The sequence below is a fragment of the Streptomyces sp. SP18BB07 genome, from assembly GCF_036322545.1.
Classification (GTDB): domain Bacteria; phylum Actinomycetota; class Actinomycetes; order Streptomycetales; family Streptomycetaceae; genus Streptomyces; species Streptomyces deccanensis.
The window spans coordinates 400,938-485,702 of record NZ_JAQYWT010000363.1 but is presented as its reverse complement, the minus strand read 5'-3'; the positions used below and the strand labels follow the sequence as shown (position 1 = coordinate 485,702).

Genomic DNA, 84,765 nt, shown 5'->3' with positions numbered 1-84,765 from the left:
TATCTGGCGTTGATTTTTGGCACGCTGTTGAGTTCTCAAGGAACGGACGCTTCCTTTGTACTCACCCGAGCTACTTCCTCAGGCTTTCCTCCGGGCAGTTTCCCTTCGGTCTTGCTGTCTTGCGTTTCCGACTCTATCAGATCGTTTTCCGATCCGATTCCCTGTCGGGGGGATTTGCCTTTCGGCTGTCTTTTGACCTCGCGGTTTCCCTTGCGGCCTTTCGACATTCACTACGTTAGCCGATTCCCTCGGCAACTCATAATTGAGTGGTGCGGGCTGGAATCAGGGCATGCCTAATTCGCCCCCGCCGAGGGGATGTCGTAGGTAGTGGGTTGGCCGCTCTCGGCTGCTGGCTGATCGCCGTAACCGGTTCAAGCGGCTCGGGCTACGTTACGGATCGCCCAGGGGCGAGTCAAGTTGAGCGCCGACGGGGGACATGGGCTCGATATGGGCTGACCGTCGGGTCGTTGGCGATCCAGAAGCGCCAGGGGTGGACCCCGCCGTCGCCGGAGACCCCGGTGCGGGGACCGTTGAGTACCTGGTCAGGACCGACGGGGGAACCGGTCAGAACGGTCAGGGGCGAGGCCTCGGCGGTGCAGGCGTCCGTGCCGTCCAGGGCTCGGTCGATGTCCAGGGCTGTGGCCAGGCGGGCCGGGCCTTTGGCCAGTTCTTTGTCATTTCGGGCCGAGATTCGACGTTTGCGAGCAAGGTCGGCCCCTTCGGTGATCTCGCCGGCGCGCAGCAGGACCGCGCTCGCCCGGCCCTCCGGACCGCACACGAGGTTCATGCAGTGCCACATGCCGTAGGTGAAGTAGACGTACACGTGTCCGGGCGGACCGAACATCACGCCGTTGCGCGCTGTGCGACCGCGATAGGCGTGGGAGCCCGGGTCGTTCGCGCCGTCATAGGCCTCGACCTCCGTGAGACGGAGCTCGATCGGACCCTCCGGGGTGGTGCGGACGAGGACGCGCCCGAGGAGGTCCGGCGCCACCTCCAGCACGGGGCGGTCGAAGAACTCGCGGGCGAGGGGCGTACGGTCGGGGCTCGCGATCATGGCGTACGAGCGTAGTCCAGACGGGTGCGTGCCGACGGGTGGCGTGGGGGCGTCCTCCTTGGAAGGGTGAGGAAGCGGGAGGACGCGGAACCGGGTGCCGTCGGTTTGCGTTTGTAGGGATCAAGGCTCCGCGCCACGCAGAGCGATCCACACCACAGAGAACACAGAACCACGCAGATACGCAGGCTTTTGCCTGACGGGAGGAACAGACATGGGGTTCAAGCGGCTGCTCGCGAGCCTGGGAGCCGGTGGCGCTTCGGTCGAGACGGTGTTGACCGAGATCAACGTCGTCCCGGGCGGTGTCGTCCAGGGTGAGGTGCGGATCCAGGGCGGCTCCGTGGACCAGCAGATCGAAGCGCTGTCCGTCGGGCTTCAGGCCAAGGTCGAGGTCGAGGGTCAGGACGCGGAGTACAAGCAGGACATCGAGTTCACCAAGCAGCGGCTCGGCGGTGCCTTCGAGCTGAAGGCCCAGGCCGTCCACGTGGTGCCGTTCGGGCTGGAGATCCCGTGGGAGACGCCCGTCACCACCATCCAGGGGCAGACGCTGCCGGGGATGCACATCGGTGTGAGCACCGAGCTGGAGATCGCGCGCGCGGTCGACTCCGGTGACCTGGACCCGATCAACGTGCACCCGCTGCCCGCTCAGCAGGCTCTGCTGGACGCCTTCATCCAGCTGGGCTTCCGCTTCAAGAACGCGGACATGGAGCGCGGTCACATCCGCGGGACCCGGCAGAAGCTGCCGTTCTACCAGGAGATCGAGTTCTACCCGCCGCAGCAGTACCACGGCCTGAACCAGGTCGAGTTGAGCTTCGTCGCCGACGAGCGCGAGATGGACGTCGTGCTGGAGATGGACAAGAAGCCGGGGCTGTTCAGCGAGGGCAGCGACTCGTTCCGTTCCTTCAAGGTGGGTCTGCACGACTACCAGAGCACGGACTGGACGGCGTACCTCAACCAGTGGCTGTCCGAGGTCGGCAGCAAGCGCAGTTGGTTCTAGGCTCGGTACGACTGGAACCACATCTACCCCGGATCCATCAGGAGGTATCGAGGTGACCGAGCCGAAGAGGCCGCCGCTCCCCCACGATTTCCACCCGGTCGTGCCGTCCTTCACGGTCGCGAGCGAGGACGTCGAGGCGGGTTCCACGCTCAAGGACGCCCAGGTCTACGCGGAGGGGAACACCTCGCCGCAGCTGCGCTGGGAGGGTTTCCCGCCGGAGACCAAGAGCTTCGCCGTGACGTGCTACGACCCGGACGCCCCCACGGGGAGCGGGTTCTGGCACTGGGTCGTGTTCGACATCCCGGCGTCGGTGACGGAGTTGCCGACGGGTGCCGGCACGGGGAAGTTCGAGGGACTGCCCGAGGGCGCCGTCCAGGTGCGCAACGACTACGGGACGAAGGACTTCGGCGGGGCCGCCCCGCCGCCCGGCGATCCGGCCCACCGGTATGTGTTCACGGTGTACGCCGTGGACCAGGAGAAGCTCGGCCCGGATGCGGACGCTTCGCCGGCCGTGGTCGGGTTCAACCTGCGGTTCCACACCCTGGCCCGCGCGCAACTCATCGGTGAGTACGCCGCCGTGGCGGAATAGCAACGAAGCTGGACGTTCATTGAACGTTTGCCCGTCCCTGGTCTTGGAAGTGATCAGGGACGGGCATTTTTTATTGCGTTGTCCATCTCGGCGTGCCCGGCCAGAGTTGATCCAAGCCCGCCGGGGGGTGGGCTGGCACAGGAGGTGGGCTGGGATGCGGGACACGCTGGTACTGAACGCGAGCTTCGAGCCGCTGTCGACGGTGACGCTCAACCGAGCCGTCGTGCTGGTGCTGCAGGACAAGGCCGTCGTCGAGCAGACCCACCCCGAGCTGCGCATGCGGGGAACCGCGGTCGACATACCGGCGCCCCGGGTGATCAGGCTCTGCCGCTACGTGCGGGTGCCGTTCCGAAGACAAGCGCCGTGGTCGAGGCGGGGTGTGCTGGTACGGGACAGGCACAGGTGCGCGTACTGCGGTCGTCGGGCGACGACCGTCGACCATGTGGTGCCGCGGTCGCGGGGTGGTGGTGACACCTGGCTGAACACGGTGGCCTCCTGCGCCGAGGACAACCATCGCAAGGCCGACCGGACTCCGGAGCAGGCGGGTATGCCGTTGCTGCGGCAGCCGTTCGAGCCGACGCCGGCCGATGCGATGCTGCTGTCGCTGGGCCACGATGACTTCGATGCGCTGCCGGCCTGGCTCTCGCAAGGCGCCGCGTAGGGCTCCGCCCGGAAACGCCGGCTTCCCAGCGCCGTTCGACTTCTGTTGTCTGCGGGCTGCGGCGGCGTCGTGGCTCGTCGCGCAGTTCCCCGCGCCCCTGAAAACGCCTGGGCCCGCCCTTCTTCGGAAGGCGGGCCCGTCGTCGTGTCTGCGCTCAGTCGATCGCCGGCTTCTCGCGGCGTTCGCCGTTGCCGTCGGCGGGGCGGGGGACGGTGGGGCCGCCGCCCAGGTTGCCGAAGTTGCCCATGGCGCCGGAGAGGCCCTTGAGGGCGTCGCCGATCTCGCTGGGGACGATCCAGAGCTTGTTGGCGTCGCCCTCGGCGATCTTGGGGAGCATCTGGAGGTACTGGTAGGAGAGGAGCTTCTGGTCCGGATCGCCGGCGTGGATGGCTTCGAAGACCGTACGGACCGCCTGGGCTTCGCCCTCCGCGCGCAGGGCGGCTGCCTTGGCCTCACCCTCGGCGCGGAGGATCTGGGACTGCTTCTCGCCCTCGGCGGTGAGGATGGCCGCCTGGCGCGTACCTTCGGCGGTGAGGATCGCGGCGCGCTTGTCACGGTCGGCGCGCATCTGCTTCTCCATCGAGTCCTGGATGGAGGTGGGCGGCTCGATCGCCTTCAGCTCGACGCGGTTGACGCGGATGCCCCACTTGCCGGTCGCCTCGTCGAGGACGCCGCGCAGGGCCGCGTTGATCTCCTCGCGGGAGGTCAGGGTCCGCTCCAGGTCCATGCCACCGATGATGTTGCGCAGCGTGGTGACGGTGAGCTGCTCGATCGCCTGGATGTAGCTGGCGACCTCGTAGGTCGCGGCACGGGCGTCGGTGACCTGGTAGTAGATGACCGTGTCGATGTTCACGACCAGGTTGTCCTGGGTGATCACCGGCTGCGGCGGGAACGGTACGACCTGTTCGCGGAGGTCGATGCGGTTGCGGATGGAGTCGATGAACGGGACCACGATGTTGAGGCCCGCGTTGAGTGTGCGCGTGTAGCGGCCGAACCGCTCGACGATGGCCGCGCTGGCCTGTGGGATCACCTGGATGGTCTTGATCAGGGCGATGAAGACCAACACCACCAGAATGATCAGGACGATGATGATCGGTTCCATCGTTGCTCCCCGTGCCCTTCTCCGCCGTGGCGCTTCCTGAAGATCTTATGCCTGTTCGGACTGTTGAAGATCTTGCTGGTCGAGTCTGGCAGAACACCGCCTGCCGAGTGGGGCGTTCAGGCCACAGCGTCATCGCCTCGTGACCACGTCGTACGAGGTCACATGACGATCGCCGTGGCTCCCTCGATCTCGACCACGTCCACTTCCTGACCCACTTCGAAGGCCTGACCGGTGTCGAGCGCCCGGGCCGACCAGACCTCGCCGCCCAGCTTGATACGGCCGCCCGCGCCGTCGACCCGTTCCAGGACGACGGCGTGTTTGCCCTTCAACGCGTCGATGCCGGTGGCGAGTTGCGGCCGCTGCGATCTGTGCCGGGCCGCGATGGGGCGTACGACGGCGATGAGCGCGACGGAGACGATCGCGAAGACGACGACCTGGAGTACGACACCACCGCCCAGCCCCGCGACCACGGCGCCGGCGACCGCGCCCAGGGCGAGCATTCCCAACTCGGGCATCGCGGTCACGACGAGGGCGATTCCGAGCCCGGCCGCGCCGATCAGCCACCACACCCATGCGTCGATGCTGTCCACAACGGCCATGGTAGAACCGCGATCCGCCCGCCGAACAGAGCACACGGTCAAAGATCGCGTACAGAGGGATCCCAAGTCGGGTGCGCCCGGCCCCTGTTGTGGCGCGGGCGCACCCGACCGGCGGAAGATCGGGAGAAGTTGGAGGTCAGGTGAGCGGCAGACCGTGGGCGGTCCAGCGCTCGCCCAGCTGCTCGACGACGAGCGGGAGGCCGAAGCAGTGGGAGAGGTTGCGGGAGGTGAGCTCCAGCTCCAGCGGGCCCGCCGCCAGGACCTTGCCCTGACGGATCATCAGGACGTGGGTGAAGCCCGGGGGGATCTCCTCGACGTGGTGGGTGACCATGATCATGGAGGGGGCGATCGGGTCGCGGGCGAGGCGGCCGAGGCGGCGTACGAGGTCCTCGCGGCCACCGAGGTCGAGACCGGCGGCGGGCTCGTCGAGGAGCAGCAGCTCGGGGTCGGCCATCAGGGCGCGGGCGATGAGGGTGCGCTTGCGCTCGCCCTCGGAGAGGGTGCCGAACTTGCGGTCGACGTACTCGGTCATGCCGAGGCGGTCGAGGAAGGCGCGGGCGCGCAGTTCGTCGACCTCCTCGTAGTCCTCGTTCCAGGTGGCCGTCATGCCGTACGCGGCGGTCAGCACGGTCTGCAGGACGGTCTGGCGCCGGGGGAGCTTCTCCGCCATGGCGATGCCGGCCATGCCGATGCGGGGGCGCAGTTCGAAGACGTCGACCTTGCCGAGGGTGTCGCCGAGGATCGTGGCGGTGCCCTTGCTGGGGTAGAGGTAACTGGACGCGATGTTCAGGAGGGTGGTCTTGCCGGCGCCGTTCGGGCCGAGGATGGCCCAGCGCTCGCCCTCCTTGACCGACCAGGAGACCTGGTCCACCAGAGCCCGGCCCTCGCGGACCACGGATACGTCCTCCAGCTCCAGAACATCGCTCATGAGCGCGCTGTCTCCCCTTGCAGTGTCGGCCTGACTCGGCTGTCGCGTACGCCTGTGGTTGGAGCCACCGCCGGGTGGGCGCAGCCCATAGGGAAATCTACGCCACCGGTCGGGCCACCCATCGCCTCGGTCGTCCTTAGGGTGGGGGCATGCTCTCCGAACCACGCTCAGGACGCCTCGCCTCATGGGGAAATGCCCTTCTTGCCGGATTTGTCTCGCCGGATGACGCGGTGCTCGCGATCGTCGGGGAGGACGCGGTGCACCGGGTGGAGGGGTTGCCCGGCGAATCGGGGCCCGTGGGGCTGACGCTCGGGCTGGGGCGGTTGCGGGCGCTCGGGGTGACCGGGTTGCGGATCGCGCTGCCGGCGCCGGGGCATCCGCTGGGGCTGAGCGGGCCGCCGGAGTTCAACAAGCGGGCGCTGGAGGCGGAGGAGGCGGTCGTCTGCCACGGGGGTGCGCTGGGGCTGGTGCCGGAGGTGTCCTCGGCCGGGCCGGCGGGCGACGAGCACGTCGAGGTCGTCTGGCACTGCCTGGAGGTGCGGGAGGCGCCGCCGGCCGACGTGCCGTCGCTCGGGGAGGCCGAGCGGGAGCTGGCGGAGGCGCTCCGGGAGGCGACGGAGGTGTTGTCGCGGCTGGACGTGGCGGCGTCCGGGCCGGTGGCGGAGGCGGCGATCGACGCGTACCGGGCTCGGGCCGAGCGGGGGCGGGAGGTGTTGGCGCCCGGGTATCCGCCGCGTGCGGTACGGGTGCTGGAGCTGGCGCAACGGATCGGGCTGCTGATCTCGGTGGCGTTCGAGAACGGGCACGGCGGGGCCGTGAGCGCGTCCGAGATGGCCTCGCGGACGGCCGCGCTGCGGCCGGTGGAGCGGACGGCTCGGCGGGCGCAGGTGGCGGCGTACAACGCGTTCGTGGAGGAGCGGGAGCGGGGACGGTAGGGGGCCGTGGGCGCGCCCGGGCCTGGGTGCGTCGTTGCCCGGCGGCGGTGCCCGGCGTCGGGGGGGTGGGCTGGGCCCCTGGCCGTGTGTTGCCCGGCGGCTGCGGCGGGGCGGGGCGGGGTTTCGCTCACCGGCGCTTGCCGGGTGCCGCTGCGCCCACCCTCCCCCACTCTCGGCTTCGCTCGAGCGGGAGGTGCCCCCATCGCCCCAGCGGCACGACCGCCCGCAGCTGGGACGGCTGGATGGCCGGCGCGGTCGTGTTCAGTGGTTGGCTGTGATGTTGCCGAACGTCGGGTTGAGTGCGGCGATGAGGTTGGCGCTGAGGCCCGTGACCGTGACGGGGACGTCGACGGGGACCTGGACGTCGAGGCCGGAGGCGACGCCCGGGGAGCCCACCGCGGCGCTGTCGGCGACCGAGTCGGCGACGGCGGCACCGGACGATGCGCCCGCGGCGAGACCGGCGGCGGTGACGGTCAGGGCGGCCTTCTTGGCGAAGTGCATGAGCTGTGTTCCTCCTGCGTCGTACGTGTCCGGCCCTGCGGGCCGTGCGCTGATCAACGCCCGGCGGGTCCGCGGTGGCACGCGCGCCCCACGGGAACGGCCCCTTCGGCGCATTGAGGCGATGGAACGACTACAGGACGAAACCTGACCGGCCTCCCAGGGGGTGCCTGGGAGGCCGGTGGTCACTGGTGCTCCGGGGCGGGGAACGTCAGTGGTTGACACCCAGGTTGCCGAAGGCCGGGTTCAGGATGCCGACGACGTTCACGCTGTTGCCGACCGCGTTCACGGGGATGTGGACCGGGGCCTGGATGACGTTGCCCGAGACGACGCCCGGCGAGCCGATGGCCTTGCCGTCGGCGTGCGCCCCGCCGTCGGTGGCGGAGGCCATACCGGCACCGGCGGCGACGAGGCCACCGGCCACCATCGTGACAGCGGCGGCCTTCTTCAGGTTCTTCACTTTGAGCCCTTCCTTGCGATCACTGCGGCGGTCGCACGCAGCACGCACTGAAGAACGGCGGGGGTCCCGGCAGGATGCGCCACCCGGGGGACATACACCCGACAGTATGAATCTCAGCCCGGAGGGGAACCCTCCATGTTGCCGGACAATCCGCACATCATCCGGTCACACCATGGCGTACCGCCCACAGTGCGGCCTGGGTCCGGTCCGCCAGGTCGAGCTTCATCAGGATGTTCGAGACGTGGGTCTTCACCGTCTTCTCGGACAGCACCAGCGCCCGCGCTATCTCACGGTTGGAACGGCCGTCGGCGATCAGGCCGAGCACCTCCCGCTCCCGCTCCGTCAGTGAACCGCCTCTCCCCTGGCCGGAGTTGGCCACCTCCTGGGACAGCAGGGCGTCGGCGACCTCCGGCTGGAGGAGGATGTGCCCGGCGTGCACCGAGCGGATGGCACCGGCCAGGGCGTCGGGGTCCACGTCCTTGTAGACGTATCCGGCGGCCCCGGCGCGCAGGGCCGGGACGACCGTGCGCTGCTCGGTGAAGCTGGTGACGATGAGCACGCGCGCGGGGTTGTCGAGTTCGCGGAGTTTCCGCAGGGCCTCGACGCCGTCCATGCCGGGCATCTTGACATCCATGAGGACGACGTCGGGCCGCAGTTCCTCGGCTCGGGCTACGCCCTCGGCGCCGTCGGCGGCCTCACCCACGACCTCGATGTCGTCCTGCACCTCCAGGAAGGTGCGCAGACCTCGGCGGACCACCTGGTGGTCGTCGACGAGGAGCACCTTGATCGCGTCAGCCACCGGGGACCTCCATCTCGATGGTGGTGCCCTTTCCGGGCGCCGATTCCACGGTCAGCCGGCCGCCGACCCCGCTCGCCCGGTCGCGCATGGAGACCAGGCCGAGGTGGCGTCCCGCGCGGCGTACGGCCTGGGTGTCGAAGCCGGTGCCGTCGTCGGTGACCCGCAGGACGGCTCCGCCGCCGTGCCGGTCCAGTGTGACGTCGACCCGCTCGGCGCCCGAGTGCCGCAGGGCGTTGTGCAGGGCCTCCTGCGCCACGCGCAGCATGGCCTCCTCCTGGGCGGCGGGCAGCGCGCGGGCGCCGCGGCCGGAGAAGGTGACGCGGGCGCTGTGGGCGCGGTCGAGGACGTGGACCTGGGTGCGCAGGGTGGCGACCAGGCCGTCCTCGTCGAGCCCCGCGGGGCGCAGTTCGACCACGGCGGCGCGCAGTTCGTCCGCGGCTTCGGCGGCGAGGGCGGCGACCTGCTGCAGTTCGCCCTTGGCGCGGGAGGGGTCGCGGTCGACGAGGGCGGCGGCGGCCTGGGCGGTCAGGCGCAGGGAGAACAGCTTCTGGCTGACCGCGTCGTGCAGTTCGTGGGCGAGCCGGGAGCGCTCCTCGGCGATGGTCAGCTCGCGGCTGCGCTCGTAGAGGCGGGCGTTGGTGAGGGCGATGGCGGCGTGCTGGGCGAGGATCGACAGCAGGTCCTCGTCCTCCTCGGTGAAGCCGCAGCCCCCGTCGGGCTTGGGGCAGCTCTTGTTGGCGAGGAAGAGGGCGCCGATGACCTCGTCGCCGTCGCGGATGGGCAGGCCGAGGAAGTCGATCAGGTCAGGGTGGGCGCTGGGCCAGCCCTCGAAGCGGGGGTCCTTGCGGACGTCGGCCAGGCGCTCGGGGGTGGCCTGGTGGAGCATCGCGGCGAGGATGCCGTGCTGGCGCGGGAGCGGGCCGATGGCCTTCCACTGGGCGTCGCTGACGCCGTCGACTACGAACTGCGCGAAGCCCCCGTGATCGTCGGGGACGCCGAGCGCGGCGTACTCCGCGTCCAGCAGCTCGCGCGCGGAGGCGACGATCGTCTTGAGGACGTCGCGCACCTCCAGGTGCCTGCTCATGGCCAGCAGGGCGCTGCTCACCGTGGCGAGGCCGGACCGTGGACCTTGACTCATGACCTCACCGTACCGGCGGGGTCCGACACGGCGGATCGGACCGCCGGAGGCCTCACCGGGGCTTTCGGTCGTAGGCCCGGGGCCTACGACCGGTCCTAGGTCCCGGGGGCCGGGTCGGGCGGCCTTGGACGGGGCCTACGTCCGGGGGCCCGGCCCGGTGGCGTAGGGCGAAGGGCCCCGGGGCTCTGCGGCCCGCGTACGAGGCGGTGGGGGCGGTGGGGTTCCTAGGTTGGGATCACCGCCGCCGGGTTCGGGGGCGGTCGAGGACGAGGGGACGGATGTCATGTCGGTGGCGATCATCACGGGGGCGTCGAAGGGGCTGGGCCGGGCGCTCGGCGCGGCGCTGGCGGAGCGTGGATGGGATCTGGTGCTCGACGCCAGGACCGCCGGGGTCCTGAAGGAGGCCGCGGCGGAGCTGTCGGCGTACGGGACGCGGGTGGAGGCGTTGGCGGGGGACGTCACCCACGCCGGGCACCGGGCGGAGCTGGTGGCGGCCGCACGGCGGTTGGGCGGGGTGGACCTGTTGGTGAACAACGCGAGCGCGCTGGGCGCCGAACCGCTCGTACGGCTGGAGGAACTGCCTCTGGAAGGGCTGAGGCGGGCGCTGGAGGTCAATGTGGTCGCGGCGCTGGGGCTGGTCCAGGAGGCGCTGCCGCTGCTGCGGGCCTCGGGCGTGGGCGCGGTGATCGACGTCAGCTCGGACGCGGCGGCCGAGGCGTACGGGACGTGGGGCGGGTACGGGGCCTCGAAGGCGGCGCTGGACCAGCTGTCGGCGGTGCTGGCGGTGGAGGAGCCGGGGCTGCGGGTGTGGGCCGTCGATCCCGGGGACATGGGCACGGACCTGTATGCGGCGGCCGTACCGGACGACGACGATCCGCGGCCGGCCCCGGCCGGTGTGGTGCCCGCCTTCCTGCGGCTGCTCGACGAGCGGCCGGCCAGTGGCCGCTACGCGGCGCCGTCCCTGCTGGAGGGGCGATGACGACGGTGACGGTGCGGGTGCCGGAGGAGCTGCACGCGCGCGTGCCCGCCGAGCAGCGCGGGGCGGGCCTCGACCGGGACGGCGTACGGCTGCTGGTCTCGCGGGGGACGGCGGTGTCGCACCACGCGTTCGCGGCGCTGCCGGGGCTGCTGGCCGCGGGTGATCTGCTGGTGGTCAACACCTCGCCGACGTTGGCGGCGGCGGTGGACGGGAGGATCGGGCACGCGCGCGTGGCGGTGCATTTCTCCACGCGGGGCGACGACGGGCGGTGGGCGGTCGAGCTGCGGGATCCGGACGGGCGGGGCACCACGCGCGCGCGTGCGGGCGGTCCGGCGGGGACGGAGGTGTGGCTGCCCCGTGGCATGCGGCTGGTCCTGGAGGAGCCCCTGAGCGCACGGGGCGACCGGCTGTGGTGGGCCCGTGTGTCCTCGTCGGGCGTGGCCGGACTGCTGCGGGCGCACGGGCGGCCCATCCGTTACTCCTACACCGAGCGGGACCAGCCGCTGTCCGTGTACCAGACGGTGTTCGCGTTGCCGTCGCGGGACGGGGCGGGGAGCGCGGAGATGCCGAGTGCCGGGCGGCCGTTCACGGCTCGGCTGGTGGCGGAGCTGGTGAGCCGGGGGGTGCAGTTCGCGCCGGTCTCGCTGCACACCGGGGTCGCGTCGGCGGAGGCGCACGAGCCGCCGTATCCGGAGCGGTTCGCGGTGCCCGAGGCCTCGGCGCGGCTGGTCAACGCGGCGCGGGCGGGTGGTGGACGGGTCGTCGCGGTGGGGACGACGGCGGTGCGGGCCGTGGAGTCGGCGACCGGCTCCGACGGCGTCGTACGGGCCCGGGAGGGCTGGACGGATCTGGTGGTGACGCCGGAGCGCGGGGTGCGGGTGGTCGACGGGCTGCTGACCGGGCTGCACGAGCCGGAGGCCTCGCATCTGCTGATGCTGGAGGCGGTCGCGGGGCGGGCGGCGATCGAGGGCGCGTACGAGGCCGCGATCGGGGGGCGTTATCTGTGGCACGAGTTCGGGGACGTGCATCTGATCCTGCCGGAGAGGCGCCTCACGCAGAGCATTGCTGGCGCAACTGACAGTGAACAAACCGTCGGGGCGGTGTGAGGCCCCCCATAGGGCGCACATCACGTACGAAGAAACCTAGGAGATGCATACGGGCGGTATGAGCGGGAAGGACGGGGTGGTCTGTCCCGTTTTGCCGCTTCCGGTGCAACTAAGCGGCATCGTACGTCACACCTTTGCCACGCGATTTTGCGGCCGCTAAGAATTGCTGCTGTCGCTCGACGCCGCGGGTCATCCCGCGGCGTTTGTGCTGGAAGAGCTGTGTCCCCCACCTGGCACGCAGAGCGACCTCCGCGCTATTCGAAGAGGTCCATCACTCATGCTCAAGAACGCCAAGATCCCCGGCCACAGTCTCGCGCTGACCAAGACCCACAAGCTCTCGTTCGCCGGCGTGGCCGCCTTCGGTGCCGCCGCCCTCGCGTTCTCGCTGGTGCCGGCCGAGGCTCAGACCGCCACGCAGACGGTGTCCGCGGCTCCGGCGGCGTTCAGCCAGAACCCGGCCCCGGCCGCGAAGGCCAGCGTGACGAACCAGGCCGCCGACGCCGACAAGAAGGCCGCCGCCGCTGCCGCGAAGAAGAAGGCCGAGCAGGAGCGCGCCAAGAAGGAGGCCGCGAGCCGGTCCGCCAAGCGCGCCGCCCAGGTCAAGGCCGCCGCCGCCAAGTCGTACCCGAACAACCTCGACGGCTGGATCCGCGAGGCGCTCGACATCATGAAGAAGCACAAGATCCCGGGCACCTACAACGGCCTGCACAAGAACATCATGCGGGAGTCCTCGGGCAACCCGAACGCGATCAACAACTGGGACATCAACGCCCAGAATGGCGTCCCGTCGATCGGTCTGCTGCAGGTCATCAAGCCGACCTTCGACGCCTACCACGTCCCGGGCACGAAGAAGAGCCAGTACGACCCGGTCGCCAACCTGACGGCCGCCGCGAACTACGCCGCCGACCGCTACGGCTCGATCGACAACGTCAACAGCGCGTACTGAGGCCCGCGCGGGACCTCTGAGAACGCGGAAGGGCGGCACCCGGTGCGGGTGCCGCCCTTCGTACGTCACTGCCCGTGGACTACTTCCGCATGACCTCGGGCTCGTGGCGGCGCAGGAAGCGGGCCACGAGGAAGCCGCAGATCACACCGAGCACGATCAGGGCGATCATGTCGAGGCTGTAGGCGCCGGCCGTGTGGTCCCACAGCGGGTCGGTGTCCCCGGCCTCCTTGGGCGGGCTGATGTTGTTGAAGTCCAGCGTGGCACCGGCGGCGGCGACCGCCCACCGCGACGGCATCAGGTACGAGAACTCGTTGACGCCGGGGCTGCCGTGCAGGGCGAAGAGGCAGCCGGTGAAGACGACCTGGACGATCGCGAACATGACCAGCAGCGGCATCGTCTTCTCGGCGGTCTTCACCAGCGAGGAGATGACCAGGCCGAACATCATGGACGTGAAGCCAAGCCCCATGATCGGGATGGAGAGCTCCAGCATCACGGCGAACTTGCCGTCGCCGAAGATCAGCGCCTCGTCCGGGATCGTCCGGCTGGAGAAGCCGATCGCGCCGACCATGGCGCCCTGGAACACGGTCACCGCGCCGAGCACGATCACCTTGGACATCAGGTACGCCGAGCGCGACAGGCCGGTGGCCCGCTCCCGCTCGTAGATCACCCGTTCCTTGATCAGCTCTCGTACGGAGTTGGCGGCGCCCGCGAAGCACGCGCCCACCGCGAGGATCAGCAGCACCGTGGTGGCGGTGCCGTTCGGGATGGGCAGGTTGGTCGCCGGGTTGATCTTCCTGACCAGCAGGTCCTTGTCCGGGTCGATGAGCAGGCTCACCGCGCCGAGGACGGCCGGCAGGATCACCGTCAGCGCCAGGAAGCCCTTGTCGGACGCGATGACGGAGACATAGCGCCGGACCAGGGTGCCGAGCTGGGAGAACCAGCCCTGTGGCTTCGGCGGACGCATCGACTGCGGCGGCGGCATGTGCACCGACTGCGGGGCGACGGCGTCGATGTCCGCGGCGTACATCTGGTAGTGCTGCGAGCCCTTCCAGCGGCCCGCCCAGTCGTAGTCGCGGTAGTTCTCGAAGGCGGAGAAGACGTCGGCCCAGGTCTCGTAGCCGAAGAAGTTCAGCGCCTCCTCCGGCGGACCGAAGTACGCCACCGCGCCGCCCGGGGCCATCACCAGCAGCTTGTCGCAGATCGCCAGCTCGGCCACCGAGTGGGTGACCACCAGGACCGTACGGCCGTCGTCGGCGAGGCCGCGCAGCAGCTGCATGACGTCGCGGTCCATGCCCGGGTCGAGGCCGGAGGTCGGCTCGTCCAGGAAGATCAGCGACGGCTTGGTCAGCAGCTCCAGGGCGACCGAGACGCGCTTGCGCTGGCCGCCGGAGAGGGAGGTGACCTTCTTGTCCTTGTGGATGTCGAGCTTGAGCTCGCGCAGCACCTCGTCGATCCGGGCGTCGCGCTCCTGCGCCGTGGTGTCGGCGGGGAAGCGCAGCTTGGCCGCGTACTTGAGGGCCTTCTTGACGGTCAGCTCCTTGTGCAGGATGTCGTCCTGCGGGACCAGACCGATGCGCTGACGCAGCTCGGCGAACTGCTTGTACAGGTTCCGGTTGTCGTAGAGGACGTCACCCTGGTTGGCGGGGCGGTAGCCCGTGAGCGCCTTCAGCAGGGTGGACTTGCCGGAGCCCGAGGGGCCGATGACCGCGATCAGCGACTTCTCCGGGACACCGAAGGAGACGTCCTTCAGGATCTGCTTGCCGCCGTCGACGGTGACCGTCAGATGGCGTGCGGAGAAGGAGACGTCACCGGTGTCGACGAACTCTTCCAGGCGGTCGCCGACGATACGGAACGTCGAGTGACCGACGCCGACGATGTCGTTCGGGCCGAGGAGCGCCGAGCCACCCTTGGCGATCGGCATACCGTTGACGAACGTGCCGTTGTGCGAGCCGAGGTCACGGATCTCGAAGCGCCCGTCGGGCGTCGCGTGGAACTCGGCGTGGTTGCGCGAGACCTGGAGGTCGGAGACCACCAGTTCGTTCTCCAGGGCACGACCGATGCGCATGACGCGGCCGAGGGCCAGCTGGTGGAACGTGGTCGGGCTGCGGTCGCCGTAGACCGGCGGCGCCCCCGCGCCACCACCGGGGCCCTGCTGCGGGAAGCCCTGCTGCTGCGGGACCTGTGCCGCCGGCGGCTGCTGCCAGCCCGCCTGCGGTGCCTGCTGCTGCGGGGGCTGTTGGCCGGCGTATCCGGCGCTCGCGCCCTGCGCCGCGTACGGCTGCTGCTGGGGCTGTGCGACGGACGCGGCGGCGCCGGAGAGGCTGAGTCTCGGCCCGTCGGTCGCGTTGCCGAGGTGTACGGCCGAGCCGGGGCCGATCTCCAACTGGTGGATCCGCTGCCCCTGCACGAAGGTGCCGTTGGTGCTGCCGTGGTCCTCGATCACCCAACTACGGCCGCCGAAGCTGATCGTGGCGTGACGCCAGGACACCCTGGCGTCGTCGAACACGATGTCCCCCTGCGGATCACGTCCGAGGGTATATGCCCTGGACGGATCGAGCGTCCAGGTTTGTCCGTTCAATTCCAGTACGAGTTCCGGCACTCCATGCCCCACTGAGTTGTCCCCCGAATTACCCCCAACACAGGGAGTCTAGGGATGTCGAACATCGGGGGGAACTATTTCAGGCTCGACCCCCTGACCGAAAGTCGGGCCTTGTGAAGAGAACGTACGGGGGCATCTCCCCGTCCCGTTGACGGGGTTGAAACCGGGCCGGAGAGTGGTAATCCCCCGCGAGGGGGACATCAGCGGTGCAACGCCGCGATGTGGATCGGGGGGTCCGACCATGAGCGACCGGAATGTTGGCCATGGCAGGCGCGTGCCGTGGGGGGATGTGGTGTTCTCCGCGATCGCCGCCGTGAGCTGGGCTTTGATCGGCATGGCGGGTGCGGCGGCGCTCGGTCTGCATCTGCTGGAGGCCGACGCGGCGGGCGAACTCGGGCCCATGACAGCGGCGGTTGTGGCGCTCGGGGCGGGTGGGTCGGTGACTCCGTCGGGCGATGTGTCCGTGATGGGCCTGGACGGGGCTCAGGCGACCACCGCCATCGAGATCACGCCACTGGGTGTCAGCCTCGTGGGTGCGCTGCTGCTGTCCTGGTTCTTCCTACGTTCCTTGCGGGGCGCGGGAGTTGTCGTCCCGCCCGGGGAACTCCTCGCGCGCGCGGGCACGGTGCTCGCGCTGTTCGCGGCGTTGATGGGCGGGCTGGCCTGGGCCGGGAACGCCGTCATCACCCTCGACGGCAGCCGGCTCGGCATCGACGACCAACTTCCGGGCGGCGGCGACCTGGACAGCGTCGAGATCCCCGGGCTCGGCGAACTCGGTGACCTCGGCGGCGGGCTGCTGCCGGACCGGCTGGGCGACCTGGCCTCCGCCGACGCCCGGGTCGGCTTCACGGTCGACGCCGTGCCGACCGTGCTCGGCGGCCTGACCTGGTGCCTCGGAGTGCTGGTCATCGCGCTGCTGGCCTCGCGCCGCACCCCGCTGCCGCCCGGACTCGACGTGGTGCACCGGACCGTACGGCCGGCCGTGTCCGCCGTGGTCACCGTGCTCCTGGTGGCGGTCCTGGCCGGGCTCGCGGCGGCGGTGTACGCGGCGATCGGCGACCCGAACCCCCGGCGGATCGCGGGCGCGGCCCTCCTCGGCGCGCCGAACGGGGTCTGGCTGGGCGTCCCCCTCGGTCTCCTCGTCCCCTGGGACGGCAGGGCGACCGGGGCGCTGGCCGACCTCCTGCCCGACCCGCTCGACGAGCTCCTGCGCGTCGACGCGGGCGAGCCCGTCACGCTCGGCCGGCTGGCCGAACTCGACAACCGTGTCTGGCTGTTGGGCCTCGCCGCCGCGCTGATGATGTTGTACGCGGGGGTCCTGACCGCCGTGCGTACGCCGTTCGTACGGGGGGCGGCTGCGGACCCTGCCGGGGGTGCGTCCGGTGCGGATGTACGGGGCGGGAGCGTGCTCGGCTTCATGGGGCGCTGCGCGCTTCGGCTCGGGCTCGCGACGGCGATGGCACTGCCACTGCTCGTGTGGGTGACGGAGGTGTCGGTGGACGCGTCGCTGGCCGTGTTCGGCATCGACGCGTTCGACGCGGGAGTGGAGCTGCGGGGGCGGGCGGCGATGGCGTTGGTACTGGGCGCACTGTGGGGCGCGGGAGCGGGGGCCGCCGGGGCACTGCTGGCCTGCGCGACCCGGGCGGCCGGGCTGCGGGCGTCGCCGCTGGCGCGGGGGGTCGGGGGTGAGGGAGGGGGCTGGGCGACGACGACCGCCGAGACCTACGACTCCGGCTCCTCCTCGGGACCGTACACGCCGGGTACGCCGTACCGACCGCCGAACCCGGACACCAATCCGTACCTGCGACTGCCGGATGAGTTGCGGGGGGTGCGGGGGGTGCCCGGAGCGCCGGGGGCTCGGGGCACCCGCGCCCCCGGGGAGGCCGGGGAGGCCGGGGAGGCCGGGGAGGCCGGGCGGGGGCCGACGGGGCGAGGCGGGGACCGGCGGGGTGTGGAAACCCGGGGTGCGGGCGGGCAGGGTACGGGCGGAGCGGGGGGCTCCGGCGGTTCAGGGGGCCCAGGGGCGCAGGGGCCGCCGGATGTGTATGGGGCGCCCACGGTGGCACGGCGCTTCACACCACCGCCTCCCCGGCGACCGGGACAGCGGCCGGGCTCGGGGGCGGGATCTGGGGCGGGGGCAGGATCAGGATCGGGCGCCTGGCCCGCACCGCCGCCGCCACCGGAGGAAAGGCCGCCACCGCCTCCTCCCCCACCGCGTGGACCACGCGGACGGTGAGGGCCCCGAAGGAGGCACGGGACGTGCTCTCCGGGACGGGGTGGGGCCACGCAGGCCCCGCGCCACGAGCAGGACCACGCATGGCAAGCGCTCGGCACACGAGCGGAGCCTCGGAGGGACGGGCCCGACAGGCGTGGGCGGGGAAACACGAGCGCGGGCCTGCGGGTGAAGGGCAGAGCCACACCAGGGCGGCCAGCCTCCAGACCGGGGCGGGGTCACGCTGAGCCCCTCCGAGCCAGGGGCAGGGTCAGGCCAGGCACGGGGCGGCGACCCCCGGAAGCCCCCGAGCCACGAGCAGGACCACGCCCGGCCGGCGTTCCGGCCTGCGGTGAGCTCGCGGTAGTGGTGCCGGCAGGCCGGGGGCAGGGAGCACGCGGGAGGCGGGCCCTCTGAGGTGTCGTGCGGGGTCCCCGTGCGCGTCAGCCGCCGGTAACCCAGTGTTCTCCGTCCGCTGGGCGGACCTCAGGGGCAAAAGGCACGGGGCGCCGGATACGGTTGGCACATCATGAGCGCTTCGCAGACCTCCTCTGACATCCCCACTCTCCTCGTCAAGATCTTCGGCAAGGACCGACCGGGGATCACCGCCGGGCTGTTCGACACCCTCGCCGCGTACTCGGTCGACGTGGTCGACATCGAGCAGGTCGTCACCCGTGGCCGGATCGTGCTGTGCGCGCTCGTGACCGAGCCGCCCGCCGGGCAGGAGGGCGACCTGCGGGCGACCGTGCACAGCTGGGCGGAGTCGATGAAGATGCAGGCGGAGATCATCTCCGGCCTGGGCGACAACCGGCCCCGCGGTCTCGGCCGCTCGCACGTCACCGTGCTGGGCCACCCGCTCACCGCCGAGTCCACCGCTCGCATCGCCGCCCGTATCACCGCCACCGGCGGCAACATCGACCGTATCTTCCGGCTCGCCAAGTACCCGGTGACGGCCGTCGAGTTCGCCGTGTCCGGCACGGAGCCGGAGACACTGCGGACCGCGCTGGTCACCGAGTCGGTCGCCCTCGGCGTGGACGTCGCCGTGGTCGCGGCGGGCCTGCACCGCCGGGCCCAGCGGCTGGTGGTGATGGACGTGGACTCCACGCTCATCCAGGACGAGGTGATCGAGCTCTTCGCCGCGCACGCCGGGTGCGAGAAGGAGGTCGCGGAGGTCACGGAGGCCGCCATGCGCGGGGAGCTGGACTTCGAGCAGTCGCTGCACGCGCGCGTGGCGCTGCTGGAGGGGCTCGACGCCTCGGTGGTGGAGAAGGTCCGCAGCGAGGTCCGGCTCACACCGGGCGCGCGCACGCTGATCCGCACGCTGAAGCGGCTCGGCTTCCAAGTCGGCGTCGTCTCGGGCGGGTTCACCCAGGTCACGGACGACCTGAAGGAACGGCTCGGCCTCGACTTCGCACAGGCCAACACGTTGGAGATCGTCGACGGCAGGCTCACCGGCAAGGTCGTGGGCGAGATCGTGGACCGGGCGGGCAAGGCGCGGCTGCTGCGCCGGTTCGCCGCCGAGGCGGGAGTGCCGCTGGCCCAGACCGTGGCGATCGGCGACGGCGCGAACGATCTCGACATGCTCAACGCGGCCGGTCTGGGCGTCGCCTTCAACGCCAAGCCGGTCGTCCGCAGGGCCGCGCACACCGCGGTGAACTTCCCCTTCCTCGACACCGTGCTGTACCTCCTCGGGGTGACCCGTGAAGAGGTCGAGGCGGCGGACACGCACGACGAGTAACGGGCGAGACACACGACGAGGGCCCGGCACCAGGTGGTGCCGGGCCCTCGTCGTGCCGAGTGGCCGGATGCCGGATGGCTTGTGCCGGGTGGCCGGGTGCCGAGGCCGGGGTGGCCGTTGGATCGGCTACGCGGCGGAGTTACTCGGTCGGCGCCCAGTAGTCGGCCAGGGTGCCCACGCCCGGCTCCAGGCTCTTCCAGGCGCCCTCGAAGGTGAGCACGGCGTAGGCGGCGGCCGGGAAGCCGAGGCGGTTCATGCGCTCGCGGGCGTCGCCCTCGGAAGTGCCGGCGAGGATGTCGGCGAGGCCCTGGATGCCGGGGTTGTGGCCGATCAGCACGACGTTCTGCGCGTCGTCCGGGGTTTCGTTGAGCAGGGCGATCAGCTCGCCGGGCGAGGCCTCGTAGATCCGCTCCTCGTAGACCGTTTTCGGTCGTTCGGGCAGTTCATGAACGGCCAGCTTCCAGGTCTCGCGGGTCCTGACGGCGGTGGAGCAGAGGGCAAGGTCGAAGGGGATTCCGGAGTCGGCCAGCTTGCGCCCGGCGACGGCGGCGTCCATGCGGCCCCGGTCGGCGAGCGGCCGCTCGTGGTCGGAAACCTGGGGCCAGTCGGCCTTCGCATGCCGGAAGAGGACAATCCTGCGGGATTCTGCGACGCTCATGCGTCCCAGCTTCGCACGAAACAGGCCACGGGGCGCAGGGAGTTGAAGTGCGGATACCCGACACCGGTACAGGTGGTTCCGGTGGGCGGGGCGCTCGTCACGGTGTGTGGCTCGACAGGGCGTTCCGTATGCGCTCCACGAGGTCGGCGATCACGGGATCCCCGCTCGCCGCCTGGGCCTGCGCGGGGTCGGAGATCAGCAACAGGAGCGTGATGAAGCCGACGGCGGGCAGGGCGACCGCCCACCAGGGCAGCCGGACGCCGACGCCGCTGGTGGTCGCCGGGTGGGGCCGGGGGTGCGTACGGGCCGACATGCCGCCTCCGTGGTCTGCGAGTCCTCGTGGCCCGGTCCTCCGTGGGCCCTCGCGGGTCCCCTGCGGCCACATCTCGACGTTACGGAACGCGGGCGCTCCGCCCCATCCGGTGATCCACCCACTTCACCCTGAGACCCGCCCCCTAGGGGATGGGGGGTTATCCCCACCCCTGACGATCACGGTGACGACCTCTGGGTGGTCCGGTGATGATCCCCGGGGCGGTCACGGTGACGCGATGGCCGCGATGATCCCGATGACGACGAAGATGGCGAGGAACGAGCCGAAGACCAGGAGCATCTTCTTCTGGCCGTTCTGGGGGTTCGGGTCGAGCACTGGCATGCGCCCAGTGTCGCACCCGCGACCCCGGGTGAGGCCGCCGGGGTATGCCCTCAGCGGGCCGCCTCGTCCTCCACGAGCCGGTCGCGGCCCGCCAGGATGCCCGCGGCGATCTGCGGGAGCATCAGGGCGGCCATGAGGGCCAGAGGCAGGCCCCAGCCGCCGCTGTGCTGGTAGAGGACGCCGACGAGGAGCGGGCCGGGGATCGAGATCAGGTAGCCCGTGCTCTGCGCGAAGGCGGACAGCTGGACCACGCCCGCGCCGGTCCTGGCCCGCATGCCGACCATGGTGAGCGCGAGTGGGAAGGAGCAGTTCGAGATACCGATCAGCAGCGCCCACGCCCAGGCGCCCTCCGCCGGAGCGAGGTGGAGGCCGCCGTACCCGAGGAGCCCGCAGACGCCCAGGACGACCACGATCGGCCCCTGGTGGGGCAGACGGGTGGCGAGCCTGGGGATCACGAAGGCCAGCGGCACGCCCATCACCATGGTGAGGGCCAGCAGCAGCCCCGCCGTGCCGGCGGGGACCCCGGCGTCGCGGAAGATCTGCGCCATCCACCCCATCGTGATGTAGGCGGCGGTCGCCTGGAGGCCGAAGAACACGGCGAGCGCCCAGGCGGTACGGCTCCGGGTGATCCGCAGCACGGGCGCCGCCTCGCGCCCCGATCCCGACGCTCCCCCGGACCCACGCGGGGAACCCGGCGCTCCCCCGGACCCACGCGGGGAACCCGGCGCTCCCCCGGACCCACGCGGGGAACCCGGCGCTCCCCCGGCACCGCGTACCGAGCGCGATCCTCCCCGGGGGTTCTCCGCCGAGCGCGCGTCCCGGTCCCGGAGCAACGGGAGCCACGGCACCACGGCCGCCGCCGCCAACAGCGCCCATACGGTCAGCCCGGTCCGCCAACTCCCGCCCAGCGCCTCGGTCATGGGCACGGTGACGGCCGCTGCGCAGGACGTGCCGAGGGCCAGGGCCATGGAGTAGAGGCCCGTCATGGAGCCGACCCGGTCCGGGAACCAGCGCTTGACGATGACCGGCATCAGGACGTTGCTGACGGCGATGCCCATCAGGGCGAGGGCGCTCGCGGCCACGAATCCGGCCGTGCCGCCGGCGTAGGGCCGTATCAGCAGGCCGCCGGCGATGGCGACCATGCCCGCGCAGACGACGGCGGACGGACCGAACCGGCGGGCGAGCCGGGGCGCCATGACGCCGAAGAGGGCGAAGCAGAGCGGCGGCACGGAGGTGAGGAGCCCGGCGACGCTGCCGCTCATGCCGAGCCCGATGCGCACCTCTTCGAGGAGGGCGCCGAGGCTGGTGATGGCGGGGCGGAGGTTCAGGGCCGTCAGGACGATGCCGACGATCACGAGGCGCGTCGTCCACGCGCGCGCGGACGGCACCGGGGGTTCGGACCCGGCCCGGTCGGGCACCGGCGTTTCGGACGGTGCCCGAAGCGGTGCGGATGTCGTCGTCGCGGTCTCCTCGCTCACCATGACATCCATCATAGAATCATAGGATGATTGGTTGTCCATGGCCCGGCTGCTCCCGGTCGGCCACTTCGTGCGAAGGTGTGCCATGCCGCTGAGCCATCCCCGCCGATCGGCGCTGTCCGAGCAGATCATCGCCGCGCTGCGGAACCAGATCACCTCGGGCGAGTGGCCGGTCGGCTCCCGTATCCCCACCGAGCCCGAGCTCGTGGAGGAGCTGGGGGTCGCCCGGAACACGGTCCGCGAGGCCGTCCGCGCGCTCGCCCACAACGGCCTGTTGGACATCCGCCAGGGCTCCGGCACCTATGTCGTCGCGACCAGCGAGCTCGCGGGCGTGATGCACCGCCGCTTCGCGGACGCCGACCCGCGCCACATCGCCGAGCTGCGCTCCGCCCTGGAGTCGAGCGCCGCGAAGTTGGCGGCCGAGCGGCGCACGGAGCGGGACCTCAAACAGCTGGACGCGCTCCTGGCGCGCCGCGAGGAGGCCTGGGCCTCGGGCGACGCGGAGGCCTTCGTGACCGCCGACGCGACCTTCCACATGGCGGTCGTCGCCGCGTCCCACAACGACGTCGTGACGACGGTCTACGCGGACCTGGGCGAGGTCCTGCGGGACTGGCTGCGCGGCGACGTGGGCGAGGAGCTGACCCCGGAGACGTACATGGACCACGCCGGGCTGGTGGACGCGATCCGCGCGGGCGACGCGGAGACCGCCGCGGCGGAGGCGGCCGGCTATCCGTTCCACTGCCGTCCCGGCCGGGTCAGCCCTCCACCCGCCGGTGGGTGAACCACCCGTCAGCCCTCCCCCCGCTGGTGGCTGAACCACACCGAGCGGACTTCCTTCCAGCAGCGCCCGGTGAGCCGTACCGTCCGCGCGGGCGCCGTCTCGACCGCGGCGCTGTCGCTGTCGAGGTCCCACCACCGGGCGCACTCGATGTGCAGCCGGACGTGGTCGACGGCCGCGTGGGGGTTGAAGCAGTACCCGACCACCTGGGAACCGGTGACGGTGCTGTGGCAGGCCGCCCCGAACGGGGCGGGCTTGTCGTCCACCACTACGCGCGCGTGCCGCTCCCCGGTCGCCACGCGCGCGTGCGGTGCCGACTCGGACGGAAGAGTGAGGACGAGAGCCAGGGCGACGACAGCTGGGGCGATGCTGCGGGAGATGCGCACAAGGGGGACCTCCTCGGCCGAGTGGCTGAGCGGTGTACGTCCAGCGTGCGCGGCACCCGGCCCCGGCGGCCCGCCGGATGAGCCGAACGAGTGATGATCCCGGCGGACAGGAGTACGGCGAGGGCGCGCACCCGAATGGATGCGCGCCCTCGAACCGCGGTGGAGCCTTCAGCGGTGGCGCTCAGGCGCCGATCGCGTGCAGCCCGCCGTCCACGTGGATGATCTCGCCGGTGGTCTTGGGGAACCAGTCACTGAGCAGCGCGACGACACCGCGGCCGGCCGGCTCGGGGTCCTTGAGGTCCCACTCCAGCGGCGAACGGTCGTCCCACACGGCGGCCAGCTCGCCGAAGCCCGGGATGGACTTGGCGGCCATGGAGGCGAGAGGGCCGGCGGAGACGAGGTTGCAGCGGATGTTCTGCTTGCCCAGGTCACGGGCGACGTAACGGCTGGTGGCCTCCAGGGCCGCCTTGGCCGGACCCATCCAGTCGTACTGCGGCCAGGCGAACTTCGCGTCGAACGTCAGGCCGACGACCGAGCCGCCGTTCTGCATCAGCGGCAGGCAGGCCATGGTCAGCGACTTCAGGGAGTACGCCGAGACGTGCATCGCGGTGGCGACGGACTCGAAGGGCGTGTTCAGGAAGTTGCCGCCGAGGGCGTCCTGCGGGGCGAAGCCGATGGAGTGGACGACGCCGTCGAGGCCGCCGAGCTCCTCGCCGACGATGTCGGCCAGGCGGCCCAGGTGCTCGTCGTTGGTGACGTCGAGCTCGATGACCTTGGTGGGCTTGGGGAGCTTCTTGGCGATGCGCTCGGTCAGCGTGGGCCGGGGGAAGGCCGTGAGGATGATCTCGGCGCCCTGCTCCTGGGCCAGCTTGGCGGTGTGGAAGGCGATGGAGGACTCCATCAGCACACCGGTGATCAGGACGCGCTTGCCCTCGAGGATTCCGCTCATGGTGATCAGTGACCCATTCCCAGTCCGCCGTCTACGGGGATGACGGCTCCAGTGATGTACGAGGCGTCGTCCGAGGTGAGGAACCGCACCGTCGCGGCGATCTCCTCGGGCTGCGCGTAACGACCGAGCGGCACCTGCTTCACGATGCCCGCGCGCTGCTCGTCGGTGAGCACCTTGGTCATGTCGGTGTCGACGAAGCCGGGAGCAACGACGTTGAAGGTGATGTTGCGCGAGCCCAGCTCACGGGCGAGGGAGCGCGCGAAGCCGACCAGGGCGGCCTTGGAGGCGGCGTAGTTGGCCTGGCCGGGCGAGCCGTAGAGGCCCACGACCGAGGAAATGAGGACGACGCGGCCCTTCTTGGCGCGCAGCATGCCGCGGTTGGCGCGCTTGACGACGCGGAAGGTGCCGGTGAGGTTGGTGTCGATGACCGAGGTGAAGTCCTCCTCGGACATGCGCATCAGGAGCTGGTCCTTGGTGACGCCGGCGTTGGCGATCAGCACCTCGACCGGGCCGTGCTCGGCCTCGATCTCCTTGTAGGCCTGCTCCACCTGCTCGGGGTCGGTGATGTCGCACTTGACGGCCAGGCAGCCCAATTCTGTTAGGGCGGCCGGCGGCTCCCCCGAGCGGTAGGTGATGGCGACCTTGTCGCCGGCGTCGGCGAACGCGCGGGCGATGGCGAGGCCGATGCCCCGGTTGCCTCCGGTGACGAGAACCGAGCGGCTCAACGGATCACCCTTTCCTTAGCGGTCTGAACGCCTGCCCGCATGCCTGGACGGCAGGCGCCTTCCCTCGAAACCTATCGGTCCATTTCCCCCGGCGGGCATTCGAGCTGTGACAGTGGCGCGGGGGAGTCGCTGTCGGGTCCCTACAGAAAGCCCGCCGACCGCAGCCGGAAAGATGTGGTCCGGCCGCCCGCGGGCGCGACATGATCGGACCCGACAGGCCACGACAACCGTTCGGCAACAGGGAGACCTCGGTGCCTCATTCCATCGACGAAGCCTTCACGGCACTACCGCTGAGGGCGTTGGCCGACGCCGCGCTCGCCCGCGCGCGAGCCCTCGGCGCCGATCACGCCGACTTCCGGTTCGAGCGGGTGCGCAGTGCGTCCTGGCGGCTCAGGGACGCGAAGCCGGCCGGGTCGTCGGACACCACCGACCTCGGGTACGCGGTGCGGGTGGTGCACGGGGGGACCTGGGGGTTCGCGTCCGGGGTGGATCTGACGATGGACGCCGCCGCGAAGGTCGCCTCGCAGGCCGTGGCCATGGCCAAGCTGTCCGCGCAGGTCATCAAGGCCGCCGGGTCGGACGAGCGGGTGGAGCTGGCGGACGAGCCGGTGCACGCGGAGAAGACCTGGGTCTCCTCCTACGAGATCGACCCGTTCACCATCCCCGACGAGGAGAAGACCGCGCTGCTCACGGAGTGGAGCACACGGCTGCTGGCGGCCGACGGGGTCAACCATGTCGACGCCTCGCTGCTCACCGTGCACGAGAACAAGTTCTACGCCGATACCGCCGGGACCGTGACCACCCAGCAGCGGGTACGGCTGCACCCGTCGCTGACCGCCGTGTCCGTCGACGAGTCCAGCGGCGAGTTCGACTCGATGCGGACGCTGGCACCGCCGGTCGGGCGCGGCTGGGAGTACCTGACGGGCACCGGCTGGGACTGGGACGACGAGCTGGCCCGCATCCCCGAGCTGCTCGCGGAGAAGATGCGGGCACCGAGCGTCGAGGCGGGCGTCTACGACCTGGTCGTCGACCCGTCCAACCTGTGGCTGACCATCCACGAGTCCATCGGCCACGCCACCGAACTGGACCGCGCGCTCGGCTACGAGGCCGCGTACGCCGGCACGTCCTTCGCCACCTTCGACAAGCTCAACAAGCTCCGGTACGGCTCCGAGCTGATGAACGTCACCGGTGACCGCACCGCCGAGCACGGTCTGGCGACCATCGGGTACGACGACGAGGGCGTGGCGGGCCAGAGCTGGGACCTCGTCCGGGACGGCACCCTCGTCGGCTACCAACTCGACCGCCGCATCGCGAAGTTGACCCGCCTCGGCCGGTCGAACGGATGCGCCTACGCCGACTCCCCCGGGCATGTGCCGGTGCAGCGCATGGCCAATGTGTCGCTGAAGCCGGATCCGGCGGGGATGTCGACGGAGGATCTGATCGGCGGGGTCGACCGGGGTGTCTACGTCGTCGGGGACCGGTCCTGGTCCATCGACATGCAGCGGTACAACTTCCAGTTCACCGGACAGCGGTTCTTCAAGATCGAGAACGGGCGGATCACCGGGCAGCTGCGGGACGTCGCCTACCAGGCGACCACGACCGACTTCTGGGGGTCCATGGCGGCCGTGGGCGGGCCGCAGACCTATGTCCTGGGCGGGGCGTTCAACTGCGGGAAGGCCCAGCCGGGCCAGGTCGCCGCGGTGTCGCACGGCTGCCCCTCGGCCCTCTTCAAGGGCGTCAACATTCTGAACACCACGCAGGAGGCCGGTCGATGAGCGCGCGGAACACCAAGGCGCACAAGCCGCACGAGATCGTCGAGCGGGCCCTCGAACTCTCCCGGGCCGACGGCTGTGTGGTGATCGCCGACGAGTACTCGACGGCGAACCTGCGCTGGGCGGGCAACGCGCTGACCACGAACGGGGTCACCCGGGGCCGGTCGGTGACCGTCGTAGCCACCGTCGACGGGAAGGAGGGCACCGCCTCCGGGGTCGTCTCACGGGCCGCCGTCACCCCCGAGGAGCTGGAGCCGCTGGTGCGGGCCGCCGAGGCCGCCGCGCGCGGCGCCGGACCGGCCGAGGACGCCCAGCCGCTGGTCACGGGGGTGCGGCACTCCCCCGACTTCACGGACTCGCCCGCCGAGACCTCCTCCGCCGTCTTCTCCGACTTCGCGCCGGCCCTCGGGGAATCCTTCGCACGCGCGCGTGCGGGCGGCCGTGAGCTGTACGGCTTCGCCAACCACGAGATGGTGTCGAGCTATCTCGGTACGTCCACCGGGCTGCGGCTGCGCCACGACCAGCCGAACGGGACGCTGGAGCTGAACGCCAAGTCCCCGGACCGCAAGCGCTCGGCCTGGGCTGGGCACTCCACACGGGACTTCAAGGACGTCGATCCGGCGGCCCTGGACGCGGAGCTGGCCGTACGCCTCGGCTGGGCCGAGCGGCGGGTGCCGCTGCCCGCCGGGCGGTACGAGACGCTGCTGCCGCCGACGGCCGTGGCGGACCTGCTGATCTACCAGATGTGGTCGGCGTCGGCGCGGGACGCCGCCGAGGGCCGGACCGTGTTCAGCAAGCCCGGCGGCGGCACGCGGATCGGCGAGCGGCTGACCGAGCTGCCGCTGACCCTGCGCAGCGACCCGAACGAGCCGGGCCTGGAGTCCGCGCCGTTCGTGCTGGCCCACTCCTCCGGCGGCGACAGCTCGGTGTTCGACAACGGGCTGCCGCTGGCGGCGACCGAGTGGATCAGCGGGGGCGAGATCGCGCACCTGCCGACCACCCGGCACAGCGCGGGCCTGACGGGGCTGCCGGTGGTGCCGACGATCGGCAACCTGATCCTGGACGGCGGCGCGGACCGCTCCCTGGAGGAGATGGTCGCGGACACCGAGCGCGGGCTGCTGCTGACCTGCCTGTGGTACATCCGCGAGGTCGACCCGGCGACGCTGCTGCTGACCGGCCTGACCCGCGACGGCGTCTACCTCGTGGAGAACGGCGAGGTCACGGGCGAGGTCAACAACTTCCGCTTCAACGAGTCGCCGGTGGACCTGCTGGGCCGGGCCACGGAGGCGGGGCGCACGGAGAAGACGCTGCCGCGCGAGTGGAGCGACTACTTCACCAGGGCCGCGATGCCCGCGCTGCGGGTGCCGGATTTCAATATGAGTTCTGTCAGCCAGGGCGTATAACCTCGTACCTGATTACGGCCCAATCAAGGAGACACGAGAACCGTGACGGACATCGTCGACGAGCTGAAGTGGCGAGGGCTGTTCGCCCTGTCCACCGACGAGGACGCTTTGCGCAAGGCGCTCGCGGACGGTCCCGTCACGTTCTATTGCGGTTTCGACCCGACCGCGCCGTCCCTGCACGTCGGACATCTGGTGCAGGTGCTCACCGTGCGCCGGCTCCAGCAGGCCGGTCACCGGCCGCTGGCGCTGGTCGGCGGGGCGACGGGCCTGATCGGCGACCCCCGCCCGACGGCGGAGCGCACGCTGAACGACCCGGAGACCGTCGCCGGCTGGGTCGGCAAGCTGCGCGGTCAGATCGAGCCGTTCCTGTCCTTCGAGGGCGAGAACGCGGCCGTCATGGTCAACAACCTCGACTGGACCGAGGGCCTGTCCGCCATCGAGTTCCTGCGGGACATCGGCAAGCACTTCCGCGTCAACAAGATGCTGACGAAGGACTCCGTCGCCCGCCGGCTGGAGTCCGACCAGGGCATCAGCTACACCGAGTTCAGCTACCAGATCCTCCAGGGCATGGACTTCCTCCAGCTCTACCGGAGGTACGGCTGCACGCTCCAGCAGGGCGGCAGCGACCAGTGGGGCAACCTCACGGCCGGCCTGGACCTGATCCACCGGCTGGAGCCCGGCGTGGAGGCGCACGCGCTGGCCACCCCGCTGATGACCAAGGCGGACGGCACCAAGTTCGGCAAGACCGAGGGCGGCGCCGTCTGGCTCGACCCGGAGATGACCACGCCGTACGCGTTCTACCAGTTCTGGCTGAACGTGGACGACCGGGACATCACCCGCTACATGCGGATCCTGTCCTTCAAGTCCCGTGAGGAGCTTGAGGAGTTGGAGAAGCAGACGGAGGAGCGGCCGCAGGCGCGGGCCGCGCAGCGGGCGCTGGCCGAGGAGCTGACGACGCTGGTGCACGGGGCCGCCCAGACGGCCGCCGTGATCGCCGCGTCCCGTGCGCTGTTCGGACAGGGCGAGCTGGCGGAGCTGGACGAGAAGACGCTTGCCGCGGCGCTCTCCGAGCTGCCGCACGTCAAGGTGGCCGAGCCGGCTCCGGTCGTGGATCTCCTCGCGGAGGTCGGGCTGGTGCCGAGCAAGTCCGCGGGGCGGCGGACCGTGAAGGAGGGCGGGGCCTACGTGAACAACGTGAAGGTCACCGCGGAGGACGCGGTTCCGTCCCGGGAAGAGCTGATCCATGGACGGTGGCTGGTGTTGCGCCGGGGCAAGAAGAACCTGGCCGCGATCGAGGTGACCGGGGCCTAGGCCTAAGCGCCATAGGGGCGTGGGGTCGCTGGCGAGTGCCGCTTCGGTGTGGTTGCTCGCGCAGTTCCCCGCGCCCCTTTCGGGGCTCAGGTCCGGTGTTTTCTCTTGCCCAGGGTTTTCATGTACACCATGTCGCCCAGGGCCACGATGACGATCGCGGCGACCAGCTGGAAGATGTGGCGGCTCCAGTCGATGCCTGAGGTCTCCTCGACCCCGAAGCCTCGTGCGATCGCGTTGCCGACGACGGCGCCCAGCATGCCGAAGATCGTCGTCAGCCAGAGCGGGCTGTGCTGCTTGCCCGGGAGGATCGCCTTGGCCAGCAGGCCCAGTACGAATCCCACGATGATCGCCCACAACCAGCCCATGGCTGCCTCCTCGTACGGCTCGACGTGAGCATTACGCCCAGTGTCGGCCCGCCTGCGGTACGCCGCATGTCGGGCACGGCTGTACGCGCTACGGCGCATTTCGCGCACTCCTGGTGGAAGGTGACCCGGTCTCGTAGGCGGCGCAGACGCGGCGTAACGTGGGGCTTGTCCGGACCGCGTTCCCTGTAGCGGACACGGGCGGGGCACGGGCCGGTGAGCGTCCGATACAGGCGGGTGGTGGAACGCGATGCGGAAGAAGAGCAACGTCGAGGTCTTCCGGATCACAGGTGCCCGGCAGGGCCTCGCCGACGACGTCCGCGGCCGGCAGCGTCGCTACATCATCTCGATGTCGGTCCGCACCCTCGCGGTGATCGCCGCCGCCGTCCTCTGGAACGTCGAACGGCACGTCGCGGTCGTCGCGCTGGTGCTCGGCGCGGTGCTGCCGTACATCGCCGTGGTGATCGCCAACGCGGGCCGGGAGAACGCGCCCTCGCTGCCGTCCACGTTCGTGAGGGCTCCCATGCGGCCGATGATCGCGCCGCCCGCGGAATCCGTCCCGGAGGATTCCGCGGCCGATTCGGCGGGGCCTCGGCGGAGCGAGCCGCGCGAGCGGGCCTGAGCAACCGGCCGTCCGCACGTCCCCGCGAAACGGAATCCGGCCACCCGCCAAGCTCAAGAAAAGCTCAGATCAATCATGTAGTTCCTGTGCCGGGCAGAGGCCTACCCGTGACATACTTCGTACGCGCTCCGCATCCCCCGTCGGAGCGACAGACCGACGCCGGGCAGCTCCCCCCGTGGCTGCTCGGCGTCGCCTTTTCTCCGGCCTGATTCCTGCGACTAGGGTCGACGTGTGAACATCCTCAACGTCCCCGGCTCGGATCCGTCCTCCCCCATCTGTTCGGCCAAGGGCTGCTCGGCCGACGCGGTCTGGGTGCTCGCCTGGAACAACCCGAAGCTGCACACGCCCGAGCGCCGCAAGACCTGGCTCGCCTGCGAGGAGCACCGGGAGCACCTGTCGCAGTTCCTGGGGGTGCGGGGGTTCCTCAAGGACGTGGTGAAGCTGGACGACTGGGAGGAGCCAGCGCCGTAGGGCCGCTCAGCCCCCGATCGCCGACATCGGCCTGTCCGGCTGGACGAACGACGGGTCGTCCAGGCCGGCGCCCGCCTTCTTGCCCCACATCGCCAGCCGCCAGATGCGGGCTATCTCCTCGTCCGGGGCGCCGGAGCGCAGCGCGGCACGCAGATCGGTCTCCTCGCGGGCGAAGAGGCAGGTGCGGACCTGGCCGTCGGCGGTGAGGCGGGTGCGGTCGCAGGCGGAGCAGAAGGGGCGGGTGACGGAGGCGATGACGCCCACGCGGTGGGGGCCGCCGTCGACCAGCCAGCGTTCGGCCGGGGCCGAGCCGCGTTCGTCCTGGCCCTCGGGGGTGAGGTCGAAGCGGGTGCGCAGGGAGGTCAGGATGTCTCCGGCGGTCACCATGCCGTCGCGCTTCCAGCCGTGCTGGGCGTCCAGGGGCATCTGCTCGATGAAGCGCAGCTCGTAGTCGTGCTCGACGGCCCAGGCGAGGAGGTCCGGGGCCTCGTCGTCGTTCAGGCCGGGCATCAGGACCGAGTTGACCTTGACCGGGGTCAGGCCGGCGTCGCGGGCGGCTTCGAGGCCTTCCAGGACGTCCTTGTGGCGGTCCCGGCGGGTGAGAGTCTTGAAGACGTCCGGGCGCAGGGTGTCCAGGGAGACGTTCACCCGGTCCAGGCCGGCCGCCTTCAGGGCCGTCGCCGTGCGCCTGAGGCCGATGCCGTTGGTGGTCAGGGACATCTGAGGGCGGGGGGCGAGGGCCGCCACGCGCTCCACGATGCCGACCAGGCCGGGGCGCAGGAGCGGCTCACCGCCGGTGAAGCGGACCTCCTCGACGCCCAGGATCCGGACGGCTATGTCGATGAGGCGGACGATCTCGTCGTCGCTCAGCAGGTCGGGCTTGGCCAGCCACTGCAGGCCCTCCTCGGGCATGCAGTACGTACAGCGCAGATTGCACCGGTCGGTCAGCGAGACCCTCAGGTCGGTGGCCACTCGGCCGTAGGTGTCGATGAGCACGTGGGCCCCCTCCCTCGCGGCGGATCACAATCGTTCGACATCTGCGAGCCTACGTGACCGCGCTGACAACATCACCGGCCCGATCGCACGAGACGCGGCGAGGGGCCGCCGTAGATCTCTACGACGGCCCCTGCGACGCGGGCGCGGGACGCGCCCTTAGGGGCGCGGGGAACTGCGCGACCAGCCACGACGGCGCCCAGCCTCGTGACGGGGTCTTTCAGCGGAGCTAGTGCGCGCCCGTGCCCGTGAGGGAGCGGACCTCCAGCTCGGCGTACTTCGCGTCGTCGGCCTTCTCCTTGGAGAGGACCGTGCCGAGGAAGCCCATGAGGAAGCCGAACGGGATGGAGATGATGCCCGGGTTCTTCAGCGGGAACCAGGCGAAGTCGGCGTCCGGGAACATCGCCTTCGGGTCGCCGGAGACCACCGGCGAGAACAGCACCAGGCCGACGGCGACGATCAGACCGCCGTAGATCGACCACAGCGCGCCCTGGGTGGTGAACTTCTTCCAGAAGAGGCTGTAGAGGATGGTCGGCAGGTTGGCGGAGGCCGCGACCGCGAAAGCGAGGGCGACCAGGCCGGCCACGTTCAGGTCGCGGGCGAGGGCACCGAGGCCGATGGAGACGATGCCGATGAAGACGGTCGCCCAGCGGGCCGCGCGGACCTCCTCGGCGCCGGAGGCCTGCCCCTTGCGGATGACGTTGGCGTAGATGTCGTGCGCGAAGGAGGACGACGAGGCGAGGGTGAGGCCGGCGACCACGGCGAGGATGGTCGCGAAGGCCACCGCCGAGATCGTGGCGAGCAGGATCGCGCCCCAGGCCGAGTCGACGCCGCCCAGATGCAGGGCGAGCAGTGGGGCGGCCGTGTTTCCGGACGGGTTGGAGGCGATGATCTCGTCCTGGGAGATCAGCGCGGCGGCGCCGAAGCCGAGGGCGATGGTCATCAGGTAGAAGCCGCCGATGATGCCGATGGCCCAGTTCACGGACTTACGGGCGGCCTTGGCGTTGGGCACCGTGTAGAAGCGGATCAGGATGTGCGGCAGGCCGGCGGTGCCGAGGACCAGGGCGATGCCGAGGGAGATGAAGTCCAGCTTGGAAGTGCCGGTGGCGCCGTACTGCAGGCCGGGCTCCAGGAAGGCGGCGCCCTTGCCGCTGTTCTCGGCGGCGGTGCCGAGCAGATCGGAGATGTTGAAGTTGAACTTCAGCAGCACCAGGAACGTAATGAGGAGCGTGCCGCCGATGAGCAGCACGGCCTTGACCATCTGGACCCAGGTGGTGCCCTTCATGCCGCCGATGGAGACGTAGACGATCATCAGGAGGCCGACGAGGGCGACGATGAGGATCTTGCCCGCGTCGGAGGTGATGCCGAGCAGCAGGGAGACGAGGACACCCGCGCCCGCCATCTGGGCCAGCAGGTAGAAGATCGACACGACGATCGTGGAGGTGCCGGCGGCGGTGCGGACGGGGCGCTGGCGCATGCGGTACGCGAGCACGTCGCCCATGGTGTATCGGCCGGAGTTCCGGAGCGGCTCGGCGACCAGGAGGAGGGCGACCAGCCAGGCGACCAGGAAGCCGATGGAGTAGAGGAAGCCGTCGTAGCCGAAGAGGGCGATGGCGCCCGCGATGCCGAGGAACGACGCGGCGGACATGTAGTCGCCGGAGACCGCGAGGCCGTTCTGGAAGGCGCTGAACTGGCGGCCGCCCGCGTAGAAGTCGGCGGCGTCCTTGGTCTGGCGGCCGGCCCAGACGGTGATGCCGAGGGTCGCGAGGACGAACAGCGCGAACAGGGTGATGATGAGCGGCCGGTGCTCGCTGGCCTCGTTGGCCGCGAGGAACGTCTGCTGTACGGGGCTCATGCGCCGCCCTCCATCCGGGACTTGATCGCCTCGGCCTTGGGGTCGAGCTTCGCGGCGGCGTGCCGCGAGTACCACCAGGCGATGAGGAACGTGGTGACGAACTGGGCGACGCCGAAGACGAAGGCGACGTTGATGTTGCCGAAGAGCTTGGTGCCCATGAAGTCGCCCGCGTAGTTGGAGAGCAGGACGTACAGCAGGTACCAGGTGATGAAGCCCACGGTCAGCGGGAAGGCGAACGAGCGGTAGGAGCGGCGCAGTTCGGCGAACTCGGCGCTCTCATGGACCGCCGCGAACTCCTCGGGTGAGGGGAGGTGATGCTCTGCCTTCGCTGGGGGCGGTGCGTCGGTTGCCACGGAGTCTCCTCGCGTCTGAGCCGCGGTCGCGACGGTGGATGGTGACTTGTTCGCCGTCGGATCGGGGGACGGACTGGGTTCGGACATGGGGTCGGCTCTGTTCCTTCGATGACGGGTGCACGATCGTGCTCGGGCTCCCTGCTCAACGTCACGGCGGCGCACGAGGACCGGTTCAACCGTGCGGGTTTCTTTCGAGAACCGATGCGGAAGCCGAAGCACGGCCGGCTCCGAAAGGGCCCTCAGGCGCGGCGACTTCGAGGGTTACCCCTCTACTTCGGCCTCCCGCCCATGAAGTCATTGCTGGCCGGCGACGACCAGGGATAGCTTCGGGCTGCACCACCAACGTCATGTACCTGCCCGGGCACCCGTGTGTCTCGGGCCGGTTTCTTTGAAGATGATGTGGAGATCACATGGCTCATCTGCGCTCCAGGCGACAGCTCGCGCTCGCGGTGCCGGTCGTCCTGTCGCTGACCGCCTCACTCGGTTTCCTGCCGGGTGTCGCCTCGGCGGCCCCGCTCGCGGAGTCCACCGCCGCGACCGCGGAGGGCCCGAACCTCTCGTACGTCGTGAACACGAAGACGGACAAGCACACGATCGCCAAGGTGCAGAAGGCGATAACCCAGGCCGGCGGCAAGATAGTGGTCACCTACGCCAAGATCGGCGTGATCGTGGTCCACTCGACCGACCCGGCGTTCGGTGCGACGATCCGCGCGGTGCGTGGGGTGCAGTCCGCCGGTGCTACCCGGACCTCGCCGCTGACCCCCGCCGGTACGACGGACGTGGGCGCCGTCGACATGCTGACGGACGCGGAGGCCGCGAAGGTGAAGGCCGCCTCGGCGGACATCCCCGACGCCGAGCCCCTCGAGGCCGACCAGTGGGACCTGCGCTCGATCGGCGCCGACCAGGCCGCGAAGATCGACGACGGCAGCAAGAATGTCACGGTCGCCGTCATCGACACCGGCGTCGACGACACCCACCCGGACCTCGCGCCGAACTTCTCCAAGTCCCAGTCCGCCAACTGCGACGGCGGTGTCGCGGACACCAGCGAGGGCGCCTGGCGGCCGTACACCGTGAACGACTACCACGGCACGCACGTCGCCGGTGAGATAGCCGCGGCCCGCAACGGCGTCGGCGTCGCCGGTGTCGCGCCGGGCGTGAAGGTCTCCAGCATCAACGTGACCGACCCAACGAGCGGTCTGTTCTACGCCGAGAGTGTCGTCTGCGCGTTCGTGTTCGCCGCCGACAAGGGCGTGGAGATCACGAACAACAGCTACTACGTCGACCCGTGGCTCTACAACTGTGTGGACGACCCGGACCAGGAAGCCATCGTCGACGCGGTGAACCGGGCCCAGAAGTACGCCACGAAGAAGGGCACCCTGCACCTGGCCTCGGCCGGCAACTCCAACCACGATCTCGCCTCCGACGCGATCCTGGACGCCTCCAGCCCCAACGACACCACGCCGGTCGAGCGCACCATCGACCCGAGCGAGTGCTTCGACGTCCCGACCCAACTGCCGGGCATCGTCACGGTCAGCGCGACGGGCGTGAAGAACGAGAAGTCGTACTACTCCACGTACGGCAACGGAGTCGTCGACATCGCGGCGCCGGGCGGCGACGCCCGCTACCAGATCCCGGACACGCCGTCGAAGAACGGCCGCATCCTGTCCACCATGCCGAACGGCGCGTACGGCTTCCTCCAGGGCACGTCGATGGCCTCCCCGCACGCCGCCGGTGTCGCCGCGCTGCTGAAGTCCACCCACCCGTGGGCGTCCCCGAAGCAGCTGCAGAAGCTGCTGAAGGCCCAGGCGGACGAGCAGGCCTGCCCGACGTCGTACGACCAGAACGGCGACGGCGTCCAGGACGCGGTTTGCGAAGGCAGCCCCAGCGTGAACGGTTTCTACGGGTTCGGCATCGTCAACGCCCTGAAGGCCGTCAAGTAACGCAGCCGACGAGCAGCCACGACGAACTGGAGACAGCATGACAACGCCTCCCGAGCGCTCCCGTCGTCTGACCGCGATCCCGCTGGGGATGGCGATGGCGACCGCGCTGTTCGTCGTACCGAACGTCACGGCCTCGGCGGCCGCGTCGAACGGATCGGTCGCTTCGGCCGGGCAGGCCGAAGCGACCGGGCTCAGCTACGTCGTCAACGTGCGCGCGGGGCACGGGCCCTCCGCGCACGTGCAAAAAGCGATCGCGGAGGCCGGCGGCACGATCGTGACGTCGTACGACCGCATCGGTGTCGTCGTCGTCCACTCCTCGAACCCCGGCTTCGCCGCGGAGATCCGTGCGGTGCGCGGGGTCCAGTCGGCCGGTGCCACCCGCACCGCGCCGCTGCCCGCGCAGTCGACCACCGACGTGGGCACCCCCAAGGTGCTGACCGCCGAGGAGATCGCGGACGTCGAGGCGGCGGGCGGGCAGGACCCGCTGGAGCCGTTGCAGTGGGACCTGCCGGCCATCAAGGCCGACAAGGCCCACGAGGTGTCGCTCGGCAGCCGGGACGTCACGGTCGCCGTCATCGACACGGGTGTCGACGACACGCACCCGGACATCGCGCCGAACTTCGACCGTGACGCCTCCGTCGACTGTGTGACGGGCAAGCCCGACACCAGCGACGGGGCCTGGCGGCCGGGGCCCACGGAGAGCGCGCACGGCACCCATGTGGCCGGTGAGATCGCCGCCGCGAAGAACGGTGTCGGTGTCACGGGTGTGGCGCCCGGGGTCAGGGTGTCCGGCATCAAGGTGTCCACCACCGCCGGGTTCTTCTACACGGAGGCCGTGGTCTGCGGCTTCATGTGGGCCGCCGAGCACGGGGTGGACGTCACCAACAACAGCTATTACACCGATCCGTGGTACTTCAACTGCACGCACGACCCGGACCAGAAGGCGCTGGTGGAGGCCCTCGGCCGGGCGACTAGGTACGCGGAGAAGAAGGGCGCGGTCAATGTCGCCGCGGCCGGCAACGAGAACTACGACCTCGCGGCCGACGAGATCACCGACCCGGTCTCCCCCAACGACTCGACCCCGTCGGACCGGGTGATCGACCCGTCCGAGTGCCTCGACATCCCGACCCAGTTGCCGGGTGTCGTCACGGTCGCCTCCACCGGCGCCAAGGGCATCAAGTCGTCCTTCTCCAACCGCGGTCTGGGCGTCGTCGACATCGCCGCACCCGGCGGCGACTCGACCCGCTTCCAGACCCCGGCCCCGCCCGCCACCAGCGGTCTGATCCTGGGCCCGCTGCCCGGCGGCACGTGGGGCTACATGGCCGGTACGTCGATGGCGTCGCCGCATGTCGCGGGCGTCGCCGCCCTGATCAAGTCGACCCATCCGCACGCCCCGGCCGCCCTGGTCAAGGCCCTGCTGTACGCCCAGGCCGACGCCACGCCCTGCACCGACCCGTACGACATCGACGGGGACGGCAAGGCCGACGCGGTCTGCGAGGGGCCGAGAACCTACAACGGCTTCTACGGCTTCGGCACCGCGGACGCGCTGGACGCGGTGACCAGGTAGGAACCTTTCACGGTAGGAACCTCTTGACGGAAGTCGGGCCGGGCGGTGGTGCACCGCCCGGCCCTTCCGTTGCGTAGGTTCGGATCATGACTGACATGGATGGTGTGTGGGCGGCCCTGGGCGGCGATCCCGCTCTGCCGTCGAGGGTCTCGACGGTCGTACGGGACGGGGTGCTCGACGCCCGGCTGCCGGTACGGGAGCTGGCGCGGACCTGCGTCGGGGTGTGCGCGCTGGCGGCGGCCGAGCTGGGCGCGCGCCGGGCCGGGCTCGGCGAGGTCCCCCGGGTACGGGTGGACGACGGTGCGGTCGGCACCGCCTTCGTGAGTGAACGTCATCTGCTGGTCGACGGTCGGGCGCCGGTCAACTTCGCGCCGCTGTCGCGGTTCTGGCGGACGGCGGACGGCTGGGTGCGGACGCACGCGAACTATCCGCATCACCGGGAGCGGCTGCTGTCGGCGCTGGGGGTGTCCGGCGCCGAGGTGCCCGCGGTCGAGGCGGTGCTCGCCGAGCGGTCCGCCCGGGAGGTCGAGGAAGCGGTGTACGCGGCCGGGGGCCTGGCGGTGGCGCTGCGGACACCCCGGGAGTGGGCCGCGCACGAGCAGGCGCGGGCGGTGGCGGCCCGGCCGCTGATCCAGCACGAGCGGCTGGACACGGCCCACGCGCGCGTGCTCCCGCTCCTGCCTTCGGCCGAGGCGCCGCTGTCGCCCGCCGCCGGAATACGGGTCCTGGACCTGACCCGGGTCATCGCGGGCCCCGTCGCCACCCGCACACTCGCCCTGCTGGGCGCGGACGTGCTGCGCGTCGATCCGCCGGGCATGCCCGAGATCCTCGACCAGCACGCCGACACGGGCTTCGGGAAACGGTCGGCGACGCTCGATCTGGCCGCCGACGCAAGGGCGTTCGAGACGCTGCTCGCCGAGGCCGATGTCGTTGTCACCGGGTACCGGCCGGGTGCGTTGAACCGGTTCGGGCTGTCGGCCGAGGCACTGGTCGAGCGGCGTCCCGGGCTGATCGTGGCGCAGCTCTCGGCCTGGGGCGCGGACGGGCCGTGGGCCGGGCGGCGGGGGTTCGACAGTCTGGTGCAGGTGGCGACGGGGATCGCGGCGGTCGAGGGTACGGCGGAGCGGCCGGGCGCGCTGCCCGCGCAGGCACTCGACCACGGGACGGGGTATCTGCTGGCGGCGGCCGTGCTGCGGGCGCTCACCGAGCAGGCGGAGCAGGGGTACAGCCGGGTCGTCCGGCTGTCGCTGGCCCGGACGGCGGCCTGGCTGACGGACGGGATCGAGCGGGCCCCCGGTGAGAGCGGGGCCCCCTGCGCGCCGGACGCCTGGCTCGCCGAGCGGGACAGCCCCCTCGGGCGGCTGCGGTACGCGCTGTCGCCGGTGTCCTTCGAGGGCGGGCCGGGCGACTGGGCTCGGACTCCGGGGCGTTGGGGTGCGGACGAGGCGCGCTGGCGTTGAGTCACCGCGGCCTCCGGGCCGTATGGATGGGCGGAATGTCGAACTGCCAGTCGGTTTCCGGCACTTGCCCTGGTCTGGTGCGACTGGTGAACTTTTCGGGGTGAGCCTGACGAGACGGTCGACGGAGGAGACGGAAGCGAGCGCGGAAACGGGGGCGGGAGCGGGAGCGGGAACAGGGGTTGACGAGCCCGCGGGGCGACCCGGGCGGCCGGGGAGGGGGACCGGTCGGGCCGTCGTGGTGCTCGTGCTGGTGGCCGTGGGCGCGCTGATACCCCTGTTCGGGCCGCGGGTGGCGCTCGACGGCACGGGGGAGGCCGAGGCGCCCGGCACCGGCGGGATCGCCCTGCTACGGACGGTGCTGCTGGCGGCGCTGTGCGTACCGGTGGGCGAGTTGTTCGTGGCACGGCTGGTGCGGCGGGTGCCCGACGCACCAGGGCGGGCGCCGCGCAGTTGGGCGCCCTGGGCGGCGGGGGCCGGTCTCGTGGCCTCGCTGGGGCTGGCCTCGGTCGTGGCCACCGGCAATCTGGTGCCGGATTCCCCCGCCGACATGGACGTGGGCGGCCTCTACGAGACGCGGGACGGCAAACTCGCCCTGCTGGAGGTCAACGCCTTCGCGGCGGCCGGCCTCCTGGCGCTGTCCCGTCGCCCGGCCGTCCAAGCACTGCCCCTGGCCGTCGTCGTCGTCGCGGAGGCGCTGCGCGCCCACCCGAGCACGGACCACCACGATCCGCTGGTCGGCACCGCTCTGACCTTGGTGCACCTGACGTGCGCGGCCCTGTGGGCGGGCGGACTGCTGCACGTGCTGCGGATCCTGCACACGCGCGCGTGGCGCTCGTCGGGGCCGGGCACCGCGCTGTTGGGCCTCTACGCGCGCGTGGCCGCCGTTCTGCTCGCCGCCGTCACCGCCAGCGGGGTGTGCAGCACGCTGCGCCGGATGCCGCCGGGCACGGTGCTCGACCAACTGACGGAGACGGCGTACGGGCGCGCCCTGCTCGCCAAGGTCCTGCTCGTCACGGCCGTCGCCGTGCTGGCCCTCTGGGCACGACTGCGGCTGCGCCGCGCGACCGACGATCCCCTCGGCGCCTGCGCTCCCGCGCGGGCGGAGGTGGTCGTACTGGGCGCGGTCGTCGCGGTGTCGGCGCTGCTCACGGCGCTGCCGCTGCCGATCCGCTGGTGAGGCGGCGACGGAGCGGAGGTGCGCCGCGTGGCCCGGTCAGACCGTGTGCCGGGACGCCCCACCCTCCGCCGGGGTGGACGAGGGGCGCGTACCGAGGGTGTTGAGGACCCCTCGGGTGAGCAGGTACTGCGCCGCCAGATAGGTGAGCATGATCCACAGGTCGGGGCGGGGCGGCTGCGGCCACTCGGCGACACCGGTCGCGATGAGCATGTCCGACACCACGAAGAGCGCACCGCCGAGCCCCGTGACGCTCCCGAGCCGGGCAGCGGCCCACGCCATCGCGGTCAACAGGGCGCTGTATCCGGCGACGGGGAGGCGCAGGTCGGTCGGCAGACCGGGCCACAGGCTCGCGACGGCGACGACCAGGGCGAGGGCGTACGCGGCACCGAACGCCACGCGGTACGCGGTCTGCCCGGACCTGCGGGGTTCGCCGGGTCCGGTGGGTGCGCCGGGTCCGGTGGGTGCGGTGGGTCCGGTGGGTCCGCCGAACAGCACGAGGTAACAGACGTGGCCCACCGCGAAGGAGCCCATCCCGGCGAGGAAGGCCGGTTCGGCGTCGGAGAGGAGCAGCACGTCGCCGCCCCAGCCGCACAGCAGGGCCGCGATCAGCGGTCGGGGGGCGCCGCGCGTGTACGCGTACGCCGCGAGCAAGGGCATCAGCAGGGGCTTGGCGGCGACGTGCCCCGCGTCGAACCCGACGGCCAGGGACCCGAGGTCGACCCCGGCGGCGACTCCGAAGGCGATGAGGAGGACGGCCCCTCTCTCCCGCCTCACGCGACGGTCTTCGAGGGAGAGGGCGAGGGCGAGGAGGACCCCGAGGAATTGGAAGGACCGGAGGAGTCGGAGGAGCCGGAGGAGCCGAAGGAGTCGGAGAGGTCGGCCGGGGACGGCTGTGCGGGCTTCCAGCCGGGGCCCCCGAAGACCCGCCCCGCCCGCTCCCCCCAACCGCTCGCCCTCTTCAGGTCCTTGGCGATGGCGACGTACTCATGGGTGGCGACCCGCAGCGGGTTGTACGTGTCGATGTTCTTCGTCAGGCCGTACACCGGCCGCTCGGTCTCCTCGACGAACGACCCGAAGAGCCGGTCCCAGACGATGAGGATGCCGCCGAAGTTGCGGTCGAGATAACCGCCCTGGGAGGCGTGGTGGACCCGGTGGTGCGAGGGCGTGTTGAAGACGAACTCGAAGGCGCGGGGCAGCTTCCCGATGCGCTCGGTGTGGATCCAGAACTGGTAGACGAGGTTGGCGGACGAGCAGAACGCGAGCGCGGCCGGGTGCACGCCGAGGGCGATGAGCGGGACGTAGAAGGGCCACACCGTCCAGGTCGTCCAGGGCTGCCGGAGGGCGGTGGTGAGGTTGAACTTCCGGCTGGAGTGGTGGACGACGTGACAGGCCCAGAGGATGCGGATCACGTGGTGGCCGCGGTGCGACCAGTAGTAGAAGAAGTCCTGCGCGAGCAGCATCAGCGGGATCGTCCACCACAGGACCGGGACGCGCAGCGGGGTCAACTCGTGGACGGCCGTGTAGACGGCGACGATCGGGATCTTCCAGAGGACGTCGAAGACGAGACTCCCGAGCCCCATACCGACGCTCGTCGCGGCGTCCTTCGCCTCGTACCCCGCGGCATCCTCGTCCGGATGGATCCGGACACTGATCACCTCGATCACGGTGAGCAGCACGAAGGCGGGTATCGACCACAGCACGACATCGGGCAGGTTCGGCATGGGGGCACGGTAGAACCGCTGGTCGACGGGGGCTAGACGTTGTTACTGACAAGTATTTACGGCGGTACGCGCTTGCTTCTTGGCGTCCTCCACCAAACCGGCGGGCGAGGAGGAAGCTGTCGCTCCGTCACTTGACCCGCGTCGGCGCCGGGTAACGAGCTGTCAGTCCCGGCCCGTATCCTCAGGGACCATGCTCGAAGACCACACGACCGCAGCGTCGCAAGCGCCTTGGCCGGCCGCGTATCCCCAGGGGTACGCGGTCGTGGACGTGGAGACCACCGGGCTGGCCCGGGACGACCGGATAATCTCCGCGGCCGTGTACAGACTGGACGCGCGGGGCGAGGTCGAGGACCACTGGTACACGTTGGTGAACCCGGAGCGGGATCCGGGGCCGGTGTGGATCCACGGGCTGACGAGCGATGTACTTGAAGGGGCACCGCTGTTCAAGGAGATCGCGGAGGAATTCTCCTCGCGGCTCGCGGACCGCGTGCTCGTCGCGCACAACGCGGTGTTCGACTGGTCGATGATCGCCCGGGAGTACGCGCGCGCGGAGACCGAGGCGCCGGTACGGCAACGGCTGTGCACGATCGCGCTGTCGAAGGAGCTGGGGCTGCCGCTGCCCAACCACAAGCTGGAGTCGCTGGCGGCGCACTTCGGGGTGGTGCAGCAGCGGGCGCACCACGCGCTGGACGACGCGCGGGTGCTGGCGGAGGCGTTCCGGCCGAGTCTGCGGGTCGCCGCCGCGAGCGGTGTACGGCTGCCGCTGCACGAGTGCCGGCCGCTGACCGAGTGGCGGGACAGCCCCGCCGCGCCACGCATCGGGCAGCAGGCGAGCCACGGTGGCGGCTACGGCGGCGGTTACAGCGGTTACCGGCCCACCAGTTGGCGGCCTTCGCGGAAGCGGCCCGCGTGCCCCTATCCCAACCCGGGGCGGTTCGAGGACGGCAAACCGCTCAAGCAGGGCATGCGGGTCGCCTTCTCCGGGGACACGTCGGTCGAACGCGATCTACTGGAGGACCGCGCGGTCGAGGCGGGGCTGCACGTGGCGACGAGTCTGTCCCGGGTGACCAGTCTGCTCGTCACCAACGACCCCGACTCGAACACGTCGAAGGTCGTCAAGGCCCGGCAGTACGGGACGCCGGTGGTGGACGAGGCCGCGTTCGGGCAGTTGCTCCGCGATGTGGCCCCCGCCGACGAGTGACCCGTACGGACGGGTGATTGCCGGGCGACTCGCCCAGCGTCCGCTCGCCCGCGCGGCGGCGACGGCTCACCCTGTGGCGCATGGCGAGATGCGAAGTTTGCGGCAATGACTACGGAATGACCTTCGAGGTCCACGCCCAGGGAGCGGTGCACGTCTTCGACTGCTTCTCCTGCGCAATCCACCGCATGGCCCCCATCTGCGAGCACTGCCGGGTGCAGATCATCGGCCAGGGCGTCGACGTCGACGGCCACTGGTACTGCGGCGCCCACTGCGCACGCGCCGAGGGGAAGGCGGGCATCGTCGACAGAGTCTGAACACCTGCGAGTGCGCACCCGCCCGAACGCACCCCACGACCGAGTTGTACGGTCGTGGGGTGTACCGCTTCCTGTTGTCCCGGCAGTGGGTGATCCTCGCGCTGCTCGCACTCGTCCTGGTCCCGACCATGGTCAGGCTGGGCATTTGGCAGATGCATCGTTACGAGGAGCGCAGCGCGCGGAACCAGCTCGTCGCCGACGCGCTGGCCGCGAAGCCGGTGCCCGTGGAGCGGCTGACCTCCCCCGGGCACACCGTCACCAGTGCCGAGCGCTACCGCACGGTGACCGCGAAGGGCCGCTTCGACACCGATGACGAGGTCGTCGTCCGCCGTCGGGTCAACGCCGACGACGAGGTCGGCTTCCATGTGCTGACCCCGTTCGCCCTCGACGACGGCAGGGTGCTGCTCGTCAACCGGGGCTGGATCCCCGCGAACGGCCCGAGCCAGACCGCGTTCCCCAAGATCCCCGCGCCCCCCGCCGGCGAGGTCACCGTCACCGGGCGGCTGATGCCCGACGAGACGACCGAGGCGAGCGGTATCAAGGACCTCCAGGGCCTGCCGGACCGGCAGATCATGCTGATCGACAGCGAGCGGGAGGCGAAGCGCCTCGGCGTCCAGGTCCTCGGCGGCTACCTCGCCCAGACCGCGCCCGAGCCCAAGGGTGACACCCCGGAACAGCTCGGCAGCCCCGGCGACGAGAACGCCGCGCTGAACTACGCCTACGCCCTGCAGTGGTGGCTCTTCGCCCTCGGTGTTCCCGTCGGCTACGTCATCCTGGCCCGTCGGGAGCGCCGCGACCGCGCGGAGGCGGCGGCCGCGGCGGAGGCCGAGGGAGAGAAGGAGACGGCACCCACTCCGGTGTAGGTGTCGGCCGGGCTCAGATACGGCCGCGGCCCTCGGCCGAGCGCTCCCGCCAGTACGCGAACGTGCGGCGCGGTTCGGGGAGCAGGTCCCACGGGTGGGTCGTCATATGGCGGCCCAGGCGTTCGAAGACGGGGGTGGCCTCGGCCGGGCGGTGGGCGCGGGTGAGGGCGAAGGCGAGGATGTTGAGGTCGGTGACGGCCTCGGCGTGGGGTGCGGTGCCGACGTCGAACCAGCCTTTGAGCGCGAGGTCGATCTCGTGGACGGACCGGGGCTCGTTCCAGTTCCCGCCGCCCGAGCCGAGGGCGTCGACGGGTGTCGAGCCCTGGCGGTGGGCCATGAGTTCGACGCGGGCCGCCACCGGGAGCAGGGCCAGCGGTGAGCCGTGGGGTGCGCGGGCGGCCGCCTGCCAGGCGAAGTCCATCATGTCGGGGACCGTCCCGTGTCCGCGCGGGGACAGATAGCGCAGCAGCCGGTGGTAGGACGTCCGGAGCCAGGGGGCCCGGTCGACTGCCTCAGTCCACACGGGCACCGCGTCCTTGACCGGTACGGCACAGGTGTCCATCAGGGACAGCAGCGCCAGCCAGGGCGTGGGGTCGTCGGGGCAGGCCTCGGCGGCGCGGAGGCAGGTGTGTTCGGCGCGGCGGACGGCGGTCCGGTCGGTGGCCGGGGCGCGGTGCGACTCGACGAAGGCGCGCAGGGTGAGGGCGTCGCCGTCGTCCGGGCGGTCGGCAGCCCAGCGTTGGGGGACGGCGGCGGGGAGTCGCTGGGCCAGTACGGCGAGGCGGTGGGCCCGGCGGTCCCAGTCGCGGCCGGTGGTGCGGAGGAGGTCGGCGACGGGTTCCCACGGCGGACGGGTGCGGCCGGCGCCGAGGCCGTGGAGCTGGGGGGTGGGGCGGAGTTCGGTCAGCGTCCTGTGCAGGGGGTCGTCGTCGAGTTCGGGACGGATCAGCAGGGAGGGTCGGCGTCTCAGCATCTCTGGATCCGGGGGTGGGAGGGGGTGGGTTCGGGTGCGTTGCGGGTGCGTTGCCGGGTGCGGGTCCGGTGGGGCTTCTCGCGCAGTTCCCCGCGCCCCTGAAAAGCAGGGGCTGCGCCCCCTGCTTTTCAGGCCCGCAGGGCCTGGTCTTTGTCTTTTAGGGGCGCGGGGAACTGCGCGACCAGCCGTCGCTCTCAGCAGCAGCGGCCCTCCGGGTGCTGTTCCCTGTAGGACGTCCGCTGGGCGTCGTACTCCCGGCGGGTCGGGACCGGCGCTGCCGGGTGATGGCGGCGCCGACGCTCGCAGTAGCGGTCGTACTCGGCCTCTCCGGTGAGTTCCCGGAGGTACCAGCGGACCCCTCGCACCCAGCTCCGGACGGTCATCGGCCGGCCCCCACCAACTGCTTCTCGGTGTCGTCCGCGTCGATGCGGGACTCGACGTACGGGGCCTCGGTCGACGGCAGGGGCACCGGGGACCGTACGGCGCGGACGCAGACCACCGCGCAGTTGACCAGCACCGTGAGGACGAGCAGCAGGAAGATCGCCATGATCACGCCGTCGACCGTGTTGTTGGTGACGATCGTGTGCATGTCGTCCATGTTCGTGGCGCCGGGCAGGAGTTCGCCCTTGTCGATGGCCGCCGCGTACTTGTCGCGGAGGGCGAAGAAGCCGATCGCCGGGTTGTCCGAGAAGATCTTCTGCCAGCCGGCGGTGAAGGTGACGGCCACGTCCCAGGCCAGCGGGATGCCGGTGACCCAGGCCCAGCGCAGCTTGCCGGACTTGATGAGGACGGTGGTGGTGACGGCCAGGGCGACGGCGGCGAGGAGCTGGTTCGCGATGCCGAAGAGGGGGAACAGCTGCTTGATTCCGCCGAGGGGGTCGGTGACACCGGCGTAGAGGAAGTAGCCCCAGGCGCCGACGACCAGGGCGCTGGTGATCCAGATGCCCGGCTTCCAGGTGACCCGGCCGATCGGCTTCCAGACGTTGCCCAGCATGTCCTGGAGCATGAAGCGCCCGACGCGGGTGCCGGCGTCCACGGTGGTGAGGATGAACAGCGCCTCGAACATGATCGCGAAGTGGTACCAGAAGGCCTTCATCCCGGCGCCGCCGAAGACCCCGGCGAAGATCTCCGACATGCCCACGGCCAGGGTGGGCGCCCCGCCGGAGCGGCCGACGAGGGTCTCCTCCTCGACGGCCTTGGCCGCTGCGGTGAGCTGTTCCGGGGTGATGGTGAAGCCGAGGTTCTTGACGGCCTCGGCGGCGGTGTCGACCGTCGGGCCGAGCAGCGCGGCCGGGGAGTTCATGGCGTAGAAGAGGCCGGGTTCGAGGACACAGGCGGCGATGAGGGCCATCACGGCGACGAAGGACTCCGTGAGCATGGAGCCGTAGCCGATCATCCGGACCTGCGACTCCTTCTGGATCAGCTTCGGCGTGGTGCCGGAGGAGACCAGGGCGTGGAAGCCGGACAGGGCGCCGCAGGCGATCGTGATGAAGAGGAAGGGGAAGAGGGAGCCCGCGAAGACCGGTCCGGCACCCGTGTGCGCGAACTCGGTGACCGACTCGGCGCGCAGGTTCGGGGCGGCGACCACGACACCGACGGCCATCAGGGCGATGGTGCCGACCTTCATGAAGGTGGAGAGGTAGTCACGCGGGGCCAGCAGCATCCACACGGGGAGCACGGAGGCGACGAAGCCGTAGCCGACCAGGCAGAAGACGAGGGTCTCGGGGCTCCAGACGAAGTACTCGGCGAGCGAGGAGTCCTGGATCCAGCCGCCGCCGAGGATGGCGAGCAGGAGGAGGGCCACCCCGATGAAGCTGGTCTCCACGACGCGGCCGGGGCGCAGGTAGCGCAGGTAGAAGCCCATGAAGAGGGCGATCGGGATGGTCATGGTGACCGAGAAGGTGCCCCAGGCGGACTCGGCGAGGGCGTTGACGACGACCATCGCGAGGACCGCGAGCAGGATGATCATGATGGCGAAGACACCGATCAGCGCGGCGGCGCCGCCGACCTTGCCGATCTCGTCGCGGGCCATCTGGCCGAGGCTCTTGCCGTCCCGGCGCATGGAGAGGAAGAGGACGATCATGTCCTGTACCGCACCGGCGAAGATCACGCCCGCGATGATCCAGATGGTGCCCGGCAGATAGCCCATCTGGGCCGCCAGCACCGGTCCGACCAGCGGGCCCGCGCCGGCGATGGCCGCGAAGTGGTGGCCGAACAGCACCCGCTTGTCGGTCGGGTGGTAGTCGACGCCGTCCTCCAGCCGTTCGGCCGGCGTGGCGCGGGTGTCGTCGACCTGGAGGACCCGGCGGGCGATGAACCGGGAGTAGAAGCGGTAGCCGATCGCGTACGAGCCGAGGGCCGCCATGAGCAACCAGACTGCCGAGATCTCCTCGCCCCGGGAGAGGGCGAGCACGGCCCAGCCGATCGCTCCGACGAGGGCGACGCCTATCCAGAGGGCGATCGATTTCGGTGACATTCGGGATCTTTCCGGCGCCTCGGGACCGGATTCGGGCATGGCTGACGTAGACATGGCGGCTCCTGATTTCAACGGGGGTACGGCAGAGAACAGAAGAAGCGGAAGGGAAGAGGGGGACGGTGCGGCTGCTGCCGCCGGTCAGCGATGTCGGTCGCGGTGCCCGGCGGAGCGCCGCCGGTCCGTCAGCGCGTACGCGGCGAGCAGACAGAGGCCGCATCCCGGGACCCAGGCGAGCTGGTACCAGTAGAAGAACGGCGTTCCCGCGAGCCGTGGCTCCGCACCGGCGTACCAGGGGACCCAGAGCAGTCCCGCGGCGGGCGCGAGGAGCAGTACGGCGATCGCGACGCGCCGTAGCCGGTGGTGACCGGTCCGTGCCATGACCTGCTCTCCTCTCCCGCTTCCTGTGGGTCTGTGCAAGAGTTGCCCACTCCTCGGGATCGGTTGACAGCGAATTTCCAGAAGATTTCGCGCCGATTCCCTGTCATCCGAACCGGCCGTCCACGCAACCAACACGCGAGGGCCGAGGTACACCCGGGCCCAGGCCCACCAAGGACGGTGACCCATGGCGGACGCTGCCATGACCGCGACGTTCCTCGCCGTGATCGGCGGAGCGTCGCTGCTCGCCGTCACCGCGCGCCGGCTGCGCCCCAGCGACCGGCTGCCCTCGTTGGAGGGCTGGGCGCTGGCCGACCGCGCCCTCGGCCCGGTGTGGACCTGGATGCTGCTCGGCGGCACGATCTTCACCGCGTACACCTTCACCGCCGTACCGGGGCTGGCGTACGGCAACGGGGCGCCGGCGTTCTTCGCGGTGCCGTACACGGTGATCGTCTGCCCGCTGGCCTTCGTCCTGCTGACCCGGCTGTGGGACGTGGCCCGGCGGCACGGGTACGTGACGGCCGGGGACTTCGTGCGCGGCCGGTACGGTTCGGCGCCGCTCGCCCTGGTGGTGGCGCTGACCGGGATCCTCGCGACGATGCCGTACCTGGCGTTGCAACTGCTCGGCATAAGGGCGGTGCTGACGGCCGGGGGTGTGTACCCGAAGGGCGCGGCCGGTGATCTGGTGATGGTCGCGCTGTTCGCGGGGCTCGCGGTGGCGACGTACCGGCACGGGCTGCGGGCGCCGGCCGTGATCTCGGCGCTGAAGGCGGTGGCCGTCTTCGTGTCGCTCACCGCCGTGTGCTGGCTGGTGCTGGAACGGTTCGGCGGCCCGAGCGCGGTCTTCACGGGGGCGGCCCGGCGGCTCGGCGGTACGAGCGTCGAGGAGTCCGCGCTCCTCCTGGCGCCCGAACAGCAGCCCGCCTACGCGACTCTCGCGCTCGGCTCGGCGCTGGCCCTGCTGATGTACCCGCACGTGCTGACCGCCGGGTTCGCCGCCGACGGACCGCGCACGGTCCGCAAGGTCGCCGTGGCGCTGCCCGCCTGGACAGGGCTGCTGGCCCTGTTCGGCTTCCTCGGGATAGCGGCGCTCGCCGCAGGGGTCCGGGCCCCCGAGGGCGGTGCCGAGGCGGCCGTACCGATGCTGGTGGACCGGTTGATGCCGGGGCCGCTGGCCGGACTGGTGTTCGGCGCGATCACCGTGGGCGCGCTGGTCCCGGCGGCGGTGATGTCGATCGCGGCCGCCACAAGCTTCGTCCGCAACGTGTACGTCGAGTACTTCCAGCCCACCGCGACACCCAAGCGTCAGGTGCGCATCGCCAAGGTGGTGTCGCTGACGGCGAAGGTGGGGGCGGTGGCGTTCGTCTTCGGACTGCGCGACCAGGACGCCATCAACCTCCAACTGCTCGGCGGGGTGTGGATCCTGCAGATCTTCCCGGCGGTCGCGGTCGGCCTGTTCACCGGGCGGCTGCATCCCCGGGCGCTGCTCGCGGGGTGGGGTGCGGGCATGGTGACCGGCACCTTCCTGGTGGTGCGCGAGGGGTTCTCGTCCATCGTGCTCCTGGGCGGCGGCTCGCTGGAGATCTACGCCGGGCTGCTCGCCCTGCTGCTCAATCTGACCGTCGCCGTCGTCGGCACGACGGTCCTCGAACGGCTCGGTGTCCCGCGCGGCACCGACGCGACCGACCTACCGTCCCGCCTGACCGTCAGGCGGCGCCCCGAGACGGGAGCGAGCAACCCGTGAGACGCAGAACGCACATGCGTGTGCCGGTGGCCCCGGCGGCCTCCGCGCCCCTGACCGCGACCGAGCCCCTGGGACAGGTGCCGGCTCCGGCGGACCCCGTCGACGTGGAGCGCGAGGCGGGTGTCGCCCGGCTGTTCGAGCTGCACTACTCCTCGATGCTGCGACTCGCGGTGCTGCTGGGCGCGGACGACCCCGAGAACGTGGTGGCCGAGGCGTACTACCAGATCTACCGCAAGTGGCGGCGCCTCAGGGACGCCGAGGCGGCGGAGGCGTACCTCCGCTCCACGGTCTGCAACCTGACCCGGATGCGGATACGGCACCTCCAGGTCGCTCGCCGGCATGTGGAGACCCCGGTGGTGGAGGAACCGGTCGCCTCCGCCGAGAGCACCGCGCTGCTCCACGACGACCAGCGGGTGCTGATCGGGGCGCTGCAGCAGTTGCCCGCCCGACAGCGGGAGGCGCTGGTGCTGCGCCACTGGCTCGGGCTGAAGGAGAGCGAGATCGCGGCCGCGATGGGCATCTCCTGCGGCTCGGTCAAGACCCACACCGCACGCGGCCTCGCCGCCCTCACCCAGGCGATGGAGGCCCGGCGATGAACGACACCACCGGCAACGACACCGGTCAGGACCGCACCGAGCGGGAGCTGGCCGCGGCGCTCGCCGCGCTGGCGGGCGGCGTGCACGCGGCCCCCGACGCGTACCGGACGGCGCGGGGGGACTGGCTCCGCCGGGAGCGCCGGCGGCGGCTGGTGCTGGCCGTCCTGGTCCTCGTCGTCTTCGCCCTCGCCACGCTCCTCGGCCTCTGGGTCCTGAACCAGGCCCCGTCCGGCTCCGGGGTGATCTTCTCGGGGGTGGGAGGGACGACGGCGGGGACGGGACCGGGCTGACGGGGGCGCGTCGCTGGAAGGGGCGGTGGGGGCGCGTCACCGGAGGGGGTGCGATCGCCGTGCGCGTCTGCGGGTCGTGCGTGGCTGGTCGCGCAGTTCCCCGCGCCCCTGGAAAACGGGCTTCGCCCTCTTTTCCCTGGCCGGACTGATCACCCCCCGCTCCGGGAACCCGATCCCCCGTGCATCCCCACATCGAGGACTACGCCCTGATCGGCGACCACCAGACGGCCGCGCTGGTGAGTCGCCACGGTTCCATCGACTGGCTCTGCCTGCCGCGCTTCGACTCGGCCGCGTGCTTCGCCGCGCTGCTCGGTGACGAGGAGAACGGCCACTGGAGGATCGCGCCCGACGAGGGCGGCACCTGTACGCGGCGCTCCTACCGGCACGACACGCTCGTGCTCGACACCGAGTGGGAGACGGACGAGGGCGCGGTACGCGTCACCGACCTGATGCCGCAACGCGACCGCGCGCCCGACGTCGTACGGATCGTGGAGGGCCTGTCCGGCCGGGTCACGATGCGCAGCACCCTGCGCCTGCGGTTCGACTACGGCTCGGCGGTTCCCTGGATGCGCCGGTCGGACGGCCACCGCGTGGCGGTCGCCGGCCCCGACTCGGTGTGGCTGCGCAGCGAGCCCCGGGTGCGGTCGTGGAGCGAGGACCGGGCCACGTACGCGGAGTTCACGGTGGAGCCGGGCGAGAAGGTCGCGTTCGTGCTGACCTGGCACCCCTCGCACGAGCCCCGCCCCCGTCTGGTCGACCCCTATGAGGCGCTGCGGTCGAGCCTCCACGACTGGCGGGCCTGGGCGGCGCGCTGCCGGTACGACGGTCCGCACCGGGACACCGTGGTCCGCTCGCTGATCACCCTCAAGGCCCTCACCTACGCCCCCACCGGTGGCATCGTCGCGGCGGCCACCACCTCCCTGCCCGAGGAGATCGGCGGCGTCCGCAACTGGGACTACCGTCACTGCTGGCTGCGCGACTCCACCCTCACCCTCGGCGCGCTGCTCTCCTGCGGCTACCAGGAGGAGGCCGAGGCCTGGCGCGACTGGCTGCTCCGCGCGGCCGCGGGCGACCCGGCCGACCTGCAGATCATGTACGGCCTGGCCGGGGAGCGCCGCATCCCCGAGTACGAGCTGCCGTGGCTGTCCGGGTACGAGGGCTCGCGCCCGGTCCGGGTCGGCAACGACGCCGTACGGCAGTTGCAGTTGGACGTGTACGGCGAGGTCATGGACTCCGTGTTCGTGTCACGGCGTGCGGGCCTGCCCGACAAGCCGGACATGTGGCGGATGCAGTGCGCGTTGATGGAGTATCTGCGGACGGCCTGGCGGAAGCCGGACGAGGGTCTGTGGGAGGTGCGCGGGCCGCGCCGCCACTTCACGCACTCCAAGGTGATGTGCTGGGTCGCCGCCGACCGGGCCGTGCGCACCCTGGAGGACGACCCGACCCTGACCGGCGGCGACCTCGAAGGCTGGCGGGCCCTGCGCGACGAGATCCACCGCGAGGTCTGCGAACGCGGCTACGACGCCGACCGGGGCACGTTCACCCAGTCCTACGGCTCGCGCGAACTCGACGCCGCGCTGCTGCTCATCCCCCTCATGGGCTTCCTGCCGCCGGACGACCCCCGGGTCGTCGGCACGGTCGACGCGATCCGTGAGGAGCTGTGCCACGAGGGGTTCGTCCGCCGTTACAGCGCGGACCACCTCACCGCGGAGACAGGCTCCGTCGACGGGCTGCCGGGCGGCGAGGCCACGTTCCTCGTCTGCTCGTTCTGGCTCGCGGACGCCCTGCAGCTGACCGGCCGCACGCGGGAGGCGCGCGAGCTGTTCGAACGACTGGTGGGGCTGGTCAACGACGTGGGCCTGCTCGCGGAGGAGTACGACCCCGTCGCGGGCCGTCAGCTGGGGAACTTCCCGCAGGCGTTCAGCCACGTCGGTCTCGTCGGCACCGCCCTCGCCCTCTACGACGGGAAGAAGGCAGGATAGGGGCCATGGATCTTGGGCTGAAGGACCGTGTCTACATCGTCACCGGGGCGACCCGCGGACTGGGCAACGCCGTCGCGCGGGAACTCGTCGCCGACGGCGCGAGGGTGGTCGTCACGGGCCGCGAGGAGGAGAGCGTCAGTGCGGCGGCCGCGGCGCTCGGGGCACACGCGGTGGGTGTCGCCGCCGACAACGCGGACCCCGAGGCCGCCGGGCGGCTGATCGCCGCCGCCCGTGACCACTTCGGGCGCTTCGACGGCATCCTGGTCAGCGTGGGCGGCCCGGCGCCCGGGTTCGTCGCCGACACCACCGACGAGCAGTGGACCACCGCCTTCGAATCGGTGTTCCTGGGGGCGGTGCGCCTGGCGCGGGCCGCGGCCGAGGAGTTGGGCGAGGGCGGCGTGATCGGCTTCGTGCTGTCCGGGTCCGTGCACGAGCCGATCCCCGGGCTGACCATCTCCAACGGGCTGCGGCCGGGGCTCGCCGGGTTCGCCAAGTCGCTGTCCGACGAGTTGGGGCCGCGCGGCATCCGGGTGGTCGGCCTGCTCCCGGCCCGTATCGACACGGACCGGGTGCGGGAGCTGGACGGGATGTCGGCGGACCCGGAGGCGACGCGGGCGGCGCACGAGTCGCGCATTCCGTTGCGGCGGTACGGGCGACCGGAGGAGTTCGGGCGCGCGGGGGCGTTCCTGCTGTCTCCGGCCGCTTCCTATCTGACGGGGATCATGCTGCCGGTCGACGGTGGGATGCGGCACGGGTTCTGACGGTCGACGACCACCGTCAACTGACCCTTTCCGCACGGTGTCTGGCCCCTTGCAGCCGGACCTCCGCCGGGAGCGCGGCCAGTCCCGCCGACTCCCTGGCGTGGGCCAGCGCCTGTGTCGTCAGCGTGTGCAGGGCGTCCCCCGGGTTCACATGGGGCTGCAGGAGGAGGCGGACCCGGGCCTCGGGGGCGTTGCGGCGGCCGGTCAGGCGGGCGTGAGCGCGTTCGACGCCGTCCGATTCGGCCGCCTCGGCGGTGAGCACGCCCTCCAGCGCGCGGCCCCGGAGCAGCGCGCCCTCGCCGTCGCCGGTGTCGACGAGCACCTCGGCGAGGCGGTGGCGGCGCAACACGGCCGTGAGCCACCACAGGGCGAGCAGGACGAGGACGGCGAGCACGGCGATCACCGCGGGCCACCACCACCCCGAGTCGTGCCAGCGCGTCCGGTCGGCGTCGCTGAGCAGCACGTCCTTCCGGCCGTCGTAGGGCGACCAGGAGGGCGGGTCCGCGCCGAGCCCGACGGCGAGGACGGCACCGCCGACCACGAGCAGGACGAGCCCGACGACTCCGAGCAGGACCCGGTTGACGATCCTCAGCATCGGATGTCACCCCTTCCGGCCGGGGCGGCGGACATGCACCGAGAGGGCGGGCGGCCGGGACAGCCCCAGGCCCCGGATGCCGTCGGCGAGCGCGACGTCCAGGTCGGCCCGTACGTCGTCGAGTTCCCGGAAGTGGGACACCGCGCGGACGTCGACCCGCTTGCGTCCCGCCCGGACCCGTACGGACTGCACGCCGGACACCTCCATGGCCCGGTCGCGCAGGGCCAGCGCGGCGGCGCCCCGGTGCAGTCCGGCCCGTACGTGGGGGTGCGCGCGCCGCATCGGCAGGACGTCACGCAGCCCGGGGGTGGCGGCCAGGACAATCAGCCAGAGGCCGAGGAGCACGGCGACCGCGGCGCCGACGAGCACCCAGGTGTCGTCGAGGGGGCGCTCGGCGAGTTCCCGTGCCAGCGAGCGGCGCCAGGCCATGGCGGGCCGGTCGGCGCGGACGGCGACGACGTCGTACAGGAAGATGCCCGCGCCGGCGAGGAGCAGCACGGCGAGGACGCCCGCGGGGACTCTGCGCGTGGACCAGAAACGCCCCTCGCCCCCGTGTTCGCCCTTCTCGCCGTTCAGGGCGGGTGGCGGGTGGTAGGCGGAGGCGGACGCGGCCTGGCCCGGATCACGGCCTGCCGCCCTGCCGCCTGCGGTCACGTCGTCCGACGCCGTCTCATCCGGCTTCGTCTCGTCCGACACCGTCTCGTCCGACGCCGTCTCGTCCGCGGCCTTCTCGATGACGGGTAGTCGTCGCGTGGTGCCTTCGGTGCGGTGGGGTTCGCTCATCGCGTCCTCCCCTGTGCCACGTCGTGTGCGTGTGCCAGGTGCAGCCGTTCCACCTGGACGGCCACCTCCGTCACGCGCATTCCCGCCAACGTCCCTACCCGCTCGGCAACATGGCGACGCACCGCAGCGCACTGGCCACCGATGTCCGAGGGGTAGGGGAGCCCGAGCGTGACGCGGACGCGCGCGGTCGCGTGAACGACGACGACGGTGGCGTTCGGGGGCGCGGAGGCGGGCGCCGGCGCCGCCAGTGCCTCGCGCGCCGCCTGCGCGGCGATCTTCGCGACCACCCGGTCGGCGATCCGCGTCGCCCCTCGCCCACCCGGCGCCACGGCCCCTACCGGCTGGGTCTCCCGCGTCTCCTGCGTCTCCTGCGTCTGAGGGGGACGGCCGCTGTCCGCCGGGTTCATCGGCGTCGGTCGTCACGCGGGCGGAAGAAGTCGCCCATGTCCAGGTCCCCCTCCAGGAACCGGCCGACGACGAAGCCGACGGCGCCCAGCGCGGCCACCAACAGGAAGGCTCCGAATCCGCCGAAGTATCCGGCGAAGCCCAGCGCCATCCCGGCGACCATGCCGATCACGGCCAAGCTCATGCTGCGCTCCTAGCGACTCAGCCCGCGCTCACTGCAGCCGGGACTCCGGCTCCTCGTCCTCCTCGTCCGGCAGCTTCACATCGCTGACGGCGATGTTGACCTCGACGACCTCCAGGCCGGTCATCCGCTCGACGGCCGCGATGACGTTCTCGCGCACATCGCGGGCGACGTCGCTGATCGACACCCCGTAGTCGACGACGATCTCCAGGTCCAGCGCGGTCTGCACCTCGCCGACCTCGACCTTCACACCCCGGGTCACGGACTTGGTCCCGCCGGGGACCCGGTCGCGCACGGCCCCGAAGGTCCGTGACAGTCCGCTGCCCATGGCGTGCACGCCCACCACTTCCCGCGCGGCGAGCCCGGCGATCTTCTCCACGACGCCGTCGGCGATGGTCGTACGCCCCCGGCCCGCCGGATCACCGCCGCCACGCCGGGTCGCCCTGCGCCCGACCTGCGGCGACTCCTTGGTGGTGTCGGGCCCTTCCGTCCGGTTCCGCTCCGTCATGTCAGTCATGCCGTCAGCCCCTTCCGGTCGTCCCCCCTCCAGCCCACAGTAAGCGCGGTTGCGGCACCGCGCGCCGGGGATGCGGCAGGCTGGAGGAATGACGGCGGACGGTTGGACGAAGGCGGTGCGTCAGCAGCTGGGGCTCGGCCGTGTGCTCCCCCTGGGCGGCCCGCACGACGGCGCGTGGATCACCGAGAGCGCGGCGAGGACGGCCCTGCGCCGCGCGGCCGGATCCCTGCCCGGGCTGAGCCTCGGCCGGCTCCGCATCTCGTCCGTCGACTCCGGCGGGAAGAAGGGCGAGGACACGGACGGGTACGGCCACGAGACGGCCGTGCCGCCGCCCCCGAGTGCCCTGCCGCCCGGTCCGCTCCGGGTCACGGCCGACCTCGCGGCCTCGGCGGGTCCGGCCGCCGAGCCCCTACCGGCCACGGCGGCCCGGCTGAGGAAGGCCCTGTTCGCGGCCGCTGGGGACCGCCTCGGGTTGACGGTGGCCGAGGTGGATCTCCGGGTGACGCACCTGGTGGAGACGGACACCGGGCCGTCCGACCTGATGGAGGCCGACGCGGAGTCGCCCGACCTGATGGAGGCCGACGCGGAGTCGCCCGACCTGATGGAGGCCGACGCGGAGTCGCCCGACCTGATGGAGGCCGACGCGGAGTCGCCCAAGCCGCTGGAGACCGATGCGGGGCCCTCCGGGCCCGCGCCCGGGCCGTCGTCCTCCGCGGCCGCTTCGACGGCGGCGGTCGGGGACGACAAGGAGTCCCGGGTGGCCGCGGCGGCGCTCTCCGTCCCCGGCGTCGCCCGTCTGACCGGCGTCTTCGGGGGTCTCGGTGTCCTGGGCGGCCTCGGCGGAGCCGACGGTCCCGCTCGCGCGGTCGCCATCGCCGCCGGGCCGGCCCTCTCCCGCCGCCATGTCCGCGTGGAACTGGCGGTGACGGAGGAGCGCCGCGCCCTGGACGTGGCCCGCGAGGTGCGCGCGGCGGTGAGCGACTCCCTGCCGGACCACCCTTCGGTGGCGGTACTCATCACAGCGGTCGGCACCTGACCCCGAGGACCCTGCCGTCGAACGACGTCCGGGGCCCCCGAGGCGGCGGCCCCGGACCGGCCGTCTACTCGCCGACGCCCGCGAGGTCGCGCAGCCGCCGGGCCTGGGCCGCCCGCTCGGCGGCCCGCTGCTCGTCGTACCCCCGGCCCTGGGCACCGCGCAGCAGCGCCTTGGTCTCGACGACCGCGTCCCGGGGCGCGGTCACCAGCGCACCGACGAGGTCGCGCACCGCGCCGTCGAGTTGGTCGGCGGGTACCGCGAGGTTGGCGAGCCCGATCCGCTGGGCCTCCTCCGCCTGGACGAACCGCCCGGTGAGGCAGATCTCCAGCGCGCGGGCGTACCCGACGAGGCTCACCAGCGGGTGCGTCCCCGTGAGGTCGGGCACGAGTCCGAGGCTGGTTTCGAGCATGGCGAACTGCACGTCGTCGGCGACGACGCGCAGATCACAGGCGAGGGCGAGCTGGAAGCCCGCACCGACGGCGTGCCCCTGCACGGCGGCGACGGACACGATGTCGTTGCGCCGCCACCAGGTGAACGCCTCCTGGTACTCGGCGATGGTCGCGTCGAGCCCGGCGTCGTCACGGCGCGCGAGATCGACGAACGACGGCTCCCCTTCGATGCCTTCGGGCGTGAACATCTGCCGGTTGAGTCCGGCGGAGAATGATTTGCCCTCGGCGCGCAGCACGACCACACGGACGGAGCCCGGCACCGACCGCCCGGCCTCGGTGAGCGCCCGCCACAGAGCGGGGCTCTGCGCGTTGCGCTTGGCCGGATTGGTCAGCGTCACCGTGGCGATCGCGTCGTCGACGGTGAGCCGTACGCCGTCCTGGTCGAGCAGCGTTTCGAGCGAAGCCATGGGGCGCCTCCGATGGGTGCGGTCAGCAGAGCGATGAAGCGATGCTAAGTGACTGCACAGTAACCACCCGGTCGATCAGCCGACCGACCGGGTGGCCACCATCGAAGCCGATGGGCCGCGCGGCGTCAGGCCGACGCGGCTTTCTTGCCCCGCGTCGCGCCGCCACGCCCTCGGAGCGTGACGCCCGACTCGCTGAGCATCCGGTGCACAAAGCCATACGAGCGGCCGGTTTCCTCGGCCAGCGCCCGAATGCTCGCACCGGAGTCGTACTTCTTCTTCAGGTCTGCCGCGAGCTTGTCGCGCGCGGCGCCGGTAACCCGGCTGCCCTTCTTCAGAGTCTCGGCCACCCGGTCCTCCTCATGGGAAGTGCGCTCTGGTCTCCTCATGATCACCCCTCTGGGGCGGGTTGGCCACCCATTCGGCAAGGTCCGTGCGACAAGGTTTTGACGACAGGAGCGCGTCCCCACGAGCGGAACCTGCAATTCCGCCCGGTCGTGTCCGTACGGCCGAACGGGTTGTTCCGTGAAGCCCCAGGTCAGGGATGCGCGACGGCCGAGCCCTTCGCGAGGAAGGACTCGGCCGTGAAATCGATGTAGGACACACCTCGGTACGAGGAGAGCTCACACAGATGATGGATCACCGATGGGCCGAATGATCCAGCGGCAGTTGATCAACCGATTCGATCAAGCGAGCGCGACGAGATCCGCGTAGTCGGCGCCCCACAGGTCCTCGACGCCGTCCGGCAGCAGGATGATCCGCTCGGGCTGGAGCGCCTCGACCGCGCCCTCGTCGTGGGTGACGAGAACGACCGCACCCTTGTAGGTGCGCAGGGCGCCGAGGATCTCCTCGCGGCTGGCGGGGTCGAGGTTGTTCGTCGGCTCGTCGAGGAGCAGGACGTTCGCGGACGAGACCACGAGGGTCGCGAGCGCGAGACGGGTCTTCTCGCCGCCGGAGAGGACCCCGGCGGGCTTGTCGACGTCGTCGCCGGAGAACAGGAACGAGCCGAGTGTCTTGCGGATCTCGACCAGGTCCAGGTCCGGGGAGGCGGAGCGCATGTTCTCCAGGACCGTGCGGTCGGGGTCGAGGGTCTCGTGCTCCTGCGCGTAGTAGCCGAGCTTGAGGCCGTGGCCCTCGATCACCTCGCCGGTGTCGGGCTTCTCGACGCCGCCGAGGAGGCGGAGCAGGGTGGTCTTGCCGGCGCCGTTGAGGCCGAGGATGACGACCCGGGAGCCCTTGTCGATGGCCAGGTCGACGTCGGTGAAGATCTCCAGCGAGCCGTACGACTTCGACAGGCCCTCGGCGGTGAGCGGGGTCTTGCCGCAGGGCGCGGGCTCGGGGAAGCGCAGCTTGGCGACCTTGTCGGAGACGCGGACGGCCTCCAGGCCGGCGAGCAGCTTGTCGGCGCGCTTGGCCATGTTCTGCGCGGCGACGGTCTTGGTGGCCTTGGCGCGCATCTTGTCGGCCTGCGAATGCAGTGCGGCGGCCTTCTTCTCGGCGTTCTGCCGCTCGCGCTTGCGGCGCTTCTCGTCGGCCTCGCGCTGCTGCTGGTAGAGCTTCCAGCCCATGTTGTAGACGTCGATCTCGGCGCGGTTGGCGTCCAGGTAGAACACCTTGTTGACGACCGTCTCGACCAGGTCGACGTCGTGGGAGATCACGATGAAGCCGCCGCGGTAGGTCTTGAGGTAGTCCCGCAGCCAGACGATCGAGTCGGCGTCGAGGTGGTTGGTCGGCTCGTCGAGGAGGAGGGTGTCGGCGTCGGAGAACAGGATCCGGGCCAGCTCGATACGGCGGCGCTGACCGCCGGAGAGGGTGTGCAGCGGCTGGCCGAGCACCCGGTCGGGCAGGTTGAGCGCGGCGGCGATGGTGGCGGCCTCGGCCTCGGCGGAGTACCCGCCCTTGGTGAGGAACTCGGTCTCCTGGCGCTCGTACTGCCGCAGGGCCTTGTCACGGGTGGCGCCGCTGCCGTTGGCGATGCGCTGTTCGTTCTCGCGCATCTTGCGGATCAGTACGTCGAGGCCGCGGGCGGAGAGGATGCGGTCGCGGGCGAGGACGTCGAGGTCGCCGGTGCGGGGGTCCTGCGGGAGGTAGCCGACCTCGCCGGAGCGGGTGATGGTGCCGCCGGCCGGGATGCCCTCGCCGGCCAGGCACTTGGTGAGGGTGGTCTTGCCGGCGCCGTTACGGCCGACCAGACCGATGCGGTCGCCCTTGGCGATGCGGAAGGTGGCGGACTCGATGAGGACGCGGGCACCGGCGCGCAGCTCGATACCGGAGGCGGAGATCACGGACAGACTCCAGGGCGGGTGGGGGTGGCGGGTGTGGGCGGCTGAGGACGTTCCCGCCGTCTAATGCGCGAGGAGAATGGCCATGGGCCGATTCTAACTGGGGGTGGCAAGCGGTTTTCCGCCCGTGTGACAAGGGATCACGTGGTCTCGGTCACCGGGCCCGCCCGCACTCCCGCTCGGCGGGGCGTTGTCAGTGGCCGGTGCAAAACTGGGCAGCGGGTCGTTTTCCGGACGAGGAACCGGACGACGGACGGACGACGGACGGACGACGGACGGACGACGGACCGGACGACAGAGAGGTCGTGATCGCTATGACGGGCAGGAGCGACGGACGCCCGAGCGTCTATCCGACGCTGCTCTACGCGGACGCCAAGGCCGCCATCAGGCAGCTCACGGAGGCGCTGGGCTTCACCGAGCTCTCGGTGTACGAGGGCGAGGACGGCATCGTGCAGCACGCCGAGCTGACGCAGGGCAACGGCGCGGTGATGGTCGGTTCCAAGGGCAGCGGCAGCGTCTTCGACGGCGCGATGAAGGGCGCGGGGCCGGCGGGGGTGTACATCGTCGTGGACGACGTGGACGCCCATCACCGGCGGGCCGTGGAGCACGGCGTGGAGATCCTGATGCCCCCGACGGACCAGGACTACGGCTCCCGGGACTACATGGCCCGGGACGCCGAGGGCAATGTGTGGAGCTTCGGCACGTACGCCCCCGAGACGGGCGGCTGACGCCTCCCGCCGCCCTCCCGGGTCAGCTGCCGCCGGTGTGCACCTGGAACGCGGCGCGGCGGACGGCCTTGGCGAGGGCCGGGTCGGGGTGGGCCGCTGCGAGGGCGACGAGGACCTGGACGGTGCGGGGGTGGCCGACCGCGCGGACCTCGGCGAGCAGTGCGGGGACCGTGGGCTGCACCGCCGACTCCAGATGCCGGACGAGCAGCGGGGCCTCGCCGTGGTCGGCGACGGCGGCGGCCGTGTCGACCCAGAGCCAGGTGGACTCCTCGCGGGTGAGGACCTCGTGCGCGTCCTCAGGGTCGGCGCCGTCGTGCTCGGCGAGCCACAGCAGGGCGTAGGGGCGCAGCGGGGTCTCGTCGGCGACGGTGCGGACGTCGGGCTCGGCGGGGGCGCCGACGACGCGCAGCGCCTCGAAGGCGAGTCCCCGGATGAGGGCGTCCTCGCCGCGGGCCGCGTCGATGAGCTCGGTGACGGCGCCGCCGACGGGACGGGCGGCGAGCCAGGCGCGGTACTCGGCGCGGGCCGCGTTCGGGCGGAGCTGGGCGCAGCCTCTGAGCATGTCCTCGGCGGAGACCTCGATGTTCCCGGCGGGGCTCTGCGCGGCGACACAGATCTGTTCGAGCTTGACCCAGACCGCCCAGCTGCCGAGCGGGGTGAGGGTGGCCTGGCCGTCGCCGTAGGTGAGGGCGCCGACGGAGGCGAGGGCGCGCAGGGACCAGTCGAGGAGGGGGGCGAGGGGGGTGTCCTCGGCCGTGGGCTCCGCGCCGGGCCCGGGCTGCGGGCCGTAGGGGATTTCGCAGCGCTCGGTGCGCAGTTCGGTGACCCGCTGGTCCAGGAGGTCGAGGAGCTGCTCCACGGGGACGGGCCCGGCGGAGAGCTGGAGGAAGGAGAGGACCTGGGGCATGGCCGAGACGACCTCGGCGACCGCCGCCGGCTCCCGGTCCTCGGGCTCCGGATAGGCGATGGACCAGGCGTCGAAGAACGCGACCCAGCCGCGCAGTACGGCGCTGTCGTCGCGGTTCCAGGCGCGCAGGCGCCAGCCCGGGCGCGCGCTGTCGCCGTGCACCTCGACCAGTCCGGCCAGACGTGCCGTGTCCCAGTCGTGGCGGACCTGAGCCGGGGTCAGCCCCAGGTCGGCCGCGGCCCGTTCGGCGGTCGCGGCGGAGAGGGTGCCCTTGCCGTCGGGGCTCGCGCCCTCGCGGCCGGGACGCAGGACGGCATCGGCCCAGCGGGCGACGCGGGCCGCGTCCGCGAGGACGGCGCGGGCCATGCGGGCGAGTTCCACGGGCGGCGGTGTGCCCTCCGGGGGCCGGGGGGCCGGTCGGCGGCGCTGGGTCACTGCTGCTCGGGGAGCGGCGGCCAGGGTTCGCGGGCCGACGAGTCGGAGCCTGGAGTCGCGCGGATTACGGGACGTCACGGGGGCAGTCTTCCGGTTGACGGTCCGAAAACCCAAACGGAATGTCACAGCGGGCGACAGGGGTGGCCAACGCACGGGTCCCTTCGGGGGGACATCGGCGGCGATCGTGTTGGTCCAGCGCTAAACGGAATGGGTCGTACCTGTCTGCGACGAGCCCGGTCCCCCGCCCCGGCGGCACGCCTACACCAGCGGTGTCAGGAAGCGACGCAGGCTCTCCTCGTACTCCTTGGGGTCCGCGTTCCACATGGCGCCGTGCGGGGCGTGGCGGACCGTGCGGAGGGTGACCCGGTCGGGGCGGCGGGCGGCGAGGCGCCGGGAGGGGCCCCAGGGGGCGACGGTGTCGTCGGGGCCGTGGAAGAGCAGGGTCGGTGTCCTGAGCCCCGAGGCGTCGGTGTCCTGGCCGGTGGGGGTGGTGCGCAGTCCGGTGCGGCCCTGGGCGGCGCGGACCGCGAGGGGCAGCAGGGCACCGGGGGTGCGGCGGGCCGCGGCGAGGGCGCGGAGGGTGGCGGTCCAGTCGAGCACCGGTGAGTCCAGGACGAGTCCGGCGACGCGGTCGCGCAGCGGGGAGCGGGTGGCGGCGCGCAGGGCCATGGTGGCGCCGGTGGACCAGCCGAGCAGGACCACCCGTTCGGCGCCGTGGCGGACGGCGTGGCGGATGGCGGCGTCGACGTCTCGCCACTCGGTCTCGCCGAGGTGGTTCAGGCCGTCCGGGGAGCGGGGGGCGCCCGGGTCGCCGCGGTAGGCGAGGGCGAGCACCGGGAAGTGGTGGCGGTGCAGGAACTCCATGACGTTCATGGGGTGTTCGCGGGTGGCGCCGAGGCCGTGCACGGCGATCACCCAGACGTCCCGGTCCCCGGGTACGAACCAGGCGGGGAGGATGCCGAGTTCACCGGGGACCTCGACGTCGTCGTGGTCGAGGCCGAGCGCGGTGCGCGGGTCGCCGAGGTGGAGGTCGGGGGTGAGCCACACCTTGTCGCCCGGCTCCAGGGTGCCGTGGGTGACACGCTCCAGGCGGCGTACGACCGTGTCGGGGGCGTGCGGGGCGCCGTCCAGGACGGTGCCGACGACCGCGTGGCAGCCGTTGCCGGTGAGGCCGTAGGTGCCGGGGCGCTGGGAGGCGAAGGCGCGGGTCAGCGCGATGCGGCCGGCGGCGGTGGCGTGCACGGTCAGCCGGGGTTCCGTGGGCAGCGGTTCGCCCGGCGGCGCCTTCAGGGCGACGTCGCTGGCCACCCGGCCCGCCGCCACACTGGCCGCACCGGCCGCGAACGCGACTCCGACAGCGGCGACCGCCGCTTTGACTGCACCCACGCCTCCAGTGTCCTGGCCGACCACGCCTCCGGCCAGTGGGCGTGCACACCGGAGCGACCGAAGAGACGAACAGCGGGCCGGGGTAGCGGTGGGGTGGTGGTTCGCGGGGCCCTAGGTCGGCTGGCCGTAGTCGCGGAGGTGGGTGGCGGCTGTCGTCAGTTGGGTGGGGGTGAGGAGGTGTGGGGTGTGGCCCGGGATCGAGGATGCCGTCAGCCAGACTCTGCACATCCATTCGAGCTGGGCCGTGCGGTCGTACGCCTCGGAGAGGGTGCTCCCGTAGGTGATCGTGCCGTGGTTCTGGAGGAGACAACCGGAGCGCCCTGTCAAAGCGCGGAGCATGTTCTCGGCCAACTCCGGGGTGCCGTAGGTCGCGTAGGGGGCGACGCGGACCGGTCCGCCCAGGGCGGCGGACATGTAGTGGATCAGCGGCAGTTCGTCCACGAGCGTGGAGACGGCCGTCGCATGGACCGCGTGGGTGTGGACGACGGCACGGGCGTCGGTGGTGCCGTGGATCGCCAGGTGCATGGGGAGTTCGCTCGTCGGGCGGAGCGTGCCGAGGACCTGCCGGCCGGAGAGGTCCACACCCGTCACGTCCTCCGGGGTCAGACGGTCGTACGGCACTCCCGTCGGGGTGACCAGGACGGTGTCCCCGACGCGTACGGAGACGTTTCCCGAGGTGCCCACGACCAGACCGTCGGCCACCGTCCGGCGGGCCGTCGTGACGAGTTCGTCCCACGCGTGCGCCACATCGTCCGGCACACCGCGCCACCGCTCGCCCCGGGCGTTCCCCTGCTGCTCGACCATGCCGCGATCCTGCCAGGCGGCGGACGGTGACGGGGACGTGGAAGCGCGGAGCCGGAGGGTGCATATACGCATACGTCACCCGGAGTTGGTGATTGGCCGGTGATCGACCGGGATTCGGTGATCTTCCAGTAATCTCCGGGTGTTTTGTCGCACAATCGCCATTCCGGGGGGAAGTATGGCCATCGCTCTCCAGCCGTTCCGTCGCCGCCACCGCGCATTCGCCGCCTCCGTCGCGGCCCTCGCCCTGGGGGGAACCGCTCTCACCGAGCTCCCCGTCTCGGCCGCCGCCCAGCCCAGGGGGCACGACGTCTCCTCGCACCAGAAGCAGGTGAACTGGTCGAGCGTGAAGTCGAAGGGTGCCCGGTTCGTCTACGTCAAGGCGACCGAGTCCACCACCTACCGCAACCCGTACTTCGGCCAGCAGTACAACGGCTCGCGGGAGGCGGGCCTGATCCGGGGCGCGTACCACTTCGCGCTGCCCCACCAGTCGTCCGGGAAGACTCAGGCCCGCTACTTCGTGGACAACGGGGGCGGCTGGCGCGCGGACGGCTGGACGCTGCCGCCGGCGCTCGACATCGAGTACAACCCGTACGACAGGAAGAGGAAGTGCTACGGCCTGAGCCGCAGCGCGATGGTCGGCTGGATTACGTCGTTCAGCGCCGAGGTGAAGCGCCTCACGAGCCGCCGCCCGGTGATCTACACGACCACCCACTGGTGGAAGACCTGCACCGGCAACAGCCCGGCCTTCGGCGGGAACCACGCGCTGTGGCTGGCCCGGTACGACTCCTCCGGGGCGGGGGAACTGCCCGCGGGGTGGAAGTCCTGGACGATCTGGCAGTACGACAACGGCAGCGGGAGCCTGCCGGGTGACCAGAATCTCTTCAACGGGTCGACGAAGCGGCTGAAGCAGTTCGCCCGGGGGTAGCGGACCTCGATATTCCGCCTCAGTTCGAAGGTCAGGCCGCCGCCCCACCGAACTCCGACGGCCCGCCCGTCCGCAAGCGGAGCGGCGGCACCCCGTTCATTACACCCGTACGCCTGTCCTAGTTCATCTTCCGTTCACCCAGGTTGCCTACGGTCCACATGCCACTGACGTCCGAAAGAAGCTTGGGTAAATGGAAAACTTCTCGCTGATCCTCGCGATCGTGGTCATCACCGCGCTCGCGTTCGATTTTACGAACGGTTTCCACGACACCGCCAACGCGATGGCCACCACCATCTCGACCGGCGCCATGAAGCCCAAGGTCGCGGTGGCCATGTCCGCCGTGCTCAACCTTGTCGGCGCGTTCCTGTCCATCGAGGTCGCCAACACCATTTCCAAGGGACTCGTCGACGAGTCCGGCATACAGCCAGAGGTCATATTCGCGGCGCTCGTCGGCGCCATCCTCTGGAACCTGCTGACCTGGCTGGTCGGACTCCCCTCCAGCTCCTCGCACGCCCTGATGGGCGGCCTCGTCGGCGCCACCATCGCCTCGGTCGGCGTCAGCGGCGTGCACGGCGACGTGCTCGTCACCAAGGTGCTGATCCCCGCCGTCGCGGCCCCGCTGGTCGCCGGCATCGCGGCGATGCTCGCCACCCGGCTGACGTACAAGCTCGGCCGGCACACGAGCGAGAAGGCCTCCGGCAAGGGCTACCGCGCCGGTCAGATCGCCTCCGCGGGCCTGGTCTCGCTGGCCCACGGCACGAACGACGCCCAGAAGACGATGGGCATCATCACCCTCGCCCTGGTGGCCGGCGGCGCCCTCGCGCCCGACTCCGACCCGCCGGTGTGGGTCATCGTCTCCGCCGGTCTCGCCATCGCGCTCGGCACCTACCTGGGCGGCTGGCGCATCATCCGCACGATGGGCAAGGGCCTGACCGACCTCCAGCCGCAGCAGGGCTTCGCCGCCCAGACCAGCGCGGCCACGGTCATCCTGGCCTCCTCGCACCTCGGCTTCTCGCTCTCCACCACGCACTCGGTCTCCGGTGCGGTGATGGGCGCGGGCCTCGGCCGCAAGGGCGGGGTGGTCCGCTGGTCCACCGCGACCCGGATGTTCGTCGCATGGGGTCTGACCCTGCCGGCCGCCGCGTTGGTCGCCGCGCTCGCCGAATGGGTGACGTCCTTCGGCAGCTGGGGCACGGCCGTCGTCGCGGTCTTCCTCATCGCCTCCAGCGCCGCGATCTGGGTGATCTCGCGCCGTGAGGTCGTCGACCACACGAACGTCAACGACACCGAGGAAACGCCCGGTGTGGTGACCACGGCGATGGCCGCCGTGACGCCGCCGCCCACCGCCGCCGTGGCCGAGGAGCTCGTGGCGACCATCCCGGCACCCGCGGCCGCGGCCGCCGCCGAGACCACGGCCCCGGCGAACTCGTCCACGCCGACGCCCGCCGTCTGAGCCCCGCGACCTCCTGAGGAAGATCATCATGCACATCGACTGGGCAGCCCTGGGCTCCGTCTTCGGAGTCAGCCTCGTGGTCACCGTGGCCCTCGTCGGCCTCTTCACCCTGGGGATCGTCGGCCTCTCCAAGCGGGAGGCCGCGACCGCCGCGGGCGCGTCGCCCGCGCTCGCCACGACAGCGGCGTACGCCTGCTTCGCGGCCTGCACGGCGGCGGTGGGTTACGGGATCTACCTGATCATGGCCTGAGGCCCCGTAGACCCCTTCGCACCTCGCACAACACACCACGACAACCCCTCGTACCGTCGACCTGGTACGGGGGGTTGTCCTCATGTACCACCCGGTCGCGGCAGCCTCAGCCCGTTCGTCCTGCTCGGGGCCCCCGCGGCCGAGCCCCGGACAGAGCCCGGTCCAGGGCCCTGAGCCGGTCCGTGACCGGGGTCAGTCCCCACCACAGGCCCGCTCCGGCGGCGATGAGGGCGGTCACCACCATCCAGACGACGCCGCGCGCCTCCGCCCCCGGCACCAGCAGCGCGGCGAGCGCGCCGAGCCCGACGGCCAGCGCCCCGGCGACCGTGCTGAAGAGCACCAGGGGGGCGGCGGCGGACACCAGCGTCCGCCGGTCCCTCGCCGTCCTCGTACCCGCCGAGGCGGGTCCCTTGGTCCGATCTTCCATCGCGTGTCCCTCCCGTCCCCCGAACGGTTCTTCAAGAGCCGTCCGCACCCGGGTCCACAAGCCCCGCCAGAAAACCACACCACGCGGTGTGACGGAAGGAGAGCACAGCGTTCTGACGCCAGTTCGAGTCACGCACCAGGATGCGGCGCGCCGGAGAGAGCGCGGAAGGAGCCGATTCGAGCGGCTGACGGGATTTCGGCGGTGTGGGGCTCGGCACACCGTCGCGCCGCAGGTCAACAGCGAGTTGACGGGTCTCGAAGGGGCGTGGTGGACTGCCGGAGCCATGTACGACGGCAGGAGAGGAAGCCGGTGCGAGTCCGGCGCGGTCCCGCCACTGTCACCGGGGAAGCATCTCGACGCGTCTCCCGGGAGCCAGGAACTCTCGCCGTCGGTCTCGTCGAACCAGGGCGTGGACACCCTGAGTGAGGACATATCGCCATGTGCGGCTGCCACTTGAGTCCCAGCACCGGATCCGCGTACGACCTCGCGGTCGGCTGAACCCGTGCGTGCCGATCGCGTCTTCGCGTACGGCGCCACCGCCGGACTCCTCGGTGACCTGCTGCTCGGTGATCCTCGCCGGGGGCATCCGGTCGCCGCGTTCGGGCGGGCCGCCGGTGCCGTGGAGCGGGTGCTGTGGCGGGATCACCGGGGGTGGGGCGCGCTGCACACCGCCGTGTGCGCGGGTGGCGCCGTGGCGCTCGGGGCCGTCGCCTCGACTGCCGTACGGCCGTCGCGTGCGGCCTCCGTCGCGTTGACCGCCGCCGCCACGTGGGCCGTCGTCGGGGGGACTTCGCTCGGTCGGGAGGCCCGGACGATCGGACGGTCCCTCGACGCGGGGGACGTCGAGGGCGCGCGGGCCCGGTTGCCCCATCTGTGCGGGCGGGACCCCCAGGCACTCGACGCGGACGGGATCGCGCGGGCGGTCGTGGAGTCCGTCGCCGAGAACACGTCCGACGCGGTGGTGGGGGCGCTGGTCTGGGGAGCCGTGGCGGGGGTGCCCGGGCTGGTGGGGTTCCGGGCCGTCAACACGTTGGACGCCATGGTCGGTCACCGGTCGCAGCGGTACCGGCGGTTCGGCTGGGCCTCCGCGCGGCTGGACGACGTGGTGGGGTGGCCGGGGGCCCGGCTGACGGCGGTGCTGGCCGCCGCCTGCGGTGGGGACGCCCGGGGTGCCGTACGGGCCTGGCGCACGGACGCGGGCAGGCACCCGAGCCCCAACGCGGGGCCCGTGGAGGCGTCGTTCGCGGGGGCGCTCGGAGTGCGTTTGGGGGGCACGTTGTCGTACGGGGGGCGGGTCGAGCATCGGCCTGTGCTCAATGGGGAGGGACGCGCCGTCGCCGTGGAGGACATCGAGCGGGCCGTTCGGTTGTCCCGGCGGGTGGGGTGGCTGGCGTTGGGGATCGGTGCGGGTGTGTCGGTGCTGCGGTCGAGGAGTCGGGGATGAGTGGCGGACTGCTGGTCGCCGGGACCACCTCCGACGCCGGGAAGAGCGTCGTCACCGCCGGGATCTGCCGGTGGCTGGTGCGGCAGGGGGTCAAGGTCGCCCCGTTCAAGGCGCAGAACATGTCGCTCAACTCCTTCGTGACGAAGGAGGGCGCCGAGATCGGGCGGGCGCAGGCCATGCAGGCACAGGCATGCCGGGTGGAGCCCAGCGCGCTCATGAACCCCGTGCTGCTGAAGCCCGGGGGTGAGCGCAGCAGTCAGGTCGTGCTGCTCGGGAAGCCCGTGGGTGAGATGAGCGCGCGCGGTTATCACGGCGGGCGGCAACAGCGGCTGCTCGGGACCGTGTTGGAGTGCCTCACCGAGCTGCGGGGCACGTATGACGCGGTGATCTGCGAGGGGGCCGGCTCTCCGGCCGAGATCAATCTGCGGCGGACCGACATCGTCAACATGGGGATCGCCCGCAACGCCGGGCTGCCCGTGCTCGTGGTCGGTGACATCGACCGCGGTGGGGTGTTCGCGTCGTTCTTCGGGACCGTCGCGCTGCTCTCCCCCGAGGACCAGGCCCTCGTCGCCGGGTTCCTCGTCAACAAGTTCCGCGGGGACGTCTCCCTGTTGGAGCCGGGGCTCGACATGCTGCGCGGGCTCACCGGGCGGCGGACGTACGGGGTGCTGCCGTTCCGGCACGGGCTCGGGATCGACGAGGAGGACGGGCTGCGGGTCTCGCTGCGCGGGACGGTCCGGGAGTCGAACGTCGCGCCGCCCGTCGGGGAGGACGTGCTGCGGGTCGCCGTGTGCGCGGTGCCGCTGATGTCCAACTTCACCGACGTGGACGCGCTCGCCGCCGAACCCGGTGTCGTGGTGCGGTTCGTGGACCGGGCCGAGGAGTTGGCCGACGCGGACCTCGTCGTCGTGCCCGGCACCCGGGGCACGGTGCGGGCGCTGGAGTGGCTGCGGGAGCGGGGGCTCGCCGAGGCGCTGGTGCGCAGGGCCGCCGAGGGGCGGCCGGTGCTCGGGATCTGCGGCGGGTTCCAGGTGCTCGGGGAGCGGATCGAGGACGAGGTCGAGAGCCGGCGGGGGCGGGTGGAGGGGCTGGGAGTCCTTCCCGTCCGCGTGCGGTTCGCGGCGGACAAGACGCTCACGCGGCCCGTGGGTGAGGCCCTCGGGGAGCGGGTCGAGGGGTACGAGATCCATCACGGGGTCGCCGAGGTGCTGGGCGGCGAAGCGTTCATCTCTGATGACCATGGAAACAGCCTGGACGGGTGCCGGGTCGGGCAGACCTGGGGCACGCACTGGCACGGGTCGCTGGAGTCGGACGGGTTCCGGCGGGCCTTTCTGCGTGAGGTGGCGGCGGCTTCGGGGCGGCGGTTCGTGCCGGCCCCGGACACGTCGTTCGCCGAGCTGCGCGAGGAGCAGCTCGACCGGCTCGGCGATCTGATCGAGGAACACGCGGACACGGACGCGCTGTGGCGGCTCATCGAGTCGGGGGCGCCGACGGGGTTGCCGTTCGTGCCGCCGGGGGCGCCGGGGGTGCCGGGATGAGGGCGCCGGGTCGGTCCCGCCGGGGTAGGGAGTGTTGTCTACCGGCCGGTGGGACTTCTCGCGCAGTTCCCCGCGCCCCTGAGAAGCAGGGGCTGCGCCCCGTGCTTCTCATCCCGCCGGTCGGCAGTCGTCTCATTCATTCACCACTAGGAGGGACCACCGCGTGAGCACGCACTTCCCCTTCACCGCCGTCGTCGGGCAGGGCGACCTGCAACTCGCCCTGCTCCTCAACGCCATCTCCCCGAGGATCGGCGGCGTGCTCGTGCGTGGTGAGAAGGGCACCGCCAAGAGCACCGCCGTGCGGGCGCTCGCGGCGCTGCTGCCGCCGGTGGAGGTCGTCGTCGGCTGCCGGTTCTCGTGCGACCCCGTGCAGCCGGACCCGGCGTGTCCGGACGGGCCGCACGAACCGGCGTTCGAGACCCGGCCGTCCCGCATGGTCGAGCTTCCCGTCGGCGCCTCCGAGGACCGACTCGTCGGCGCCCTCGACATCGAGCGGGCGCTGTCGGAGGGCGTGAAGGCGTTCGAGCCGGGCCTCCTCGCGGACGCGCACCGGGGCATTCTCTACGTCGACGAGGTGAACCTCCTCCACGACCACCTGGTCGACCTGCTGCTCGACGCGGCCGCGATGGGCGCCTCGTACGTGGAGCGCGAGGGCGTCTCCGTACGGCATGCCGCGCGGTTCCTGCTGGTCGGGACGATGAACCCCGAGGAGGGCGAGCTGCGGCCGCAGTTGCTCGACCGGTTCGGGCTGACCGTGGAGGTCGCGGCCTCGCGGGAGCCGGACCAGCGGGTGGAGGTCGTCCGGCGGCGGCTCGCCTACGACGACGATCCGGCCGGTTTCGCGGCCCGTTGGGCGGACGAGGAGGCCGGTGTACGTCAACGGGTCGTCGCCGCGCGGGAGTTGCTGCCATCCGTGGTGCTGGGCGACGGGGCGCTGCTGCAGATCGCGGCGACCTGTGCGGCCTTCGAGGTGGACGGGATGCGGGCCGACATCGTGATGGCCCGGACGGCGACCGCGCTGGCCGCGTGGGCCGGGCGGACCGAGGTGCTCGCGGAGGACGTGCGCCAGGCGGCACTGCTCGCGCTGCCGCACCGGCGGCGAAGGAATCCCTTCGACGCGCCCGGCCTCGACGAGGACAAGCTCGACGAGACACTGGAGGAGTTCGCGGAACCGCCGCAGAACCCTCAGGATCCGCAGAACCCGCATGACTCGCAGGACCGTCAGGATCAGCAGGACCCGCAGGACCCGCAGGGCGACGACGATCCGGATCCCGGTCCCGACGGCCCCGGTGGCGGTGGGCAGCCGCCCGCTCCCGAGACCGACGGGCCGCAGGGCGGCGACGGCGGCGGTCAGGCCGAGTCCGGCGAGAGCGTGCCCGCGCAGGCTCCGGCCGCCGGGGAGCAGTCCGCCGTACGGGCCGCCGAGCCGTTCCGTACGAAGGTGCTCAGTGTGCCGGGGCTCGGGGAGGGTGCCGCCGGGCGGCGCTCGCGCGCACGGACCGAGCACGGGCGCACGACCGGGGCGCGCAGGCCGCGTGGCGCGCTGACCAAGCTGCATCTGGCGGCGACTGTGCAGGCCGCCGCGCCGCACCAGCGGACGCGCGGGCGATCCGGGCCGGGCCTGGTGGTCCGGCGTGACGATCTGCGGCAGGCGACCCGGGAGGGGCGGGAGGGCAACCTCGTGCTGTTCGTGGTCGACGCCTCCGGGTCGATGGCGGCGCGGCAGCGGATGGGCGCGGTGAAGGGCGCGGTGCTGTCGCTGCTGCTCGACGCCTACCAGCGGCGGGACAAGGTGGGCCTGGTGACGTTCCGGGGGTCGGCCGCCGAGGTGGCGTTGCCGCCGACCTCGTCCGTGGACGCAGCGGCGGCCCGCCTGGAGTCGTTGCCGACGGGCGGGCGGACGCCGCTCGCGGCCGGGCTGCTCAAGGCGCACGACGTGCTGCGGGTGGAGCGGCTGCGGGACCCCGCGCGCCGGCCGCTGGTCGTGGTGGTGACCGACGGCCGGGCCACCGGCGGACCCGAGCCCGTCGCGCACGCCGGGCGGGCCGCGCGACTGTTCGCGGCCGAGGGCCACGCGTCCGTGGTGGTCGACTGCGAGTCGGGCCACGTCCGGCTGGGGCTCGCCGGGCAGCTGGCGGGTGAACTGGGCGGTACGGCGGTGACGTTGGACGAGTTGCGGGCGGACTCCATCGCCGGGCTCGTCCGGGATGTGCAGGGCGCGCAGAGGGCCCAGGGCACGCAGGGAACACAGGGGACTTCGAGGAGGGCCGCGTAGATGCCGCAGGGACAGCCGAGTGTCGTACCGGACGACGGACTGACGACTCGTCAGCGCAGGAACCGTCCGCTGGTCTTCGTGCACACGGGTATCGGCAAGGGGAAGTCCACCGCCGCGTTCGGGCTCGCGCTGCGCGCCTGGAACCAGGGGTGGCCGATCGGGGTGTTCCAGTTCGTCAAGTCGGCGAAGTGGAAGGTCGGCGAGGAGAACGCGCTGCGCGTGCTCGGGGCGTCCGGCGAGGGCGGGTCCGTCGACTGGCACAAGATGGGCGAGGGCTGGTCGTGGGTGCAGCGCGACGGGCAGATGGACAACGAGGACAAGGCCCGGGAGGGCTGGGAGCAGGTCAAGCGGGACCTGGCGGCCGAGACGTACAAGCTGTACGTGCTGGACGAGTTCGCGTACCCGCTGCACTGGGGGTGGATCGACACGGACGAGGTCGTCGAGGTGCTGCGGAACCGGCCCGGGACCCAGCACGTGGTGATCACCGGGCGGAACGCGCCCGAGAAGCTCGTCGACTTCGCGGACCTCGTGACCGACATGTCGAAGGTCAAGCACCCCATGGACGCGGGCCAGAAGGGCCAGCGGGGCATCGAGTGGTGACATCGTGACGTCTTACACCTCGGTCTCCTCCGTGCCCCGGCTGGTGATCGCCGCTCCCTCGTCGCGCAGCGGCAAGACCACCGTGGCGACGGGGTTGATGGCCGCGCTCACCGAGCGGGGGCTCGCCGTGTCCCCGCACAAGGTGGGGCCGGACTACATCGACCCCGGTTACCACGCGCTGGCGAGCGGGCGGGTGGGGCGGAACCTCGACGCGTACCTGTGCGGGCCCGAGCTGGTCGCGCCGCTCTTCGCGCACGGCGCGCGCGGGTGCGACATCGCCGTCGTCGAGGGTGTCATGGGGATGTTCGACGGGGCCTCGGGGCAGGGCGAGCTGGCGTCCACCGCGCATGTGGCGAAGCTGCTGCGGGCGCCGGTGGTGCTGGTCGTGGACGCGTCGTCGCAGTCACGGTCGGTGGCGGCGCTGGTGCACGGGTTCGCCTCCTGGGATCCCGAGGTGCGGATCGGGGGCGTGATCCTCAACAAGGTCGCCTCGGACCGGCACGAGGAACTGCTCCGGGACGCCCTGGAGTCGACCGGTGTGCCCGTGCTGGGGGTGCTGCGGCGGGCTCCCCAGGTGGACACCCCGTCCCGACATCTGGGACTGGTCCCGGTCGCGGAGCGGCAGGCCGCCGCGCTGGAGGCCGTGGCGGCGATGGCCGCGCAGGTGCGGGCCGGGTGCGACCTGGAGGCGCTGGTCGCGCTCGCCCGCAGCGCCGGGGCGCTGTCGGGGCCGGCGTGGGAGCCGCCCGTCACGGCCACGGGGAGGCGGGAGGTGGTCGCCGTGGCCGGTGGGCCCGCGTTCACCTTCTCCTACGCCGAGCACGCCGAGCTGTTGACCGCCGCGGGTGCCGAGGTGGTCGTCTTCGATCCGCTGCGGGACGAGCAACTGCCCGACGGGACGCGCGGGTTGGTGATCGGCGGCGGGTTCCCCGAGATGTACGCCGCCGAACTGTCCGCCAACGAGCCGCTGCGCAAGGCCGTCGCCGAGCTGGCGTTCGGCGGGGCTCCGGTGGCCGCCGAGTGCGCCGGTCTGCTCTATCTGTGCCGAGAGCTGGACGGGCGGCCCATGTGCGGGGTGCTGGACGCGACGGCGCGGATGGACGAGCGGCTGACCCTCGGGTACCGCGACGCCGTGGCCGTGGGCGACAGCGTGCTCGCGCCGGCCGGGACCCGGATGCGGGCCCACGAGTTCCACCGGACGGTCGTCGAGCCGGGGGCCGGACCCGCTCCGGCCTGGGGGATACGGTCCCCCCAGCCGCGGGTCGAGGGGTTCGTGCGGGGAGGGGTGCACGCGAGCTATCTGCACACCCACTGGGCCGCGGAGCCCGGTGTAGCACGGCGGTTCGTGGACAGATGCCGGGCGTCATGAGCGGTCCGTCGGTCGGTGAAGTGTTCCGCTCACTCCGCCACGCCCACCACCAGCCAGATGAAGGCGGCCCCGGCGATCGTGCACAGCAGGGTGGAGTGGGCCGGGTGTTCGTGGTGGGCCTCGGGGAGGATCTCGGCGGCGGCGAGGTAGAGCAGGGCGCCGCCGAAGAAACCGAGGTAGCAGCCGAGCGGGCCCTCCGGGATCGTGAACAGCAGCGTGGAGGCTGCTCCCACCACCGGGGCCGCCGCGTCCGCGAACAGCATCGCGAGCGCACGGCGGCGGGCGTTGCCGTAGACGCTGGTGAGCGTGTACGTGTTGAAGCCGTCCGCGAAGTCGTGGGCGATCACTGCGAGCGCGACCGCGATGCCCATGCCCTGGCCGATCTGGAAGGCCGCGCCGATCGCGACGCCGTCCATGGCGCTGTGTCCGACCATCGCGGCCGCCGCCGTCAGCCCCACCTGAGGCGTACGGCCGTTGTGCTCGTCCGCGCCGTGTGCCGCCTGGCGGGCGGCCAGCAGGCGTTCCACCAGGTGGGCCAGGAGGAATCCGGCGACGAAGAGCAGCAGCGCGGCCGGTACGCCGAAGACCTCGTCGCCCGCGGCCTCCAGCGCCTCGGGGAGCAGGTCGAGGCCGACCACGCCCAGCATCAGACCGCCGGCCAGGCCCAGCACGAGGTGGCGGCGGTCCGTCACGCGTTGTGCCGTCCAGCCGCCGAGCAGCGTCATCAGGAACGCGCCGAGTGCCACGAAGACCGCCATGGGTCTTTGCTACCGGATGAGTGGGCGGTGTTCGCTGCGGCGCCCCGGCGGAAGCGGGAGCGAAGGGGTCGGGTTTTGGCTGCGGGTCTGTGGGGGCTGGTCGCGCAGTTCCCCGCGCCCCTGGAGGGGCGCGGTTGTGGCTGACCACAGGTCCAACCCACTCCTCGTCGGGGTGGGCGCCTCCAAGGGTGTGCCGGAGGCAGAAGTGCTCTCCCTGGTCGAGAGGACTCTGCGGGATGCGGGGCTCCTCTTGGAGGCGGTCGTCGCACTCGTCACCGTCGAGGCCAAGGCCGGTGAACCCGGTGTCGTCCTGGCCGCCGAACGGCTCGGTGTCCCCCTGATCGCCTGCTCCGCCGCGGAGTTGGCCGCCGTCGCCGTGCCGAACCCCTCCGGCGCGGCCCTCGCCGCCGTCGGCACCCCGTCCGTCGCGGAGGCCGCCGCGCTCGTCGGCGGGGGTGAACTGCTCGTGCCGAAGCGGAAGTCGGAGCCGGTGGACGGGCGGGCGGGGAGGGTGACGTGTGCCGTCGCGACGGCGAACCCTGGCTTCGCCGGACCCGGCGAGAGTCGGCATGATGATCGTTGCGGCCGTGACCGCGACCGCGACCATGACGGTGACCGCCGCCGGCCGCGCTGACCGACCGCCCCTGCTTCCGCGCCCGCACCACCCCTTCCGCCCCGCCGAGGAGACACCGTGACCACCCCGCCGCCCGCCCTGCTCATCGCCGGTCATGGAACCCGGGACGAGGCCGGGGCCGAGGTGTTCCGCGGCTTACTGCGCGAGCTGGGACGCCGCCACCCCGGGCTGCCCGTCGGGGGCGGCTTCGTCGAGCCGTACCGGCCGCCGCTGGGCGAGGCCGTGACCGCGCTGGTGGAGCACGGGGTACGGCGGTTCGTCGTGGTCCCGCTGGGGTGGGAGTCCGCCGGGCGTGCGGAGACGGACGCCCGGGCGGCGCTGGGCCGGGTGCGGGAGCGGCACCCGGAGGTGTCGTACGGGCACGGCCGTCCCCCGGGCCCGCACCCCGCGCTGCTGAACCTGCTGGAGCGGCGGGTGGAGGAGGCACTGGGGTCGCCCTCGCCGAGGACTCCGGGCGACCGGGCCGATGTGACCGTCCTGCTCGTCGGGTACGGGTCCACGGACCCCGAGGCCAACGCCGAGGTGCACAGGGCGGCCCGGTTGTTGTGGGAGGGGCGCGGATACGCGGGTGTGGAGACGGCGTTCGTCTCGATGGCGGCGCCGGACGTGCCGAGCGGTCTCGAGCGGTGTACGCGGCTGGGGGCGCGGCGGATCGTCGTCCTGCCGTACTTCCCGCTCGACGGCGGGCCGGCGGACCGGGTGCGGCAGCAGACCGAGGGCTGGGCTGCCGCGCGTCCGGAGATCGAGGTACGGTCGGCCGATGTCATCGGACCGGAGCCGGAGCTGCTCGATCTGATCGTGGAGCGGTACCGGGAGGCGCTGGAGGGCGACCCGTACATGAACCACGATTCCCACGACTCCCCCACCCCGGGCGGCACTCCGCCCGGCGGCGGGAACAGCCCGGGACTGCCGCGGCAGCCGCATGTCCGTCCGGACGGCTACGGGCACCACGGTCACGAACATCACGACTGGGGACACACGCACTCCCATGCACACTGAATCCGACTCCGGGCGCAGGCACGACCTGCGGAACACGGGTCATGACCTGACCGACTCGGGTCAGGGACCGGCGCACGCGGGTCATGACCTGCGGCATCACGGCGACGCCGAGGTGCGGGACGACGGGGCGGGGCTCATCGACCTCGCCGTGAACGTCCGGACCGGCACACCGCCCGCCTGGCTGCGGGAGCGGATAGCCGGGTCGCTGACCGAGCTGGCCGCCTACCCCGACGGACGGGCCGCGCGGGCGGCGGTGGCGGACCGGCACGGGCTGCCCGCCGAGCGGGTCCTGCTCACGGCGGGCGCCGCCGAGGCGTTCGTGCTGCTGGCCCGCGCCCTGAAGGTCCGTCACCCGGTGGTCGTGCACCCGCAGTTCACCGAGCCCGAGGCCGCGTTGCGGGACGCCGGGCACTCCGTGGACCGGGTGCTGCTGCGGGAGTCGGACGGCTTCCGGCTGGACCCGGCGGCCGTGCCGGAGGACGCGGACCTGGTGGTCGTGGGCAACCCGACCAATCCGACGTCGGTGCTGCATCCGGCGGAGTCCCTCGCCCGGCTGGCCCGGCCGGGGCGGACGCTGGTGGTCGACGAGGCGTTCATGGACGCGGTGCCGGGTGAGCGTGAGGCGCTGGCCGGGCGGACGGACGTGCCCGGCCTCGTCGTCCTGCGCAGCCTGACCAAGACCTGGGGGCTGGCCGGGCTGCGGATCGGTTACGTCCTCGCCGCGCCCGGGACGATCGCCGAGCTGGAGCGCGCCCAGCCGCTGTGGCCGGTGTCGACGCCCGCTCTCGCGGCGGCCGAGGCGTGTGTCTCGGGCCGGGCGCTGGCGGAGGCCGCCGAGGCGGCCGGCCGTGTCGTCGCCGACCGGGCCCATCTGGTCGCCGGGCTGCGGGAGTTCGCCCCCGACGGCCTGGTCGTGGCCGAGCCCGCCGAGGGCCCGTTCGTCCTCGTCCGGTTGCCCCGCGCGACCGCCGTACGGCGGCATCTGCGCAGTCTGGGCTTCGCCGTCCGCCGTGGTGACACGTTCCCGGGGCTGGACGACGCGTGGCTGCGCCTGGCGGTCCGCGACCGGACCACGGTCAACGGCTTCCTCCAGGCGCTGGACCGGGCGATGACCCTGGCGGACCGCTGAGCGAAGGGCTCGGCGGTCCGCCGGCCTGACCGGTCGGACGGCTCGGGTGGGTCAGGGCCCCGGGCCGGTGCGGGTGGGCACGGTGCGGATCAGCACTGCGAGCTGTGCTTGCAGTGCATCTTGACGCCCATCTTGTGGTTGAAGTCCTGCCACTTGCCGCGCGCGAACGACTTGTTGACGCTGTCCGGGACGGAGGGCTTGGCGACGTAGGCCCAGACGTGGAGCATCAGGTAGCCGGTCTTCTTGTCGTTGTAGAACTGGAAGTTGACCTTGGAGCCGGCGCCGTCGAAGTGGCCCTTCTGCGCAACGAAGTACCAGCCGTTCTTCATGCCCTTCGTGTAGAACCTCACCGGCGCGTTCCGGCAGCCGAAGGGCCCGGCCGCACAGGCCTTCAGCTTGATCAGCTGCCCCTCCTTGGGGTACTTCTTCGGCGCGTTCTTCACCGGGAACGTGCAGTTGAAGCACCTCTTGAGCTCCTGCATCGGCTCACTGGCCCGCCAGGGGCGGCCGATGTACTTGGCGTTGTTGGGCTTCACGTGGAAGCGCCAGTCGTAGAGCTTGCGGAGCTTCACGGCGGACGCGGCCCCGGTGTTCTGCTCCGCGACGGTCGTGGGGCTCTTCTTGACGACGGCGGTCTCGCCGTGGGCGGACGCGGCGCCGGCCGGGGCGAGGACCGCGAGCATGGCGGCCCCCGCGACCGCCAGGTTCGAGAGTGTGCGGACGAGGGGTGAACGGGTGAGCACTGGGTCTCCCTGGTGTCGGACGGACGTCTGGGACGGACGTGCGGTGCGCCACCAAGCTAGGAAGTTCACGGGTTCCCCGACATTGTCACTTCGGCCACTGCCTCTGAGGGAGGGTCAGCGGGGGCGCCCGTACGGTGTCTCGCCTCTGGTGACCGACTCACGGGTGCCGTCCGGGAAGCGGATGTCCACGTCTCCGTCGGCGCCGACGCTCGCGCTCGCTCCGGTGTGCGGGGTGTCCGGGTCGCCGCTGAGCAGGACGAGGGTGACCAGGAGCGATTCCCTCCCACCGGGTGCCGTCCGCCCTTCGAGGACGGGCGTCGCCGAGTGGTGCCCGTAGGCGTTCGTCCCGGCGGCCCCCACGACCGTCCCGGTGCCGTCGCCCCAGCCGTGCAGGCCCACGAGCGCGCTGGTCAGGCCGTCCGCCCGGCGGGCCACTGCCCAGCCCGGCCCGGACGTCCCCTCCGGCGGCCCGTCGTCGTCCGCCACGGCCCAGCCCCCTTCGCGTACGGGCGTGTCGGCCGGGGCGTGGACGCGGTGGACCCTGACCTCCCAGGGGCCGTGCACCACGCTGACCGTCTCGATGTCGCCGTCCTCGCCGCCGTACCGGGACGCGGCCCGGCGGCCCTCGGCGCCCAGGGGGTGGATATGGCCCCGTGGGGAGGGGGTGCCGTCGGGTGCGAGCAGGGCGAGGTGGTTGTCGGGGACCGTGGCCGGGGCCGACGGGGTCTCGGGCGCCGTGGCGCTGGAGTAGGCGAGCCGGGCGTAGTGCGGGCTGTCGTCGGCGGTGGCGGGCGGCGGCGGCAACCGGTCGCTGCCGTGGTTGACGAGCCGTACGAGGCCGTCGGCGGCGGTGGTGTGCAGCAGCCAGCCGGGGCCGGGCAGGGCGAGCGTGGTGTCGTCGGTGTCGATCGGCGCGGGCTCCTCCGGTGCGGTCCACACGGGGTGGCTCTCGGGCAGCAGCAGGCCGAGGAAGGCCTTGCTCGCCCAGTACGGCGAGGCGGGGCCCGAGTAGCGCTGGGTGACGGGGAGGAAGGGCCGGTACCAGCCCAGGGTGAGCAGGCCCCGCTCGTCGGGCACACCCCGCTCCGCGAAGTGCCGCAGGGCACCGGAGGCGAGCCGTCTGGTGCGGCCCGGCGGCAGGGGCGTGGCGTCGGCGAGGACGCCCGCCCACAGCGGGGCGGTGGTCGCGAAACGGTAGGTGAGGGAGCGGCCTTGGTGGACCGGGCCGCCGTCGGCGCCGAAGAAGTGCTGGTGGGCGGCGAGGAACTCGCGCAGTCGCGCCCGGTGCCGGGCCACCGCGGCCGCGTCCGCCCGGGGGCCGGCGATCCGCGCCCACAGCACCGGATACAGGTGCAGCGCCCAGCCGTTGTAGTAGTCGAACTTCCGCCCGTCGCCGTCGGTGTACCAGCCGCCGCCCCGGTACCAGTCCTCCAGCCGGGCGAGCCCCGCGTCGATCTCGGCGCGGCTGTGCGGGGCGCCGACCGAGGCGAGGAACTCCTCGGTGATCACCTGGAAGAGCCGCCAGTTGGAGTCGTTGACGTCCGCGCCGACGAATCCGCCCAGCCAGTCGACGACCCGGGCGCGCACCCCGTCGTCGAGCCGGTCCCACAGCCACGGGCGCGTCTCGTGCAGGGCGATCGCGATCGACGCGGCCTCCACCATGGGCTGCGCCCGGTCGGTGATCGCCGGCCACCGCTCGTCACCGCCTGCGGGGTCGGTCCCGGCGGCGAGCCCGGCCGCGTACCGCTCGATCAGCGCGGGGCCCACCCGGCCCGCCGAGCCCGCGATCCGGAACGCGGCGAGGAGGAAGGACCGCGCGAACCCTTCGAGGCCGTCGGACACGGGCCCGGAGTGACTGGCCCGCCCCGGCAGCCGGTACTGCGCGAGGCCCGGCGAGGCGTAGGGGACCAGCCCGTCGAGCAGCCGGTCGGCGAGCGCCTCCCAGTGGGCGCGGGTCCAGCCGGTGAGGGGGGAGAGAAGGTGGTCGGCGGACGGAAGCATCGAGTTGTCGGCAGGCGACAGGTGCGGCGCGGTCATGGGGAAGTGCGTCCTCCGTGATTTGTTGAGAGGGGCCAGGGCAGCGCGCCCCGATAGGGGCGCGGGGAACTGCGCGACCAGCCATCCACGACCCGCACCGTCAAGACGGCCCCCTTGGAGGCCCCACACTCCGCCGCACGACGATGTGCGTGCCCAGCACATGCCGCCCCCCTACCCCCCGCTCGGGATCCCGCAGAGCGATCCGCACCGCCGCCCGCCCCAACTCCTCCGCCGGCGTACGCACCGTCGTGAGCGGCGGATCGAAGTCCTCGGCCAGCGGGATGTCGTTGTACCCGACCACCGAGATGTCGTCGGGAACGCTCAGCCCGGCCTCGGCGATCGCGCGGAGCGCGCCCGCCGCGACCATGTCGTCCCCCGCGAACACGGCCGTGAACTCCCGTGTCTCCTTGAGCAGTTCGGTCATCGCCCGCAGCCCGGCGGGGCGTCCGAGGCCGCAGTCGACGACCCGCGCGGCCTCGGGCGGCAGCCCGTGTTCCGCCAGCGCGGCCCGGTATCCCGCGACGCGGGCGTCGAGCGCCGTGTTGCCGGGGAGCCCGCCGAGGAAGACGATCCTGCGGTGCCCGGCCGACAGCAGATGCGCGGTGATCGCCCGCGCCCCCGCCTCGTTGTCGAACTCGACGACCAGCGCCGGTATCCCGGGGTCGGGGGCCGGCCGCCCGCAGAGCACGAGCCGGGCCCCGGAGGCGTCCAGGGCCTGCGCGTACTGGGCCACGCGCGAGCGGTACGCGTCGTCCTCGACGACCCCGCCGACCAGGATCACCAGCCGCGCCCCCTCCTCGCGCATCAGCCGGACGAAGTCCATCTCCCGCTGCGGGTCTCCCCCGGTCGCGCCGACCACGCACAGCCAGCCCCGGTCGGCGGCCTCCGCCTCCACGCCCTCGGCGACCTGGGCGTAGAAGGGGCTGGTGACCTGGCGGACGACGACGGCGGCCATCTTGCGGCCGCCGCCGACCAGGGCGCGGGCGTGCGCGTTGGCGACGTAGTCGAGGTCGCGGGCGGCGCGCAGGACGCGGGCCCGGGTGGCGGCGGGCACCGGATGGTTGCCGCTGAGCGCGCGGGAGGCGGTGGCCGTCGACACCCCCGCCCGCACGGCGACCTCCCGGATCGTGACCCGCCCCTTGACCACCGGCTCCTTGGACTCCGTGTCCTTGGACTCCGTGTTCTCGGGCGCCATGTCGTTCCCCATCCCCCGGGTCTCCTGTTCCGCTGCCGTCGGCCGCAGGCCGTCGCTCATGTGTTGGCCGCGTAGTCCTTCGCGAACTCCTCGGCCATTCTGTCGCCGCCCCGCTGCCGCCACTTCTTCACGGTCGCGTCCCATTCCGAGAGCGGGAGCCGACCGGCGACGATGCCGGTGAGCGTGTCCTCGACGAGGGCCTTGAGCGTGGCGCCCTGGGAGTTCTTCGTGGCCGACTGGAGCCCGAAGGAGGCGTTGCGGACGGCGCGCGGCACGACCTCCCGCTGCCAGGTGTGCAGGGCCCGTACGGCGTCCGGCATGCCCGGCACGAACAGCACCTGCGGGCCCTCGGCGAGGTACTTCAGCGGCAGGTTGGTGTTGTTCTCGACCTCGCCGAGCTTGGTGACCTGCGGGGAGCCGTCCGCCCCTCGGGTGAAGTGGGTGCCCTCGACGCCGTAGTGGACGAGTTCCCACTCCTCGCTGCCGAAGGGCGCGGCGAGGTAGTCGAGGATGCGCAGCAGCAGTTCGATCCGTTCCTTCTTCGCCTTCTTCAGCACGGTGTAGCCGAAGGAGCGGCGGGCGGCGACGATCCCGCCGGGCTCGCCGCCGACGCTGTACGGGAGGGCGGCCGCGGGGGTCAACTTGCCCTTGCTCTCACGGTACTTGGGCAGGTACGCGCCGAAGCCGTCCTGCATCGAGCCGACCGTGCCGTTGTAGTAGAGGGTGGTCAGGTCGATCTGGGAGACGGAGGTGGCGTCGGGATGGTACGAGCCGTCCTGGCGCAGCCGGGCCTGGAAGGCGACGGCCGCCTTGAAGCGCTCGTCGGCCCAGGCGGGTTCGAAGGTGCCGTCCTTGGTGACGGACCACTCCATGGGGGCGTTGTGGGCCGCCGCGTGGACGGCGTTGCCGAAGAGGGAGCCGGCCGCGGCTCCGAGGGCGTAGGTGCGTCCGGCGGTGGCCCGCTTCGCGACGGCCGCGAAGTCGTCGGCGCTCCAGCCCTCCCGCATGCCCGCGTCGGTGAACATGCCCTGGTTGAGCCAGAGCGTGGAGCCGGGCAGGGGGCGTTCCAGCGGGATGCCGTAGAGGAGGCCGCCGATGCGGCCCATGTCCCGCCAGGCGTGGGTGGGGATGTTGGCGAGGTTCGGGTAGTCGGCGATCGCGTCGCCGGAGAGGTACGGCGTGAGGTCCTCGGCCCGGCGGCGGACGAACTCGGCCTCGCGGGGCAGGACGAAGCCGGAGAAGACGTTGATGATGTCGGGGAGGGTGTCGGGGTCGCCGGCCATCACCGTCGCCATCTTCTTCTGGTAGTCGGCCTGGGGGACGATCGTGTACTCGATCTTCACCCCGAGGGCCTTCTCGACCGCCGCCCAGAACCGGTTGGCGGAGGCGGGCTTCGGGGGCGTACCGAACGACACGGACAGGACCTTGACGGTGGAGCCGTCGCCCGGGGTGCGGGAGACGCTTTTCGCCAGGTCGGCGGGGTAGGCGGTGTAGCCCGCCTGGACGCCGGCCTCGGTGGGCGCGAGGTCCGGCTTGGGGCCGCGCGCGGGGGTGTACGTCGGCCAGGGCGCGAGCTTCTTGCCCGCGTTGGAGACGTCGCTGTCGCCGGAGCTCGTGGAGCAGGCGGTCAGCACGCCCGGGACGGAGGCGGCGGCCAGGGAACCGAGCAGAGTACGTCGGGACATGCTGGGCATGGGTGAACCCCTCGTGTCGGCCTGAATCGGCGTGGGTCAGCTCTTGATGGCGCCGGTGAGCACGCCCTTGGTGAAGTACTTCTGGAGGAAGGGGTAGACGAGCAGGATCGGTACGGTGGCGATCACCAGCACCGCCATCTGCACGGTCTGCGGCGCGGTCACCGTGCCCTCGCCGGTCGTCGCGTCGGTGAGCCCCGAACCGGCCACCACATAGGTGCGCAGCACCTGTTGGAGGGGCCAGTGGTCGCTCTCCAGGTACAGCGAGGCGTAGAACCAGGAGTTCCAGTACGCCACCGCGTAGAACAGCCCGACGACGGCGAGCGCGGCCTTGGACAGCGGCAGCACGACGGAGAACAGCACCCGCCAATCGCCCGCCCCGTCCAGGCGCGCGGCCTCGTACAGCTCCTCGGGGATGCCCTGGAAGAAGCCGCGCAGCACGATCAGGTTGAAGACGTTCACCAGGACCGGCAGGACCAGGGAGGCGTAACTGTCCAGCAGGCCCAGCTCCTTGACCAGGAGGAAGCTCGGGATCATGCCGGGCGGGAAGAGGAAGGTGAACAGGATGAGCAGCAGCGCCGGCCGGCCTCCGAAGACGCCGGGCCGGGAGAGCGCGTAGGCGAGGGTGACGGTGCAGGCGAGGCTGAGGAGGGTGCCGACGATCGTCACTCCCGCGCTGACGCCGAGGGCGTGGGTGACGATGCCGCCGTCGAGGATGTCGCGGTAGGCGTCGAGGCTGGGCTCGGTCGGCCAGAGGACCCAGCCGCCGTTCGCCACGACCTCGTCCGTGGAGGCCAGCGAGGTGGACACGATCACCAGGAACGGGACGCACACCAGCAGC

At 71.7% G+C, this 84,765-nt stretch carries 83 protein-coding genes, 1 pseudogene and 1 riboswitch (1 of these 85 cut by a window edge); of the genes and pseudogenes, 40 read left to right on the top strand and 44 right to left on the bottom strand.

Features of this window, described 5'->3' with window-relative positions; translation table 11 throughout:
* Nucleotides 1-412: 412 nt before the first annotated feature.
* Nucleotides 413-1,054, bottom strand: coding sequence for a DNA-3-methyladenine glycosylase (locus PUR53_RS43365; protein ID WP_329899315.1), 642 nt, complete (start codon nt 1,052-1,054; stop codon nt 413-415).
* Between the two features lie 211 nt (nt 1,055-1,265).
* On the opposite strand from PUR53_RS43365, the gene PUR53_RS43360 reads away from it, so the two are divergent.
* The 3 genes from PUR53_RS43360 to PUR53_RS43350 all read left to right on the top strand — a co-directional run bounded on the left by PUR53_RS43360 (nt 1,266) and on the right by PUR53_RS43350 (nt 3,298).
* Nucleotides 1,266-2,048 carry a sporulation protein gene (locus tag PUR53_RS43360; protein WP_329899314.1) on the top strand — a complete coding sequence of 261 codons (783 nt, stop codon included), beginning with the start codon at nt 1,266-1,268 and terminating at the stop codon, nt 2,046-2,048.
* A 52-nt stretch (nt 2,049-2,100) separates the two neighbouring features.
* Entirely contained in the window at nt 2,101-2,637 is a 537-nt protein-coding gene (locus tag PUR53_RS43355; RefSeq protein WP_329899313.1) for a YbhB/YbcL family Raf kinase inhibitor-like protein, read from the top strand.
* 154 nt (nt 2,638-2,791) lie between these two features.
* On the top strand, nt 2,792-3,298 hold the full coding sequence (locus PUR53_RS43350; RefSeq protein ID WP_329912167.1) for an HNH endonuclease: 507 nt from the start codon (nt 2,792-2,794) through the stop codon (nt 3,296-3,298).
* A 154-nt stretch (nt 3,299-3,452) separates the two neighbouring features.
* Here the strand turns inward: PUR53_RS43350 and PUR53_RS43345 are convergent, their stop codons facing one another.
* The 3 genes from PUR53_RS43345 to PUR53_RS43335 all read right to left on the bottom strand — a co-directional run bounded on the left by PUR53_RS43345 (nt 3,453) and on the right by PUR53_RS43335 (nt 5,927).
* Entirely contained in the window at nt 3,453-4,400 is a 948-nt protein-coding gene (locus tag PUR53_RS43345; protein ID WP_239753134.1) for an SPFH domain-containing protein, read from the bottom strand.
* 158 nt (nt 4,401-4,558) lie between these two features.
* Nucleotides 4,559-4,990 carry an NfeD family protein gene (locus tag PUR53_RS43340; protein WP_184895828.1) on the bottom strand — a complete coding sequence of 144 codons (432 nt, stop codon included), beginning with the start codon at nt 4,988-4,990 and terminating at the stop codon, nt 4,559-4,561.
* Nucleotides 4,991-5,135: 145 nt separating this feature from the next.
* A complete protein-coding gene (locus PUR53_RS43335; protein ID WP_329899312.1) occupies nt 5,136-5,927 on the bottom strand; it encodes an ABC transporter ATP-binding protein in 792 nt (263 codons plus the stop codon).
* A 149-nt stretch (nt 5,928-6,076) separates the two neighbouring features.
* On the opposite strand from PUR53_RS43335, the gene PUR53_RS43330 reads away from it, so the two are divergent.
* The gene (locus tag PUR53_RS43330; RefSeq protein ID WP_329899311.1) at nt 6,077-6,862 is read left to right on the top strand and encodes a hypothetical protein; all 786 of its coding nucleotides are present in this window, start codon (nt 6,077-6,079) and stop codon (nt 6,860-6,862) included.
* Nucleotides 6,863-7,123: 261 nt separating this feature from the next.
* Here PUR53_RS43330 and PUR53_RS43325 read toward each other — a convergent pair whose 3' ends face one another.
* The 4 genes from PUR53_RS43325 to PUR53_RS43310 form a co-directional block, all read right to left on the bottom strand.
* Nucleotides 7,124-7,363, bottom strand: coding sequence for a chaplin family protein (locus PUR53_RS43325; RefSeq protein WP_329899310.1), 240 nt, complete (start codon nt 7,361-7,363; stop codon nt 7,124-7,126).
* Between the two features lie 208 nt (nt 7,364-7,571).
* The gene (chpE, locus tag PUR53_RS43320) at nt 7,572-7,820 is read right to left on the bottom strand and encodes a chaplin ChpE (protein WP_033529228.1); all 249 of its coding nucleotides are present in this window, start codon (nt 7,818-7,820) and stop codon (nt 7,572-7,574) included.
* 157 nt (nt 7,821-7,977) lie between these two features.
* Nucleotides 7,978-8,619, bottom strand: coding sequence for a response regulator transcription factor (locus PUR53_RS43315; RefSeq protein WP_329899309.1), 642 nt, complete (start codon nt 8,617-8,619; stop codon nt 7,978-7,980).
* Nucleotides 8,612-9,757 (bottom strand): GAF domain-containing sensor histidine kinase, encoded by a 1,146-nt coding sequence (locus PUR53_RS43310; protein WP_329899308.1) that lies wholly within the window; start codon nt 9,755-9,757, stop codon nt 8,612-8,614. Before PUR53_RS43310 ends, PUR53_RS43315 begins: the two co-directional genes overlap by 8 nt.
* Before the next feature lie 283 nt (nt 9,758-10,040).
* On the opposite strand from PUR53_RS43310, the gene PUR53_RS43305 reads away from it, so the two are divergent.
* The 3 genes from PUR53_RS43305 (at nt 10,041) to PUR53_RS43295 (ending at nt 12,788) form a co-directional block, all read left to right on the top strand.
* On the top strand, nt 10,041-10,736 hold the full coding sequence (locus tag PUR53_RS43305) for an SDR family NAD(P)-dependent oxidoreductase (protein ID WP_329912166.1): 696 nt from the start codon (nt 10,041-10,043) through the stop codon (nt 10,734-10,736).
* Entirely contained in the window at nt 10,733-11,842 is a 1,110-nt protein-coding gene (locus PUR53_RS43300) for an S-adenosylmethionine:tRNA ribosyltransferase-isomerase (RefSeq protein ID WP_329912165.1), read from the top strand. The genes PUR53_RS43305 and PUR53_RS43300 overlap by 4 nt, the downstream gene beginning before the upstream one ends.
* Before the next feature lie 277 nt (nt 11,843-12,119).
* On the top strand, nt 12,120-12,788 hold the full coding sequence (locus tag PUR53_RS43295; protein WP_329899305.1) for a transglycosylase SLT domain-containing protein: 669 nt from the start codon (nt 12,120-12,122) through the stop codon (nt 12,786-12,788).
* Nucleotides 12,789-12,867: 79 nt separating this feature from the next.
* Here the strand turns inward: PUR53_RS43295 and PUR53_RS43290 are convergent, their stop codons facing one another.
* Nucleotides 12,868-15,387: an ABC transporter ATP-binding protein/permease gene (locus PUR53_RS43290; RefSeq protein WP_329899304.1), complete on the bottom strand. Its 2,520-nt coding sequence runs from the start codon at nt 15,385-15,387 to the stop codon at nt 12,868-12,870.
* 241 nt (nt 15,388-15,628) lie between these two features.
* Here PUR53_RS43290 and PUR53_RS43285 point away from each other — a divergent pair, with 241 nt between their 5' ends.
* Together PUR53_RS43285 and serB are read left to right on the top strand one after the other, a co-directional pair.
* Nucleotides 15,629-17,623 carry a streptophobe family protein gene (locus PUR53_RS43285; RefSeq protein ID WP_329912164.1) on the top strand — a complete coding sequence of 665 codons (1,995 nt, stop codon included), beginning with the start codon at nt 15,629-15,631 and terminating at the stop codon, nt 17,621-17,623.
* A 505-nt stretch (nt 17,624-18,128) separates the two neighbouring features.
* Entirely contained in the window at nt 18,129-19,337 is a 1,209-nt protein-coding gene (gene serB, locus PUR53_RS43280) for a phosphoserine phosphatase SerB (RefSeq protein WP_329899302.1), read from the top strand.
* A 139-nt stretch (nt 19,338-19,476) separates the two neighbouring features.
* Here serB and PUR53_RS43275 read toward each other — a convergent pair whose 3' ends face one another.
* The 4 genes from PUR53_RS43275 to PUR53_RS43260 form a co-directional block, all read right to left on the bottom strand.
* Complete coding sequence (locus tag PUR53_RS43275) at nt 19,477-19,995, bottom strand: SixA phosphatase family protein (protein WP_329899301.1); 519 nt, start codon at nt 19,993-19,995, stop codon at nt 19,477-19,479.
* Nucleotides 19,996-20,092: 97 nt separating this feature from the next.
* A complete protein-coding gene (locus PUR53_RS43270; RefSeq protein WP_329899300.1) occupies nt 20,093-20,308 on the bottom strand; it encodes a hypothetical protein in 216 nt (71 codons plus the stop codon).
* Nucleotides 20,309-20,530: 222 nt separating this feature from the next.
* Nucleotides 20,531-20,647, bottom strand: coding sequence for an SGM_5486 family transporter-associated protein (locus PUR53_RS43265; RefSeq protein WP_005477623.1), 117 nt, complete (start codon nt 20,645-20,647; stop codon nt 20,531-20,533).
* 50 nt (nt 20,648-20,697) lie between these two features.
* Complete coding sequence (locus tag PUR53_RS43260) at nt 20,698-22,128, bottom strand: CynX/NimT family MFS transporter (protein ID WP_443080432.1); 1,431 nt, start codon at nt 22,126-22,128, stop codon at nt 20,698-20,700.
* 82 nt (nt 22,129-22,210) lie between these two features.
* Between PUR53_RS43260 and PUR53_RS43255 the strand changes: the two genes are divergently transcribed.
* A complete protein-coding gene (locus PUR53_RS43255; RefSeq protein WP_329912162.1) occupies nt 22,211-22,906 on the top strand; it encodes a FadR/GntR family transcriptional regulator in 696 nt (231 codons plus the stop codon).
* A gap of 8 nt (nt 22,907-22,914) precedes the next feature.
* Here the strand turns inward: PUR53_RS43255 and PUR53_RS43250 are convergent, their stop codons facing one another.
* The 3 genes from PUR53_RS43250 to fabG form a co-directional block, all read right to left on the bottom strand.
* Nucleotides 22,915-23,289 (bottom strand): hypothetical protein, encoded by a 375-nt coding sequence (locus tag PUR53_RS43250; protein WP_329899298.1) that lies wholly within the window; start codon nt 23,287-23,289, stop codon nt 22,915-22,917.
* A gap of 181 nt (nt 23,290-23,470) precedes the next feature.
* Complete coding sequence (fabI, locus tag PUR53_RS43245) at nt 23,471-24,238, bottom strand: enoyl-ACP reductase FabI (RefSeq protein ID WP_045560796.1); 768 nt, start codon at nt 24,236-24,238, stop codon at nt 23,471-23,473.
* A gap of 5 nt (nt 24,239-24,243) precedes the next feature.
* The gene (gene fabG / locus PUR53_RS43240) at nt 24,244-24,963 is read right to left on the bottom strand and encodes a 3-oxoacyl-[acyl-carrier-protein] reductase (protein WP_045560797.1); all 720 of its coding nucleotides are present in this window, start codon (nt 24,961-24,963) and stop codon (nt 24,244-24,246) included.
* 251 nt (nt 24,964-25,214) lie between these two features.
* Here fabG and PUR53_RS43235 point away from each other — a divergent pair, with 251 nt between their 5' ends.
* Genes PUR53_RS43235 through tyrS form a run of 3 tightly spaced genes read left to right on the top strand, consistent with a single transcriptional unit; the run spans nt 25,215 to nt 29,449 of the window.
* Complete coding sequence (locus tag PUR53_RS43235) at nt 25,215-26,738, top strand: TldD/PmbA family protein (RefSeq protein ID WP_329899297.1); 1,524 nt, start codon at nt 25,215-25,217, stop codon at nt 26,736-26,738.
* Nucleotides 26,735-28,138, top strand: coding sequence for a metallopeptidase TldD-related protein (locus PUR53_RS43230; protein ID WP_329912161.1), 1,404 nt, complete (start codon nt 26,735-26,737; stop codon nt 28,136-28,138). Before PUR53_RS43235 ends, PUR53_RS43230 begins: the two co-directional genes overlap by 4 nt.
* A 42-nt stretch (nt 28,139-28,180) precedes the next feature.
* Nucleotides 28,181-29,449 carry a tyrosine--tRNA ligase gene (tyrS, locus tag PUR53_RS43225; RefSeq protein ID WP_329899295.1) on the top strand — a complete coding sequence of 423 codons (1,269 nt, stop codon included), beginning with the start codon at nt 28,181-28,183 and terminating at the stop codon, nt 29,447-29,449.
* Between the two features lie 86 nt (nt 29,450-29,535).
* Here tyrS and PUR53_RS43220 read toward each other — a convergent pair whose 3' ends face one another.
* The gene (locus tag PUR53_RS43220) at nt 29,536-29,814 is read right to left on the bottom strand and encodes a GlsB/YeaQ/YmgE family stress response membrane protein (RefSeq protein ID WP_329899294.1); all 279 of its coding nucleotides are present in this window, start codon (nt 29,812-29,814) and stop codon (nt 29,536-29,538) included.
* Between the two features lie 247 nt (nt 29,815-30,061).
* On the opposite strand from PUR53_RS43220, the gene PUR53_RS43215 reads away from it, so the two are divergent.
* Both PUR53_RS43215 and PUR53_RS43210 read left to right on the top strand, forming a co-directional pair.
* A complete protein-coding gene (locus tag PUR53_RS43215; RefSeq protein ID WP_329912160.1) occupies nt 30,062-30,433 on the top strand; it encodes a DUF3099 domain-containing protein in 372 nt (123 codons plus the stop codon).
* A gap of 231 nt (nt 30,434-30,664) precedes the next feature.
* On the top strand, nt 30,665-30,904 hold the full coding sequence (locus tag PUR53_RS43210) for a hypothetical protein (RefSeq protein ID WP_319240476.1): 240 nt from the start codon (nt 30,665-30,667) through the stop codon (nt 30,902-30,904).
* A gap of 6 nt (nt 30,905-30,910) precedes the next feature.
* Here the strand turns inward: PUR53_RS43210 and moaA are convergent, their stop codons facing one another.
* The 3 genes from moaA to PUR53_RS43195 form a co-directional block, all read right to left on the bottom strand.
* Complete coding sequence (gene moaA / locus PUR53_RS43205; protein ID WP_329899292.1) at nt 30,911-31,900, bottom strand: GTP 3',8-cyclase MoaA; 990 nt, start codon at nt 31,898-31,900, stop codon at nt 30,911-30,913.
* A gap of 226 nt (nt 31,901-32,126) precedes the next feature.
* On the bottom strand, nt 32,127-33,752 hold the full coding sequence (locus PUR53_RS43200) for a solute symporter family protein (protein ID WP_329912159.1): 1,626 nt from the start codon (nt 33,750-33,752) through the stop codon (nt 32,127-32,129).
* The gene (locus PUR53_RS43195) at nt 33,749-34,105 is read right to left on the bottom strand and encodes a DUF485 domain-containing protein (protein WP_329899291.1); all 357 of its coding nucleotides are present in this window, start codon (nt 34,103-34,105) and stop codon (nt 33,749-33,751) included. The genes PUR53_RS43200 and PUR53_RS43195 overlap by 4 nt, the downstream gene beginning before the upstream one ends.
* Nucleotides 34,106-34,515: 410 nt before the next feature.
* Between PUR53_RS43195 and PUR53_RS43190 the strand changes: the two genes are divergently transcribed.
* The 4 genes from PUR53_RS43190 to PUR53_RS43175 all read left to right on the top strand — a co-directional run bounded on the left by PUR53_RS43190 (nt 34,516) and on the right by PUR53_RS43175 (nt 40,249).
* On the top strand, nt 34,516-36,045 hold the full coding sequence (locus PUR53_RS43190) for a S8 family serine peptidase (protein WP_329899290.1): 1,530 nt from the start codon (nt 34,516-34,518) through the stop codon (nt 36,043-36,045).
* 37 nt (nt 36,046-36,082) lie between these two features.
* Nucleotides 36,083-37,612, top strand: a complete 1,530-nt coding sequence (locus tag PUR53_RS43185; protein ID WP_329912158.1) for a S8 family serine peptidase — start codon at nt 36,083-36,085, stop codon at nt 37,610-37,612.
* 86 nt (nt 37,613-37,698) lie between these two features.
* A complete protein-coding gene (locus tag PUR53_RS43180) occupies nt 37,699-39,072 on the top strand; it encodes a CoA transferase (RefSeq protein ID WP_329912157.1) in 1,374 nt (457 codons plus the stop codon).
* Between the two features lie 238 nt (nt 39,073-39,310).
* A complete protein-coding gene (locus tag PUR53_RS43175; RefSeq protein ID WP_443080433.1) occupies nt 39,311-40,249 on the top strand; it encodes a CopD family protein in 939 nt (312 codons plus the stop codon).
* A 36-nt stretch (nt 40,250-40,285) separates the two neighbouring features.
* Here the strand turns inward: PUR53_RS43175 and PUR53_RS43170 are convergent, their stop codons facing one another.
* A complete protein-coding gene (locus PUR53_RS43170; protein WP_329899286.1) occupies nt 40,286-41,023 on the bottom strand; it encodes a lysoplasmalogenase in 738 nt (245 codons plus the stop codon).
* Entirely contained in the window at nt 41,020-41,970 is a 951-nt protein-coding gene (locus PUR53_RS43165; protein ID WP_329899285.1) for a sterol desaturase family protein, read from the bottom strand. Before PUR53_RS43165 ends, PUR53_RS43170 begins: the two co-directional genes overlap by 4 nt.
* Before the next feature lie 190 nt (nt 41,971-42,160).
* Here PUR53_RS43165 and PUR53_RS43160 point away from each other — a divergent pair, with 190 nt between their 5' ends.
* From PUR53_RS43160 to PUR53_RS43150, 3 genes are all read left to right on the top strand, one after another.
* Nucleotides 42,161-43,171, top strand: a complete 1,011-nt coding sequence (locus PUR53_RS43160) for a DEDDh family exonuclease (protein WP_329912155.1) — start codon at nt 42,161-42,163, stop codon at nt 43,169-43,171.
* Between the two features lie 80 nt (nt 43,172-43,251).
* Nucleotides 43,252-43,485, top strand: a complete 234-nt coding sequence (locus PUR53_RS43155) for a hypothetical protein (protein WP_239753165.1) — start codon at nt 43,252-43,254, stop codon at nt 43,483-43,485.
* A gap of 59 nt (nt 43,486-43,544) precedes the next feature.
* Nucleotides 43,545-44,348 carry an SURF1 family cytochrome oxidase biogenesis protein gene (locus PUR53_RS43150; RefSeq protein ID WP_329899283.1) on the top strand — a complete coding sequence of 268 codons (804 nt, stop codon included), beginning with the start codon at nt 43,545-43,547 and terminating at the stop codon, nt 44,346-44,348.
* Between the two features lie 13 nt (nt 44,349-44,361).
* On the opposite strand, the gene PUR53_RS43145 is transcribed toward PUR53_RS43150, so the two are convergent.
* The 4 genes from PUR53_RS43145 to PUR53_RS43130 all read right to left on the bottom strand — a co-directional run bounded on the left by PUR53_RS43145 (nt 44,362) and on the right by PUR53_RS43130 (nt 48,175).
* The gene (locus tag PUR53_RS43145) at nt 44,362-45,321 is read right to left on the bottom strand and encodes a hypothetical protein (RefSeq protein ID WP_329899282.1); all 960 of its coding nucleotides are present in this window, start codon (nt 45,319-45,321) and stop codon (nt 44,362-44,364) included.
* 194 nt (nt 45,322-45,515) lie between these two features.
* Nucleotides 45,516-45,704, bottom strand: coding sequence for a YbdD/YjiX family protein (locus tag PUR53_RS43140; RefSeq protein WP_329899281.1), 189 nt, complete (start codon nt 45,702-45,704; stop codon nt 45,516-45,518).
* Nucleotides 45,701-47,851, bottom strand: a complete 2,151-nt coding sequence (locus tag PUR53_RS43135; RefSeq protein WP_329912154.1) for a carbon starvation CstA family protein — start codon at nt 47,849-47,851, stop codon at nt 45,701-45,703. Before PUR53_RS43135 ends, PUR53_RS43140 begins: the two co-directional genes overlap by 4 nt.
* A gap of 84 nt (nt 47,852-47,935) precedes the next feature.
* Nucleotides 47,936-48,175 (bottom strand): DUF3311 domain-containing protein, encoded by a 240-nt coding sequence (locus PUR53_RS43130; RefSeq protein WP_329899279.1) that lies wholly within the window; start codon nt 48,173-48,175, stop codon nt 47,936-47,938.
* 184 nt (nt 48,176-48,359) lie between these two features.
* Here PUR53_RS43130 and PUR53_RS43125 point away from each other — a divergent pair, with 184 nt between their 5' ends.
* The 5 genes from PUR53_RS43125 (at nt 48,360) to PUR53_RS43105 (ending at nt 53,545) form a co-directional block, all read left to right on the top strand.
* Entirely contained in the window at nt 48,360-49,916 is a 1,557-nt protein-coding gene (locus PUR53_RS43125; RefSeq protein WP_329899278.1) for a sodium:solute symporter family protein, read from the top strand.
* Nucleotides 49,913-50,512: a sigma-70 family RNA polymerase sigma factor gene (locus tag PUR53_RS43120; RefSeq protein WP_329899277.1), complete on the top strand. Its 600-nt coding sequence runs from the start codon at nt 49,913-49,915 to the stop codon at nt 50,510-50,512. The genes PUR53_RS43125 and PUR53_RS43120 overlap by 4 nt, the downstream gene beginning before the upstream one ends.
* A complete protein-coding gene (locus tag PUR53_RS43115) occupies nt 50,509-50,802 on the top strand; it encodes a hypothetical protein (protein WP_033529192.1) in 294 nt (97 codons plus the stop codon). Before PUR53_RS43120 ends, PUR53_RS43115 begins: the two co-directional genes overlap by 4 nt.
* A gap of 179 nt (nt 50,803-50,981) precedes the next feature.
* Nucleotides 50,982-52,784, top strand: a complete 1,803-nt coding sequence (locus PUR53_RS43110; RefSeq protein WP_329912153.1) for a glycoside hydrolase family 15 protein — start codon at nt 50,982-50,984, stop codon at nt 52,782-52,784.
* Between the two features lie 5 nt (nt 52,785-52,789).
* The gene (locus tag PUR53_RS43105) at nt 52,790-53,545 is read left to right on the top strand and encodes an SDR family oxidoreductase (protein WP_329912152.1); all 756 of its coding nucleotides are present in this window, start codon (nt 52,790-52,792) and stop codon (nt 53,543-53,545) included.
* Nucleotides 53,546-53,561: 16 nt separating this feature from the next.
* Here PUR53_RS43105 and amaP read toward each other — a convergent pair whose 3' ends face one another.
* Genes amaP through PUR53_RS43080 form a run of 5 tightly spaced genes read right to left on the bottom strand, consistent with a single transcriptional unit; the run spans nt 53,562 to nt 56,026 of the window.
* Nucleotides 53,562-54,140 carry an alkaline shock response membrane anchor protein AmaP gene (gene amaP / locus PUR53_RS43100; protein WP_329899274.1) on the bottom strand — a complete coding sequence of 193 codons (579 nt, stop codon included), beginning with the start codon at nt 54,138-54,140 and terminating at the stop codon, nt 53,562-53,564.
* A 6-nt stretch (nt 54,141-54,146) separates the two neighbouring features.
* Nucleotides 54,147-54,923, bottom strand: coding sequence for a DUF6286 domain-containing protein (locus tag PUR53_RS43095; RefSeq protein ID WP_329899273.1), 777 nt, complete (start codon nt 54,921-54,923; stop codon nt 54,147-54,149).
* Nucleotides 54,920-55,330, bottom strand: a complete 411-nt coding sequence (locus tag PUR53_RS43090) for a hypothetical protein (RefSeq protein ID WP_329912151.1) — start codon at nt 55,328-55,330, stop codon at nt 54,920-54,922. Before PUR53_RS43090 ends, PUR53_RS43095 begins: the two co-directional genes overlap by 4 nt.
* Nucleotides 55,327-55,512, bottom strand: a complete 186-nt coding sequence (locus PUR53_RS43085; protein WP_329899271.1) for a hypothetical protein — start codon at nt 55,510-55,512, stop codon at nt 55,327-55,329. The genes PUR53_RS43090 and PUR53_RS43085 overlap by 4 nt, the downstream gene beginning before the upstream one ends.
* Nucleotides 55,513-55,540: 28 nt before the next feature.
* On the bottom strand, nt 55,541-56,026 hold the full coding sequence (locus PUR53_RS43080; RefSeq protein ID WP_329912150.1) for an Asp23/Gls24 family envelope stress response protein: 486 nt from the start codon (nt 56,024-56,026) through the stop codon (nt 55,541-55,543).
* 88 nt (nt 56,027-56,114) lie between these two features.
* Here PUR53_RS43080 and PUR53_RS43075 point away from each other — a divergent pair, with 88 nt between their 5' ends.
* Nucleotides 56,115-57,062, top strand: coding sequence for a nucleopolyhedrovirus P10 family protein (locus PUR53_RS43075; protein ID WP_329912149.1), 948 nt, complete (start codon nt 56,115-56,117; stop codon nt 57,060-57,062).
* Nucleotides 57,063-57,126: 64 nt separating this feature from the next.
* Here the strand turns inward: PUR53_RS43075 and PUR53_RS43070 are convergent, their stop codons facing one another.
* The 3 genes from PUR53_RS43070 to PUR53_RS43060 form a co-directional block, all read right to left on the bottom strand.
* On the bottom strand, nt 57,127-57,918 hold the full coding sequence (locus tag PUR53_RS43070) for an enoyl-CoA hydratase/isomerase family protein (protein WP_329899269.1): 792 nt from the start codon (nt 57,916-57,918) through the stop codon (nt 57,127-57,129).
* 125 nt (nt 57,919-58,043) lie between these two features.
* On the bottom strand, nt 58,044-58,265 hold the full coding sequence (locus tag PUR53_RS43065; RefSeq protein ID WP_006123601.1) for a helix-turn-helix domain-containing protein: 222 nt from the start codon (nt 58,263-58,265) through the stop codon (nt 58,044-58,046).
* Nucleotides 58,266-58,601: 336 nt separating this feature from the next.
* Nucleotides 58,602-60,200 carry an ABC-F family ATP-binding cassette domain-containing protein gene (locus PUR53_RS43060; protein WP_329899268.1) on the bottom strand — a complete coding sequence of 533 codons (1,599 nt, stop codon included), beginning with the start codon at nt 60,198-60,200 and terminating at the stop codon, nt 58,602-58,604.
* Nucleotides 60,201-60,511: 311 nt separating this feature from the next.
* On the opposite strand from PUR53_RS43060, the gene PUR53_RS43055 reads away from it, so the two are divergent.
* The gene (locus tag PUR53_RS43055; protein ID WP_329912176.1) at nt 60,512-60,925 is read left to right on the top strand and encodes a VOC family protein; all 414 of its coding nucleotides are present in this window, start codon (nt 60,512-60,514) and stop codon (nt 60,923-60,925) included.
* A 22-nt stretch (nt 60,926-60,947) separates the two neighbouring features.
* Here PUR53_RS43055 and PUR53_RS43050 read toward each other — a convergent pair whose 3' ends face one another.
* The 3 genes from PUR53_RS43050 to PUR53_RS43040 form a co-directional block, all read right to left on the bottom strand.
* Nucleotides 60,948-62,345 carry a hypothetical protein gene (locus PUR53_RS43050; protein WP_329899266.1) on the bottom strand — a complete coding sequence of 466 codons (1,398 nt, stop codon included), beginning with the start codon at nt 62,343-62,345 and terminating at the stop codon, nt 60,948-60,950.
* Nucleotides 62,346-62,525: 180 nt separating this feature from the next.
* Nucleotides 62,526-63,653 carry an alpha/beta hydrolase family protein gene (locus PUR53_RS43045; RefSeq protein WP_329912148.1) on the bottom strand — a complete coding sequence of 376 codons (1,128 nt, stop codon included), beginning with the start codon at nt 63,651-63,653 and terminating at the stop codon, nt 62,526-62,528.
* Nucleotides 63,654-63,764: 111 nt separating this feature from the next.
* Nucleotides 63,765-64,457, bottom strand: a complete 693-nt coding sequence (locus PUR53_RS43040) for a class II aldolase/adducin family protein (RefSeq protein WP_329912147.1) — start codon at nt 64,455-64,457, stop codon at nt 63,765-63,767.
* A 175-nt stretch (nt 64,458-64,632) separates the two neighbouring features.
* Here PUR53_RS43040 and PUR53_RS43035 point away from each other — a divergent pair, with 175 nt between their 5' ends.
* From PUR53_RS43035 to PUR53_RS43025, 3 genes are all read left to right on the top strand, one after another.
* Complete coding sequence (locus PUR53_RS43035) at nt 64,633-65,382, top strand: lysozyme (RefSeq protein ID WP_329912146.1); 750 nt, start codon at nt 64,633-64,635, stop codon at nt 65,380-65,382.
* A gap of 190 nt (nt 65,383-65,572) precedes the next feature.
* Nucleotides 65,573-66,835 carry an inorganic phosphate transporter gene (locus PUR53_RS43030; protein WP_329899262.1) on the top strand — a complete coding sequence of 421 codons (1,263 nt, stop codon included), beginning with the start codon at nt 65,573-65,575 and terminating at the stop codon, nt 66,833-66,835.
* A 28-nt stretch (nt 66,836-66,863) separates the two neighbouring features.
* Nucleotides 66,864-67,085, top strand: coding sequence for a hypothetical protein (locus PUR53_RS43025; protein ID WP_329899261.1), 222 nt, complete (start codon nt 66,864-66,866; stop codon nt 67,083-67,085).
* 106 nt (nt 67,086-67,191) lie between these two features.
* Here the strand turns inward: PUR53_RS43025 and PUR53_RS43020 are convergent, their stop codons facing one another.
* On the bottom strand, nt 67,192-67,512 hold the full coding sequence (locus PUR53_RS43020; RefSeq protein WP_329899260.1) for a hypothetical protein: 321 nt from the start codon (nt 67,510-67,512) through the stop codon (nt 67,192-67,194).
* A gap of 274 nt (nt 67,513-67,786) precedes the next feature.
* A riboswitch (cobalamin riboswitch) is annotated at nt 67,787-67,916 on the top strand.
* A gap of 98 nt (nt 67,917-68,014) precedes the next feature.
* On the opposite strand from PUR53_RS43020, the gene PUR53_RS43015 reads away from it, so the two are divergent.
* The 5 genes from PUR53_RS43015 to PUR53_RS42995 all read left to right on the top strand — a co-directional run bounded on the left by PUR53_RS43015 (nt 68,015) and on the right by PUR53_RS42995 (nt 74,738).
* Nucleotides 68,015-68,956, top strand: a complete 942-nt coding sequence (locus PUR53_RS43015) for a cobalamin biosynthesis protein (protein WP_329912145.1) — start codon at nt 68,015-68,017, stop codon at nt 68,954-68,956.
* Nucleotides 68,953-70,494, top strand: coding sequence for a cobyric acid synthase (locus PUR53_RS43010; RefSeq protein ID WP_329899258.1), 1,542 nt, complete (start codon nt 68,953-68,955; stop codon nt 70,492-70,494). Before PUR53_RS43015 ends, PUR53_RS43010 begins: the two co-directional genes overlap by 4 nt.
* A gap of 163 nt (nt 70,495-70,657) precedes the next feature.
* Nucleotides 70,658-72,769 (top strand): putative cobaltochelatase, encoded by a 2,112-nt coding sequence (locus PUR53_RS43005; protein WP_329912144.1) that lies wholly within the window; start codon nt 70,658-70,660, stop codon nt 72,767-72,769.
* A complete protein-coding gene (cobO, locus tag PUR53_RS43000; RefSeq protein ID WP_329899256.1) occupies nt 72,770-73,369 on the top strand; it encodes a cob(I)yrinic acid a,c-diamide adenosyltransferase in 600 nt (199 codons plus the stop codon). It begins immediately after the preceding gene.
* A gap of 4 nt (nt 73,370-73,373) precedes the next feature.
* Nucleotides 73,374-74,738 (top strand): cobyrinate a,c-diamide synthase, encoded by a 1,365-nt coding sequence (locus PUR53_RS42995; RefSeq protein ID WP_329912143.1) that lies wholly within the window; start codon nt 73,374-73,376, stop codon nt 74,736-74,738.
* 29 nt (nt 74,739-74,767) lie between these two features.
* Here PUR53_RS42995 and PUR53_RS42990 read toward each other — a convergent pair whose 3' ends face one another.
* Nucleotides 74,768-75,496, bottom strand: a complete 729-nt coding sequence (locus PUR53_RS42990; protein ID WP_329899254.1) for a ZIP family metal transporter — start codon at nt 75,494-75,496, stop codon at nt 74,768-74,770.
* A gap of 148 nt (nt 75,497-75,644) precedes the next feature.
* Between PUR53_RS42990 and PUR53_RS42985 the strand changes: the two are divergent.
* From PUR53_RS42985 to cobC, 3 genes and pseudogenes are all read left to right on the top strand, one after another.
* A pseudogene (locus PUR53_RS42985) lies at nt 75,645-76,022 on the top strand (cobalamin biosynthesis protein); the annotation flags it as partial.
* Between the two features lie 165 nt (nt 76,023-76,187).
* The gene (locus tag PUR53_RS42980) at nt 76,188-77,129 is read left to right on the top strand and encodes a sirohydrochlorin chelatase (RefSeq protein ID WP_329912142.1); all 942 of its coding nucleotides are present in this window, start codon (nt 76,188-76,190) and stop codon (nt 77,127-77,129) included.
* Nucleotides 77,119-78,258 (top strand): Rv2231c family pyridoxal phosphate-dependent protein CobC, encoded by a 1,140-nt coding sequence (cobC, locus tag PUR53_RS42975; RefSeq protein ID WP_329912141.1) that lies wholly within the window; start codon nt 77,119-77,121, stop codon nt 78,256-78,258. The genes PUR53_RS42980 and cobC overlap by 11 nt, the downstream gene beginning before the upstream one ends.
* A gap of 89 nt (nt 78,259-78,347) precedes the next feature.
* Here the strand turns inward: cobC and PUR53_RS42970 are convergent, their stop codons facing one another.
* The 5 genes from PUR53_RS42970 to PUR53_RS42950 form a co-directional block, all read right to left on the bottom strand.
* The gene (locus tag PUR53_RS42970; RefSeq protein WP_329899251.1) at nt 78,348-79,001 is read right to left on the bottom strand and encodes a hypothetical protein; all 654 of its coding nucleotides are present in this window, start codon (nt 78,999-79,001) and stop codon (nt 78,348-78,350) included.
* Between the two features lie 114 nt (nt 79,002-79,115).
* Nucleotides 79,116-81,038 carry a DUF2264 domain-containing protein gene (locus tag PUR53_RS42965; RefSeq protein WP_329912140.1) on the bottom strand — a complete coding sequence of 641 codons (1,923 nt, stop codon included), beginning with the start codon at nt 81,036-81,038 and terminating at the stop codon, nt 79,116-79,118.
* Nucleotides 81,039-81,138: 100 nt separating this feature from the next.
* Nucleotides 81,139-82,233: a LacI family DNA-binding transcriptional regulator gene (locus tag PUR53_RS42960; protein ID WP_329899332.1), complete on the bottom strand. Its 1,095-nt coding sequence runs from the start codon at nt 82,231-82,233 to the stop codon at nt 81,139-81,141.
* A gap of 56 nt (nt 82,234-82,289) precedes the next feature.
* Nucleotides 82,290-83,927, bottom strand: a complete 1,638-nt coding sequence (locus tag PUR53_RS42955) for a sugar ABC transporter substrate-binding protein (RefSeq protein WP_329899249.1) — start codon at nt 83,925-83,927, stop codon at nt 82,290-82,292.
* Nucleotides 83,928-83,963: 36 nt separating this feature from the next.
* Nucleotides 83,964-84,765: the 3' portion of a carbohydrate ABC transporter permease gene (locus tag PUR53_RS42950; protein WP_329899248.1), read on the bottom strand. The gene runs 86 nt beyond the window's last position; 802 of the gene's 888 nt are visible here — the last part of the coding sequence; its start codon lies off the right edge, out of view; it ends in the stop codon at nt 83,964-83,966.

Excerpts from the sequence above, each read along its gene's own strand:
- PUR53_RS43365 (WP_329899315.1), bottom strand. The coding sequence starts at position 1,054 with ATGATCGCGAGCCCCGACCGTACGCCCCTCGCCCGCGAGTTCTTCGAC.
- PUR53_RS43360 (WP_329899314.1), top strand. The coding sequence starts at position 1,266 with ATGGGGTTCAAGCGGCTGCTCGCGAGCCTGGGAGCCGGTGGCGCTTCG.
- PUR53_RS43350 (WP_329912167.1), top strand. The coding sequence starts at position 2,792 with ATGCGGGACACGCTGGTACTGAACGCGAGCTTCGAGCCGCTGTCGACG.
- PUR53_RS43345 (WP_239753134.1), bottom strand. The coding sequence starts at position 4,400 with ATGGAACCGATCATCATCGTCCTGATCATTCTGGTGGTGTTGGTCTTC.
- PUR53_RS43335 (WP_329899312.1), bottom strand. The coding sequence starts at position 5,927 with ATGAGCGATGTTCTGGAGCTGGAGGACGTATCCGTGGTCCGCGAGGGC.
- PUR53_RS43330 (WP_329899311.1), top strand. The coding sequence starts at position 6,077 with ATGCTCTCCGAACCACGCTCAGGACGCCTCGCCTCATGGGGAAATGCC.
- PUR53_RS43325 (WP_329899310.1), bottom strand. The coding sequence starts at position 7,363 with ATGCACTTCGCCAAGAAGGCCGCCCTGACCGTCACCGCCGCCGGTCTC.
- PUR53_RS43310 (WP_329899308.1), bottom strand. The coding sequence starts at position 9,757 with ATGAGTCAAGGTCCACGGTCCGGCCTCGCCACGGTGAGCAGCGCCCTG.
- PUR53_RS43305 (WP_329912166.1), top strand. The coding sequence starts at position 10,041 with ATGTCGGTGGCGATCATCACGGGGGCGTCGAAGGGGCTGGGCCGGGCG.
- PUR53_RS43300 (WP_329912165.1), top strand. The coding sequence starts at position 10,733 with ATGACGACGGTGACGGTGCGGGTGCCGGAGGAGCTGCACGCGCGCGTG.
- PUR53_RS43295 (WP_329899305.1), top strand. The coding sequence starts at position 12,120 with ATGCTCAAGAACGCCAAGATCCCCGGCCACAGTCTCGCGCTGACCAAG.
- PUR53_RS43285 (WP_329912164.1), top strand. The coding sequence starts at position 15,629 with ATGAGCGACCGGAATGTTGGCCATGGCAGGCGCGTGCCGTGGGGGGAT.
- serB (WP_329899302.1), top strand. The coding sequence starts at position 18,129 with ATGAGCGCTTCGCAGACCTCCTCTGACATCCCCACTCTCCTCGTCAAG.
- PUR53_RS43275 (WP_329899301.1), bottom strand. The coding sequence starts at position 19,995 with ATGAGCGTCGCAGAATCCCGCAGGATTGTCCTCTTCCGGCATGCGAAG.
- PUR53_RS43270 (WP_329899300.1), bottom strand. The coding sequence starts at position 20,308 with ATGTCGGCCCGTACGCACCCCCGGCCCCACCCGGCGACCACCAGCGGC.
- PUR53_RS43265 (WP_005477623.1), bottom strand. The coding sequence starts at position 20,647 with ATGCCAGTGCTCGACCCGAACCCCCAGAACGGCCAGAAGAAGATGCTC.
- PUR53_RS43260 (WP_443080432.1), bottom strand. The coding sequence starts at position 22,128 with ATGGTGAGCGAGGAGACCGCGACGACGACATCCGCACCGCTTCGGGCA.
- PUR53_RS43255 (WP_329912162.1), top strand. The coding sequence starts at position 22,211 with ATGCCGCTGAGCCATCCCCGCCGATCGGCGCTGTCCGAGCAGATCATC.
- fabI (WP_045560796.1), bottom strand. The coding sequence starts at position 24,238 with ATGAGCGGAATCCTCGAGGGCAAGCGCGTCCTGATCACCGGTGTGCTG.
- PUR53_RS43230 (WP_329912161.1), top strand. The coding sequence starts at position 26,735 with ATGAGCGCGCGGAACACCAAGGCGCACAAGCCGCACGAGATCGTCGAG.
- PUR53_RS43220 (WP_329899294.1), bottom strand. The coding sequence starts at position 29,814 with ATGGGCTGGTTGTGGGCGATCATCGTGGGATTCGTACTGGGCCTGCTG.
- PUR53_RS43215 (WP_329912160.1), top strand. The coding sequence starts at position 30,062 with ATGCGGAAGAAGAGCAACGTCGAGGTCTTCCGGATCACAGGTGCCCGG.
- PUR53_RS43200 (WP_329912159.1), bottom strand. The coding sequence starts at position 33,752 with ATGAGCCCCGTACAGCAGACGTTCCTCGCGGCCAACGAGGCCAGCGAG.
- PUR53_RS43190 (WP_329899290.1), top strand. The coding sequence starts at position 34,516 with ATGGCTCATCTGCGCTCCAGGCGACAGCTCGCGCTCGCGGTGCCGGTC.
- PUR53_RS43185 (WP_329912158.1), top strand. The coding sequence starts at position 36,083 with ATGACAACGCCTCCCGAGCGCTCCCGTCGTCTGACCGCGATCCCGCTG.
- PUR53_RS43180 (WP_329912157.1), top strand. The coding sequence starts at position 37,699 with ATGACTGACATGGATGGTGTGTGGGCGGCCCTGGGCGGCGATCCCGCT.
- PUR53_RS43165 (WP_329899285.1), bottom strand. The coding sequence starts at position 41,970 with ATGCCGAACCTGCCCGATGTCGTGCTGTGGTCGATACCCGCCTTCGTG.
- PUR53_RS43160 (WP_329912155.1), top strand. The coding sequence starts at position 42,161 with ATGCTCGAAGACCACACGACCGCAGCGTCGCAAGCGCCTTGGCCGGCC.
- PUR53_RS43155 (WP_239753165.1), top strand. The coding sequence starts at position 43,252 with ATGGCGAGATGCGAAGTTTGCGGCAATGACTACGGAATGACCTTCGAG.
- PUR53_RS43145 (WP_329899282.1), bottom strand. The coding sequence starts at position 45,321 with ATGCTGAGACGCCGACCCTCCCTGCTGATCCGTCCCGAACTCGACGAC.
- PUR53_RS43140 (WP_329899281.1), bottom strand. The coding sequence starts at position 45,704 with ATGACCGTCCGGAGCTGGGTGCGAGGGGTCCGCTGGTACCTCCGGGAA.
- PUR53_RS43135 (WP_329912154.1), bottom strand. The coding sequence starts at position 47,851 with ATGTCTACGTCAGCCATGCCCGAATCCGGTCCCGAGGCGCCGGAAAGA.
- PUR53_RS43130 (WP_329899279.1), bottom strand. The coding sequence starts at position 48,175 with ATGGCACGGACCGGTCACCACCGGCTACGGCGCGTCGCGATCGCCGTA.
- PUR53_RS43125 (WP_329899278.1), top strand. The coding sequence starts at position 48,360 with ATGGCGGACGCTGCCATGACCGCGACGTTCCTCGCCGTGATCGGCGGA.
- PUR53_RS43115 (WP_033529192.1), top strand. The coding sequence starts at position 50,509 with ATGAACGACACCACCGGCAACGACACCGGTCAGGACCGCACCGAGCGG.
- PUR53_RS43105 (WP_329912152.1), top strand. The coding sequence starts at position 52,790 with ATGGATCTTGGGCTGAAGGACCGTGTCTACATCGTCACCGGGGCGACC.
- amaP (WP_329899274.1), bottom strand. The coding sequence starts at position 54,140 with ATGCTGAGGATCGTCAACCGGGTCCTGCTCGGAGTCGTCGGGCTCGTC.
- PUR53_RS43095 (WP_329899273.1), bottom strand. The coding sequence starts at position 54,923 with ATGAGCGAACCCCACCGCACCGAAGGCACCACGCGACGACTACCCGTC.
- PUR53_RS43090 (WP_329912151.1), bottom strand. The coding sequence starts at position 55,330 with ATGAACCCGGCGGACAGCGGCCGTCCCCCTCAGACGCAGGAGACGCAG.
- PUR53_RS43085 (WP_329899271.1), bottom strand. The coding sequence starts at position 55,512 with ATGAGCTTGGCCGTGATCGGCATGGTCGCCGGGATGGCGCTGGGCTTC.
- PUR53_RS43080 (WP_329912150.1), bottom strand. The coding sequence starts at position 56,026 with ATGACTGACATGACGGAGCGGAACCGGACGGAAGGGCCCGACACCACC.
- PUR53_RS43075 (WP_329912149.1), top strand. The coding sequence starts at position 56,115 with ATGACGGCGGACGGTTGGACGAAGGCGGTGCGTCAGCAGCTGGGGCTC.
- PUR53_RS43070 (WP_329899269.1), bottom strand. The coding sequence starts at position 57,918 with ATGGCTTCGCTCGAAACGCTGCTCGACCAGGACGGCGTACGGCTCACC.
- PUR53_RS43055 (WP_329912176.1), top strand. The coding sequence starts at position 60,512 with ATGACGGGCAGGAGCGACGGACGCCCGAGCGTCTATCCGACGCTGCTC.
- PUR53_RS43040 (WP_329912147.1), bottom strand. The coding sequence starts at position 64,457 with ATGGTCGAGCAGCAGGGGAACGCCCGGGGCGAGCGGTGGCGCGGTGTG.
- PUR53_RS43035 (WP_329912146.1), top strand. The coding sequence starts at position 64,633 with ATGGCCATCGCTCTCCAGCCGTTCCGTCGCCGCCACCGCGCATTCGCC.
- PUR53_RS43030 (WP_329899262.1), top strand. The coding sequence starts at position 65,573 with ATGGAAAACTTCTCGCTGATCCTCGCGATCGTGGTCATCACCGCGCTC.
- PUR53_RS43025 (WP_329899261.1), top strand. The coding sequence starts at position 66,864 with ATGCACATCGACTGGGCAGCCCTGGGCTCCGTCTTCGGAGTCAGCCTC.
- PUR53_RS43020 (WP_329899260.1), bottom strand. The coding sequence starts at position 67,512 with ATGGAAGATCGGACCAAGGGACCCGCCTCGGCGGGTACGAGGACGGCG.
- PUR53_RS43010 (WP_329899258.1), top strand. The coding sequence starts at position 68,953 with ATGAGTGGCGGACTGCTGGTCGCCGGGACCACCTCCGACGCCGGGAAG.
- cobO (WP_329899256.1), top strand. The coding sequence starts at position 72,770 with ATGCCGCAGGGACAGCCGAGTGTCGTACCGGACGACGGACTGACGACT.
- PUR53_RS42990 (WP_329899254.1), bottom strand. The coding sequence starts at position 75,496 with ATGGCGGTCTTCGTGGCACTCGGCGCGTTCCTGATGACGCTGCTCGGC.
- cobC (WP_329912141.1), top strand. The coding sequence starts at position 77,119 with ATGCACACTGAATCCGACTCCGGGCGCAGGCACGACCTGCGGAACACG.
- PUR53_RS42965 (WP_329912140.1), bottom strand. The coding sequence starts at position 81,038 with ATGACCGCGCCGCACCTGTCGCCTGCCGACAACTCGATGCTTCCGTCC.
- PUR53_RS42960 (WP_329899332.1), bottom strand. The coding sequence starts at position 82,233 with ATGGCGCCCGAGAACACGGAGTCCAAGGACACGGAGTCCAAGGAGCCG.
- PUR53_RS42955 (WP_329899249.1), bottom strand. The coding sequence starts at position 83,927 with ATGCCCAGCATGTCCCGACGTACTCTGCTCGGTTCCCTGGCCGCCGCC.